This is a genomic window from Bacillus sp. FSL H8-0534 (genome assembly GCF_038005885.1).
GTDB classification, from domain to species: domain Bacteria; phylum Bacillota; class Bacilli; order Bacillales; family Bacillaceae_G; genus Bacillus_A; species Bacillus_A pseudomycoides.
In genome coordinates, this window is sequence record NZ_JBBOUC010000001.1 from 346030 (window position 1) to 461372 (window position 115343).

General features: G+C 34.0%; 116 protein-coding genes, 1 tRNA gene, 12 pseudogenes and 1 other annotated feature (2 of these 130 only partly in view). Of the genes and pseudogenes, 90 read left to right on the forward strand and 39 right to left on the reverse strand.

Translation table 11 applies throughout. The features are described from left to right. Positions 1–78, forward strand: a pseudogene (locus MHH71_RS01945) (DJ-1/PfpI family protein) (its annotated part extends 78 nt beyond the left edge of the window); the annotation flags it as partial. A 76-nt stretch (positions 79–154) separates the two neighbouring features. Here MHH71_RS01945 and MHH71_RS01950 read toward each other — a convergent pair. Next, positions 155–1081 carry an aldo/keto reductase gene (locus MHH71_RS01950; protein ID WP_006095072.1) on the reverse strand — a complete coding sequence of 309 codons (927 nt, stop codon included), beginning with the start codon at positions 1079–1081 and terminating at the stop codon, positions 155–157. Between the two features lie 283 nt (positions 1082–1364). Between MHH71_RS01950 and MHH71_RS01955 the strand changes: the two genes are divergently transcribed. The 8 genes from MHH71_RS01955 (at position 1365) to dltD (ending at position 9251) form a co-directional block, all read left to right on the forward strand. Continuing rightward, positions 1365–1721 carry an FtsB family cell division protein gene (locus MHH71_RS01955; protein ID WP_006095071.1) on the forward strand — a complete coding sequence of 119 codons (357 nt, stop codon included), beginning with the start codon at positions 1365–1367 and terminating at the stop codon, positions 1719–1721. A 236-nt stretch (positions 1722–1957) separates the two neighbouring features. Continuing rightward, a complete protein-coding gene (locus MHH71_RS01960; protein ID WP_018780649.1) occupies positions 1958–2710 on the forward strand; it encodes a serine hydrolase in 753 nt (250 codons plus the stop codon). Between the two features lie 129 nt (positions 2711–2839). Then, a complete protein-coding gene (locus MHH71_RS01965) occupies positions 2840–3166 on the forward strand; it encodes a DUF3870 domain-containing protein (RefSeq protein ID WP_003198042.1) in 327 nt (108 codons plus the stop codon). A 68-nt stretch (positions 3167–3234) separates the two neighbouring features. Then, positions 3235–4284, forward strand: a complete 1050-nt coding sequence (locus MHH71_RS01970) for a dipeptide epimerase (protein ID WP_003198044.1) — start codon at positions 3235–3237, stop codon at positions 4282–4284. Between the two features lie 78 nt (positions 4285–4362). Next, on the forward strand, positions 4363–5364 hold the full coding sequence (locus MHH71_RS01975; RefSeq protein WP_006095070.1) for a C40 family peptidase: 1002 nt from the start codon (positions 4363–4365) through the stop codon (positions 5362–5364). Positions 5365–5403: 39 nt separating this feature from the next. Then, positions 5404–7026: a peptide ABC transporter substrate-binding protein gene (locus MHH71_RS01980; RefSeq protein WP_006095069.1), complete on the forward strand. Its 1623-nt coding sequence runs from the start codon at positions 5404–5406 to the stop codon at positions 7024–7026. A gap of 150 nt (positions 7027–7176) precedes the next feature. Then, on the forward strand, positions 7177–7704 hold the full coding sequence (locus MHH71_RS01985; RefSeq protein ID WP_033798921.1) for a GNAT family N-acetyltransferase: 528 nt from the start codon (positions 7177–7179) through the stop codon (positions 7702–7704). A gap of 365 nt (positions 7705–8069) precedes the next feature. Next, positions 8070–9251 (forward strand): D-alanyl-lipoteichoic acid biosynthesis protein DltD, encoded by a 1182-nt coding sequence (gene dltD / locus MHH71_RS01990; protein WP_033798920.1) that lies wholly within the window; start codon positions 8070–8072, stop codon positions 9249–9251. Positions 9252–9303: 52 nt separating this feature from the next. Here dltD and MHH71_RS01995 read toward each other — a convergent pair whose 3' ends face one another. The 4 genes from MHH71_RS01995 to MHH71_RS02010 all read right to left on the reverse strand — a co-directional run bounded on the left by MHH71_RS01995 (position 9304) and on the right by MHH71_RS02010 (position 11836). After that, complete coding sequence (locus MHH71_RS01995; protein ID WP_006095066.1) at positions 9304–9528, reverse strand: hypothetical protein; 225 nt, start codon at positions 9526–9528, stop codon at positions 9304–9306. Positions 9529–9833: 305 nt separating this feature from the next. Next, positions 9834–10439: a DedA family protein gene (locus tag MHH71_RS02000; RefSeq protein WP_006095065.1), complete on the reverse strand. Its 606-nt coding sequence runs from the start codon at positions 10437–10439 to the stop codon at positions 9834–9836. 165 nt (positions 10440–10604) lie between these two features. Then, the gene (locus MHH71_RS02005; RefSeq protein WP_006095064.1) at positions 10605–11264 is read right to left on the reverse strand and encodes a PspA/IM30 family protein; all 660 of its coding nucleotides are present in this window, start codon (positions 11262–11264) and stop codon (positions 10605–10607) included. Between the two features lie 2 nt (positions 11265–11266). Then, a complete protein-coding gene (locus MHH71_RS02010; RefSeq protein WP_240516948.1) occupies positions 11267–11836 on the reverse strand; it encodes a hypothetical protein in 570 nt (189 codons plus the stop codon). A 308-nt stretch (positions 11837–12144) separates the two neighbouring features. Between MHH71_RS02010 and MHH71_RS02015 the strand changes: the two genes are divergently transcribed. Continuing rightward, a complete protein-coding gene (locus MHH71_RS02015; protein WP_006095062.1) occupies positions 12145–12459 on the forward strand; it encodes a hypothetical protein in 315 nt (104 codons plus the stop codon). A gap of 44 nt (positions 12460–12503) precedes the next feature. On the opposite strand, the gene MHH71_RS02020 is transcribed toward MHH71_RS02015, so the two are convergent. After that, entirely contained in the window at positions 12504–13268 is a 765-nt protein-coding gene (locus MHH71_RS02020) for a DUF1836 domain-containing protein (RefSeq protein ID WP_006095061.1), read from the reverse strand. Between the two features lie 265 nt (positions 13269–13533). Here MHH71_RS02020 and MHH71_RS02025 point away from each other — a divergent pair, with 265 nt between their 5' ends. Both MHH71_RS02025 and MHH71_RS02030 read left to right on the forward strand, forming a co-directional pair. Continuing rightward, the gene (locus MHH71_RS02025) at positions 13534–13983 is read left to right on the forward strand and encodes a hypothetical protein (RefSeq protein ID WP_003198066.1); all 450 of its coding nucleotides are present in this window, start codon (positions 13534–13536) and stop codon (positions 13981–13983) included. Further along, on the forward strand, positions 13971–14279 hold the full coding sequence (locus tag MHH71_RS02030) for a YxcD family protein (RefSeq protein WP_018765672.1): 309 nt from the start codon (positions 13971–13973) through the stop codon (positions 14277–14279). The genes MHH71_RS02025 and MHH71_RS02030 overlap by 13 nt, the downstream gene beginning before the upstream one ends. 152 nt (positions 14280–14431) lie before the next feature. Here MHH71_RS02030 and MHH71_RS02035 read toward each other — a convergent pair whose 3' ends face one another. From MHH71_RS02035 to MHH71_RS02050, 4 genes are all read right to left on the reverse strand, one after another. Then, positions 14432–15676 carry an NAD(P)/FAD-dependent oxidoreductase gene (locus MHH71_RS02035; RefSeq protein ID WP_033798919.1) on the reverse strand — a complete coding sequence of 415 codons (1245 nt, stop codon included), beginning with the start codon at positions 15674–15676 and terminating at the stop codon, positions 14432–14434. Then, complete coding sequence (locus MHH71_RS02040) at positions 15673–16005, reverse strand: (2Fe-2S)-binding protein (RefSeq protein ID WP_018780641.1); 333 nt, start codon at positions 16003–16005, stop codon at positions 15673–15675. The genes MHH71_RS02035 and MHH71_RS02040 overlap by 4 nt, the downstream gene beginning before the upstream one ends. Continuing rightward, entirely contained in the window at positions 16002–16274 is a 273-nt protein-coding gene (locus MHH71_RS02045) for a (2Fe-2S)-binding protein (protein WP_018765669.1), read from the reverse strand. The genes MHH71_RS02040 and MHH71_RS02045 overlap by 4 nt, the downstream gene beginning before the upstream one ends. 73 nt (positions 16275–16347) lie before the next feature. Further along, positions 16348–18009, reverse strand: a complete 1662-nt coding sequence (locus MHH71_RS02050; protein ID WP_006095059.1) for a sigma-54 interaction domain-containing protein — start codon at positions 18007–18009, stop codon at positions 16348–16350. 180 nt (positions 18010–18189) lie between these two features. Here MHH71_RS02050 and MHH71_RS02055 point away from each other — a divergent pair, with 180 nt between their 5' ends. The 7 genes and pseudogenes from MHH71_RS02055 to MHH71_RS02085 form a co-directional block, all read left to right on the forward strand. Next, complete coding sequence (locus MHH71_RS02055) at positions 18190–19365, forward strand: NAD(P)/FAD-dependent oxidoreductase (RefSeq protein WP_033798918.1); 1176 nt, start codon at positions 18190–18192, stop codon at positions 19363–19365. Beyond that, complete coding sequence (locus MHH71_RS02060; protein ID WP_018780638.1) at positions 19362–20399, forward strand: proline racemase family protein; 1038 nt, start codon at positions 19362–19364, stop codon at positions 20397–20399. The genes MHH71_RS02055 and MHH71_RS02060 overlap by 4 nt, the downstream gene beginning before the upstream one ends. Beyond that, the gene (locus tag MHH71_RS02065; RefSeq protein WP_033798917.1) at positions 20396–21349 is read left to right on the forward strand and encodes a proline racemase family protein; all 954 of its coding nucleotides are present in this window, start codon (positions 20396–20398) and stop codon (positions 21347–21349) included. The genes MHH71_RS02060 and MHH71_RS02065 overlap by 4 nt, the downstream gene beginning before the upstream one ends. Before the next feature lie 52 nt (positions 21350–21401). Continuing rightward, positions 21402–22298, forward strand: a complete 897-nt coding sequence (gene dapA, locus MHH71_RS02070; RefSeq protein WP_033796206.1) for a 4-hydroxy-tetrahydrodipicolinate synthase — start codon at positions 21402–21404, stop codon at positions 22296–22298. Between the two features lie 20 nt (positions 22299–22318). Then, positions 22319–23803 (forward strand): aldehyde dehydrogenase family protein, encoded by a 1485-nt coding sequence (locus MHH71_RS02075; protein ID WP_006095054.1) that lies wholly within the window; start codon positions 22319–22321, stop codon positions 23801–23803. Between the two features lie 113 nt (positions 23804–23916). Next, the gene (locus tag MHH71_RS02080; RefSeq protein ID WP_018780634.1) at positions 23917–25407 is read left to right on the forward strand and encodes an alanine/glycine:cation symporter family protein; all 1491 of its coding nucleotides are present in this window, start codon (positions 23917–23919) and stop codon (positions 25405–25407) included. 44 nt (positions 25408–25451) lie between these two features. Beyond that, positions 25452–25635: pseudogene (locus MHH71_RS02085) on the forward strand (carboxymuconolactone decarboxylase family protein); the annotation flags it as partial. A gap of 367 nt (positions 25636–26002) precedes the next feature. Here MHH71_RS02085 and MHH71_RS02090 read toward each other — a convergent pair. Further along, positions 26003–26809, reverse strand: coding sequence for an alpha/beta fold hydrolase (locus MHH71_RS02090; protein WP_006095051.1), 807 nt, complete (start codon positions 26807–26809; stop codon positions 26003–26005). Between the two features lie 199 nt (positions 26810–27008). On the opposite strand from MHH71_RS02090, the gene ppaC reads away from it, so the two are divergent. After that, entirely contained in the window at positions 27009–27941 is a 933-nt protein-coding gene (ppaC, locus tag MHH71_RS02095) for a manganese-dependent inorganic pyrophosphatase (RefSeq protein WP_003198092.1), read from the forward strand. A gap of 282 nt (positions 27942–28223) precedes the next feature. Beyond that, entirely contained in the window at positions 28224–28676 is a 453-nt protein-coding gene (locus tag MHH71_RS02100; RefSeq protein WP_006095049.1) for a DUF6884 domain-containing protein, read from the forward strand. Positions 28677–29018: 342 nt separating this feature from the next. Here the strand turns inward: MHH71_RS02100 and MHH71_RS02105 are convergent, their stop codons facing one another. Then, a complete protein-coding gene (locus MHH71_RS02105; RefSeq protein WP_006095048.1) occupies positions 29019–29381 on the reverse strand; it encodes a hypothetical protein in 363 nt (120 codons plus the stop codon). Positions 29382–30359: 978 nt separating this feature from the next. After that, entirely contained in the window at positions 30360–31622 is a 1263-nt protein-coding gene (locus MHH71_RS02110; RefSeq protein ID WP_033796208.1) for an APC family permease, read from the reverse strand. 125 nt (positions 31623–31747) lie between these two features. Between MHH71_RS02110 and MHH71_RS02115 the strand changes: the two genes are divergently transcribed. From MHH71_RS02115 to MHH71_RS02160, 10 genes are all read left to right on the forward strand, one after another. Beyond that, positions 31748–32662 carry a LysR family transcriptional regulator gene (locus MHH71_RS02115; protein WP_006095047.1) on the forward strand — a complete coding sequence of 305 codons (915 nt, stop codon included), beginning with the start codon at positions 31748–31750 and terminating at the stop codon, positions 32660–32662. A gap of 49 nt (positions 32663–32711) precedes the next feature. Then, entirely contained in the window at positions 32712–34829 is a 2118-nt protein-coding gene (recQ, locus tag MHH71_RS02120; protein WP_006095046.1) for a DNA helicase RecQ, read from the forward strand. A 23-nt stretch (positions 34830–34852) separates the two neighbouring features. After that, entirely contained in the window at positions 34853–35230 is a 378-nt protein-coding gene (locus MHH71_RS02125) for a gamma-glutamylcyclotransferase family protein (RefSeq protein ID WP_006095045.1), read from the forward strand. A gap of 588 nt (positions 35231–35818) precedes the next feature. Beyond that, a complete protein-coding gene (locus tag MHH71_RS02130) occupies positions 35819–36106 on the forward strand; it encodes a hypothetical protein (protein ID WP_003197969.1) in 288 nt (95 codons plus the stop codon). 92 nt (positions 36107–36198) lie between these two features. Further along, positions 36199–36429 (forward strand): LLM class flavin-dependent oxidoreductase, encoded by a 231-nt coding sequence (locus MHH71_RS02135; RefSeq protein WP_240516947.1) that lies wholly within the window; start codon positions 36199–36201, stop codon positions 36427–36429. Between the two features lie 13 nt (positions 36430–36442). Then, on the forward strand, positions 36443–37204 hold the full coding sequence (locus MHH71_RS02140; RefSeq protein WP_006095040.1) for an LLM class flavin-dependent oxidoreductase: 762 nt from the start codon (positions 36443–36445) through the stop codon (positions 37202–37204). Positions 37205–37542: 338 nt separating this feature from the next. Continuing rightward, entirely contained in the window at positions 37543–39639 is a 2097-nt protein-coding gene (locus MHH71_RS02145; protein ID WP_006095041.1) for a HelD family protein, read from the forward strand. A gap of 682 nt (positions 39640–40321) precedes the next feature. Continuing rightward, positions 40322–42025, forward strand: a complete 1704-nt coding sequence (locus tag MHH71_RS02150) for a M4 family metallopeptidase (protein WP_018765651.1) — start codon at positions 40322–40324, stop codon at positions 42023–42025. Positions 42026–42226: 201 nt separating this feature from the next. Then, positions 42227–43297 (forward strand): Rap family tetratricopeptide repeat protein, encoded by a 1071-nt coding sequence (locus MHH71_RS02155; RefSeq protein ID WP_018780624.1) that lies wholly within the window; start codon positions 42227–42229, stop codon positions 43295–43297. A gap of 5 nt (positions 43298–43302) precedes the next feature. Next, positions 43303–43431: a hypothetical protein gene (locus tag MHH71_RS02160; RefSeq protein ID WP_006095044.1), complete on the forward strand. Its 129-nt coding sequence runs from the start codon at positions 43303–43305 to the stop codon at positions 43429–43431. Between the two features lie 440 nt (positions 43432–43871). Here MHH71_RS02160 and MHH71_RS02165 read toward each other — a convergent pair. Continuing rightward, positions 43872–44198: pseudogene (locus MHH71_RS02165) on the reverse strand (phospholipase); the annotation flags it as partial. A gap of 739 nt (positions 44199–44937) precedes the next feature. Between MHH71_RS02165 and hblC the strand changes: the two are divergent. The 4 genes from hblC to MHH71_RS02185 all read left to right on the forward strand — a co-directional run bounded on the left by hblC (position 44938) and on the right by MHH71_RS02185 (position 50121). Further along, complete coding sequence (hblC, locus tag MHH71_RS02170; protein WP_078212245.1) at positions 44938–46257, forward strand: hemolysin BL lytic component L2; 1320 nt, start codon at positions 44938–44940, stop codon at positions 46255–46257. Between the two features lie 70 nt (positions 46258–46327). Next, positions 46328–47548 carry a hemolysin BL lytic component L1 gene (gene hblD, locus MHH71_RS02175; protein ID WP_340722270.1) on the forward strand — a complete coding sequence of 407 codons (1221 nt, stop codon included), beginning with the start codon at positions 46328–46330 and terminating at the stop codon, positions 47546–47548. 36 nt (positions 47549–47584) lie between these two features. Then, positions 47585–48712, forward strand: a complete 1128-nt coding sequence (gene hblA, locus MHH71_RS02180) for a hemolysin BL binding component B (RefSeq protein ID WP_018780621.1) — start codon at positions 47585–47587, stop codon at positions 48710–48712. 281 nt (positions 48713–48993) lie between these two features. Then, positions 48994–50121, forward strand: coding sequence for an HBL/NHE enterotoxin family protein (locus MHH71_RS02185; protein WP_003210117.1), 1128 nt, complete (start codon positions 48994–48996; stop codon positions 50119–50121). Between the two features lie 840 nt (positions 50122–50961). Here the strand turns inward: MHH71_RS02185 and MHH71_RS02190 are convergent. Further along, a complete protein-coding gene (locus MHH71_RS02190) occupies positions 50962–51351 on the reverse strand; it encodes a hypothetical protein (RefSeq protein ID WP_018780620.1) in 390 nt (129 codons plus the stop codon). A gap of 417 nt (positions 51352–51768) precedes the next feature. Here MHH71_RS02190 and MHH71_RS02195 point away from each other — a divergent pair, with 417 nt between their 5' ends. Next, the gene (locus MHH71_RS02195; protein WP_033799817.1) at positions 51769–52542 is read left to right on the forward strand and encodes a class I SAM-dependent methyltransferase; all 774 of its coding nucleotides are present in this window, start codon (positions 51769–51771) and stop codon (positions 52540–52542) included. 295 nt (positions 52543–52837) lie between these two features. On the opposite strand, the gene MHH71_RS02200 is transcribed toward MHH71_RS02195, so the two are convergent. From MHH71_RS02200 to MHH71_RS02210, 3 genes and pseudogenes are all read right to left on the reverse strand, one after another. Continuing rightward, positions 52838–53203, reverse strand: coding sequence for a hypothetical protein (locus MHH71_RS02200; protein WP_003203567.1), 366 nt, complete (start codon positions 53201–53203; stop codon positions 52838–52840). A 285-nt stretch (positions 53204–53488) separates the two neighbouring features. Then, positions 53489–53562 (reverse strand) — tRNA-Ile (locus tag MHH71_RS02205). A gap of 269 nt (positions 53563–53831) precedes the next feature. After that, positions 53832–53921, reverse strand: a pseudogene (locus MHH71_RS02210) (class D sortase); the annotation flags it as partial. Here MHH71_RS02210 and MHH71_RS02215 point away from each other — a divergent pair. The 4 genes from MHH71_RS02215 to MHH71_RS02230 all read left to right on the forward strand — a co-directional run bounded on the left by MHH71_RS02215 (position 53915) and on the right by MHH71_RS02230 (position 57660). Beyond that, the gene (locus MHH71_RS02215) at positions 53915–54244 is read left to right on the forward strand and encodes a hypothetical protein (RefSeq protein WP_006097105.1); all 330 of its coding nucleotides are present in this window, start codon (positions 53915–53917) and stop codon (positions 54242–54244) included. The pseudogene MHH71_RS02210 and the gene MHH71_RS02215 sit on opposite strands and share 7 nt — an antisense overlap. 218 nt (positions 54245–54462) lie before the next feature. Then, positions 54463–56466 (forward strand): serine hydrolase, encoded by a 2004-nt coding sequence (locus MHH71_RS02220; protein ID WP_033799392.1) that lies wholly within the window; start codon positions 54463–54465, stop codon positions 56464–56466. Positions 56467–56730: 264 nt separating this feature from the next. Further along, complete coding sequence (locus tag MHH71_RS02225) at positions 56731–56943, forward strand: hypothetical protein (protein WP_006097103.1); 213 nt, start codon at positions 56731–56733, stop codon at positions 56941–56943. A gap of 189 nt (positions 56944–57132) precedes the next feature. Then, the gene (locus MHH71_RS02230; RefSeq protein ID WP_033799391.1) at positions 57133–57660 is read left to right on the forward strand and encodes a hypothetical protein; all 528 of its coding nucleotides are present in this window, start codon (positions 57133–57135) and stop codon (positions 57658–57660) included. A gap of 297 nt (positions 57661–57957) precedes the next feature. On the opposite strand, the gene MHH71_RS02235 is transcribed toward MHH71_RS02230, so the two are convergent. Beyond that, positions 57958–58305 carry a YkgJ family cysteine cluster protein gene (locus MHH71_RS02235; protein ID WP_006097101.1) on the reverse strand — a complete coding sequence of 116 codons (348 nt, stop codon included), beginning with the start codon at positions 58303–58305 and terminating at the stop codon, positions 57958–57960. 463 nt (positions 58306–58768) lie between these two features. Then, entirely contained in the window at positions 58769–59182 is a 414-nt protein-coding gene (locus MHH71_RS02240; RefSeq protein ID WP_018780615.1) for a hypothetical protein, read from the reverse strand. Positions 59183–59987: 805 nt separating this feature from the next. Here MHH71_RS02240 and MHH71_RS02245 point away from each other — a divergent pair. The 3 genes from MHH71_RS02245 to MHH71_RS02260 all read left to right on the forward strand — a co-directional run bounded on the left by MHH71_RS02245 (position 59988) and on the right by MHH71_RS02260 (position 62403). Then, positions 59988–60227 (forward strand): carcinine hydrolase/isopenicillin-N N-acyltransferase family protein, encoded by a 240-nt coding sequence (locus tag MHH71_RS02245; RefSeq protein ID WP_006097098.1) that lies wholly within the window; start codon positions 59988–59990, stop codon positions 60225–60227. A gap of 138 nt (positions 60228–60365) precedes the next feature. Further along, the gene (locus MHH71_RS02250) at positions 60366–60812 is read left to right on the forward strand and encodes a GNAT family N-acetyltransferase (RefSeq protein WP_003204648.1); all 447 of its coding nucleotides are present in this window, start codon (positions 60366–60368) and stop codon (positions 60810–60812) included. Positions 60813–61413: 601 nt separating this feature from the next. Then, a complete protein-coding gene (locus MHH71_RS02260) occupies positions 61414–62403 on the forward strand; it encodes a trypsin-like serine peptidase (RefSeq protein ID WP_033799390.1) in 990 nt (329 codons plus the stop codon). A 287-nt stretch (positions 62404–62690) separates the two neighbouring features. On the opposite strand, the gene MHH71_RS02265 is transcribed toward MHH71_RS02260, so the two are convergent. Beyond that, positions 62691–63638, reverse strand: a complete 948-nt coding sequence (locus tag MHH71_RS02265) for a hypothetical protein (RefSeq protein ID WP_006097096.1) — start codon at positions 63636–63638, stop codon at positions 62691–62693. 175 nt (positions 63639–63813) lie between these two features. Between MHH71_RS02265 and MHH71_RS02270 the strand changes: the two are divergent. Then, positions 63814–64398: pseudogene (locus MHH71_RS02270) on the forward strand (DinB/UmuC family translesion DNA polymerase); the annotation flags it as partial. Next, entirely contained in the window at positions 64395–64745 is a 351-nt protein-coding gene (locus tag MHH71_RS02275; protein ID WP_240516968.1) for a YolD-like family protein, read from the forward strand. The pseudogene MHH71_RS02270 and the gene MHH71_RS02275, both read left to right, overlap by 4 nt. Positions 64746–65181: 436 nt before the next feature. Here the strand turns inward: MHH71_RS02275 and MHH71_RS02280 are convergent, their stop codons facing one another. Beyond that, entirely contained in the window at positions 65182–66087 is a 906-nt protein-coding gene (locus MHH71_RS02280; protein ID WP_006097094.1) for an excalibur calcium-binding domain-containing protein, read from the reverse strand. Positions 66088–66454: 367 nt separating this feature from the next. Here MHH71_RS02280 and MHH71_RS02285 point away from each other — a divergent pair. The 12 genes and pseudogenes from MHH71_RS02285 to MHH71_RS02340 all read left to right on the forward strand — a co-directional run. After that, positions 66455–66583 (forward strand): annotated as a pseudogene (locus tag MHH71_RS02285) (IS6 family transposase); the annotation flags it as partial. 301 nt (positions 66584–66884) lie between these two features. Then, positions 66885–67679: pseudogene (locus MHH71_RS02290) on the forward strand (helix-turn-helix transcriptional regulator); the annotation flags it as partial. Beyond that, positions 67676–68044: pseudogene (locus MHH71_RS02295) on the forward strand (hemolysin); the annotation flags it as partial. The pseudogenes MHH71_RS02290 and MHH71_RS02295, both read left to right, overlap by 4 nt. A gap of 389 nt (positions 68045–68433) precedes the next feature. Next, complete coding sequence (locus tag MHH71_RS02300; RefSeq protein ID WP_006095026.1) at positions 68434–69147, forward strand: class I SAM-dependent methyltransferase; 714 nt, start codon at positions 68434–68436, stop codon at positions 69145–69147. A gap of 547 nt (positions 69148–69694) precedes the next feature. Then, the gene (locus MHH71_RS02305) at positions 69695–70033 is read left to right on the forward strand and encodes a DUF952 domain-containing protein (RefSeq protein WP_006095027.1); all 339 of its coding nucleotides are present in this window, start codon (positions 69695–69697) and stop codon (positions 70031–70033) included. Positions 70034–70126: 93 nt separating this feature from the next. Continuing rightward, complete coding sequence (locus tag MHH71_RS02310; protein ID WP_033798914.1) at positions 70127–70891, forward strand: serine hydrolase; 765 nt, start codon at positions 70127–70129, stop codon at positions 70889–70891. Positions 70892–70912: 21 nt separating this feature from the next. After that, entirely contained in the window at positions 70913–71329 is a 417-nt protein-coding gene (locus MHH71_RS02315) for a GNAT family N-acetyltransferase (RefSeq protein ID WP_018780610.1), read from the forward strand. A gap of 221 nt (positions 71330–71550) precedes the next feature. Further along, positions 71551–72144: a DUF2441 domain-containing protein gene (locus MHH71_RS02320; RefSeq protein ID WP_033798915.1), complete on the forward strand. Its 594-nt coding sequence runs from the start codon at positions 71551–71553 to the stop codon at positions 72142–72144. Positions 72145–72199: 55 nt separating this feature from the next. Continuing rightward, positions 72200–72814: a DUF4241 domain-containing protein gene (locus MHH71_RS02325; protein WP_006095031.1), complete on the forward strand. Its 615-nt coding sequence runs from the start codon at positions 72200–72202 to the stop codon at positions 72812–72814. A gap of 50 nt (positions 72815–72864) precedes the next feature. Then, positions 72865–73296, forward strand: coding sequence for a GNAT family N-acetyltransferase (locus MHH71_RS02330; RefSeq protein WP_006095032.1), 432 nt, complete (start codon positions 72865–72867; stop codon positions 73294–73296). Between the two features lie 17 nt (positions 73297–73313). Continuing rightward, the gene (locus MHH71_RS02335) at positions 73314–73700 is read left to right on the forward strand and encodes a ribosomal maturation YjgA family protein (RefSeq protein WP_006095033.1); all 387 of its coding nucleotides are present in this window, start codon (positions 73314–73316) and stop codon (positions 73698–73700) included. Positions 73701–73734: 34 nt separating this feature from the next. Then, positions 73735–74663 (forward strand): annotated as a pseudogene (locus tag MHH71_RS02340) (phosphotransferase enzyme family protein). 98 nt (positions 74664–74761) lie between these two features. On the opposite strand, the gene MHH71_RS02345 reads toward MHH71_RS02340, so the two are convergent. Next, positions 74762–75214, reverse strand: a complete 453-nt coding sequence (locus tag MHH71_RS02345; protein WP_003204617.1) for a GNAT family N-acetyltransferase — start codon at positions 75212–75214, stop codon at positions 74762–74764. A gap of 376 nt (positions 75215–75590) precedes the next feature. Here MHH71_RS02345 and MHH71_RS02350 point away from each other — a divergent pair. After that, positions 75591–75701 (forward strand): annotated as a pseudogene (locus MHH71_RS02350) (Thoeris anti-defense Tad2 family protein); the annotation flags it as partial. After that, a complete protein-coding gene (locus MHH71_RS02355) occupies positions 75701–75964 on the forward strand; it encodes a Gp49 family protein (RefSeq protein ID WP_006095034.1) in 264 nt (87 codons plus the stop codon). The pseudogene MHH71_RS02350 and the gene MHH71_RS02355, both read left to right, overlap by 1 nt. A gap of 106 nt (positions 75965–76070) precedes the next feature. On the opposite strand, the gene rpiA is transcribed toward MHH71_RS02355, so the two are convergent. Further along, positions 76071–76736: a ribose 5-phosphate isomerase A gene (gene rpiA / locus MHH71_RS02360; protein ID WP_006095035.1), complete on the reverse strand. Its 666-nt coding sequence runs from the start codon at positions 76734–76736 to the stop codon at positions 76071–76073. A 12-nt stretch (positions 76737–76748) separates the two neighbouring features. Then, the gene (locus tag MHH71_RS02365) at positions 76749–77069 is read right to left on the reverse strand and encodes a 2Fe-2S iron-sulfur cluster-binding protein (RefSeq protein WP_006095036.1); all 321 of its coding nucleotides are present in this window, start codon (positions 77067–77069) and stop codon (positions 76749–76751) included. Positions 77070–77214: 145 nt separating this feature from the next. On the opposite strand from MHH71_RS02365, the gene MHH71_RS02370 reads away from it, so the two are divergent. Further along, positions 77215–77913, forward strand: coding sequence for an RNA polymerase subunit sigma-70 (locus tag MHH71_RS02370; RefSeq protein ID WP_033798916.1), 699 nt, complete (start codon positions 77215–77217; stop codon positions 77911–77913). A 21-nt stretch (positions 77914–77934) separates the two neighbouring features. Continuing rightward, positions 77935–78516, forward strand: coding sequence for an ATP-dependent Clp endopeptidase proteolytic subunit ClpP (clpP, locus tag MHH71_RS02375; RefSeq protein WP_018780603.1), 582 nt, complete (start codon positions 77935–77937; stop codon positions 78514–78516). Between the two features lie 53 nt (positions 78517–78569). Here the strand turns inward: clpP and MHH71_RS02380 are convergent, their stop codons facing one another. Continuing rightward, on the reverse strand, positions 78570–79427 hold the full coding sequence (locus MHH71_RS02380; protein ID WP_018780602.1) for a glycine betaine ABC transporter substrate-binding protein: 858 nt from the start codon (positions 79425–79427) through the stop codon (positions 78570–78572). 190 nt (positions 79428–79617) lie between these two features. Here MHH71_RS02380 and MHH71_RS02385 point away from each other — a divergent pair, with 190 nt between their 5' ends. Together MHH71_RS02385 and MHH71_RS02390 are read left to right on the forward strand one after the other, a co-directional pair. Beyond that, entirely contained in the window at positions 79618–80823 is a 1206-nt protein-coding gene (locus MHH71_RS02385) for a quaternary amine ABC transporter ATP-binding protein (protein ID WP_003204603.1), read from the forward strand. Continuing rightward, positions 80816–81655 (forward strand): ABC transporter permease, encoded by an 840-nt coding sequence (locus MHH71_RS02390; RefSeq protein ID WP_018766032.1) that lies wholly within the window; start codon positions 80816–80818, stop codon positions 81653–81655. Before MHH71_RS02385 ends, MHH71_RS02390 begins: the two co-directional genes overlap by 8 nt. A 72-nt stretch (positions 81656–81727) precedes the next feature. Here MHH71_RS02390 and MHH71_RS30485 read toward each other — a convergent pair whose 3' ends face one another. Continuing rightward, complete coding sequence (locus MHH71_RS30485) at positions 81728–81874, reverse strand: hypothetical protein (protein WP_003204599.1); 147 nt, start codon at positions 81872–81874, stop codon at positions 81728–81730. 308 nt (positions 81875–82182) lie between these two features. Between MHH71_RS30485 and MHH71_RS02400 the strand changes: the two genes are divergently transcribed. From MHH71_RS02400 to MHH71_RS02415, 4 genes are read left to right on the forward strand one after another with little or no spacing between them, the layout of a single operon-like run. After that, the gene (locus MHH71_RS02400) at positions 82183–82662 is read left to right on the forward strand and encodes an HIT family protein (protein ID WP_018780599.1); all 480 of its coding nucleotides are present in this window, start codon (positions 82183–82185) and stop codon (positions 82660–82662) included. Then, on the forward strand, positions 82640–83482 hold the full coding sequence (locus tag MHH71_RS02405; protein ID WP_033798912.1) for a PP2C family serine/threonine-protein phosphatase: 843 nt from the start codon (positions 82640–82642) through the stop codon (positions 83480–83482). The genes MHH71_RS02400 and MHH71_RS02405 overlap by 23 nt, the downstream gene beginning before the upstream one ends. A gap of 18 nt (positions 83483–83500) precedes the next feature. Continuing rightward, a complete protein-coding gene (locus MHH71_RS02410; RefSeq protein WP_033798911.1) occupies positions 83501–83947 on the forward strand; it encodes an NUDIX domain-containing protein in 447 nt (148 codons plus the stop codon). A gap of 56 nt (positions 83948–84003) precedes the next feature. Further along, a complete protein-coding gene (locus tag MHH71_RS02415; RefSeq protein WP_006095022.1) occupies positions 84004–84366 on the forward strand; it encodes a DUF4181 domain-containing protein in 363 nt (120 codons plus the stop codon). A 76-nt stretch (positions 84367–84442) separates the two neighbouring features. Here MHH71_RS02415 and MHH71_RS02420 read toward each other — a convergent pair whose 3' ends face one another. Then, a complete protein-coding gene (locus MHH71_RS02420) occupies positions 84443–85285 on the reverse strand; it encodes an oxidoreductase (RefSeq protein ID WP_033798910.1) in 843 nt (280 codons plus the stop codon). 105 nt (positions 85286–85390) lie between these two features. On the opposite strand from MHH71_RS02420, the pseudogene MHH71_RS30490 reads away from it, so the two are divergent. From MHH71_RS30490 to MHH71_RS02440, 3 genes and pseudogenes are all read left to right on the forward strand, one after another. After that, positions 85391–85666, forward strand: a pseudogene (locus MHH71_RS30490) (transketolase C-terminal domain-containing protein); the annotation flags it as partial. Between the two features lie 316 nt (positions 85667–85982). Beyond that, positions 85983–86528, forward strand: coding sequence for a GNAT family N-acetyltransferase (locus MHH71_RS02435; RefSeq protein WP_006095019.1), 546 nt, complete (start codon positions 85983–85985; stop codon positions 86526–86528). A gap of 3 nt (positions 86529–86531) precedes the next feature. After that, a pseudogene (locus tag MHH71_RS02440) lies at positions 86532–86672 on the forward strand (helix-turn-helix domain-containing protein); the annotation flags it as partial. A gap of 133 nt (positions 86673–86805) precedes the next feature. Here the strand turns inward: MHH71_RS02440 and MHH71_RS02445 are convergent. Further along, positions 86806–87357 (reverse strand): hypothetical protein, encoded by a 552-nt coding sequence (locus MHH71_RS02445; protein WP_033798909.1) that lies wholly within the window; start codon positions 87355–87357, stop codon positions 86806–86808. Between the two features lie 217 nt (positions 87358–87574). Between MHH71_RS02445 and MHH71_RS02450 the strand changes: the two genes are divergently transcribed. Then, on the forward strand, positions 87575–87817 hold the full coding sequence (locus MHH71_RS02450; protein WP_003207301.1) for a DUF3977 family protein: 243 nt from the start codon (positions 87575–87577) through the stop codon (positions 87815–87817). A 36-nt stretch (positions 87818–87853) separates the two neighbouring features. Continuing rightward, positions 87854–88291 (forward strand): NUDIX domain-containing protein, encoded by a 438-nt coding sequence (locus MHH71_RS02455; RefSeq protein ID WP_006095017.1) that lies wholly within the window; start codon positions 87854–87856, stop codon positions 88289–88291. 41 nt (positions 88292–88332) lie between these two features. Here MHH71_RS02455 and MHH71_RS02460 read toward each other — a convergent pair whose 3' ends face one another. After that, positions 88333–88950 (reverse strand): TetR/AcrR family transcriptional regulator, encoded by a 618-nt coding sequence (locus MHH71_RS02460; RefSeq protein WP_006095016.1) that lies wholly within the window; start codon positions 88948–88950, stop codon positions 88333–88335. A 160-nt stretch (positions 88951–89110) separates the two neighbouring features. Here MHH71_RS02460 and kynU point away from each other — a divergent pair, with 160 nt between their 5' ends. From kynU to kynA, 3 genes are read left to right on the forward strand one after another with little or no spacing between them, the layout of a single operon-like run. Continuing rightward, positions 89111–90397 carry a kynureninase gene (kynU, locus tag MHH71_RS02465; protein ID WP_006095015.1) on the forward strand — a complete coding sequence of 429 codons (1287 nt, stop codon included), beginning with the start codon at positions 89111–89113 and terminating at the stop codon, positions 90395–90397. A gap of 3 nt (positions 90398–90400) precedes the next feature. Then, positions 90401–91030 carry an arylformamidase gene (gene kynB / locus MHH71_RS02470; protein WP_006095014.1) on the forward strand — a complete coding sequence of 210 codons (630 nt, stop codon included), beginning with the start codon at positions 90401–90403 and terminating at the stop codon, positions 91028–91030. Between the two features lie 38 nt (positions 91031–91068). Further along, complete coding sequence (gene kynA / locus MHH71_RS02475) at positions 91069–91908, forward strand: tryptophan 2,3-dioxygenase (protein WP_006095013.1); 840 nt, start codon at positions 91069–91071, stop codon at positions 91906–91908. Between the two features lie 204 nt (positions 91909–92112). Here kynA and MHH71_RS02480 read toward each other — a convergent pair whose 3' ends face one another. Continuing rightward, positions 92113–92778, reverse strand: coding sequence for an HAD family hydrolase (locus tag MHH71_RS02480; RefSeq protein WP_006095012.1), 666 nt, complete (start codon positions 92776–92778; stop codon positions 92113–92115). A 538-nt stretch (positions 92779–93316) separates the two neighbouring features. Between MHH71_RS02480 and MHH71_RS02485 the strand changes: the two genes are divergently transcribed. Continuing rightward, positions 93317–94234 (forward strand): serine hydrolase domain-containing protein, encoded by a 918-nt coding sequence (locus MHH71_RS02485; RefSeq protein WP_033798908.1) that lies wholly within the window; start codon positions 93317–93319, stop codon positions 94232–94234. A gap of 186 nt (positions 94235–94420) precedes the next feature. Here MHH71_RS02485 and MHH71_RS02490 read toward each other — a convergent pair whose 3' ends face one another. Next, entirely contained in the window at positions 94421–94753 is a 333-nt protein-coding gene (locus MHH71_RS02490; RefSeq protein ID WP_003204562.1) for a DUF3889 domain-containing protein, read from the reverse strand. A 145-nt stretch (positions 94754–94898) separates the two neighbouring features. Here MHH71_RS02490 and sleB point away from each other — a divergent pair, with 145 nt between their 5' ends. From sleB to MHH71_RS02515, 5 genes are all read left to right on the forward strand, one after another. Further along, on the forward strand, positions 94899–95654 hold the full coding sequence (gene sleB, locus MHH71_RS02495; RefSeq protein ID WP_006095010.1) for a spore cortex-lytic enzyme: 756 nt from the start codon (positions 94899–94901) through the stop codon (positions 95652–95654). A gap of 15 nt (positions 95655–95669) precedes the next feature. Next, a complete protein-coding gene (gene ypeB / locus MHH71_RS02500) occupies positions 95670–97010 on the forward strand; it encodes a germination protein YpeB (RefSeq protein ID WP_006095009.1) in 1341 nt (446 codons plus the stop codon). A 26-nt stretch (positions 97011–97036) separates the two neighbouring features. Further along, entirely contained in the window at positions 97037–97633 is a 597-nt protein-coding gene (locus MHH71_RS02505) for a YhcN/YlaJ family sporulation lipoprotein (RefSeq protein ID WP_033798907.1), read from the forward strand. A gap of 253 nt (positions 97634–97886) precedes the next feature. After that, a complete protein-coding gene (locus tag MHH71_RS02510; protein WP_033799655.1) occupies positions 97887–98249 on the forward strand; it encodes a hypothetical protein in 363 nt (120 codons plus the stop codon). Between the two features lie 26 nt (positions 98250–98275). After that, the gene (locus MHH71_RS02515; RefSeq protein WP_006095006.1) at positions 98276–98764 is read left to right on the forward strand and encodes a GNAT family N-acetyltransferase; all 489 of its coding nucleotides are present in this window, start codon (positions 98276–98278) and stop codon (positions 98762–98764) included. A 239-nt stretch (positions 98765–99003) separates the two neighbouring features. Here MHH71_RS02515 and MHH71_RS02520 read toward each other — a convergent pair whose 3' ends face one another. Continuing rightward, a complete protein-coding gene (locus MHH71_RS02520; protein WP_033798906.1) occupies positions 99004–99408 on the reverse strand; it encodes a hypothetical protein in 405 nt (134 codons plus the stop codon). Positions 99409–99648: 240 nt separating this feature from the next. On the opposite strand from MHH71_RS02520, the gene MHH71_RS02525 reads away from it, so the two are divergent. Next, the gene (locus tag MHH71_RS02525) at positions 99649–100818 is read left to right on the forward strand and encodes a ParM/StbA family protein (RefSeq protein ID WP_003204545.1); all 1170 of its coding nucleotides are present in this window, start codon (positions 99649–99651) and stop codon (positions 100816–100818) included. Positions 100819–100829: 11 nt separating this feature from the next. Then, positions 100830–101165, forward strand: coding sequence for a hypothetical protein (locus MHH71_RS02530; RefSeq protein ID WP_006095004.1), 336 nt, complete (start codon positions 100830–100832; stop codon positions 101163–101165). A gap of 222 nt (positions 101166–101387) precedes the next feature. On the opposite strand, the gene MHH71_RS02535 is transcribed toward MHH71_RS02530, so the two are convergent. Next, positions 101388–102287 carry an SMP-30/gluconolactonase/LRE family protein gene (locus MHH71_RS02535; protein ID WP_006095003.1) on the reverse strand — a complete coding sequence of 300 codons (900 nt, stop codon included), beginning with the start codon at positions 102285–102287 and terminating at the stop codon, positions 101388–101390. A 127-nt stretch (positions 102288–102414) separates the two neighbouring features. After that, positions 102415–102672, forward strand: a binding site (T-box leader). Between the two features lie 83 nt (positions 102673–102755). Between MHH71_RS02535 and lysS the strand changes: the two genes are divergently transcribed. Next, the gene (gene lysS / locus MHH71_RS02540) at positions 102756–104315 is read left to right on the forward strand and encodes a lysine--tRNA ligase (protein ID WP_006095002.1); all 1560 of its coding nucleotides are present in this window, start codon (positions 102756–102758) and stop codon (positions 104313–104315) included. A 152-nt stretch (positions 104316–104467) separates the two neighbouring features. Here lysS and MHH71_RS02545 read toward each other — a convergent pair whose 3' ends face one another. The 5 genes from MHH71_RS02545 to MHH71_RS02565 all read right to left on the reverse strand — a co-directional run bounded on the left by MHH71_RS02545 (position 104468) and on the right by MHH71_RS02565 (position 109032). Next, positions 104468–104896, reverse strand: a complete 429-nt coding sequence (locus MHH71_RS02545) for a cell wall hydrolase (RefSeq protein WP_003204532.1) — start codon at positions 104894–104896, stop codon at positions 104468–104470. 266 nt (positions 104897–105162) lie between these two features. After that, entirely contained in the window at positions 105163–105801 is a 639-nt protein-coding gene (locus tag MHH71_RS02550) for a class I SAM-dependent methyltransferase (protein WP_006095001.1), read from the reverse strand. Between the two features lie 205 nt (positions 105802–106006). Next, the gene (locus MHH71_RS02555; RefSeq protein ID WP_006095000.1) at positions 106007–106612 is read right to left on the reverse strand and encodes a response regulator transcription factor; all 606 of its coding nucleotides are present in this window, start codon (positions 106610–106612) and stop codon (positions 106007–106009) included. A 34-nt stretch (positions 106613–106646) separates the two neighbouring features. Next, a complete protein-coding gene (locus MHH71_RS02560) occupies positions 106647–107765 on the reverse strand; it encodes a sensor histidine kinase (protein WP_006094999.1) in 1119 nt (372 codons plus the stop codon). A 124-nt stretch (positions 107766–107889) separates the two neighbouring features. Next, positions 107890–109032: a DUF418 domain-containing protein gene (locus MHH71_RS02565; RefSeq protein ID WP_033798905.1), complete on the reverse strand. Its 1143-nt coding sequence runs from the start codon at positions 109030–109032 to the stop codon at positions 107890–107892. A gap of 209 nt (positions 109033–109241) precedes the next feature. Here MHH71_RS02565 and MHH71_RS02570 point away from each other — a divergent pair, with 209 nt between their 5' ends. The 6 genes from MHH71_RS02570 to MHH71_RS02595 form a co-directional block, all read left to right on the forward strand. Beyond that, a complete protein-coding gene (locus MHH71_RS02570; protein WP_006094997.1) occupies positions 109242–109949 on the forward strand; it encodes a response regulator transcription factor in 708 nt (235 codons plus the stop codon). Next, complete coding sequence (locus MHH71_RS02575) at positions 109946–110929, forward strand: sensor histidine kinase (protein ID WP_033796166.1); 984 nt, start codon at positions 109946–109948, stop codon at positions 110927–110929. The genes MHH71_RS02570 and MHH71_RS02575 overlap by 4 nt, the downstream gene beginning before the upstream one ends. Before the next feature lie 144 nt (positions 110930–111073). After that, on the forward strand, positions 111074–111844 hold the full coding sequence (locus MHH71_RS02580) for an ABC transporter ATP-binding protein (protein ID WP_016131456.1): 771 nt from the start codon (positions 111074–111076) through the stop codon (positions 111842–111844). Further along, positions 111819–113762, forward strand: coding sequence for an ABC transporter permease (locus MHH71_RS02585; RefSeq protein WP_033798904.1), 1944 nt, complete (start codon positions 111819–111821; stop codon positions 113760–113762). The genes MHH71_RS02580 and MHH71_RS02585 overlap by 26 nt, the downstream gene beginning before the upstream one ends. A gap of 97 nt (positions 113763–113859) precedes the next feature. Further along, the gene (locus MHH71_RS02590) at positions 113860–114540 is read left to right on the forward strand and encodes a lipoprotein BA_5634 family protein (protein WP_033798903.1); all 681 of its coding nucleotides are present in this window, start codon (positions 113860–113862) and stop codon (positions 114538–114540) included. Between the two features lie 250 nt (positions 114541–114790). Next, a protein-coding gene (locus MHH71_RS02595) for an esterase/lipase family protein (protein WP_006094994.1) crosses the window boundary here: on the forward strand, positions 114791–115343 show its 5' end (the start). It continues 689 nt past the right edge of the window; only the first 553 of its 1242 coding nucleotides appear in the window; it begins with the start codon at positions 114791–114793; its stop codon lies beyond the right edge, outside the window.

The window sequence follows — 115343 nt, forward strand, 5'->3', positions numbered from 1 at the left end:
GTGAAAAATTTATTAGGGGTAGAAATTGCAGAAGCAATAGCAAAAAGAATGGAGTATGATATTGAGTTGTGCAATTAGTTGAATATGAAAGTCTTATTTATGTAGTGGGATAAAAAAGATCAGTAACAATGAATTGTTACTGATCTTTTTTTGTTTAAAGCTTTCGTATATATGTTAATTCTTCTTCTAATAGAAGTGGTTGTACAGAAGCAGCGGCATTTTCGGCTGCTTGATTAGCTGTTTTTGCTCCGGGAATAGCAACAGATACAGCAGGATGCGAGAGTACATAACGAAGGGCCAACTGCCCCAAAGTTTGTTTAGGGTTTGAAAGGGATCTCAATTGTTCAACCTTTCGTAAATCATCTTGAAACCATGTTTCTTTTGGCCAATCTTGTCGTAAATCACCATCAGGGAATGTTGTTTGATCAGTAAATTTTCCTGTTAATATTCCCATTTTTAATGGTCCACGAATGACAGCTCCTAAGTTTTTCTCTTGTAAGTAAGGTAAAATATCATTTTCAGGTTCTCGGTTAAGTATGCTGTAGTCAATTTGTATAACATCAATCTGCCCGTCTTTATTAAAATTTTTAATATATTGTAAATCATGCGTAGAAACACCAACTGCTCTTACTTTTCCATCTCTTTTTAAAATTTCAAATGCGCGAAGGAACGCTTCGGTTTCCTCTTTTTTATCCCACCAAATATGACAAAAATAAACATCAATGTAATCTGTTTGCAGGCGAAGTAAGCTAGTTTCAAATACTGCAATTACTTTTGCTGCTGTATCGTAGACAGGTTCCCCATCAGGATCATAGTGATGACCAATTAAACCTCCCTTTGTGGAAAGGATGATATCATTACGATGTTCTTTGATTGCTTGTGCCACTAATTTTTCACTATGACCTAAACCATATACATCAGCGGTATCAATAAAATTTACTCCGCATTCAATTGCTTTTTTCATTGCAGAGATAGAATGTTTGTCATTTACAGGACCCCATTCATCGCCACCAATTGCCCAAGCGCCAAATCCAATTTCAGAAACGGTTAAACTGGTTTTTCCTAATGCGCGGTATTTCATTTGTTTACCTCCTTAATAAAAGGAATCCCTAATAAATTATTCACTGAAAAAGCGAATGTGTTTGTGAGATCTTTTTGCTTAGCTTAAAAACATAAAACACTAATATATAGCACAAAAAATAAAATTTTCATCTGAAATATAGAGATGTCGTCGAAAGCTATCTCTAATTGGTTAATTTATGAGATTTTTTTATGGAGGAGCTTATTTTACGAGAAGAGAATTTAGGTTAGTAAGAAAGTATGCCTGTGGTAGTGAAATAAAATGGGTTAGGGGGATTTAAAAAATGAGGAAACTCAAGAAAGTAAATGTTCCTAATACACCACAATATCAAACACAGTCTAATGAATACCGAGTTATAAATAAGAGAAAAGTACGGCGATTTGTTTTAGTTTTTATTTTTATTCTTTCGGCCACTTTTTATATTCAATATATCCTTACTAAGCAACAAGAAATGATTGTAGAAAAGCGAGATGCGATTAAAAATCAGCAAAAGCAATTACTTTCTTTAGAAAAAGATTCGCGTTATTTAAAGAGTAAAGTTGAAAATTTGACAGATAATGAAGAAGAAATTTTAAAGTTTGCGAGGAAAGAGTATCAATTCTCTAAGCCGAATGAAACTATATTTGTACTACCTAAGTAGATATGCAGTAATGAAAAGGAAACATCTGTTAAAAAACAGTTAGCAAATTAGCTAACTGTTTTTTTATACTAAATATTTTTATTCGTTCTTTGTAGGCAGTAATACTTTCTTATCAAAAGAAATGAGCTTGGAGGAAAAAGAAAAACTCCAGTGGTTAAAGTCTCACTTTATAAAAAGATATGTCATAACTGAGAATCTGTATAGATGGTATAATTCTCAAAAAAGGAGAGGGTAATATGAAAAAAGCAGACTTTATATATGAATTAGAGAAACGGATTGAAAGTATAAACGGAGACGTAAGTATCATGATACAAGGGGAAATTATGTATCGGTACAATGAACAATTGGTGCATCCATCAGCTAGCCTTATTAAGTTACCTATTCTTTCATGTGCTATAGAAAACATGAAGGATGGAACCTTAAATCCATATGAATTAATTCCTATTTCATCCCTCGAAAAGACTGGAGGAAGTGGCATTGTTGCTGCATTACATACACCAAATGTAACGATACAAGATCTCATTACGTTGATGATTACAGTTTCTGATAACACTGCGACAAATTGGCTTATAAATAAGTTGAAAATAAATGATATTCAAAAACATATTGATTCACTGCAGCTAAATGGAACGAAACTACAACGATATATGATGCAAACACCTAAAGAAACGGGAAAGGATAATTTCACAACAGCTGAAGATATTATATCTCTTCTAAAGCATTATGATAACGATGAACAATTTTATTACCCACTTGAAAAACAACAATTAACTCATAAATTATGTGGGAATTTAGAGGGGATTGAAGGACTTTCCATAGCAAACAAAACAGGAGAACTGCAAACTGTTACACATGATGCTGCACGACTAAACATAAATAACAAAACGGTATATGTAGCTGTTTTAAGTTCAAATGTTGAATGTGTAAATCATACGAATTATATATTTTCAGAGATTGGACATTTAATTGTACAATATTTACTAAAATAAATATTGTTAAAATTCTGTCAATTATATATAATATACAGTAAGCGGATACATTTCTTAATTAACGATGAGTCTACAGCTTATTCGCCTGTTAAGAAAACCGTTATCCTTGTATAAGAAAGGAAGATTTATGTGTACGCTTCTAATACGATTTATATCGTAGGGGACGCAAAAGCACCTCAAAACAATCCAATTACAGAAAAATTTAAAAGCTATTTTGTTGCATTTGTTGTTGAAAAAGATACAGGGAAAATTGTAGATGCGGATTGTTCAGCAACCATTTCATTAACTGCTCAATTTGTAAAACATTTATTTCTACATAGAAATATGAATGATCCACAATTAGTAGAAGAAATTAAAAACCGTTATTTCGGATCATCTCAAAAAGCATTGCTTGTAGCATTAAAAGATGCACAAAAAAAATATAATCAAATTGCTGCTTTGTCTACACATTCATAGACAAAATCCAGCCATAAGATTCATTCTTATGGCTGGATTTTTTTATTGGACAGAAAGGATGAATAGAAATGAAAATCATGGATCTAACAGTAAAACGTCGCTATATTAAGCTTCATACACCGTTTAAAACAGCTTTGCGCACTGTAACAGAAATTGAAAGTATTGATGTTTTTATTCACACAGATGAAGGGATTGTAGGAAAAGGGGCTGGGACTGCGACTCCAGTTATTACTGGGGATTTTGCGAGTGGAATGGGAGAAGCTATTTTAGGGCCAATCCGCTCTGTGTTAATCGGGAAAGAATTGCAGCAATTTCAAACGTTGTTGTTACAAATCCAAATGAGCTGTGTAGGCAATACGAGTGCGAAGGCAGCAGTAGATATGGCTGTATATGATGTGTATTGTCAATTTCATAATATCCCATTATATGCGTTATTAGGTGGAAAGAAAGAGATTCAAACAGATATTACAGTAAGTGTTGATGAACCTTTATTAATGGCGAAAGAAGCAAAAAGTCATGTGGAAAAAGGCTTTAACACATTAAAAATTAAAGTTGGTAAATCAACAGAATTGGATTTAGAACGTATTGAAGCGATCAGAAATGTTGTGCCGAAGGATGTAACTTTGCGATTAGATGCAAATCAAGGATGGAGTCCAAAAGAAGCTGTATCGATTATTCGAGAAATGGAAAATAGAAATTTAAATATAGAATTTGTAGAACAGCCCGTTCATGCGAAAGATTGGGAAGGAATGAAATATGTAAAAGATCATGTGCAAACACCAATCATGGCTGATGAAAGTGCTTTCTCGGCGCAAGACGCTTTAAAGCTTGTTCAAGGGCAATACGCCGATTTATTAAATATTAAATTAATGAAATGTGGCGGGATACGGGAAGCATGGAAGATTGCCGATATTGCTGGCGCTGCCGGTGTAAAATGCATGGTTGGTAGCATGATGGAATCATCGCTTTCTGTGGCGGCAATTGCACATGTAGCAGCCGCTCATCCAAATATTCACTACTTTGATCTTGATGCTCCTTTATGGTTAATGGAAGAGCCAAGCGGAATCACATATAACGGACCAAGGGTAAACCTGCATCACGCAGTGAATATAGAATAAAGTTTCGGCAGAAGAGTTGTTTTTGATGTCACACTTTGCTTGAACAGGGAGGCATATTAATAAAAGGAGGATGTGTTTATGAGAAAATCCATTACTTTGCTTTTTAGTTGTTTGTTAGTATTTTCATCTATTTCAGTTGCAAATGCTGAAGAGGTAAAAAGTAATCAAGCGTATGTAGATGTGGCAGCAGCAACATTATGGACTGGGCCAAATTTGCTTCGTCCAATTGATGAACCAAGTGCGATGAATCCAGTTAATCTATGGAAATGGACGAAATCGATGACGCTCGATGAAAAGCTTTGGTTAACAAGTACAAATAAATTAGAAACACAAGCTTTATTGGGGCAAGAAGTAACAATCATTGATCGGCAAGGTGAGTGGGCAAAAGTAGTTGTTCATGGTCAGCCAACGCCAAGAAATGAAGCGGGATATCCAGGATGGGTCCCGGTAAAACAGCTAACCTATAATCAAGAATTTGCAGGGAAAAAGGAACAACCATTTGTTCTTATTACAAAACCGACAGCTATTTTATACATTAATCCATCTGATAAATATAAATCTTTAGAGGTTAGTTATAACACACGGTTACCACTAGTAAGTGAAGATAATATGTCGTTTCGTGTATTATTACCAAACGGACAAAAAGCATGGTTACGGAAAAATGATGGAATGGTTTATAAATCGCAAAATGAAATTCCTGTTCCAACAGGCGACGATTTAGTGAATACTGGGAAGTTATTTTTAGGATTGCCGTATATATGGGCTGGAACAAGTGGTTTTGGTTTTGATTGTTCTGGTTTTACACATACAATTTACAAATCTCATGGTATTACAATCCCGCGTGATTCTGGTCCACAATCAAAAGCAGGTATTGCTGTTGAAAGAGAAAACTTGCAAAAAGGTGATTTGCTGTTTTTTGCTTACAATCAAGGAAAAGGAAGTGTTCACCACGTAGGAATGTATATTGGAGATGGGAAAATGATACATTCTCCAAATGCAGCGAAAACAGTTGAAATTATACCAGTAGATACACCAGGTTACATTGAGGAATATGCAGGTGCACGTCGCTTTTTACCTTAATATGAAAGATTAGTAGAAATTTAAAAAGGGGGTTTTAAAGTGAAAAAGGTTATTCGCTTTTCATTGGTTAGTACGTTACTTCTTTCTTCGTTTTTAGCTGGTTGTGGAAAAGAAAAGTCCACGACAAAACCAAAAGAAGAGAAGAAAGTATTGCAGTTAACAGAAACAGGAGAAATTCCATCATTAAATTCCTTAAAAGTAACAGACGCTGTTTCATTTAACGTATTAAATAATGTAATGGAAGGATTATTTAGACTTTCAAAAAATGATGAGGTCATTCCTGGAATTGCTCAAAAGCATGAGATTAGTAAAGATGGGAAAACATATACATTTCATTTGCGTGATGCGAAATGGTCTAACGGTGATCCTGTAACAGCACATGATTTTGTATATGCTTGGAAGCAACTTGTTAATCCAGAAACGGGCTCTGAATATGCATATATTATGTATGATGTGAAAAATGCAGAAAAGATAAATAAGAAACAAATTGGATTGGATGAATTAGGAGTAAAAGCTCAAGATGATAAAACGTTTACTGTAGAGTTAGAACACCCTGTCCCTTATTTTACAAAATTACTTTGTTTACCATCCTTTTATCCAATTAATGAGAAGTATGCGAAAGAACAAGGAGATAAATATGGTTTAGAAGCAAATAAAACTCTATATAATGGACCATTTACATTATCAGAATGGAAGCATGAAGCAAGTTTTACAATGAAGAAAAACAATCAATATTGGGATAAAAAAGAAGTGAAATTAGATGAAGTAAATTACCAAATTGTTAAAGAAATTTCGACCGTAGTAAATCTATATCAAACAGATAAAATTGATCGTGCTGTTATTTCAACAGAATTTGTTGATAAATATAAAAATGATAAAGAATTGAAACAATATACAGATCCGGTTATGTATTTCTTCCGATTTAATGAAAATGTACCAATTCTAAAAAACAAAAATGCCCGCCTCGCACTTAGCATGGCTTTTGATAAAAAGGGACTTGCGACTTCATTTTTAAACGATGGATCAGTACCTGCAAACTACTATGTTCCAAATGGCTTTTTAAAAGGGCCAGATAAAAAAGATTTCAGGGAAACAACGACAGAGTTTAATAAAACGAATGTGAACAAGGCAAAGGAATTTTGGGAAAAGGCCAAGCAAGAAACAGGAACGAATGAAGTTACGTTAGAAATGTTAAACTATGATTTAGAAAACTTTAAAAAAGTAGGGGAATATATTAAAGAACAATTAGAGAAAAACTTACCAGGATTGACGATAAAAGTGAAACTACAACCGCATTCTCAAAAACTAGCGTTAGAGAAAAAGAAAGAATATGAAATGTCATTATCGCGTTGGTTACCGGATTATCCAGACCCGATGACTTACTTAGAAGTCTTTATTTCAGAAAGTGGTGTCAATAATACTGGTTATGCAAATCCAGAATATGATGCATTAATTAAAAAGACAAAAATGGAATTAGGAAATGACGAAAAGGCACGTTGGAAAGCGATGCAAGATGCAGAGAAAATGCTATTGGATGATGCGGTAATTGCACCGGTGTTCCAGCGCGGATTATCTTATTTACAAAAACCATATGTGAAAGATTTATATATACATCAATTCGGACCCGCGACTAGCTTGAAATGGGCAGATGTGAAAAAATAAAATGAAATATACAAAAAACAGACTGTGCCTAGAGAACAGTCTGTTTTTGTATATAACAATGTTTCATTCTTGAAATTAATAAAAGAGGGAAAAATCATGTTATAATTTACCAGGATTAAAATTAAGATTTTATTGAAGGGGGAAAAGGATATGTCTATTCATGTGAATGTAAAATCAATGAATACGAAAAGACTCTATATGAGAAAACCTCGTTTAGAAGATGTGGATGCTTTCTATCAAATTGTAAAAAACAATGAGGTAGGTAAGTGGCTTGCTATATCTAGAGGTATGTCACCAGAAGAAACTGAACAATATATTGGAAAGTTCATAGCGCATTGGAATGAACATAATTTTGGTGTATGGCTTATATTCAATCCTATCACGAGGGAAATGATGGGACACTGTGGTTTAAGGTATATTGATGGAACAGAAGATTTAGAAATCATGTATCTTCTCGATCCGAAGTTTTGGGGAAAAGGATATGCTACAGAGGCAGCCCATGCATCGATCCAATATGCTTTTCATGATTTGAAAGTCAAAAAATTAACTGCAAGAATTAGAATTGCCAATGAGAAGTCAAAGAATGTTTTAGAAAAGGCTGGATTTAAGTACACACATGATGTGGATTTTGATGGACATCAATTATCATATTATGAGTATAAGAATTTATTCCGATGAAAATTTGAATATTCATACAAATTATCCAGATAGTTTGTAAACATCGTATAGATTTATATACAAGTTTAACTTGTCGAAAGATAAAATCATTACTGAATTTAGAGTGTGAAAGAAATACAAAATCTTGTATAATTAAAATGTTTACTTGGAAACATTTCTTATAATGGATGCGTACATAAGTTGTGATAAGAGGGGGAAATACATGTAAATGATAGATGAATAGAATGGAGCATTTTTACGGAATAAAGGAGAAGAGAAAGAATGATGACGTGTTGTAAGCAAGGGTTAGAATTATTAGTAGACATGCAATATCGAGGTAATAAGAGAATGATTGTAAGTGGTTCTAGTGTAAGGTGGGTAAACAAATGAAGATGAAGCATGCTTTTGGCCCAATCATTTTAGCATGTATAATCTTTATCGTTATATTGCTTATTCCATCTAAATATCTAGTTTCACTTATTAGTAATGAAAAGGTAGAAGATGCGGCGACTTCATTACAAAAAGAAAAATTACAAGGTGTTTTTTTACAACAAAAAATGTTGGAGAATTTGAATTATTTGCCGATGTACGGTTCATCTGAATTTTCCCGAATGGATGCATATCATCCGTCTAACTATTTTAAAGTAAAACCCGAAGGATTTACACCGTTTCTAATAGGAACTGGCGGAACGCAGAGTCTTGCTCATATTTTAAATGTGACTTCCACAATGGATCAATTAGAAGGAAAAAAAGTAGTATTTATTCTTTCACCACAATGGTTTACCAAGCAGGGGGTAAATGAAGGGAACTTTAGTAGTAACTTTTCTAAACAGCAAACATATCATTTTATTTTTAATGATCAAATAAAACCTGAAATGAAAAAGAAAATTGCGAAGCGGTTGCTAGATTTTAATGTTGTCCGCAAAGATTCTATATTAAAAAGCTCACTAGAAGGTATTGTATATAATGATACAACCCATAAGATAAAAGCGGGAGTATTGAAGCCGATTGCTTATATAAACCGAAACATTGCGGATCATAAAGATTTAGTGACATCTATATTCAATATAAAGCCAAAAAAAGAACAAAGAAATATGGAATTACGTTCACTTTCTTGGGAAGAAACAAGAAGGCATGCTGAACAGGTTGGGAAAGTAGAGTCTACATCAAATACATTTGGAATTGAAAATCCATATTACTATAAAAACAAATTTCAAAAGAAATTACATGGATTAAAAGGATATAAGGCAAAAGAATCTTATGATGAATCGCCAGAATATGAAGATTTACAAATTATTTTAGATATTTTTAAGCAAAAGAAAGTTAAACCGCTTTTCATTTCTGTTCCTGTAAATGGACCTTGGTATGATTACGCAGGGTTCCCAAAAGAACGTCGTGATGTTTATTATCAGAAAGTTCGAGAACAAGTTGAGAAAGCTGGATTTCCAGTTGCAGATTTTACTAGTCATGAATATGACAAATACTTTCTAAAAGATACCATTCATTTAGGATGGAAAGGCTGGGTATATGTGGATGAAGCATTACAACAATTTCATGCAGGGAAATAAATTTTAAGATTAAACCAAAAACAGGAACGGCTTTTTAAGCTGCTCCTGTTTTTTAATACAAAGGATTCTGATGTGGACAATTAGGAAATGGATGTATATCTTGAATTTGCCTAAAGTCATAATGTTTCATTGCGAATTGCGCTTGATACAAGTATTCATACAAATAAATATGTCCACCATGCACACCGCATAAAACTCCAGATGTACCCTGACCATTTACGAGAGAAACACCAACGGGCTGACCAATTAAATATTGTACTTTTTGTTGCCAATGCATGTGTATATCTCTCCTTTTAAGATAATATACAAACTTAGAGAAGGAATGGTTGCTTATCCAGTTAATTTTACATAGGAGGATTTTAATACTTATTATCGATTTGGGAAAGAAAGTATGAAATTAAATGATTATTTCTTGGGTCTTGTTCAACATGATTTAAAGCATAAAGAAGAAATTCTGGATCTTTTAGAAGATAAGCATATCAAATTATAAAAGTAATAATAAAAGAAAAATGAAATAAAACATCATACATCTAATTGAATGTATGGCGTTTTATTTCAAATTCATTATCTCGAATGATTCATTTAAACAAGTTTTCTTCGTTTCTTTAGCCATATTTTTAAAGTGAAATACAAAACAATTAGTATTACTCCGCCAATTGCAAACGATGTTACATACGGCCCAGCAACTTCATCGATATTGCCCCAATTTTCTCCTAGCTTTTCACCTAAATAGATAAAGATGATTGACCACGGGATAATCGCAAGCGCTGTAAGGGTAATAAATCGGATAGGTGACATTTTTGTAATGCCGGCAGGGATTGAAATGGCATGACGAACGACTGGAATGAAGCGTGCTGTGAAAATAACACCGGTTCCATAACGATTAAACCATGCTTCTGCAGAATCGATTTGTTTTTTTTGAATGAAAATGTACTTGCCATAACGCTCTAGTACAGGTCTTCCTCCGTAACGCCCAATCCAATAAATAAAGATTTGTGCGATAACACCACCAATAGTACCAAATACAATGGCGCCTATAAATGAGATGTTTCCTGAAGATACTAAATAACCTGCATAAGCGAGAACGATTTCACTTGGAATAATCTCAATCATGAGTCCAAACATTATGCCCCAATAACCTAGTCCTTCTAAAAATAGTAATACAGAATGAATAAAACTACCTAACATGTTGCACCTTCTATATGAAATTTTTTTAGAGTAAGAGAAAAAATATTCCTTACATTTTTAGTATACGGGAAATTATAAAAGAATAGGTGTGGAATTTTATTTTAAAAGATTAACTTCATAAATAATTGTTCGCTCGTCTCAAAAAATGAAACGAGCGAATAGTCTTTACTTCCTTACTTTTAATTTTTCTAATTCTTTTTGTACTGCTTCTTTTAGTTCAATCTCCGTATCGTCTGTATAAGAAATAGGCTTTATTTGATTAAAGTAGTTACTAGCTGAGGCCTCAGCTTCTATTTTTTGAATATAACTTTCTACTCTTGCGAAGCCTTTCACTGCATTTTCTGTATGAAAAGATGCAAGAGTTTCATTGTTTTCTTTCATTGTACGTGCTACATGTAATCTGGAAACAAGTACGAGTTCTTTATATTGTAATTCTTGGTATTCTTTTTGTAGTTTATCAATTTGCTCATATAGGATTGAAGTTTGTTGTTTTACTACATTGTACTGTTCATGATACATTTCTAGTTTTTTCTCATGTGCAATTTTTTCTTGAAGTGCTAATTGTGCCATATCATCTTCATTGCGAGACACCGCAAGCTCAGCCTGACGAAATCTTTTTGCAATAACAACCTCTGTTCCTGTAATAAGAGATTCATATTTTTTTTCTAGAAATAGCTGCTGAGATAAAGCTTGTTGTGCTTTTACCACTTGTTGCTCCGTTTCTCGTATGTATTGTTTTAACATACTTACCGGGTTTTCTAGTTTATTTAAAGCTTCATGGACATCAGCGGTTACAATGTTTTTAATTCTTCTAAAAATACTCATTTTTATTTCTCCTCTTTACGAATTTGTTTTTCCCATTGATCAAGAATATCCGTTTTATTATTTGATATGACTATATAGCTGTCTACTGTATAGTCAGTTGTAGAGTGGAGTGAGCTTTGTTTTCTTTTTTTATAAAGCCAAATTGGAAATACCACGACAACGAAAAGAGGGATCAATGGTAATATACCAATGATAATAAGAAGGATACCAATCCATTTTCTTATTATTTGATCTTCTGCCTTTTTGAGGATAAACCATCCTAAAAGAATGGAGCTTAACTCAATTGTGAAAAGAATAAGGAAAATCCCATCAAATTTTTCTTTATGATGCTTTTCATAATGTTGAAAAGGCTTCTCGTTTTCGAAATTCTCTTGTTTGAGATGATGTCTTTCATCTTTAAGGTAAGAAGCTTGTCCCCTATATTCCTCAGCAAAGGCCTCACGTTTTGCATGATGCCATCTTTCCATCTGCAATCCGCGGGTTCCTAAAAATACTGCCAAAAGGGAGAAGGCAATAATACTTACCCATATAAGCCAACGGAATTTTGTACGCTTCTTTTTTTGTTTCTTCACATTCTCACCTCCTGCCATATAGTTGTGTTTCTTTCATAACTGGAAAAAATGAGATTTGCATAACGATCATAACGTACAAATTTGAAATTTTATTTTAGCTTCACCATCTCCTTTGTGTTTGTATTACTTATAGTAAAGCGTAGAAATTAGAGCCGTGTGAAAGTTTGATGGAGATAGAATGAAAAGTATATTAGAAATTTCTCATCTTGTAAGTGAGCTGTTTTTTTAGTAGATAAAAGAAGAAAAAACTTCAGTTCATAGCCCTAGTATTACAAAGTTTCTTTTAAAAGAGAGAAGAAGAGCGAACAGTGGGAGATTTTCTTTGCTTAATTAATGAAGTAATATTAGATGAAATACAGTATTTTACTACTTTAAAAATTGTTGAAATGGCAGAATTAGTACAATTATCTCTTCTTCCCTTTCAAAATTTAAAGTGGGAAGGAGAGATGAAAGAAGATTTTGTGATCTATAAAGAAAGGTGCGTATTTGGAATTTTAACTGAGAATAAGAATCTTAATATTTTTATGAAGAGAAACTATTATTTTGATGATATTTTAAAGACTTCAAAGTATATTCAAGATGTAGTTCATTTATTGCGGAGAGAGAGTGTATATTACTTGTAATACAAAAGTTCTAAAAAAGAGGAGCGCAAAGCGCTCCTCTTTTTTTATGGCTTTACATCTAAATTTTGTAAAAATAATGTTGCAGAAACATAGCGTTTCGCTAACATTTGTACATATGCCGTATGTACAGAAAGTGTTGCGATAATAATCGCATTACGAATGGCTTCTCGTTGCTCATTGTTGATTTGATCAAACTGACTTGCGATTTTATCTGCTTTTTCTTTTACAATATTTTCAATTGTACGAATGGTATCAGTCGCGTTTAATTGTAAACAACCACCTTGATTCAATTCCTCAAATAAAGAAGAATAAGCGACGTATAAATGAACAGGATTGATTAAATCATCACTTCGATCTGCTGGATCATTTACGATGAGTCTTAACAGCTTACGAATGGATTCAAAATCAAGTGCTGTTTTTAAATCTTCAACAATGAATAATAAAGCTGCTTGTTCGATAGAATATTTTTTTCCTTTTTGTGGTGAACCAATCATTTCTTTTATATCTCGTTTTACCCAGTTTTGCATAGCTGTTACAGAAAAACTGGTATTTTCAATTTGATTACCAAGCGCAACGATCTCATTTAAAGAAAAGCCAATATCTGTATCTTCAATTTTAATGAGCTTTTCAAAAATAGGTGAAAGAGCGGTTGTAATAAAAGCTGTAACACTTTGTCCACATTCAATATCTTTTTTATGTGACTTTGCCCAAGCTTCTTGTAAAATAACGAGAGGCTTTTTTGCATTCCATCCTCTAAGAGAAAGAAGGAGCATTGCCATTTCGTTTCGTGTGAGATGAAATGTTTCCATCTTTTCACCTCCAAAATTATAAAAGTTCTTATGAACTTATAATATGTTTTGTTGCTTGTAAAGTCAATTCTGTTTTTCATTATTTTTCCTGTCATTTTATAAATTGTTAATAAAGTTAAATAAATAACACTTGCTTATTATAGAAAAAGTTCATATAATAGGTTCATAAGAACTTTTTGTTTAACTTTAAAATAAATCTATCATTCTTATTTTAAAGAAAGATAGATTTCACATATATCTATAGTAAAAGGAGAATGGATATAATATGTTGAAAAAAATCGTTACAGTAATGACTGCATTAATGGTTGTTTTTGGGGCTAGTAGCTTTGTTTTCGTAGATCATGCGGCAGCGAAAAGTTACAAGTCAGGTCAAAAATCATTTACACCAAGTTCAGGACAAAAATCAAAAGTTGATTTAAACAAAAAAGATTCTAATGTGAATGCACAGAAAACAAACCCTGATACAAAAACAAAAGCATCAAACACAGCACCGAAGAGTAATAAAGGGAGCTTTATGAAAGGTTTATTACTAGGTGGTCTTGGTGGTCTACTAATGGGAAGTTTATTTGCAAACATGGGAGCACTTGGTTCTGTATTAGCGTTCATGGTAAATATGCTAGTAATGGCTGGTATCGTAATGTTAGCGATTCGAGCATTTAAATATTTCAAAAATCAACGTAAGAAACAGGCAGAAGAAGCAGTATGGAAACGATAAAAATTTCTGAACAAGAGCTGATAAACGCACTATGTGTGTATATCGCAGAAAAGCGACAAGTTGGCCCAGAAGCAGTTTTAGTTGAACTAATGTATGATGATGACTATGGTTTTTCTGCTGAAGTAGAAGTAAATGGTCGCAGGCAAATTTTAATTCAAGCAAACTTAATTGAAGCACTTCGCTTATGGCTTGATAGGGAATACAATGTCAATCCGTTTGCGGCAAGGTTACAGCTTGAGTTAGATGATGAAGAAGGTATTTTCGCATTGGCGAATTTAAATAACTCGGATGAGTAGTCAAAAGGAGCTGTTGAGATTAATTTCAACAGCTCCTTTTAGTATGCACATTTTTAATGAAATAATGAACCTAGTAGTTAAGTAAGGGTGAATACCTTTACTTCTTCATTTGTGTGCCCAGCTAAGCTGGGCACTATTCTCTAGGCAATGAATTATATAACTTCTTGAGGCGGATTTTGATCATCCTGATTTAAACAAAAATGACTCCAAAGTTCATTCATTTTACGTCTACCAGCGGTAACCATTGGGTTAAATTGAATTGCAGCTTGTTCGCGGACAGCCTGGACATTCTGGATAGCTTGCTGTAATTGTTGTCCGACTGAGTTTAATTCTGTACAAGCATGCTTAACAATTGAAAGACCGGCAACAGTTCCTTGCGCCATAGCAATTTTCCCACTTTCAATTCCAGTAATATTTCCAGCTACAAATAATCCGTGAAGAGGGGTTTCCATTGTCTCTGAATGGAATGGGACATGTCCACCCAGTTCAGGAATGTAATGGAATGGGCATCCTGCTACGGCAGCGAGCTCTGCAAGTGGATATAATCCTCCTGCGATACAAACAAAGTCTGCTTCATATATTTCTTCTGATCCTTTTATAATATTTCCTTTCGAATCAATGTTAGCAACACGAACACCCTCTACTTTATCCGTTCCGATAATTTCAATTGCAGCTTTGCGAAGGTGGAGTGGTGTACCATTTATTTTTATACCGTTATTCGGATAAAAGGTTAAACCAGCTTTTCGAATCCAGTCATGTTTCATAAAGCGACTTCCGATGCGTAGTAAAGCTGATGGGGCAAGGTGGGCAGCGTTTAATAGTGACTTTAAAACTTCCTCTGGTTCACCAGCTTTTTGGCTAAGGTCACCCTTTTCAGGGAGTACGATATGATCAACAGTAATACCAGCTAGTTGTAATTCATTTAAAATTGCAAATGATAAAATATTGGCTCCGATAATAATTCCTTTTTTCCCAACTTGGACTCTATGAACATTTGTCATAACTTGAGCAGCGCCAATTGACATGACTCCTGGAAGAGTCCAGCCAGGAAGTGGGATAGAGTATTCAGCAGCCCCGGTAGCAAGTAGTACAAAGTCTGCTTCAATTGTACCTATGCTTGTATGTACATACCAAATGTTTTCGTCTTTTTCTAAATTGTATACTGACACACCGCATCGAATATCTACTGAGAGTGCTTTTGCATCTTGATGAAGGCGTTCGGATTCTTTTATTCCGTTCCACCATTCTCCAGTTGGTTCTTGATGTAATTGTCCTAACAATCGTCCGCCAGGCTTCATAAATTCATCAATAACAAGTACGTTAAGTCCAGAACTAGCACAAGCAATTGCACCAGCTAATCCTGCTGGTCCCGCGCCAATTACAATTACATCCATCATCGCTTTTCCACCATCTTTCTAATAATATTTGGATGCTGTTTCCCACTTTCAACAATCATTTCGTTTTCTACAACAGTTAAGCACGCTCGGACGTTCATTTGATTATTAACTGTTACGCGGCATTCAGAACAATGTCCAATGTTACAGTAAATTCCTCTAGGTGTACCACTATCTTCGTGAACGCGTAACGTTCTAATTCCATTTGCAAGAAGGGCAGCAGCAATCGTTTCATTTTCATATGCTTCGTATTCTTTATCGTTAAATTGAAATGAAATACGTTTTCTATCGTCTAAGTTTCCTAAAATAGGATGATGTAAAATTCTATTCATTGCTTTTCACCTACCGCTCCAAAAGTTACTGCGCGTATTGGTGGTTGATATTTTAATGGAATCTCATGAGGTGATGTTCCAGGATTTGCAATTTCTATCATTCGATCTATTGTCGTTCTACATGTACGCCCCCCGCAAAAGCCCATCCCAGCACGTGTTCTTAGTTTTAGCTCCCGAGCCGAGCAATTATATGCAGTAATTGTCGATTGAAGTTGTCCGTATGTAACTTCTTCACAACGACAAATAATTAAATTCTCTTTATTAGACATGTATATTCCTCCTCTAGTTCGGTTTACAAAAATTATAATGCAAAAGGTATGCCAATATAGAGGAGGGGAGGTTTTATTGTAACCCGAGTCTTTTTAAGCGGTTGTATAAAGTAGCTCTTGTTACACCAAGTTGTTTCGCACATTCTAATTTATTACCATTTAAAATTCGTAAAGCTCTTTTGATCACTTTTTTCTCGTGTTGATCCATCTCTTCTTGTAAGGAAAAAATCGTGTTGTTGTTACTGACTAATGAATAATGAGATGCTATTTCCTCTGGAGTACTGTTTGTATGAAAGGGTAAATATTCTTGCTTTATAATGCCGTCCGTTGCAAATACGACGAGTCTTTCTATAACGTTGCGCAGCTCGCGAATATTCCCCCGCCAATCGTAATGAAGGAGTTCGTGCATAATTTCTGGGGGGAAATCATGAATTGGCCTTTTGTAATTTATTGAAAAGTCGTTTAAAAAAGAATAGGTTAATTCTATAATGTCTTCTCGTCTTTCACGTAATGGTGGAATGTGTAAGCTAACTACATTTAAGCGATAATATAAATCTTCACGAAATGTTCCTTTTTTCATCTCTTCTTGTAAATTGCGATTTGTAGCTGCAATAACACGAAAATCAATATTAATTTCTTTTTCTCCACCGACACGATAATATTTTCGTTCTTGCAGTACACGCAAAAGCTTAACTTGCATATCGAGTGGCATTTCGCCTATTTCATCGAGAAATAAAGTGCCACCTTGTGCAAGTTCTATTTTGCCTTTCTTTCCTTTACTATTCGCTCCAGAAAAAGCTCCGCGCTCATAGCCGAATAATTCACTTTCAAATAATGCTTCTGGAATTGCACCACAGTTAATCGAAATGAAAGGGGCATTTTCTTTCTCACTTGCTTCATGAATCGCTTTCGCAAATACTTCTTTTCCGACACCGCTTTCTCCTAGTATTAAAACGGTCGATTTAACAGAGCAAACTTTCCTAGCCAATTGGATCGTTCTCTGTATGACAGCACTCTTTCCTTTCATGGAATGAAAGGGATCGGATGTGTCTTTATATTTTGCTACTTCTTGTTCTAAGCGGTGCACTTCATGTGACATATTAAATAACTTTTCATTTAGTACAACCTGACTTGTAACATCCGTTTCAGAAACGACTGCACCGATAATTTTGTTGTCGCAATAAACAGGATTTGAATTAATTAATACAAATAGATCGGAGCGAGGTTGATGATACTGAGCTACTATACGTTTTCCTTTATGTAATGATTGTAAAATTTCTAGATCTTTATAATCAAAAAAATGAGTAATAGGTTGTCCGATAATGTCTCCATGTTTTACTGAAAATATTTTTTCGGCTCCATCTGTCCATGTACGAACACGTTCATTATCGTCGATAACAGTAACTGAAGAATCTGTCGTTTGAAGAACGGTATTGTAAAATGCCTGTAATTGATTGTAAGAATTATAGAGAAAAGGGACCATTTGGGTAACAGTTATACAGTGTGTTGGATCTTGTGTTTTATTGAGAATAACGACTGCAAAATGATTAGAAAATGCTTTGATTAAATTAGAGAAGGAGTCTTCTTCATATAAAGTTGCACAAAGTAATTCTTTCGTATGTGCAGTAAGGTAATAAAATTCGCCATTTTTTTGTTTGATGTGACTTATGTCGAATGTATGATTTGTTGAAAAATATTTTATAAGTTCTTTTATTGATGGGAATGAAAATGCCATATTATCCTCCTGTAGTGTGAAAAATTTTAGACACTGATAAAAAAATAATACACTTATTTCTGTTAAATTCAAAATATTTTTACATCTATTTTTCTCACATATGAAAATAAATATATTTTGAGTTGGCATACCAATTGCATAAATAGAGGATGAGAGATTTGAAAGAAAGGAGGGGGCTGCATGAGACACTGTGACGTTTTAATACTAGGCGGTGGAATTATTGGCTGTTCTATTGCTTATTACACTTCAAAATATGGAAGAGACGTAACAATCATTGACAAGGGGGAATTTGTCAGTGGCACGTCTTCACGGTGTGACGGCAACATTTTAGCCATTGATAAAGACCCAGGCTTTGATAGTCAGATGTCGCTAGTAAGTCAAAAATTAGTAACGGAATTAAGTGAAGAATTGGAACATTCGTTTGAATACCGAGCGCCAGGAAGTATTCTTGTCTGTGAGTCAGAGGAGGAAATGGAGGCAGCTCAAAAATGGGTGAATCGTCAAAAAGAAGCTGGCTTACCGTTTCGGATGCTTGATAGACAAGACATAAGAGAAGAATCACCGTTTTTCGCTGATGATTTATTAGGTGGTTTAGAATGTGCAACAGATTCGACTGTAAATCCGTATCTCCTTGCTTTTTCACTTCTTGCAGAAGCGAAAAAATTGGGGGCAAAATCTTTTAAGCATACAGAAGTAAAAGAAATGAGGAGAGCCATAGATGGTTCCTTTATTGTAGAAACGACAAATGGAACGTTTACTGCAAAGCAAATTGTGAACGCAGCGGGAGTATGGGCCCCTAAAATTGGAGAAATGTTGGACCTATCTATACCGATTGAGCCAAGAAAAGGGCATATTATCGTAGCTTCAAGGCAACAACATGTAGGCTCTCGCAAAGTAATGGAATTTGGTTATTTAATTTCTAAGTTTGGTGGGAAACGGAAAGTCGATGCTTTGACTGAAAAATACGGTGTAGCTCTCGTGTTTGAACCAACAGAAAGTCAAAATTTTTTAATTGGTAGTAGTAGAGAATTTGTAGGATTTCATACGAGGATAAACAACGAAGTAATTAAGTGTATTGCGAATCGAGCGATTCGTTTTTATCCGAAAATGGCAGATATGATGGTTATTCGTTCTTACGCTGGCCTGCGTCCATGGACAGAAGATCATTTGCCGATCATTTCACGAGTAGAACATATTCCAAACTATTATATCGCTGCAGGACATGAAGGGGATGGAATTAGTCTCGCAGCAGTTACAGGGAAAGTTATTGAAGAGCTCTTAAACGAAAGAGAAACATCAATTCCGATTGAACCGCTTCGTTTGAATCGTTTTACAGAAAGGGTGTTAAACGGATGAGGTCACAAAGAGTCTTTACGACGATTGATACGCATACAGGTGGAAATCCTACGAGGACGTTAATTAGCGGACTTCCAAAGTTAATAGGAGAGAACATGGCAGAAAAAATGCTTCATATGAAGAAAGAGTATGACTGGATCCGTAAATTGTTAATGAATGAACCGCGCGGTCATGATGTGATGTCTGGGGCGTTATTAACAGATCCGTGTCATCCAGAAGCGGATATAGGTGTCATCTACATAGAGACAGGTGGATATTTACCGATGTGTGGTCACGATACGATCGGTGTATGTACGGCTTTAGTTGAATCAGGTTTAATACCTGTATATGAGCCGATAACTTCTTTGAAATTGGATACACCAGCTGGTCTTGTTGAAGTGGATATTTCTGTTCAAGACGGTAAAGCAAAAGAAGTATCTTTTTGTAATATACCAGCTTTTTTACTAAAGAGTATTTCTGTCCATGTTGAAGGGATTGGAAATGTAGATGTTGATATCGCATATGGCGGAAACTTTTATGCCATTATCGATGGGGAAGCGCTTGGTCTAGAGTTAGTGCCAGAAAATGCTTCTACAATAATTGATAAAGCGATCCAAATAAGAAATACGATTAATGAAAAATTTGAAGTTATTCATCCGCAATATTCATTTATAAAAGGGGTAACACATATTGAATTTTACACAGATCCTACCCATGAAACGGCACATGTAAAAAATACCGTTGTTGTTCCACCGGGAGGAATTGATCGTTCTCCATGTGGTACGGGAACATCTGCGAAGCTAGCTGTATTATACGCTAATAAAAAAATTGCAATGCAAGAAGAATTTGTTCATGAAAGTATTGTTGGCTCGTTATTTAAAGGAAGTGTAATAGATACAACATATGTGGAGAACATTGAAGCTGTAGTAACAAAGATCACTGGTTCAGCTTGGCTAATGGGAATGCATAGATTTTTTTACAATGAAGAGGATCCACTGAAAGAAGGATTTTTGCTAATTCCGCCGATGGAACATGAAACGGAGGAAGTGAAATGAAGATTCAAAAAATGTATATGACAGTAGATGTACACGTAGCTGGTGAAGCGTTTCGTATAATTAAAGACGCACCGTGTAAATACTATCATAGTTTGGAACAACTAAATGAACAAATTTCTGGTGAATTAGCAGAGGAAATGCAGCTTTTATTAAATGAACCACGTGGGTTCATAGGTTTAAACGGATGTGTTGTCGTTCCTTCTATTCATAGTGAAGTTGATGCAGCTGTATTATTTTTTAATCATAAAGGAGCAATTCCTCTTCATTACGGTGGGATTGTCGCGGTAGTAACTATGTTACTTGAAAGTGGACACTTAAAACAAAGCGATTCAAATCAATACAAAATTGAAACGCTATGCGGTGTGTTTTTAGTCCGTGCACATGTAGAAAAGGATGAAGTCGTTTCTGTATCGCTAGAAAGTAAAGTGTGTTACTCAATCGAAGAGAATCTACCACTACATAGTCCTATTGGAAATATACACTACTCTCTCATACAAGCTGATCAAGTATATGCAGTGTTTCAGAAAGAGGAATGTTCTCCGGAAATTTGTATTGAAAACATTTTTGAATTAAAGAACTGGGGGAAAGCTATACTTGAGTCCATGCCAAAGCAGCCACTTATAAAAAGAGTCGTTTTAGTAGATTCTTCCCACATAAAAGAGAATCGTATAAAAACAATTACGTTTCAGGATGACGACTATATTGTGCGTTCGCCTGGATTCGCATCAACAAGTGTTTCGTATATAAGTAGCCTTTCTATAGGTGATGTACGTACGGAAGAACCTTTTATTAATGAGAGTATTTTTAATAGTTTTGTGAAGGTGCAAAAAGTGAATAAGAAAGAGAAAGGATATACATTTACTTTCACAAGCAGAGGGTTTATTACAGGTATGCAAACATTTGTATTAGACCCTACTGATCCATTTCCAGTAGGATTTTTATTAAAATAACGGTTAATACAGTATGTGGAAAAAGTAAATGAAATGTAAGGGAGAGAATATGATGAAAAGTATAAAAGGAGCATTTCCAGTATTAATTACTCCGATGGATGAATTTCAAGAGATTGATTGGAACGGAGTGAAACAGAACGTAAACTATTTTATTGAGCAGAAGGTTGCCGGCATCATTATTAATGGAAGTACGGGAGAATTTGTTAGTTTATCAAAAAAAGAACGATTTAAGATGGTGGAAACGGTATTAAAAGAAGTTGATGGACGCATTCCTGTAATTGTTGGAACTGCTGCAGAGACGACGAAAGAAACGATTGAATATACGAAGCATGCAGAAGCTCATGGCGCAGATTGTGCATTAATTATTAACTCTTATTATTGTAAACCGAAAGAAGAAGAAATCTACTTTCATTTTAAAGAAATCTCAAATGCTGTAAATATACCAATTATGTTATACAATAACCCGTTTACCTCTGGTGTTGACATGAGTATAGAGCTTATGCTTCGAATAGGAAAAGAATGTGAAAATGTTACACATATTAAAGAATCTAGCGGAGATATTCGTAAAGTGAGAGATTTAGTAAGACAAGGAGAGAGTGCTTTTCAAGTCTTTTGCGGATCCGAAGATTTAGTTATGGAATCATATTTAGTTGGTGCTACTGGATGGGTCTCTGTGGCGGGTAATATCGTTCCGGGACTTGTTACAAAAATGTATGAGCATTTTCAAAATGGAGAGTTCGAAAATGCATGGGAGATTAATGATACAATTTTGCCTCTTTGTGAATTCCTAGAAGGGTCAGGGAAATACGTACAAATTGTTAAACGTGCAATGGAGTTACACGGACAAACTGGAGGTCCATCTCGTTATCCAAGATTAGGATTGACACAGGAAGAAGATCAAAAACTTCAACAGATTTTATTACAAATAACGGCTAATTCAGCTGTTTAAACTAAGGAGGAGGGGAAAATATGTTAACGACAAACATGGAGCTAAAATCAAAAGTAAAAGCGTTTTTAAATGAAGAAATCAAATTGTTTATTAATGGTGAATTTGTTCCTTCTATTAGTGGAAAGACGTTTAAAACATATAATCCGGCTACAGAGGATGTTCTTGCGGTAGTGAGTGAGGCGCAAGTGGAAGATATTGATGTAGCGACGAAAGCTGCAAGAGAAGCTTTTGAAACGGGCCCTTGGTCTGAAATGACTACTGCAGAAAGAGCACATCTTATATATAAATTAGCTGATTTAATTGAAGAACATAAAGAAGAATTAGCGCAGCTAGAAGCTTTAGATAATGGGAAACCGTATCAAATTGCGCTTGAAGATGATATTCCAGCGACAGTAGAAAATTACCGGTATTATGCTGGTTGGACTACAAAAATTGTAGGACAAACAATTCCTATTTCAAAAGATTATTTAAATTATACACGTCATGAACCGATTGGGGTTGTTGGTCAAATTATTCCTTGGAATTATCCGTTAGTTATGTCCGCTTGGAAAATGGGTGCTGCTCTTGCGACAGGATGTACGATTGTATTAAAACCAGCAGAGCAAACACCGTTATCTTTACTATATGCTGCAAAGCTTTTTAAAGAGGCGGGATTTCCAAACGGTGTTGTAAATTTTGTTCCAGGTTTCGGACAAGAAGCAGGAGCAGCAATCGTAAACCATCATGATATTAATAAAGTAGCTTTCACAGGTTCGACAGTTACAGGGAAATATATTATGCGTCAATCTGCTGAAACAATTAAACATGTAACGTTAGAACTTGGAGGTAAGTCACCAAATATTATTTTAGAAGATGCCGATTTATCTGAAGCTATTAATGGTGCCTTCCAAGGCATTATGTATAATCATGGTCAAAACTGTAGCGCAGGATCTCGTGTGTTCGTTCATCGGAAACATTATGAAAGAGTAGTAGATGAACTTGTAGAAATGGCGAATAAAGTTAAGCTTGGTGCTGGGATGGAAAAGGATACAGAAATGGGCCCGCTCGTATCTAAAAAACAACAAGAGCGTGTGCTAAAGTATATTGAACAAGGAATGGCTGAAGGAGCAACAGTTGTAGCTGGGGGAGAACGGGCATTTGAAAAAGGTTATTTTGTGCAGCCCACAGTTTTTACAAATGTTACAGATGATATGACAATCGCAAAGGAAGAAATATTTGGACCAGTCGTTGTAGTTATGCCATTTGATTCGACTGAGGAAGTAATTGAAAGAGCGAATAGCTCTTCTTACGGATTAGCAGCAGGTGTATGGACACAAAATATTAAAACTGGACATCAAGTCGCAAATAAATTAAAGGCAGGGACCGTTTGGATTAATGATTATAATTTAGAAAATGCAGCGGCACCATTTGGCGGATATAAACAATCCGGAATTGGGCGCGAATTAGGATCGTATGCACTTGATAACTACACGGAAGTAAAGAGTGTTTGGGTTAATATAAAATAATGATCAAATAGGAAGAGTGAACGGACAACTTGAATGAACGGTGAGGTTGTCCGTTTTATTTTTTAAGCACGCAATAAATAACTCTTTTTCACACAATTATGAGGGGGATTGGGATGGAAAAGTTAGTAGAGTGGTTAGTAGGACAAGTATGGAGTATAGGATTAGTTATTTTTGCGTTAGGAGCAGGCGTGTATTTCACAATTGCTACTCGTTTTTTACAAATTCGGTATTTTAAAGAGATGATCAAACTATTATTTGAAGGAAAGAGCTCAGAGACCGGGATATCTTCATTTCAAGCATTTTGTTTAGCGTTATCGGGCCGGGTCGGAATTGGAAATATTGCTGGTGTAGCGACAGCTATTGCTTTTGGTGGTCCAGGAGCTGTGTTTTGGATGTGGGTGATGGCTCTATTAGGAGCAGCTAGTGCATTCGTTGAGTCAACGCTTGCTCAAGTGTATAAAAGTAAGGTAGGAAATGAATATCGAGGTGGTACACCATATTTTATTGAAAAAGGCTTAAAAATAAAATGGTTTGCCGTCATTGTAGCGGTTGTCGTGACGATTTCATATGGCGTTTTATTGCCAGGGATTCAATCAAGTAGCATTGCGGTTGGATTTGAAAATTCTTCTGGTATTAGTAAATATATGACTGGTGTATTTTTAGTTGTATTGCTGGCAGCGATTATTTTTGGCGGAGTAAAGAGAATTGCTGCTGTTTCTCAAACTCTAGTACCGTTTATGGCAATTGGTTATGTAATTGTTACATGTATCGTTTTAATTGCTAATATAACGGAAATCCCTAATATGTTCACACTTATTTTCTCAAGTGCATTTGGAATCGATGAAATGTTTGGCGGAATTGTTGGGGCAGCCATTGCATGGGGAGTGAAACGAGCTGTATTTTCAAATGTTGCTGGTGTTGGAGAAGCAACGTATAGCTCTGCAGCTGCTGAAGTATCACATCCTGCTAAACAAGGGTTAGTACAAGCATTTTCGGTTTACATCGATACAATTGTTGTATGTACAGCAACAGCTCTTATGGTTTTAATAACAGGGATGTACAATGTCATACCTGAAGGAAAGAGCGCCATTGTGAAAAATATGGGGAATGTTGAAGCAGGGCCAATTTATACACAACAAGCAGTTGAAACTGTTATGACAGGTTTTGGTCCATTATTTATTTCAATCGCAATCTTTTTCTTTGCATTCACAACTCTACTAGCATATTACTATATTGCCGAAACTACACTTACTTACTTGGATCATAAATTGAAATTTAAATGGTTAAAAACGATTTTGAAATTCGGATTTTTAATTATGGTTTACGTCGGTAGTGTGGAATCAGCTTCACTTTTATGGAATCTTGGAGATTTAGGGATAGGCAGTATGGCATGGCTGAATCTTTTAGCGATTTTATTGTTAAGTAAGACGGCATTAAAAGTATTAAAAGATTATGAAACGCAGAAAAAAGAAGGAAAAGATCCAATATTTGACCCTAAAAAAGTAGGGCTTGAAGGTGTTGTATTTTGGGAAGAAAAGTGTAAAGAAGGTGAAAATGAAATTTCTAGAAGAAAAGTACCAGTAGATGATAGTGTGAAATTGTAGCGTTATATATTTTTAAGGTTAAAAAACTGAAAATTCTATCTTTTATGATAATATATCAACAACATGGTTTTATAAATGATGTATTACTTCATTTATAAAGAAGGCATTGGAAATTTTTTAAAACCAATTCCAGAAATCACAGAAACATATCATGCATTTACACAAGCTTGTTTCCAGGAAGGTGTATTAACAAAACGCGAAAAACAGCTCATTGCGTTAGGGATTAGTTACTAAAAAATTAATCACGACAGAAACGATTCCAAATAATAAAAAGGAATTCTTATTTAAAACAACTTCTTTAGGAAAAGAACTGTTTTACTTACATCAGGTGTTGCATGATGAAATTAATAGAGGAGTTATTCGATTTTTAAATAGATATAATCCAAATGAATTAAAGTTGGTTTCTCGTTTCCTAGAAGATACTTTAGAAGCATCGTGGGTAAGGGGCGAACTTAATAAAATAGAAGATAAAAATTTTGAGTAAAAGGAATTGTGCAGAAATTAATTTTAAAGGCCATTGTTTTAAATGGCCTTTTTGTTTTGATTAAAAAATGAGTTTTAAAGTTTTAACATACTAGGTCCTTTGAAAAATACGTTATGACAGTGATTGAATAAAAGAATGTAGCACATTGTTAAAATGGTCAGCTTCTTCTAGAAATGGACAATGACAGCTGTTTTCGAAAATAACGAGTTGAGAGTTATTAATATGTGCGTGTAAATGTTCGCCCGCAGCAACTGGAATTAATTTTTCTTCTCTACCGAAACAAAGTAAAGTTGGTTTTGTAATTGCATTTAATTCTTTCCGATAATCAACAACAGATTGATCGAATAAAATCGCGCTCGCAATAGATGCTGGAACCTTTGTTACCTCCTCAAGCATCCAAGTTGAATCTTCTGTAGAAAGGGGATTTTTAAACATGAGAGGGATAAAACCCTTTAGAAACTCAACTTGATTTGTTTGAACTTCACTCATGAAATGAATAAGTGTTGGGAAATCAAAGGCACCAATAGGGAAATCGGGCCATTTAAAATCTGATGCTAATTCATCAACAATAACAGAACCTTTAATATTTTGTTCTCCAAATTGCTTTATATATTCCCATACAACAAATGCTCCCATTGACCAACCGACTAAGATAACATCTTTTAAAGATAAACTTTCTATAAAAGCATGCACATCATGGGCATAGTTTGTAATTGTATGTCCAGTTTCAATATGGGGAGAGCGCCCGTGACTTCGTAAGTCAATTGAAATCGCACGATATTTTTCACTGAAATAAGGGATTTGTTTATGAAAAAAACGGCTGCTCATCCAGACGCCGTGAATAAAAAGAATGGGCGTACCTTCTCCGCGCTCTTCGTAGTATAAGTTCACACCATTTTCAAGCTTGATAATAGGCATAACGGAAAACCTCCTTTTAATAAATGGACTTTTTATGATTTTATTCTGCTTTTCATGTTTTTTTCCTCTTATATAGGAGAAGTAAGATGTTTTTTTGTGTAAAATAGGGCAGAACCTTTATTTTATTTATAAAAAATGTGTTTAAAATATTGTCATATTTGCTTCTTTAAGATATCCTTTTCATGAAGAGGTGGAAATCATGGAAAAAGTACTAGTTTTCGGGCATAAAAACCCAGACACAGATGCAATTTGTTCTGCAATTGCTTATGCAGAGCTGAAAAAAGAATTAGGAATGAATGCTGAGCCTGTACGTTTAGGTGAAATCAGCGGTGAAACTCAATTTGCGTTAGATCATTTTAAAGTAGAAGGACCGCGTTTTGTTGAAACAGTAGCAAACGAAGTGGACAACGTGATTTTAGTTGACCATAACGAACGTCAACAAAGTGCTAACGATATCGAATCTGTTCGTGTGTTAGAAGTTATCGATCATCACCGTATTGCTAACTTTGAGACAAGCGATCCTTTATACTACCGTTGCGAGCCAGTTGGTTGTACAGCTACAATCTTAAACAAAATGTACAAAGAAAACGGCGTTGCAATTCGTAAAGAAGTTGCAGGTTTAATGTTATCTGCAATTATCTCAGATTCTTTACTATTTAAATCTCCAACTTGCACAGAACAAGACGTAGCTGCAGCTCGTGAATTAGCGGAAATCGCTGGTGTTGACGCGGAAAGCTACGGCTTAGAAATGTTAAAAGCTGGTGCAGATTTAAGCGGTAAAACAATGGAGCAATTAATCTCTCTTGACGCAAAAGAATTCCAAATGGGCGATGCAAAAGTTGAAATCGCACAAGTAAACGCTGTTGATACAAACGACGTTCTTGTACACCAAGCGGAATTAGAAAAAGTAATCTCTGCAGTAGTAGAAGAAAAAGGTTTAGACCTATTCTTATTCGTTGTGACTGATATCTTAACTAACGATTCTGTTGGTCTTGCTATCGGTAAAGCGACACAAGTTGTTGAAAAAGCATACAATGTAACATTAGAAAACAATACAGCAACTTTAAAAGGTGTTGTATCTCGTAAAAAACAAATCGTTCCTGTATTAACAGAAACGTTCCAAACTCTATAAGAGAAGTTTTGGATGAAAAGGAAAGGACAAACAGATATATAGTCTGCTTGTCCTTTTTTGTTTTTAGGAAGCATAAAATTTCGGATATTAAGGTCTGTTATTTTAATGTTTCATTTAGGGAAAATGGAACTTGGGTAGGAAGAAAAGAAAAACCTGATATTTTTATCTGTGAATTAAAAATGCTATGATTTCATTAGTAATTACTATGTCTTAAAAGTAATAATGAAAAAATAAAACAAATTATATATAGGATCGAAAGAGAAAAGAGGGAAAAAGGGAATAATGAAAAGGCTATGCATCATTCCATGTGGAAAAAAGAAAATCTGGGATCAGTATCCTGATAAGGGACCAACAGAAGCAAAGGATGTATACATTAGTCCATTCGGAAAAGCATGCCAAGCATATGCTTCGCAATTTTTTTCACACTGGGTTATTTTATCAGCTAAACATGGATTTTTACTGTCAACTGATATAGTAGAAAAAAACTATGATCTTGCTTTTAATTCGAAAAGTAATGAGATTATTAGTATGGAACAACTAAAAAGACAAATGATTGAAAAGAAATTATTAGACTTTAATGAAATTGTCCTGCTTGCAGGCAAGAAGCATAAAAAAGTAGTGACAAAGTTATATCCGGAAGAAATGATTTCCTATCCGTTAGAAGGCTGTAAAGGAATTGGATATATGCTGCAGAGGTTGAAGTGGGCGGTTGAAAATCATAACGAGATTCAGTAAAAGTTAAAAGAACTCGATTTATCCCGCATTAACGGGCAGTAAGCCCCCGCTGATTAAAGTTTCACTTTATATTGTACATAAGGGTGCTATGTATTGTTAGAAATATAGACTTATAAGGAAAAAAGCTAGATGAGGAGTTAATGGGCGATCCATTTTTTGTTGATGTAAAAGATGTTAATTTCCCAGTGCATACAGCTGAACATGGAATGGGTTAGTGGGAGAGGTAATTATGTTATGTAGATATTGTCAGTCTTTAGTACAACAACCAAAACAAAAGAATATAAGTGGAAAGCACCCAAATTGGGTGCTTCTATTTTTAAGAGAATTTCCATTTAGAACATACTAAACGTTATAGTTTATTACTTGCTTCATAAGGTTTCTTATCTCTTTAACTGGTGGTTTTTTATCGTATACATCAACATATGAAAAATAATAATTTGAATTTCTAACAAGACCTTTTCCAATTTTTGCACTTAGGAAAGGAAATACTTGTCCAGTGTAGTCTTCGAGAGATTTACAATAGTATTTTTCATCCAAATAAATACTATATTTACATGTTAGCTCTACTAGTGGGTTACCTTCAGAATCATATACATTTTTAGATTCAATAATGTCTATTAGTGCAAATCTATCATTAAGATAGACTTTTTTCTTCTTTTCAGGTTTATTAGAAAGAATAAAAGCGAGACCTAGTGCATTAATCAATACGTTTCCTCCTACAAATAAAAAAGATATTAATAAAATATATCGATATATGTTAAATGTAAAGTGGTAAGGCAAATGGTAAAAGATTACTGTAAATATTATTAAGGGATTTCTAGAAGATAAAAAATATTATAGAGTTGGATTTATGCAGAATTTTAAAGAAAATATTCTTGAGTAAATTATAGGGAATTTAGTTGAAGTAGATGTTATTAAAAGTGAATATAAAAGAAATGAATCCCTGCAAGGGAAGTTGCAGGGATTCATAAGGGTATTGTCGAGAATGTCGAACTCGACAAAGTAATCTTAGCATGAATTTCTTGGAAAGAAACCTGGTAAATGTGTCCAAATGAATGTCTAGTATGGGGGCTATAAGAAACCTTTCAGAAAAAGTCAAAGAGACCTACTTCCCGCAGCAGGTCCCTTTAACTAGATAATGTTGATGAGCAATAACCCATCTGGAGTACTTTTATCGTAACAAATGGAAAGGGTTTTGTGTATTGAGAAAAAATTTTAAGCAGACATTTACGGTAGCCATATATATGTCGAATTTTTACGCTTGTGTTCAATTCATAGAGTAATGAAGGAATAAAAAAGACCTGCAAGTAAGAAGCAGGTCGTAAGAAGGGGCTTTAATCCAACAGATTAATTAAACGTTATCAATTGTAATGAATGAAGTCCATAGGTTATATGTTGAGAAACTTTATATGAAAGATATTAACGTTTTGTATTCTTGAAAAAGAGATTGAAAAGAGCTGTGAAAATCTTCCTATACGAGAATAAAGGTCTATATTTATAAAGAGATTCATATTTCCAAGCATCACGATTAGAAACCTTGAGTTGTTTATTCGAAGAGCGAAAAACAATTAGATTATTGTTGCGTTTTATAAATAAACCTCCCTTAATTTGATGTGGATATATTATGGGAATGAATCTGTAATTTGTGTGAGAAATAGTTTAAATGAGAATCTTTTCTTTTCATTATCGTATTGAAATTTCCTTTTCATAAGTATTTGGTCTGTTTTTGAAGTACTGTAACCCATAGAAACCAACTAGTATTCCAATACTTATTAAAATCCAGATGGAAGAGAAAGAGAGAATGATAAGAAAACAGACAATCAAACTTAAAGAAAGAATTTTGTTAAAGAGACCTGGTAATAATTTATATGCTGCAAAGATTCCACAAATGGCATTACAGATAAAGAAAGCATTTGCAATGGCTACAATTTGTTCTACTGTAATGAAATCGTTATAAAGACAGATAAATACAATGGTATGTACGCCGATTAAGAAAAGTAAAGAATAGATTGATACATTCGATTTCGTACGATAGGAAAGTGTATATAATTTCTTTATATATTTTGCTTCGGAAGCGATAAGACGCGAGACCCCGCCAACAACTAATAAATATGTACTCATGCAAAGAACAGTAGTAATAAAAGCGATAAGAGGAACAGCAAACTCTCCAAATAAAGTAGCTAATATGGCTGTTATTCGTAAGTCTTCTTGATGTGAACTAGGAATTACAATCCATTGTGTGGCGCCTGCCACGACAAGACAAACAACCGTTACAGTAAGTGTGCTTATCGTAATTGCTTGTGGGATGGTTTTTTTTCGATTTTTGACATCCATACTGTAATTCCCAATAATCTCCCAACCTACTAAAGCCCAAAAGAGCAATAAAATACTATATCCAAAATCTCCAAAAGAAAAAGATGTTTGAACTAGCTGTTCCGATCGAAAATGAGGGATAGAACGAATTCCACCGCTCAATAAAAGAACGGTTGCAGCTGTTGAAAATACAAATGATATTTTTCCAATAGATGATATATCTAATAATAAAATCAATACACAAAGGCACATTAAAAGAAAACCAATTCCCTCTAATGGAACTTTAAAGTTTGAAAATAAAGCCGCTATATATTGACTGGCTGTCATAAGAACAGCTGTAGGTCCTAGACAACCTGCTATGATAAAGAAAATAGAAGTTAATTGCTTCATAGAAGGTCCAAAAGCTTGATCTACCGCATGTGCAACCCCAGATTCACTAGGAAAGAGAATACTTAACTTACCAAATAAGGAAGCGAATAGAAAACCAATTCCCATAATAAGTAGCCAAGCGATAATGGCATAATCTCCAGTTGTTTTGTAGATCAGTGGAGGAAGTAAAATAATCCCAGACCCTAAAATTGGACCAATAATTAAACCGCTGAGCAGTACTGGTCCTAATTTTTTCTTTCTCATATATGTATACATCTCCTTTTGAAAAATTGTGTTTCTTCTATTGTAATTCGAGTTTATCTATCAGTAAAATAGATATATATGAAGTTATTAATCGGAAATTGCGATGTTAGAATGGAGAGCTTGAGATGGAGATTCGGCATTTAAAAACATTTAAAACAATTGTTGAGTTAGGAGGATATACACGGGCAGCCGACTATTTAGGATATGCACAATCTACTGTAACAGGGCATATTCAAGCAATTGAACAAGAAATGGGACAGCCTTTATTCAATCGATTAGGGAAAAAAATGGTGTTAACAGATGTAGGAAAGCATCTACTGCCTTATGCAAATGAAATGATTGCTTTGTCTGAGAAAGCAAAACAAATCCCAAGTGTGGATAATGAGATTACTGGAAAAATTGTAATTGGTGCCCCAGAATCATTAACAATTTACCGCTTGCCCTCTATTCTTCATGAATATAAAAAGAAGTATCCAAAAGTAAAAATTACATTAAAAGCTTCAACGTGTCGGGAATTGAGAAATGATTTAAAGAGTGGAAATATAGATATTGCTTTCCTCTTAGACACTGAGCGTCATGAAGAGGATTTAAATATTGAGCAACTTGTCATGGAGCAAATGGCATTTGTTTTTCCAAAAGATTACACTGTGACACAAACAGATTCGCAAGATGTCCAATTTTCTCAAGAGGAAACGTTTTTGTATACGGAACGTGGTTGCAGTTATCGAGCATTTTTTGAGCATTATTTACAAAGACAAGGCATTCAGCATGAAAGTACATTTGAATTTTGGAGCATTGAGGCGATAAAGCAATGTGTCATGTGCGGATTAGGAATTTCTTTATTACCAATTATTACGGTTGGGCAAGAGCAGAAAGACAAGAAACTACAAGCTGTTATTTTAAATGAAGCAAAGTTTGCAACACAACTTGTATATCATAAAAATAAATGGTTTTCTCCAGCTTTACATGAGTTTTTAATGATTATTCGTAAGCATGTGAAGGGATGGAGAGAAGTAGAGAGTACAGTAACTTTTAACTAATGATATAATATTAATAGATGAAAGACTAAGAAAAGCAGGTGAATCTTTTTTGTTTACAAAAGCACAAGAACTTTTAGCTTCCTATTTTGGCTACTCGTCATTCCGTAGAGGGCAGGATGAAACAATTAAAAATGTATTGGCTGGAAAAGATACAGTTTGTATTATGCCAACAGGCGGTGGCAAATCAATTTGTTATCAAATTCCAGCACTAGTATTTGAGGGGACGACATTAGTTATCTCACCTTTGATCTCACTTATGAAAGATCAAGTAGATACATTAGTACAAAACGGGATTTCAGCTACATATATTAATAGTTCTATTTCAATTACAGAAGCAAATCAACGAATCCAATTAGCGAAACAAGGTCATTATAAGTTGTTATATGTGGCGCCGGAGCGTCTTGATTCAATGGAATTTGTAGATCAATTAATTGATATGAAGATACCGATGATCGCAATTGACGAAGCCCATTGTATTTCGCAGTGGGGGCATGATTTTCGTCCAAGTTATTTACATATACATCGTATATTGGACTATCTTCCAGAAAAACCACTTGTACTTGCGTTAACTGCGACTGCAACACCACAAGTGCGTGAAGATATTTGTCGTACGCTAGAAATTGATCAAAAGAATACAATTATGACAACGTTTGAACGGGAAAATTTATCGTTCTCAGTAATCAAAGGACAGGACCGAAATGCATATTTAGCGGATTATATTCGTCAAAATAAAAAGGAATCTGGAATTATTTATGCAGCGACAAGAAAAGTTGTTGATCAGTTGTATGAAGATTTATATAAAGCAGGCGTTTCAGTTGCACGTTATCATGCTGGAATGAATGATCATGATCGAAATGAACAGCAAGAGCGATTTTTACGTGATGAAGTGAGTGTTATGGTAGCGACATCTGCATTTGGTATGGGGATAGATAAATCAAACATTCGTTATGTGATTCATTATCAACTCCCGAAAAATATGGAAAGTTATTATCAAGAAGCAGGACGTGCTGGTCGTGATGGATTAGATAGTGAATGTATTTTGTTATATTCTTCTCAGGATGTACAAGTGCAGCGTTTTTTAATTGATCAATCTACTGGGGAATCACGTTTCTCAAATGAACTTGAAAAACTGCAACATATGACAGATTACTGCCATACAGAACAATGTTTACAATCATTTATTTTAGAGTACTTTGGAGAAGAGCCAAAAGAAGATTGTGGACGCTGCGGGAATTGTACGGATGAACGTGAGAGCGTCGACGTTACGAGAGAATCACAAATGGTCTTATCGTGTATGATTCGAACAAACCAGCGATTTGGAAAGCAAATGATTGCACAAGTATTAACGGGATCAAAAAATAAAAAAGTAATTGAATTTAATTTTCATACATTACCAACTTACGGTCTTTTATCGAACCGTAGCGTAAAAGAAGTAAGTGAGTTTATTGAGTTTTTAATTTCAGAAGAATTAATTGCGGTGGAACACGGGACGTATCCAACCTTAAAAGTAACAGCCAAAGGGAAAGAAGTATTACTCGGAAATGAAAATGTGTTACGGAAAGAAAGAGTAGAAACAAGACAGATTGTAGGGGACCATCCACTGTTTGAGATATTACGTGAAGTGCGGAAAGAAATTGCACAAGGAGAAGGCGTACCACCGTTTGTTATTTTCTCTGATCAAACGTTAAAAGATATGTGTGCGAAAATGCCACAAAGTGAAACTGAGTTACTACAAGTAAAAGGGATTGGGGAGCATAAACTTGCGAAGTATGGTTCTCACTTCTTACAAGCAGTTATTCATTTTATGGAACAAAACCCAGATTACGCTGAAACGATGAAAACAGAAGTTGTTACGGAACGAAAAAAATCTGGAAAAGCATCAGCAAATTCTCACTTAGAAACGTATGAAATGTATAAACAGGGAACCGAGTTAATTACAATTGCCAAAGAACGAGACTTATCACGCCAAACTGTCGAAAACCACTTAATTCGTTGTTATGAAGAAGGTATGGAAGTAGATTGGCCAAGTTTCGTTCCAGCAGAATACGAATCTCTTATTGAATCAGCAGTACAACATGCCGAAGGCGGATTAAAATCTATTAAAGAACAACTTCCAGATGAAGTGAGTTACTTTATGATTCGTGCTTATTTACAAATAAGAAAATAGAGAAGTATTAAGGGGACAGGGAAATGCACTATGTTTTTGTTTATGGCACTTTAAGAAAACAACAAGCAAATGCCCATTATTTACATGGGGCAACATGTATAGCTGAAGAAGCATGGACTCATGGGAAACTATTTGATACAAATGAAGGTTATCCTGCAATGATTCTTTCGAGTGATAATAAGGTATATGGAGAAGTATATGAAGTAAGTGATGAGATTTTAAAAAAGTTAGATGAACTTGAAGAATATACAGGTAATCCAGAAAAAGATTTATATGATCGGATTACACAGACCATCTATTTTGGGGATAGAAGTATAGGGGCATATGTCTATATTGCACAAAATGACGGGATGTTACAGAGACTAATAATTACTGGTGATTGGGCGAGTTATCGAAATTGAATCGATAAGGGAAGTAAGGAATTATCCCGTATACATGCATCGTTGCAATTCTTTAGAAACCAATTCTAGTTCATCAGAAATCGATAAATTTATATCAAAAACGCCATTCTTTCTGTATATTTCTACAAAAAGAATAGCGTTTTTTCATTATGTGGATAGAAGTTTATCCCGCATTAACGGGCAGTAAGACCCCCACCTCAAAATTCAGCGAAAGCATTGTCCAGCTCTAGCGGCTAGAATCTCCGGTCGTTTCGCCCTCTCGGACGAGGCAAAAAGCGCCTCTCTGTCGGGGGCTCCAACGTCCTGCGATTCTGAGCGAGCCGCTTACGCTTTTCTAAAGAAGTTAGGTGGGGGATCAACTGCCCGTAAAAGCCCGATTCGTTCAACTAATAATCAGTGGGGGATGAAGACAACCCCCACTGATTAAAGTTTCACTTTATATTATCTTGATAGTGATGGGGCGAGACTCCATTATGTTAAATCGATAATATAATGATACAATTGACAAAATACGCGATATTGTTATAATAGTACACTGTTATATAGGTAACAAAATATTGTTTTTTTTAGCGAGAAGGGTGTGTGATTATGAAACAACATAATGAAAAAATGAGTGGAAAAGATCAAAAAATTAAAGTTGAACGTGTACAAACTGGCATTAGAATGGAAAAAAGAATGGTAAAAGTTTTGAAAGCGATGGCAGAGTATCATGATATTTCACTAGGCGTTCTTCTTGAAAGAATAGTTCTTCATGCTTTTGAAAACAAACCTGTATTTAGCCAAGAGAGTCTTGAAAAGGTTAAAGCTATAAAAGAAGTTTATGATATGGATTATGGTTTAGAAATCAGCCGTAGGTGGAATGATTCGGAAAATTAGAGTGATTATTTTTAAGTGCATTATCATCTAGATTTCTTGAAAACAATCCGTGAAATAAAGAAGCTAAATAAAATTATCAGGAGCGATATGAAATGAAATTTAGTACATTAACAATATTCGACAATTACCCCGATCAATTATCCCGAACTTCTAGACAATTCTATAATGAGGTATTGGAGCAAGCCATTCGGGCTGAAGAAATGAATTTTGACGGAGTATGGTTTACAGAACATCATTTCTCAGATTTTGGTATTAATCCCTCTCCAGCAGTTCTGCTCGCTGCGGTATCTCAAAGGAGCTGCGGTATCTCAAAGGACGAATAGAATTCGCCTTGGTGTGGGTGTTTCAGTACTTCCATTACACAACCCTATACGAGTTGCTGAAGATTATGCGATGGTTGATCTTTTATCAAATGGAAGATTAGATTTGGGGTTAGGTAGTGGATATGCACAGAAGGAATTTGATGGTTATAATATTTCATTGGAGGACAAAACTGAGCGTTTTAACGAATCTCTAGAAGTGTTACGTAAGGCGTGGTCAGGTAAGCCTTTTTCCCATCAAGGAAAGTTTTTTCAATACAATGATCTTAAACTTAATGTCCAGCCAATACAAGCTCCGTTTCCACCTCACTGGATTGCAACCTCTAGTGAAAAAGGTGTTAGTCATGTTGCTAGTATGGGAAGCAATTTCATGGGCCTTGGGTTTAGTAAATCACGGGATGAATTAGCAAAGCTGATTGATACATACAAAAATATGTATCTGAAATCAGGATACGGTAATCCAGAAGAGTTGGAAATCCCTGTTGCATTTCATGTTCATGTTGGTGAAACATATGTAGATGCTGAATCCAATGCAAAAGATCCTTATCAACTATTTATGAATACTCCGCGTGGGACGAATATCTCATATGAAGACCTTAAACATAAATTCAATCCAGTAATAGGAAGTCCTGATGAAGTTATTAAACAAATTCAGTCCTACAGGGAAATAGGTGTTACGAATTTTATGGCAGTAATGAATTTTGGTGGATTAGAACATCATAAAGTGCTTTCATCCTTAGACTTATTTGGCAAGTATGTAGTTCCAGTATGTAAGTGAAAAATTGATAGGACCAATTACACTTCAAAAAAGATGGTTTTATTTACTCCGACTGGGAATTAATAGCTTAATAAGTGAATTTAGCATATAAATTTCATATTTGATGGCGATGGGATTTTATTTATGCCTTTATCTATTTTATCAATGAACATTTTTGTACGAATGTTTATCGTATAAAAGAAAAAAATTAAATAATGAATAGTGAAAAAAGGCGGGATTTTTTCTTGTATTCTTATATTTTAGAAAATTCCAGCTCGAACTATTGACTTTATAAATGTATTTTTTATACAATTGTATCTCGACTGAAAAATTCGAACGGACAGGAGGGAATCAGCATTATGAGTACTATATTTGAAGAAGAATTACAGCGGATGAAAAAAACTTTATCTACAATGGATGAACAACTAGACAAATTGGAAAAAATTCCAGTTTACTATGGCGAGGATTTTAAAGAACAAATACTTGAAAGTATGAGGGAGTCAAATCGGCAAAACCTACGTATTGGTGTGCAAGAACCATACTTTGGGCGATTAGATTTTCAGGAGGATGGACAGCCAGAACCAAACCCGATTTATATTGGTAAAGTAGGTGTTTCTGATGAAGAAACGATGAAACCAATTGTTATTGACTGGCGCGCACCTGTTGCTAGTATGTTTTATTCATTTACTGGTGGTGAAGAACCGGCTTTTTATCATTCACCAGATGGCTTAGTAGAGGGCGATGTGTATTTAAAAAGGAACATTGCTATTCGCAAAAGAGAACTGGAACGTGTTGTTGATACATATGTAAAAGGAAGTGAAGATGTATCTCTTGCAGATGATTTTCTTCTATATCGATTAGGTGAAAACAAGGATAATAAATTAAAAGATATCGTTTCGACGATACAATCTGAACAAAATGACATTATTCGTGCAGAGAAAAACATGCCATTATTAATTCAAGGGGTTGCAGGAAGCGGAAAAACAACAATCGCTTTACATCGCCTTGCTTTTTTAATTTATGAATATCGCGAGCAGCTAGAGGCAGAGAGAATGATTGTATTTGCTCCAAACAGTTTGTTTTTAGATTATATTTCTAGTGTACTTCCTGAACTTGGTGTAGGAAATATTAGGCAAACAACATTTCAAGATTGGGCGCTAAATACATTAGATGATGCGGTGAAATTGAAAGATACTGACGAAAAGTTGAAAGAAGCTTTTTCGATAAATCGCGATGATAAAAAGGTTATGCTCGGTAAATTAAAAGGAACGATGAAATTTAAGTCATTTATTGAAGAAAATATTGTTCAATTTGAAAAGAATTTATTACCAACAAAAGATTTTGAGGCATGGGATAAAGCATCTATTACAGTAGAAGAAATTAGAAAATGGATGCAAGTGGAATATAAGCACTATCCATTAAGGAAGCGTAGAGAAAGATTAGTCGGCCGAATAAAGCGCTGGATTGAGATTGAACTTAAAAAGTTTGAAGGAACAAATGAGAAAAAAGCATTAAAAAAAGAAGCTACAAAGAGATTAAATGCCTATATGAAATTTTGGCCTAAAATGAGCCCGGTATCATTTTATAGTTCGATGATGAAGCAAAAAGAAATATTGGAAGTTTTACCTGAAGAACTTGTTCAGGAAACAGAAAAAAATTGTCGTAAAAAAGAAGTGTATGTAGAAGATTTAGCACCTCTTATTCATATTCACCATCGATTAGCAGGTATCGAAATCGGGCAAAAATTCCACCATGTTGTTATAGATGAAGCACAAGATTTTTCACCATTCCAAATTTATATATTAAAAGAAATTACAATGGGTAACTCGTTTACGATTTTAGGTGATTTATCGCAAGCAATATATGATTATCAAGGGATTGAAGACTGGAATGACTTTAAAGAAGTATTTCAAGAAACCGGTTATTATGAACTGACGAGGAGTTATCGTTCTACAAAAGAAATTATTGAATTTGCAAATGAAGTCATTAAAAATGCTGAAATTCCAGTAGGGCTCGCAACCCCTGTTTTCCGTAGTGGTGAGAAAGTAAAGGTTATTTCTACGGACAATCAATTTGCCGCAATTGTAAAGACTCTACAACATATGCAGAGTGAAAATGTGAAGACGATTGCTGTTATAGGAAGAACAGATGATGAATGTCGTGATATATATGAAAAGTTAACAGCTACAGGAATCACTGCTAACGTCATCGAAGCAAACCAAAGTAAATATGAGGGTGGTATTTCAGTTGTACCTGTGTATTTAGCAAAAGGGCTAGAATTTGATGCGGTACTTCTTATCGATGTTGATGAAGTACATTATAAAGGTACAAAGCATGATGCGAAACTATTATACGTTGGCTGCACGAGATCTCTCCATGATTTACGGATTTTCTATTCTGGGGAAGCATCACCTTTAATTCAAGGAATACAAGAAGAGTTTTATGAAAGTAAATAATAGATGTTTCAAGAGGATTTTCAAGTAATGGGGTAGCACCCCATCGTCATCAACCTAACGAAATTAAATACCCCCAAAACGAAAATTTTCTTTCTCTACAGTTAGTTCTTTTGAGAATGCAGCGTATTTTTTAGTTTTAGAGAATAATGAATTTCTTAACTTAACGGCTATGAGTGCTATCTCCTATAGTGAATATTTTTTTAAGCGGTTCAGGAACAAACATAGGCTGTGGAGAAGAATTTCTCCACAGCCTAAACTTCTTAATAGGAGCAGTTTTTAGTATGTCTTGAGTAAAAACTTTGATCTCTTTATGTATAAACTCTGATGAAATACGATTCCTGATTTGTTTCCTCCACAATCCATTCTGCCATCATATAAAGTAAAAAAGAGATAAGAACACTGTATGAAGTATAATTTCTCTCCTCGAATATATATTCTTGGCCCACGTAACCGGCTACTAAAAGAATTACCTTCTTCAACCGTTTTCCTTTAAAATATCCCATTCATTATAAACATTAATTTTTTCTAGAATAATTGAATTTAAATAACGGATTATCGACATTAAATTATGTAATTTTGCATAATGTTACATAAATTCGGCATTTTCTCTTTTTTTTGACAAGAATAGACAGTATACTTTTTACAAGTTTAATATTTCAGAAAATTATACGAGGTGAAAAACATGAAAAATAAAAAAACATTAGCTACAGTTGCATTAACAACAGGATTAGCTTTAACAACTGTAACACCATATGGACTAGGTCATGCGGAGGAAACAGATCAACTACAAGTTCAAATGCAAGAGGATTCGTTTCGTACAGGTGAACTTACACGACCATCACAAAAGGCACCAGAAAATGTAGTAAAAGATGCTCTTAAGGAGAAGACAGAGCAAGCTTTGTCTCCAAAACAAGTTAATGGAGAAACGGGAGTAGATTATAAGGTTCTTCAAAAGCGTGGTTCTTATGATGGAACTACACTTGTGCGTATGCAACAAACATATGAAGGAAAAGAAGTATATGGGCATCAATTGACTGCACACGTAGATAAAAAGGGTGTTATTAAAAGTGTTTCAGGAGATAGCGCGCAAAATTTAAAACAAGAAGATTTAAAGAAGCCTATTAATCTATCACAAGAAGAAGCGAAACAATATATTTATACGAAGTACGGTAATGATATCAAGTTTATTTCTGAGCCAGAAGTAAAGGAAGTTATTTTTGTTGATGAAAATAATGGACAAGCCAGCAATGCATACCAAGTTACATTTGCTGCTGCAACACCAAACTATGTATCTGGAACCTATTTAGTGAATGCTCATAATGGTGATATGTTAAAAAATATGGTACAAGAATCAGATTTAAAAGCAAGTGAAAAGCTTGTTGGAGCCTTAAAGGAAAGTAGAAAAAGCAATCTTACATCATTAACTGGAACAGGAAAAGATGATTTAGGTATATCTCGTACATTTGGTATTTCTAAACAAAGTAATGGGAAATATGCACTTGCTGATTACACTAGAGGGCAAGGAATTGAAACGTATGATGTGAATTACAGAGATATTACTAAAGAGGAAAGCTATTACCCTGGTACACTAGCAACTAGCACTTCAACAACATTTAATGATCCAAAAGCGGTAAGTGCTCATTTCTTAGCAACAAAGGTATATGATTTTTATAAAGATAAATACAAGCGTAATAGTTTTGATAATAAGGGACAAAAAGTAGTTTCAGTTGTACATGCCTGGGATTCTGAAGATACAAATGATCCGAAGAATTGGCAGAACGCATTAAGTGCTAATAATGGTAGCATGCTTGTATATGGAGATCCTATTGTAAAGGCATTTGACGTAGCAGGACATGAATTTACACATGCGGTTACATCTAGCGAATCTAATCTTGAATATTCCGGAGAATCTGGTGCGATTAACGAGGCGTTATCTGATATTATGGGAACAGCTATTGAGAAATATATAAACAAGGGGAAATTTAACTGGACAATGGGAGAACAAACTGGATCAGTTTTCCGTGATATGGCAAATCCATCTTCAGTTCCTTCTTCAACTGGAGTACCGTATCCAGATGATTATAGTGAATTTAACGATTTTAATGGATGGGATAATGGAGGTGTTCATTTCAACTCAAGTATTATTAATAAAGTTGCGTATTTAATTGCAAAAGGTGGCACTCATAACGGTGTAACTGTAAAAGGTATTGGCGAGGATAAAATGTTTGATATTTTCCATTATGCAAACACTGATGAATTAAACATGACTTCTGGTTTCTCCGAATTGAGATCGGCATGCCTTCGAGTTGCAGCAAATAAATATGGGGCGAACTCAACTGAGGTTCAAGCAGTTCAAAAAGCTTTTGATGCAGCAAAAATTAAGTAAGAAATATAGTTCTTATCCGTATTGATGGACTCAACACATAATGGTTGTATAAGCAAGAGGATAAGCCAGGTTCTGCTATTGTTTCGACAACATTATGGAAAGTTAGATAGTACCTTAGGTACTATCTAGCTTTTTACAGAATAAAATGTCGGAAAATTTGTTTTTTTGTTATAATATTAATATAATAGGATGAAGAATATTATGGATACACATATAATAGCAAAAGAAGAAATAATAACATTATTAAGCAGTTGGTATAATGCAATTATTTCTCAACATATAATAAAAGCTAAACACTTAAAAGAAGAGATTGATAGAAATATTCATAGTATTGAAGAAGACTCTAATATCTCTATCTATTATTCCCTACTTAACTTTAGATATAATTTACTGGTTTGTGATATAGATGGTTCTAAAGACTGTCTAGAAAAGATTGCTCCATTTCCAGAACAAACCGAAACATTTTTGAAATATTATTATCATTTCTTCAAAGCTATTTATGCAATTTCAGTTGGAAATCATAATGAAGCTAAAGAACAATATGAGAAGGCTGAAAAACTCTTAGCAACTATTCCAGATGAATTAGAAAAGGCTGAATTTGATTACATGTTTGCAGTATTCCATTATCAATCCTTAAACCCGTTGTTGGCTGCTAAATATGCTAATAAGGCAAAAGAGGTATTTTCGAAGCATACAGGATATGAAATGAAAGTTGCTTCCTGTCAAAACACCATAGGACTTGCTTGTACTAAACTTAGGCTGTATGAAATTGCTGAGGAAAATTTCATTTCAGCTCTTAGAATATTTGAAAAATATGGCGAAGAACAACTAATAGCTAAAGTGAAACATAATTTAGGATTATTATATGCTGATCAAAACCTTTCAGAGTTAGCGATTAAGTATTTAAAGGATTCCTTAAAAAATAACCCTAAAACTATGTTTTTATTAGCTAGGGAATACTATAAGTTAGGAGAAAATTTTCTTGCTGCAGATCTAATTGAACAAGGATATAACCTTACAAAACTTAAAGAATATAAGTGCCATTTTGCTATCTTAAGAGAACTGAATAAGGGAGCAGAGATTGAGGAACTAGAGAAAGTTATTATGACAGGAATATATTACTTCAAGAAAGAAAATCTATGGGGTCATGTAAAAGAATATGCTTCAATTCTTGGAAATAAATTCTATGACCTAAGCAATGATGAAAAAGCCAGTAGATTCTTTCACATTGCCCTAGATGCTGACAAAAAAGATTTGGAGAAGGGAGCCTAAAAATAATGAAAAAAGTACTTTTAACTGTAATGATTTTTACAGGGATTTTATCTTTTGGTGTTGCTAATCAATCTATTGAAGAGCCATCAGCTAAAGCTAATCTACTTTGTTTAGATCATGGAGAAACTATCTAATTGAAAAAAGAGAGTGCCTTTTTGGGAAAAGGGACTCTCTTTTTTCAATTATTTTATTATTTATGATTCACATACGTATCAAACTATAAGTGGATATATCCAGCTGTGTAATACGTTGCGCCTCCATTAAACGTTTTCCGGTCACCGGTGTTACTTCAACACGCCGTTTATTCCGCTATTTGTGGGCAGTAATACTCCCGCCTCAAAATTCTGCGAAAGCATTGTCCAGCTCTAGCGGCTAGAATCTCCGGTCGTTTCGCCCTCTCGGACGAGGCAAAAAGCGCCTCTCTGTCGGAGGCTCCAACGTCCTGCGATTCTGAGCGAGCCGCTTCCGCTTTTCTAAAGAAGCTAGGTGGGAGATAAACTGCCCGTAAAAGCCCGATTGGTTCAACTAATAATCAGTGGGGGATGGAGAAAACCCCCACTGATTAAAGTTTCACTTTATCAGCAGCGTCTTGTGATACAGTGGCATCTATAAACAACTCTTTCGTCTTATCATGTACAATTAATGGGAAAACAGCTTTTGCACCAACTGCAGAAGCGTGAACCCAGTCTTCTGGATTTACACTTTTCCAGTTCAAATAGCCATTTCCATCTTTTACTTTATAATTGTCTTTTACAGTAGCGACGAAGTTTTCATATTTTGAGTGTAAGGCAACTGGAAGCGAAACATTAGTAAAGTTTGCTGCATGCATAGGCTGATTAACATCTCCTAAATAATGAAGTGATAATCCTAAATAGAAAAATGCATTTTTCAAATCGTTATGGGAAGTTAATTAGATCCATCTTATAAAATAATAAAGATGATAAAGTAATAGGAATACTGTTTTAATAATCTATTTCTTAATATTGCTGTCTATAGCAAAAATGTTCATTTTAATTACAACCTAAATAATAATAGATTGGTAAATATTATATCACTGTGCCCCGTTTTTACACGTATCTCGGCTGAACCCCTAGAAGAAAATTTCCCCTGTAATGTTTATGGAAAATTAAATTACTATTCATAAGATAATAATAGTATGAGTTATTTATGGTTGATATGACTATATTTATATGTAATTGTGCATTTCCAAATAAAGTAAAATTATATATGAAGTACCATTAAATTATATTGAAAACATTTTTTAGCAAGAGATTAATATAGATCAATGAAAATCACTATATTTTAGGTTTAATTATCATAGTATAATTATTTCACTTAGTGAAGTGATTAATAATATTTAACTTTTTTTAATATAATTTTTTTATATTATAAATACAAAATATCTGAATTATTAAATATAAATGATGGAATTTTATTGTTTACTTATTAAAAACATAGTGTTTAAATGAGGGGGAAGTAAGGTCCTTACATTCTATGAGAAGTAAATAATAACCAGAGTTTAACACTCTATCCGAAAGAATTCTCCTTCCTCAAGCGTGTGCAAGGAGAGAGCCTAGCGCTAGGTCGTTCAAGATATATGAATAAGATTGTAAAAAGACAATAGTAAAGAGGTGTACTGAATGAAAAATAAAATAATTAAAGGATTTTTAATAACATCCATTGTTACTGGGGCAGCTATTCCTATCAATACTCTCGCAACGCCAATCGTTAAGGCAGAAACGCAACAAGAGAACACGGATATTTCCTCATCATTACGAAAATTAGGTGCGCAATCTAAATTAATCCAAACATATATAGATCAAGCTTTAATGAGTCCTAATGTACAGCTAGAGGAAGTTCCATCTTTAAATACGAACCAATCCCTAATCAAGAAAGATATGACAGAATGGTCATCGGAACTTTATCCAAAATTAATTCTATTAAATTCAAAAAGTAAAGGATTTGTAACTCAATTTAATAGCTATTACCCAACATTAAAACAGTTTGTAGATAATAAAGAAGATAAAGAAGGGTTCTTGGATAGACTTGAAGTTCTTCAAGATAAAGCTATGACAAACCAAGAAAACGTACAACGTCAGATTAATGAATTAACAGATCTTAAATTACAGCTTGATAATAAGCTTAAAGATCTCGATACTGATGTGACAAAAGCACAGGGTGTACTAAGTTCAGAGGGAACAGGGAAAATAGACCAGCTAAAAAATGAATTACAAAATACCCAAAAATCAATTCAAAATGATTTACAACAAATAGCATTGTTACCGGGAGCTTTAAATGAACAAGGACTTACTATATTCAAAGAAGTCTATAATCTTTCAAAAGATATCATTGAACCGGCTGCCCAAACAGCGGTGGCAGCGTATAACAAAGGAAAAGAAATTAACAACTCTATTTTAGAAGCAGAGAAAAAAGCAGAGCAAGAAGCGAAAGAAAAAGGTAAATCTGCTTTAGAGATTGAAGCTGCCAAAAAAGAAGCTCGTGAAGCAATTGAGAAAAGCAAACAAGCTGAAATAGCTGCAGCTGCAGTTACAAAGACAAAAGAGTATGACCTTACGAAAGTTATTGACCCTGAAAAAATTAAAAAAACATATAGTGCCTTCGCTGAAGTAAATAAACTAACAGCAGAGCAACGAGCGCATTTAGATGATTTAGAGACACAAAACCAAAAATTTTATGATTTAACAAAGAACCTAACAGTAGCAGATTTACAAAAATCTATGCTTCTTATTATGCAAAATGATTTACATACATTTGCAAATCAAGTAGATGTAGAACTTGACCTACTAAAACGCTATAAAGAAGATTTGGGTCTAATCAAAAATAGTATTACAAACTTATCTACTAATGTTGATACAACTGACCAGCAGTCTCAAAAGGATACATTAAGACAATTAAAAAATGTAACAAGTTACCTTGAAGAACAAGTTTATAAGTTTTAATATTTAGAATTTAATAAAAATAATATAGAGATTATAAGAATCTATCAAAAAACTGAGAAGGAGAATAGTTATGAAAAAACTTCCATTTAAAGTGTTAGCTGTAGCCACTCTAGCAACATTTATAACTGCTACGAACGGTAACACTATTCATGTACTTGCACAAGAACAGACCGCTCAAGAACAAAAAGTAGGGAATTATGAGTTAGGGCCTGAAGGGCTGAAGAAAGCATTAGCTCAAACAGGATCTAATCTTCTTGTAATGGATTTGTACGCAAAAACAATGATTAAACAACCAAATATAAATTTATCCAATATTGATTTAGGTTCAGAAGGAGCAGAATTAATTAAAAATATTCACCTTAATCAGGAATTGTCACGAATCAATGCGAATTATTGGTTAGATACAGCGAAGCCGAAGATTCAAAAAACAGCACGTAATATTGTAAATTACGATGAACAATTTAAAAATTATTACGATGTATTGGAAGCTGCTGTACAAAAGAAAGATAAAGCAGAGTTAAAAGAGGGCCTAAATGATCTAATCACTACAATTAATACAAATTCAAAAGAAGTTACAGAAGTAATTAAGATGTTACAAGACTTTAAAGCAAAACTGTATGACAATTCTATAGGGTTTAAAAATAATGTTGGTGGCCCAGATGGGAAAGGTGGATTAACGGCACTATTAGCCGGAAATAATGCCCTAATTCCACAAATTCAAGCTGAAATTGAGAAGCTACGTTCTACTCAGACAGAGCATTTTAACAATGTATTAGCATGGTCAATCGGTGGTGGATTGGGAGCAGCCATTTTAGTTATTGGAGCTATTGCAGGAGCGGTAGTAATTGTTGTGACTGGCGGTACAGCAACACCGGCCGTTATTGGCGGACTTTCGGCTCTCGGTGCAGCTGGTATCGGTTTAGGAACAGCAGCTGGTGTCACGGCGTCTAATCATATGAACTCTTATAACGAAATTTCTAAAAAAATCGGAGAATTAAGTACGAAAGCCGATCTTGCTAGCCAAGCAGTTATTTCGCTTACTAACGCGAAAGCAACTTTGACAGATCTGTATCAAACAGTGGATCAAGCAATACTGTCTCTAACAAGCATCCAACAACAATGGAATAAAATGGGGGCCAATTATACAGATTTACATGATAATATCGACTCTATGCAAGAACATAAATTCTCTTTAATACTTGATGATTTAAAAGCTGCTAAACAAAGCTGGAGTGATATTCATAAAGATGCAGAATTCATTTCGAAAGACATCGCTTTTAAACAAGAATAGAACTTACAATCAAAACCTATATTGGAGGAATATGAAATGATGAAAAAAATCCCTTACAAACTAATCGCTGCATCGGCATTTTTAACCTTGACAACAACTTCTGTAGTCTCACCAGTAGCAGCTTATGCAAGTGGAATTGAACAAACGAACAATGGAGAGACGTCTCTTTCAGCAAATGAAGCGAAAATGAAAGAAGCCTTGCAAAAGGCTGGGTTATTTGCAAAATCTATGAATGCCTATTCTTATATGTTAATTAAAAATCCAGATGTGAACTTTGAAGGAATTAATATTAATGGATATGTAGATTTACCTGGCAGAATTGTACAAGATCAAAAGAATGCAAGAGCACATGCTGTTATATGGGATACGCAAGTAAAAAAACAACTTTTAGATACATTGACAGGCATTATTGAATACGATACAACATTTGACAATTATTATGAAACAATTGTAGATGCGATTAATACAGGAGATGGAGAGACTTTAAAAGAAGGGATTACAGATTTACGAGGTGAGATTCAACAAAACCAAAAGTCTGCACAAAAATTAATAGACGATTTAACTAACTTAAGAAACGAGATTGGAAAAGATGTTAGAGCATTTGGAAGCAATAAAGAGCTGTTGAGTTCGATTTTAAAAAACCAAGGTGCTGATGTGGAGGCCGATGAAAAGCGTCTACAACAAATTTTAGACTCAGTAAACTATTATAAAAAATTAGAGTCTGATGGATTTAATGTAATGAAGGGCGCTATTTTGGGCCTACCGATCATTGGCGGTATCATAGTGGGTATAGCAAGAGATAATTTATCTAAGTTAGAGCCTACATTAGCAGAATTACGTCAGACTGTAGACTATAAAATAACATTAAATCGTGTAGTTGGAGTTGCCTATATTAATATTAGTGAGATGCATAAGGCACTTGATGATGCTATTAATGCTCTTACTTATATGTCCACGCAATGGCATGATTTAGATTCTCAATATTCGGGAGTACTGGGACATATTAATAATGCATCTCAAAAAGCTGATCAAAATAAATTTAAATTCTTAAAACCTAACTTGAATGCTGCTAAAGACAGTTGGAAAACATTAAGAACAGATGCTGTCACATTAAAAGAAGGGATAAAAGAATTAAAAGTGGAATCTGTTACTCCGCAAAAATAAGGAAATATTGGTTCCGTTGCAAAGTTACTCAAAACATAGAGAATCTATGATTACATTGTTAAATGGTTATAAAATAATTAGTAAATCCCTATATAACGAAAAGGCGAAGTCTGATTCAAGACTTCGCCTTTCACTATAAATTTTCTTTAATACTTGATGATTTAAAGGCTGCTAAACAAAGTTGAAATGATATTCATAACGATGCAGAACTAGCTTCAAAAGATATCGCTTTTAAAGGAGAAATGAACTTACAATCAAAACCTATATAGGAGGAATATGAAATGATGAAAAAACTCCCTTATAAAATACTCGCTGTATCAACGTTTTTAACTATGACAACCACTTATGCAGTCACACCAGTAGCAACTTTTGCAAGTGAAATTGAACAAACTAACACTGGAGATATGTCTCTTTCAGCAAATGAAGAGAAGATGAAAACAGCTTTGCAAGATGCTGGGGTATTTGCAAAATCTATGAATGACTATTCTTGTTTGTTAATTAATAATCCAGATGTGAATTTTGAAGGGATTATTATTAATGGGTATGCAGATTTACCTATTAAAATTGTACAAGATCAAAAGAATGCAAGAGAACATGCTGTTAAATGGGATACGCAAATAAAAGGACAGCTTTTAGATACATTGACAGGCATTATTGAATACGATACAAAATTTGATAATCATTATGGAACATTAGTAGAGGCAATTCATACAGGGAACGGAGATATTCTTAAAAAAGGGATTACAGATTTACGAGGTGAAATTCAACAAAATGAAGAGTATGCACAAAAATTAATACAAGAATTAACTAAGTTAAAAGACGATATTGGACAAGATGTTAGAGCATTTGGAAGCGATAAAGATCTCTTGCAGTCGATTTTAAAAAACCAAGGAGCTGCGGTTGAGGACGATCAAAAGCGTCTAAATGAAGTTTTAGGACAAGTAAACTATCAGAAAGACATAGAATCTAAAGGATTGACAATGGTAAAGATTCCGTTTTTTCCCGTAATGATTTCTGGTGGTATAATGATAGGTGATGCAAGAAGTAAGTTAGGCTGGTTAGAGCCAGAATTAGCAAAATTACGTCAGACTGTAGATTATAAACTAACATTAAATCGTGTAGTTGGAGTTGCGTTTAATAATATTGATCAGATGCATAGTGCGATTGATAATGCTCTGAAATCTCTTACTTTTATGTACGACCAATGGAGTGATTTAGATCGTCAATATGGATCAGTTCTACAATTTATTGATAAGGCATCTGAAAAAGCTGATCAAAATAAATTTAAATTCTTACTACCCAACTTGAATGCAGCTAAAGACAGTTGGAAAACAGTAAGAACAGATGCGTTCACATTAAAAGAAGGGATAAAAGAATTAAAAATGCAACCCGTCACTCCACAAAAATAAGGAGATATCGGTTCTTTTTTAAAGCTTTTGAATAAACATGGCAAACTTAAGTTAGACGTTAAAGTTCTGCCATGATAAAAAAGAGAGCGGTTTGCTCTCTTGAGGGCTCTGGTGCAGAAAATTAAAAATGATTGAAAAAAGTCTTCAAAAATTATAAAGAATAGGTCATAAAGACTATTTAGGTGCAAGTATAATAAATGTAAAAATAATGTATGGACAAATTCCATTTAATCTTTAGAAAAATCTACTTGTTGGTGAGAAATTTATCTTTTGGTTCATGCATTTTCTTTATGTGGAACATCATCAGCATTTGGAGAACTCCTTCGGTTTATCCTACCGAAAAATATACTATTCCTTTTAAATTGGTATGTATAGTGACCTCAATTAAAGGAATAGTATATTTTTTCCGTCTTGGGGGTAATTCTTTTTCTTAGCTTGATGGTGATGTGGCTGTATCCCATATAACTTATGTTATTGAACTCTTTTATTATGTATCAATAAATACTAAGCATACTATTTAAACAACCTTTTAATAAAAAATTTCTTTTCTAAAAACAAACTACTTGTAGTACAAGCCAACATAAATCTAAGTTATTGCCGTTCTTGTTCCGTTACTACACAGATCCTCTTTGCTACTATTAAGGTACCACCAATTGCCCAGTAAATATGTATCAATCAAAATAAAGCAGGCCAAACAAAAGCTGTGTAACCTATACCCTTTAACCATTTCGAACGTTGCTTTTGAGATTTATTTAGTAAAATAAATCGAGGTTCATCTTCCTCTATTTGATGATTTTCGTTCCACGGAATCGCTCATGTCTAATGAGTTTAAGTAGGGCCTTAGGCCACTGGCGTTAGCCCCAAGACGATTAAAAGGAGCGCAACGGACAATAAAATCCAGCTAGGATGAGGGCGGCGCATTACCCAAAAAGAGATGATAGCACCATATAGAAAAGAGCTACCTGCAAGTAGGCCAGTCACGAGCCTTGCATCCTGCTTGAACCAGATTGCGGCGGCAATCAAGGTGAGCCCGCTGATTAACCAATTGAGCGTGGTAAAATGCAAAAGCAATCGTACGAGTTTTTGTATCGGTGCAGATATCTGCCCATTCGTCACAAAAACTGCCTCAATCGGCTTGATTATCAGCCGTTTCATCAGTATGCCGTGAACTATCGCGGTACCACCGCCGATGACCCCGGCTGCCGTCAATGTAATACTATGCCAGTCCATATCCATACACCTCCAGAGAATTTTACTAATGGGGAGATATCACTACATGCGCATCAAGCTATGAAAATATAAGTACTCCAAAACAAAAAAATGTATATTTTTTTGTTTTGATGGGCGTTATAAACTTCTTAAGTTGATGGATATATGGCGGTACACCTATATTTCTATTCGCCTTTTTCTAACATTAGAACCACGAATCTTGGTGAAGACATTGGTTTTCGCCCTGTCCTGGGATCCATCCTCGCTTTTTCTAATTCTTCCGCAACTATTTTTCTTACCTCACCTGCTGCAAACATAACTTGTTAAACTATAGGGCAGGATTATTTAATAAGAATATCTTTAAAGACCTAACAAAGGGGTATTAATTTCCTATATAATTATAACAAACAAAAAATAGATTATTTTAGGATGGCTGATATCTTGAAAACGAAAGCTAAATATCAAACTTGGATACGAATTTACAAACTACTTATTTTTTTTGTTATTTCACTCATTTTTCTCTTGGTAACATTATTACCTGTTAATTTATATCTGCGAGTCCTGTCAGGGGTTTTAGCGTTGCCTTTTATGTATATAGCATTCATACTTTCTTATTCAGTTTACCAATTCGCAGCATTTGGAGGGAATTATCAGTCAAAAATACATGATTTAATTGTTGCCAAGGTGAATTGGGATGGAAAAGGAAAAATACTAGATATAGGAACAGGCAGTGGTTCACTGATTATTAAACTGGCAAAGACTTTTCCTAAGTCCTTTTTAACTGGAATTGATTATTGGGGAGGGAATTGGGAATATTCGAAAGCTCAATGTCAACAGAATGCTGAAATAGAAGGGGTCTCTGATAGGGTTGATTTTCTGAAAGCAAGTGCTGCAGAACTCCCTTTTAATGATGATGAATTTGATATAATTGTAAGTTGTCTAACCTTTCATGAAGTAAAAGATAGAGAAAATAAAACTGAAGTAATTAAAGAAGCATTAAGAGTGTTAAAACCTGGTGGTGAATTTGTCTTCTTAGATTTGTTTATGGATGAAAAAATATTTGGGGATGAAAAAGAGCTCTTAAATGTCTTAAAGAAACATGGTGTATCTGAATTGAATAGCTACAAGCTTGCTAAAGAAATGAAATTGCCAAAGTTCTTATTGAACAAAAAAGTATTAGGAAATGCAGTGATTTTGAGTGGAAGGAAATAAGCGTGCACTAATTTGCTTACGAAAATAGCGCTGACTTCTCTATTATAAGGGCAACTACTTTATTCACTTAGTGAGCGATCATATACCTATTCAAGAATAGGGCGCTATTGTGGAGCAACATAGATAGGAAATGATCAAACTTTTTTATAAAAGAGTAAACCAACTGAAAATATTAAGAGCGTGTTTTAATTAATCTTTTTTCAAAACACGCTCTTTTCTATGATTATTTATCAAGATTATTAGTATCAATTTGATCAAACTTTATTTTAAAGCAACACCAGCATTTTGTTTGGAATTATTTTTCTCTTAAACTCGTCTCATATTCTTTTACTTCATCCAGCGTTCTAAATACTACTACATTAAAAATTTCTTTTTCATTACCACAAATAACAACAAACCCATCAGTTGTTTGTAATACTCTTCCTACATTTCCATTCGGAAGAGGAATGCTAGTCGGATGTTTAATATTCATCTTATTTTTCTTAGCAATATATTCATCAATCGGCATCCCAATGGGGAATTCATTTTGCAATTCTTTGGTGGTATACAGGGAAGCTGAACTTTCATTCTTTGCTGAGGCTTTTTGATAATTTGGTGTACAAGCTGTTAAAGACATGAATAATGCACCGGAAACAAAAAGCAAAGAAAGCTTTTCAAACATAAAATAATTCACTCCATTCAGTATTCAATTAGTCACCAAATTAGAATAGCAAAAGGGTTCTATTAAATTTGTTGCAATGTGTCTGTCGAAAAAAGAAAAGAATGCACTTATTTAGTGATTTTCCTCGAAATACTAAAAGGTTACTGCGAAAATTTGTAAATATAAGGATAAAATATACATTAGGGGAGAAAAAAGTTTGTACAAGTTATATATGAAGGGCATAAACAAAAGAAAAGACCTCTTCCGAGTATCTTTTTGTGATAATTAGTTTATGAATTGTGAAAGTGGACCTTGTAGGATTCGAACCTACGACCGGACGGTTATGAGCCGTCTGCTCTAACCAGCTGAGCTAAAGGTCCATGGTAAGCGATTAGTTTTCCAGGCTAATCGCAATAATGAAGTATACCGATATAATTATATAATATTTTGAATGAAAAGAAAAGACACTCAATGAGTGCCTTCCTTCAGTTCTTTAGTTCACCAATTGTTTTTCTATAGGGTTTCAACATGATTAATGAAAAATATAGAGCAGATCTATAACAAAATAATAGCATTATGTTACCTGGTGTTTTCATGCAATTTTACATATGAGAGAATTCGTCCAACGAGGTTCTATAAAATCAGTATTTTAATGAACAGAAACTAAAGATGATTCAATTATATAACGATTAGGCGCGTCACCAATATAATCAAAAGGATAACAGGTTGTTAATGTTAGGAAGCGGTACCATTGTTAGTGGAGAAGCTGCCCATGCAGAAGGGAGCTTTACCACTGCCAGTGGAATTGCTTCCCATGCGGAAGGAATAAATACCGCCAGTGGAGAAGTTGCCCATGCAGAAGGTGCTGGTTCAATAGCTATAGGAACGGCTTCTCATGCGGAAGGTAACTTAACCATCTCTAGTGGAGACTTTTCCCGTGCAAAATGGAGAAGAACAGATACAGCCATGCATATGATGAAAAAAGGACAATTTGTTTTACCGGACAAGTCCGTCCAAAACCAGAGAGAATTTATTCATAAATTGTTTGGCTCAGCTTCATAAGAGGGAAATGTAGAGGAATTTGCTACTCTATGTTTCTCACTAACATTTTTGTGCCAGAACCAAACTGTTTATAAAGTTAGAGGAGGATGAAATTACAGAATATAAATAAAATTATGTAAACAAAATAAATTATGGTAGAATATGGTTGTGTTATCCAGATCAATGTTTAGCACATTGAGAAAATAATCAACAAATCTGGCTTTAAAGGGGGAATTAATTTGGAAAGAAGAAGTCATAGAATTATTCATCATTTTCGAAGTTTATTAGTTATAAGCCTATGTTTCTTTCTAGTATTTTTGGGTGGTAATAACTCGAAGGCTGAAACAGTTTCTTCTATAGCATTAAATGCTATAGATGTAGAAGCTTTCACAAATAAAGTAATTCCAGAGAAAATGAAAGCAGAAAATGCACCTGGTGTAGCTATTGTCGTTGTCAAAGATGATCAAATTCTATTTCAAAAAGGATACGGTTTTTCCAACAAAGAACAGAATATTCCCATCGATCCTAAAAAAACCGTTTTTCGATTAGCGTCAGTATCAAAGGTTTTTACTGCTAGTGCTGTAATGCAGTTAGTTGAACAAGGAAAAATTGATTTAAATAAAGATATAGTAAATTATATGGGGGGATTAAAGTACCAAAATAATATGGGTGAACCAGTTACAATGAAACATTTACTCACCCATACAACAGGTTTTGATGATGTGGATCCTAGATTGGGGGATATTCATGATCAAATAAATGACTATACAAAACTTAAAGATTATGTAGAAGAAAATATGCCCACAGTAGTGAGAAAGCCAGGAGATACGTATACATATGATAATTTTGCTTCTATGCTGCAAGGATATATTGTTCAAAATTTGACAGACACACCTTTTTATAAATATATGGCGAAAAATATTTTTTACCCTTTAGAGATGCAAAATAGTAGTTTTGTTATGACTAATTTTATTAAAGATAAGCTTGCAACAGGATACGATAAAAAAGGCGATGTCATCCCATTTTATCAAACAAGACCGACGGACATGCCACAAGGGAGTATGTTTTCTACAGGAAGTGACGTAGCCAATTTTATGATTGCTCAATTGAATGGTGGTAAATTCAAAAATAAACAAATACTAAAAACAGAAACTGTGCAAGATATGCAACAAACAAAATTTGCGTTGCATCCAAAGTATCCCAATATGACATATGGATTTGAATTCTTTTCACCGCAAAGCCATAATGGTCAATATGTTTTTGGGAAAGGTGGAAATATACCAGGGTTTTCTTCTTTAATGTGGTTAATTCCTGAACATAAATTAGGTGTTTTTGTTGTCACGAATAAAGATAGTTCATTACTTCCTTATAAATTATTTGATGAATTTATGAATCACTATTTTCCAGATAAAACGAAACCAGAGTATTTAAAACCTAGCGAGGAAGAGTTAAAGAAATTTGAAGGTGTGTACCGTGATTTACGGGTGAAAAACCTTATTACGCATGTAAAAATAAGCGAAGGAAAGTTATTTGTAGCTGATAAAAGGTATGGTAAACAGGAATTAAAACAAATAGATCCTTTACTATTCGAAGATGAAAAGGGTAATTACATGGCGTTTAAACTTCACAAAGATGGTACTGTAAAAGAAATGATACATTGGAACTCTGGTAGTTCAGCGGTGAAAGTAAGTGAACCTAAGAGATTTCAAGATGTAGAGGTGAATCATCCATATGCTAAATTCATAGATCCTTTACATCAATATGATATATTAAAAGCAAATAAGGAGGGGAATTTTGTTCCTGAAGCCCCTCTTACACGTGGAGAGTTTTCATATTGGTTGTCTCAAATTGCGTACTTTGCACCACCTTCAAAAAAAGACCCTGTATTTTCTGATGTAAAGGGTCATCAGTATGCATCTCATATTCAAAAGTTATATGAACTGGGTATATTATACGAAAAAGAGGGAGAACAATTTTATCCAGATCGTGCTATCACTAGACAAGAAGCAGCATGGATTGCTTGGCATTATTTAGAAATGCTAGAGGCTCCACCTGCAGAAGCTACTTTAAAAGGAGAAACTGATGATTGGGCGATAGAGTCTGTGAAAAACATTGTAGGTCATCACTTAGTCGGACCAGAGGTTATATATAATGAAGATGGATCAGCAGATTATTTATCAAAACAAATAATGAAACGGCAAGAGGCAGCGGCCTTGTTATTATATGTTATGTTAGGTAGTTAATTTGCACAAAAATAGAATAAATATCTGAACAGAAAAAGAGGGATAGCATAAAGATGCTATCCTTCTTTATTGAAGTATATTTTTTACTTCTTGGCACAGATACGCCTTAAATCCCTTAATGAGTATTATTATGCATGGTCAAATTTAAATTAAATATTCGGAATAAATAATTATATTTTTCTGTAATTTTTAAATATTTACAATTTATAGAAAAATATAATGTCTTCTAAAGTGTACGTTCAGATTAAAAAAGGAGTTTTTTTTATGTTAAAAAAACTAGTAGTTGGGGTTTTAGCAACTGGTATTCTATTGACTAGAGCTGGAGGTGCACTTGCTGCAGAAGAGTTTCCGTATCAAGTAAAAACAAAAGGGTTTAATGGACAACCAGTATCTATTGGTTTTGATAACAAAACGGATTTAGAAGATTACCTAAAGAAACATCCTGTTCCGCATTGCCATAAAGCTAAGTTTTTATGATACCCCCAAAACGAAAAAAACGAATTGGGGCTACAAAAGTGAAATATATTATGTGTTAAAACAATTAAAATAAATATTTCTTATTATTCGAATAAAAATAATATGTTGATAAATTTTTACATTTATTACAAAAAAATGATAAAAGGCGTAAGATTAGTTTACAAGCCATTTTATAAAGGAGTGATTCATTTGAAACGAGTTATGGGAGTACTTTCTACAGGTTTATTAGCAGGCGCGATGCTATTTGGTGTTTCAAGCCCGCAGGCGTATGCAGATTCTCCAGCAAAGCCTTACCAAGTAATAACTGATGGATTTGATGGGGAGCAAACAACGATTGGATTTGAAAACAAGACAGATTTTGAAAATTACTTAGAAAGCCATCCAGTTCCTAAAAGCAACAAAGTGCAACCTTTAGCATCAATTTATTCTACTTTTTATTATGATAATGATTTGAAGGGCTCACGTTTTACTGTAAATGCAAGTAGAAACCCAGTTGTTGTTGTAAACTTTGGTGGTTCTAATAATGATAATGTTTCTTCTATACTTACACATCCTTATGGAGATTATACGACTATTTATGAACATGTTAATGCAGAAGGGCGAGCACTTGCAATTGTAAACAATGGAAAGTATATTAATTTGACTGATGTTAGTATGGGAGATGGAGCTAGAACTTGGAATGATGAAGTTTCATCAGCGATTGTAAAATCTAATTAAGCTTAGTAGAAAAACTGATTTTCATCGAGATTTTCTACAATCTGAGCATTTCACTGATAGTGAAATGCTTTTTTGTCATGTTTAATTTCACTTAAATATGCTTTAACTTAGTTTAGGGTACCGCCCATCGCTATCAAGTTAACAAAATTCCATTAAAGTAAAAAAATACGCTATTCTTTCTATAGAATTATAGGAAATGATAACGTATTTTTTGCTTTATAGATGGTGAAAAACCTTAGCTTTATAGCGATGTGGTGCTACCCTGCATCTATCAACTTAAGAAAATAGATAAAACCATTAAGAAAAATCTTTCCATGTAAAATCAACACTCAAAATACCAATGGGCTGTTCGTTACTCATATAGTTTTTTGCGGAAACTACTTCCGGTTTGCGAAAACAAACAAGATTGTTGTAATACCCAAATGCTCGGCAAATTATTGGACGTACCGGATGAATACCGCAACGATCGTTTATTTCGTCATAGAAAATACATGTTCCAAAATATCGTTGCTGACTTTTTAAATCTAGGCGTTTTTTTGTAGGCATCGATTTTATTTTCTTCTTTATTTTTTTAAATTCTTCTTCTGTAATTGGAACGGGACCGCAACACATTCCTTTGCAGCCATTACAAGGTAACCCTTCCATATAATCATCTCCTAAAATAAGTAATTGTTATAATTAATCCAAAAATAAGGTTTTTCTAGTTCAGCAACCAAAAAGAGAGGATTTCATTTTATATTCAGAGAGTTTGGCTTGAATTCTCCTTTCTTATCGTTTTAGAACAACACAAAAAGGTCTTTAGACGCACTTGAAGAAGAATGCTCTTCAAGTGGTTCAAAGACCTTGACCTGCTATTCAAATAAAATACCCGATGTCATTTTTTCTAAAAAAGAAAAGTATCTCTATTATTATTTTAACAGATTTATCACAATATTACAACGATAGACGAATTAAAAGAGATTTCTTAAACACCATTTTTAATTTTTTTAATCTCTGTTAAATATTCAAAGTTTCTTTTCTACACTAGCAAAGGGATAGAAAAGATTTTGAAGCTACGTAAAGCTAGAAGAAAATGTATATATTTCCACTTTATTGATAATTCTTACTATCAATTAAATTTAGAAAGAGCGAATTTAGCTGTAAAATTCATTTTCTTCATAAATGAAGAATTCACTCCTGCTTGAAATTGTACAGAAATATTACCGTCTTTTTGCGCTTTGAATACGCGTCCATAAGGTGAATTAGCATTGTATGTACCAATTACTTGATTGTCTGCGTCAAAGACTGTGTAAGAAATCGGGAATCCTGAATTATTTACAAATACTGTAAGTTCTTCTCCTTTTTTAAGATTAAAAGATTCTTTTTGAGACACTTCATATGAACTCAGAGAATAATATTTAGTAACCTCTTGAATTTCTAAATCCATAGTTGCTGCACTAGCTTTCGGAACTTCTAACCCTGGTAAATTCATACCCGAAAGTACTGCTACTCCTAATGCTCCTGCTAAAATGGCTTTTTTCATAATTCTAACTCCTCCTTTAATATTCTTTCATAAAATAGTTACAATAAGTAAATGTAAAATCTACTTACTGTAACTATTATAGTTACGGTAATAATTGTTTTCAATAGAAAGTGGTATGCAATTTTGCATACAGAGAGGTATCACTACATGTCCATAAAGCTAACAGAACAGATTATCCAAAAAACGATAATGTCGGTGTGAAGTCCTACATGGGCTTTTCCGAATCGTGAAATTTGTAAAACATGTGCTTAAATTGATGTTAAATAATACCACACTGAAAATATTCATAAATAAAGGACGTATACGACGATGAAACAACCAGTGAATTTTAAATGGGAGCATTATGAGCCGGATATTCTTATAGAGCTACTAGACAAGCGAATAAAAACTCCATCCTATGAAGTCCTAAAGTTGTTGAGAGATAGGGCTTCATAGGATGAAGTTACTTTGCGAGAGGATTAAGTGTGCAAAAAATTTTGTTAAACGAATCCTAAAGGGAGTAAGAGGCATTCGTTTAAAAGAATTTACCTCGCAAAAAATATTAACATAGGCCTGCCGGTGAAGATGTGATAAAAATTACAGAGTTAATAAAAACTTCATTTTGTACAAAACAAAACCCTAGTTTCCTAGGGTAATGGATATAACAACCCGATTTAATCTAGCTTCTATATTATAAGGTGTAATCACAATGGTTATTAATGGTAAATGCAACCGGAAAGAGCAGCTAGCAAAAGCTAACTGCTCAAGGATCTCCAGGGGGACGGAGAAATTATTATGGTATCTATAATATTGACGGAATATTGAAATGTTTGCTTCGTGTGGTATGCCGATAGGTAAATATCCAGGTATGAGAGAACCAGTAGTTACGGGGTTACAGTTTATGGTGGTTGTTAGAGCCATACTAGAGACGTGTAAAAATATTGAAGAAGCCGTCTATGCTGTGAAAAACATGCCTGTGGGAACGAATATGAATTTACTTTTAGCGGATGCAAATGGTGAGGCAACTTTAGTTGGAACATATGACGGGGTTAAATATATTATTTAGAAGGTTAAATCCTAATGTTAAGAAGGTATTGTCTATGCAAAAGGAATTAGTATTTTTAGGGTGTAAATATGAGGGGAAAACATTTTAATAGCCCAAAAGCTACGTGGTTCCCTTCTATATTCGAAAGGAGTATCCATATTGAACAAACTATCTTTAAAACCCATTGACAAAAGTAATTGGGAAGAGGCTATAAAATTATCAGTAAAAGAAGAACAACGCACATTTATCGCCTCCAATCTTTATTCTATTGCAGAGGTTCAATTTTTAGATAATTTCTATGCAAATGGTATATATCTTGATAATAAGCTAATAGGATTTGCGATGTTTGGAATAGACTCTGATGATAATAATTATTGGATTTATAGACTAATGATTGATAAAGAGTACCAGGGACAAGGTATAGGTATACAGGCTATATTTCTCATTATTGAAAAGATAAGAAGTATTAATAATAAAAATATTCCTCTAATCATGATTGGATATAATCCTAAAAATCTTTCAGCAAAAATTGCTTATAGGAAAGCTGGATTTGTTGAAACTGAAGTATCATCTTGGGGTGAACAATTGGCGAAGTTCACCTTATAGGGGCACTATACATGCCCATCAACTTAAGAAATTGGTTGTTCCCCAAAACGAAAAAACGAGCTAAATTCTCATAAATACTTAACTATAGAGAAGTGAATTTTTTGTTTAGGGGGTGCTTCAAAATATTAGCTTGATGGTAAATAAATTTTGACTAAATTGATAATTGTAATTCTAGGCGCTGCCTGAGTTTAACTTAAAGAAACTAGCCATGCTCGTTTCATATGATGATAATACATTTATAGTGGTCTTTGATGAAGAGGTGCAAATAGCTGCTCAAGGTAGAAAGGCTTTGGAGCTTTACTTGCTAAACATCTTCTTAGTTATCAAAATATCATTGAAAGCTATATGAGAGTCCAAAGAGAGTTTAGCAAGTAAAATAACTTAATTAATATTATCAAGAGCTGAATTCTCAACACACCTTATAACCAAGTCTTCAACATATTAGACATATATAATATGTTGAAGACTTTCTCATTTTATAATAAAATACCGTCGGAATATTCGGGTTATTTTTAGGTTTTTTTATCTTTTTTACGAATAATAAATTAAGGCAGGATATAGTATTAAATGGTATTAACAAAATATGCAAACGGGGGTATTTATGAAAAAACTAAAATTTTTATGTTCGGGGATTATAGCTAGTATAACTTTAACAACATGTTTAAGTATTAATTCTGTATATGCAACCTCTGATGAAAAAAATTCTCTTACTCAATCTAAAAGCTCTCCTAACATTCCATACTCTATTCAAGATCCAAACAATACAGAAGATCCTTCGGGTTATTGGACAAAAGAAAAAATGCAGAATGCAATCCCAGCAGATGAAATCAAGACTAATGAAAAAACTACTCCAAAAAAACAGGAAGCTCCCTCAACAGAAAAACCTAGTAATATTTCTGATCCAGTTCCGCCTGATACTAGTGGTGGAATTAAAGCACTAAATGTTGTTGTTCCATCTACAGCAGGCAAAGTATTTTTTTCATATAGCGGAAGGGACTATGTTTGTTCTGCTTCTGCTACTAATAATGATTATAAAAACCTTGTCATAACAGCGGGTCATTGTGTACATGGAGGTAAGGGGAAAGGATGGCACTCAAATATTGCATTTGCTCCAGCATATAATAATGGTTCCACACCGTATGGGATTTGGAATTGGAAAGATGCTCGTACATTTAATTCTTGGATAAACGATAGTGATTTTAGCCATGATCAAGCGTTTTTTACTGTTTATCCTAGAAGTGGAAACAATTTAATAAATACTGTCGGAGGAAATGGACTTTCAACTGGATATGGTACTAATCAACCGAGTGTTCGTATTTGGGGTTGGCCCGCTGAAAATCCATACAATGGACAATTACCTTATTATTGTGGCGGATCAACAAGTAGTGCGGGATTGTTTAGTAGTGATGCCAAGATGAGTTGCGGTATGAATGGGGGAGCGAGTGGCGGACCTTGGTTAAGAGCGATAATCAATGAAAACCTTGGTTATGTTTTTGCAGTGACATCCCGACGTTCAACTTCAGGAACACCAACTTTGTATGCTACTCCTAATTCTAAGGATGTAAAAACAATGTTTGATCAAATGAAATAAGTGAATCTGATATGATTCTTTATTCTCAGTATAAAGTACACAATTCGAAAGAGAACACGTATTACATTACGGCAAGTAATGAGTATGTAAACGTGCATTGATATACGAAAAAGAAACCGGCTCGGTAATCGGAATCGGTTTCTTTTACTATATACCGAGGAGTGCAAACAAAACGTGGATTACGTACTAAAAACAAAATTCTACAGAGATACACTGATTTTCTGTACGATGAGGAATCCATTTTTCTAAATATTTTCTTTAAATAAAGCCTACGGCCGAAGAAGATTTTAAGTATTATATTTTCTATTTAACTCGTTTGTGCTTCTTTTAAATAAACCTAAAGATACTGAAGAAATAACTTTATAGTCTTTCTCAAGCCACATGTTTAGATTGTTCTGAAAATCTTCATTAAATAATATGTTTGACAAGTTTCTAATAATAAGATAGGAAGCATAAGAATGAGGGAATGTTGGGTCATTTTTTGCCTGGAATAGAAATTTGCCCAAGATAGTATGATCTTTACTATAAATAAGTTCTATTAATTTTGCGCGATATTCTAAATCGTTAGGTTTTAAATTAGGAAAATGAACATAGTCAAATAAATGTTGCGTTTCATGTTTTAAAAAGGATATTTGAAACTCTTCTCCCTGTATATTCTTATAACGTTTTGAATTGCAGTATAGTTCAGCATCTTTTGCCCATCCCCCGGCTGTTTTTTTCTCACAAGTAGCAAAACTTATCCAACTTTCCAGTAAAAAGTCGGACATCATATGCACTGTAACAGTTTGAAATGTGGATGGTAATTCAACATCAAAATGTAGGGTTTCCATACTTTTCCAAATATAAGGCCCTCTATAAGGGGGGCTAACCCCGCCCAAGAAATAAAACCCTTTTTCCATAAAAGCATCCATTAATATTTTTTCGATTGCCTCAATATTTAGAGTATTACTAACCTGCAACAAATTAGCCAACTCTTCCTTAAGAATGAGCTCGGCATTACCATTTGATTTTGGACTTATTAATACGCTTCGAAAATAATTATGATAAATTAAAATGACTCTATTAACCCATTCGTCCTCCGTAGGAATTTTCTCTTTATAGTCAGTCGTGAAAAATCTATTAATAAAATCTTTTTCTATTTTAATAATTTCGTTAGTTTTGGGACTAATAGAGCTAAGATACTTCATGGCCGATTTTATATCTCCTTGTAGACATAATGAATAAAATCTCTCCATTTATACACCTCTTTTTATTAGACTAACCTATACTTTAAGTACATTTTGTCATACTCCGCCCTTTATATTAACATAAATATCCATTTGTTATAAAAATCGAAAATGGCAATATCTAATGAAAAACGTACTACATTAGGGCTAGGATGCGTATGTGGATGTACGTTAGTAGGACGAAAAAGAAACCGGCTCTGTAATCGGAGAAGAATTACACTTACATAGTAACGGTATAGATTTCAGCCGTATATTCGAAAAACATATTCCGACAGAAACTTCTATCGCTAAGAGTCAAATACTATTACGTGATTATTCGATAGATGAAATTCCGATAATTTTGCTAGGGCATACAGAAGAAGTCTGCTATCGATTAAGGATGCAAAAGAAACTTGCTAGAACCATCCATCTTTCAATTGGTAGTAGTAAGGGTTACGATGGGGGATTTCGAAAGACACATACGTTTAATCGACCGACCAATTTAACGGTGGATATCTATCATGTTTGTACATATTATTTACACACTCTATACACGGGCGAGCCAATTCGAACAGTTAGTATTTCATTAACGAATTTAGTAGCCGAAGGAGAAGAGCAGATTTCGTTGTTTGATAATGTAATACAACGAGAAAAAGAAATGAGATTAACTCGGGTTATGGACGAAATCAGAACACGATTCAGTAAGAATAGCATATTATGGGGCGTTTCCTATACGAAAAATGCAACCGCAAGATATAGAAATACATTATTAGGGGGACATAAGTCATGAATAACGCAAACAACGCAAAGATGCCGAAGGGAAGAGGAATGGTGAAATGGCAGCCATTCGCATCTATGCCGGAACAATTCGCCGGTATCAGATCTATCATTAAGGAGAATGCGAAAGTGCCACGCCCTATCGTGACGCAAGACAAAAAGGAACGAATTGAAAGCCGTCTACTAACTTCGTTACTAACCGAAGAGGAGATACTAATTACATACTACGAGGATGGTTACATACTTTCGGGTTATATGACTGTTGTCGATATCGATCCTTTAAAAAAGAGCGTTATATGTACGGACGCTTTTCATTATAAGAATACGTTTAAATTTATCGACATTATTAACGCTGAGTAGGCGGTATGTAACTATATTAAACGAAACTTCACATGTCCTTTACACTACGTTAATATCTAACTGTTGAAATTTTACATGAGGTAACAAACTAACGTAAAAGGGGCCTTGCTAATGGGACAGGTACAGTCGAACTTATACGAAATATAAATGGTCAGGCGGTCAGGAGTTAATGTGGTATAACGTAGAGGTAAAGCGAGGGAAGCATGTGTGCGAATTTGAAATCTACAGGACAAGCGACACCATTTCGGTGTTTTACGTAGATCAATCCGGCAGAATTTATTTTTAGTTAAAATTATTCTATTTAAATCTAATATTCCCTGTTAAGTCATTAATTTTTTTACAACAAAATACAAAACTGCAAGAGCCATTGCGGTAATAGCAAAATATAAGATATGAGTAAGTGGTGAAAAAAGGAACCTATGTAGGTTCCTTTTTGTTATTTGTCACAAGCTAATCCGTCACCATCTCTATCTAACTTAGAGGAATAAGCAGGGTGATCTCTTGTGATATTTGAGAATCCAGCTGCTTTGGCCTCTTTACAGCTTTTAAAATTGTAGTTTCCTTGAGGGAGATTATTGTTTGGTTGTTGCTGTACACTTTGTTTTTGTTGAGCTTGCTGCTTTTGTAATTCTTCTTGTTTCTTTTGCTCTTCTTGCTGCTTTTGTAATTCTTCTTGTTTCTTTTGCTCTTCTTGTTGCTTCTGTAATTCTTCTTGTTTCTTTTGCTCTTCTTGTTGTTTTTGTAATTCTTCTTGTTTACGCTGCTCGTTAAGCTTCTGTTGTTCGTTATCTCTTTTATTAGCATCTGTATCTACAACTTTTGTTGTTGAGGCTGCTTTATTTTCATTTTTATTATCTACCATTCCGCTAATTCCAGCTGTGAGAATAAATAAATATATAATACATGCTATAACTATTTTCCATTTTGTATTAGAACGGAAACCAAGAATTTTCCTGTACCATTTACGACGTACCTTATGTATTTCAATAGATGTATTATTTTCGATAAAGCGCTCGATGTCTTTTCCTTGTTCCGTTGGGATAAAACGAAATGGTGTTCCTAATCCATTAAACTCGAATACGGATTTAATAGCAAAGTGATCTACTAGAACAGTGGAATAATCAATAAAGTAGTATTTAGCAATGCTGACAACATCATTTACAACTTTATTGTACTTGAATAATTGAATATGGTCAGTTGCTACAGCAGCATAACCAGTTTGCATACTTTCTAAGTTGGTAGAAACGATAATGGGTGTAATTCCATACTCTTTTTGATACTTTTTAGCAATTGCTTGTTTAGCAAGAGTAGATTCATTAGGCTTTTTCTTTTTCTTACTCATTATTTAGATCTCCTCTCAAATTTTACATAATAACCATTGTATATATTATCAAAATGTAAGATTAATGTATATTCCGAGTACAAGTATAACAGATTTACAAGGAATATATTATGAAAAGAATGTTTAATATATTCTGTTTGTAAGAAAATAAAAAGAGACGCCTATTCATCGTTTTCATCTACTAATGCTATTGACACTCCCACCTTTAAAGGGAGGCTGTCGCACTGTAGTGGGCTTTCACGTTCGGAACATCTGTAATGTTCAACTAATCAACCATTTTTCCAAATGTTTTCGTGGAGTATTTGCCCTTTGGTTTTGGTGCAAGAAATCTCTAAAACTTTGACATACTGATACTATCAATCTTAAAACAGCACCCTCTATATTGAGCGGTGTTGAAGCCATGCATATGATAAAAAAGGGACAGATTGATTTACGGAATCAGTCTGCCCAAAATCAGAAAGAGTTCATACACCAAGTGTTTGGACTTATAGCATAAAATACGATTTCACTAGGAATCTACTATTATTCGCGTTCTTCTTCATATATTTGCACCAGAACCGAATTATTGAATGAAAATAGAGTTGTTCCGTAATCGGACCAGATTATGTAATTAGAATATGATTAATAGAGAAGCAGGATGTTTTATAATAGTGTAGAATGTTCTTCAGAGTAAGCTCTGTAAGGTGATTAACGAAATGGTAATACATATGTTTACATTTACAATTAAATTTTTCAATAAGTTTAATATTTTACTACAGAATGCTTATCTTGAATCTTCGAGAAAGGAATGCCTATATATGTCTAAAATGGTTAATATGCTTTCTATATTATGGCTCCTCAAAACGAGAAGCCAAATGACTGCTAAGGAGTTAGCAGAGGAATTAGAAATCAGTATCCGTACGGTGTACCGCTATATTGATGCTCTGTGTGCAAGTGGAGTACCAATTATTTCAGATGCAGGACATAATGGTGGGTACAGGTTACTGAATGAGTTTAAGAAGGCACCTTTGATTTTTAATCTGGATGAGCAGAAAGCGCTTATTCATGCTGCAAAATTTGCAATAGATGCAGGGTATCCCTTTAGTGAAGCGTTAGATGAAGCAATTTCTAAATTGAAAATGTATACAAACGAGGAACAATTGAATCATATTAATCGTCATTTAAGAGGGTTTGAAGTTATCCATCCTACTGTCGAACCGCCTTTGAAATCTATTCTTCAAGAGTTAGAAATTTCTGTTGCCGAAAGTTATAGGTTATTTATTATTTATCATAAAGGTGGGGAAATCGAACCACAATCACGCCATATTGATCCTTATGGTCTTGTTTATTGGAAAGGTAAGTGGTACACAGTGGCTTATTGCCATCTGCGTAAAGAAATTCGAAGTTTTCGAATCAATCGTATTCAATCATTATCCAGAACAGGTGAAAAATTTGACCGACCCTTGGGATTTTCAGCACGTTCTTTCTTTCTAAAAGACCTTTTACCTGATTCAAACCAACTTGAAAAACTCATTTCTGTCCGTATCAAAGGCAAGACACATGCGCTTGATGATTTATGTCAGCATAGGTTATTTAGTCATGCTTTACAAGAAGTAAGTTATCAACTTTAGAGCCGAAATTAGCACAATTACGTAAGACTATAGATTATAAACTAACATTAAATCGTGTAGTTGGAGTTGCGTTTAATAATATTAGTGAGATGCATAGTGCGATTGATAAAGCTATTAATGATCTTACTTATATGTCCGCGCAATGGCACGATTTAGATTCTAAATATTCGGGAGTAATGGGATATATTGATAATGCAGCTCAAAAAGCTGATCAAAATAAATTTAAATTCTTAAAACCTAACTTGGATGCGGCTAAAGACAGTTGGAAAACATTAAGAACAGATGTGGTCACATTAAAAGAAGGGATAAAAGAATTAAAAGTGCAACCCGTCACTCCGCAAAAATAAGGCATGTGCTTATTTTCTTACTACTAGTAATGGAATTTATGTAAATTACCAAAGAAACATCTTTATTTAATGAGAATGTATAGCTACTCCATTTGTAATATTATTGCAATAATTGTAATGGTAATTCTGGAAAATCGAAATCAAATTCCAATTCTAAGGGTATTTCTAATTGTTTGATTGGATTTTCAGAAAGAGTAAGGTAAATACTTTTAAAATAATATAAAAGGAAAATTAGGTGCATTTATGCGTGTTAAATTAGCATAAATAGGCATATGTAGAGAGTTCAAACTTATTTGAATTTAAAGTATTGTTAACCCCGATGAAACACGAAACATTCTAATTGTTAGTACAATTAGAATATAAGATTTAATTGGAAAGAAGGGGTTATTATGAAAGAAACAATTAGTAGTTATGAAGATTTATTGGATATGTTAGATTCGTTATTGCGTGAACCAACTCAATTTTGGGATGATTTTTATTCTAATCGTGAAAAAGGAGTTCCCTTTTTTACTAATAAGCCAGATGAGAACTTAGTTAATTATTTCGAGAAAAAATTACTTAATCCAGGAAAAGTTCTTGAACTCGGATGCGGTCCAGGCAGGAATGCAATTTACTTTGCTGAAAAAGGATGCTTAGTTGATGCAGTAGATCTATCGCAGGAATCAATTCAATGGGCAACCGAACGGGCAAAAGAAAAAAATGTAAATATAAATTTTATTTATAACAATATCTTTGACTTACAAATTGAAGAGGGTACATACGATATTGTGTATGATTCAGGATGCTTTCATCATATTGCTCCACACAGAAGAATGAGTTATATAAATTTGGTGAAAAAGGCTTTAAAACCAGGTGGTTATTTTGCAATCACTTGTTTTGTTCAAGGTGGAGAATTAGGTGGAGCAGACATAACAGATTGGGAAGTATACAAACTGCAAAGTCTTAAAGGTGGATTAGGTTTTACAGATAAAAAACTTAGAGCCATCTTTAAAGGCTTTTCTGAAGTAGAAATACGTAGAATGAAAGAGATAAAACAATCGAATAAAGTATTTGGTGTCTCTGGACTTTGGACAGCCTTATTCACGAAAAATTCCACTGAATAGTAAAAAATGTTTTCTAAAGAATTTATATCCGTTATTTAAAAATTCGCATTTTACAATGTCCACAAAAGAGTGTTATGGGGTATAATTAATATAATCTTTCAGATGAGGTGAAGAAGATGACCTTCCGTATGGTTCGAAGTAACTAGTTTTCGGGCTGGAAAAAATGCGTACCAGCCATCAAGGGAGAAGTCTGTCCCTTTTCGGAAATGAAAACTATACGTCGCAGTAGTTAGCGTTATCATCAAACAAGGGTACGGGATTGCTTGATTAACAAGTCTCAGAACCTTAGTTTTTACACTCTTTTGGAAGGTGGATATACAATATGAATGAATTAGATTACAAAAGCCGATTTCCATAGTTTAGGAGAACGGCTTTTTTCGTGGGGTACCTTGTGCTATCTAATTAAGAGATTCGGAATCCAAAAAGCAAAATAATTTCGTTTTGTGGGCATTTTAAAATCTGAGGTTGATGGGCATTGGCGTTACCCCGTAACGAGCGGGAAAATCCTCTTAATGTTTCTATAAAGTAGGGAAGAAGGAGATTGACTATGATTACAAAGGTAATGGAAAAAAGTGAATGGGAAGTAGCAAAAGCAAAAGGAAACATAATGGAACCTTCACTGATGCAAGAAGGGTTTATTCATTGTTCTTTTTTAGAACAATCTCTTCAAGTGGCAGAAAAGCATTTTAGTACTGAAATGGAGTTAGTATTACTTGTAATTAATCCGTCGTTAGTTGAGGCGGAGATAAAATATGAATTGGCTTCTAATGGTCAAAACTATCCACATATATACGGAACCGTAAATGCTAATGCTGTTGTGAAAGTAGTAGAACTTCAGAAAGAAAATGGCGGCTATGTTTTACCAGTAGAGTTGGAACAAAAATAGTAGAATGCATTTGTTAACCTCATAAAAGGATTTTTGATTCGTATTATCGAAATACTGAAAGGGATAAAAACGAAATCGAGAAGAGGCGTACAAATGGAGGAAGTAATCAAGAAAATAAAGGAGATAAAATCAGGTCAAGTAGGTATAGTTGCTTATTCGGCAGAAAGACAAAATATTGTCGCTTTATATAATGATGATATATTGGTTCCACTAGCGTCTGCCGCAAAGGTTGCAATTGGATTTGCTGTAGCTAAAATGGTTGAAGAGAATCAAGTTCGCTGGAGTGATGAAATCGAAAATATCGAATTTAATCCGAAAGAAGATAGTAAAGAAATATACCCACATTTACAAAGAAGAACCGTATTAACACTCAAAGATGCTGTAGAAGTAATGATTGCATGTCATGACAATTGTATTGCACAATCTGTTGTCAACTTTTGCGGTGGATGGGAAGAAGTAAATAGGAGAATTCAATGTTCTTTTTCAAAGATTTATATTACGAAAGACCCAAGGAATATGAAAAATGTTGGGAAATTAAAACAAGTTCTTAAACTTTTAATTCGTATATTCCAAGGATATGAATTGAATCCGGTGCTATGGGAACCAATTATAAATGGAATGGTGAGACAACAAGGACAATATGAAGGAATACCAGGGTACCACTTAGCCCATATGACAGGTGGGTTACCTACAGCTGTTATAAATATCGGTATACTAGGAACGTTTTATGAAAAACCATTGCTTTATGTGATTGGCGGAATGGAGTTACCAAATCGTTATGAAAATCAAGAAGCTGATATGAAAATAAAAGAAACATTGCAATGTTTGTATAAAAAGTATACAGAATGCTATATATAGTGATGAGAAAGGAGAATAGACTTGAAAATTATACAACAAAATAACTCAAAAGATAGCGAATATATTAAAAATAAAGTAATCCAATACAATATGTCTGTACTATCAGATGAAGTAAAAAGCCCATTAGAACATGTAAGTTTTCTATTAAAAGACGATGTTGGCAAAATATTTGGGGGCATAACAGGCACAATATATTTCTATCACCTTCATATTGATTTTTTATGGGTGGATGAGTCAGTACGTCATGAAGGATATGGTAGTCAACTATTAAATGAAATCGAAGAAATTGCCAAAGAGAAAAACTGTAGACTTATATTACTTGATTCATTTAGTTTTCAAGCACCTGAATTTTACAAGAAACATGGTTACAGAGAGTTTGGCGTAGTGGAAGATCATCCTAAAGGGTATAGTCAGCATTTTTTAGAGAAACGTTTATAAGTATAATATAATAATGTTATGTAAATTAATTTTCGGGATATATAATCATGCATTCTAACCAGTTAAGCAATTAAGAGCAGATAAGAGGAGAAAAAGAAATGGAATCAACACGTACATACTGTCTTTCAAAAAAGCAACTGAAACTAACTCTTCTTTGCGGACAAGAGTGATGGAAAGTACATAATATAGTCAATATGATGAAGACCAATAGAAGACAGACCATGAAAGAGAACGAATTGTATGTTTATCACATTGTTACTAGGAAAAAAATGATTCTTGGGCAGATAATTAACTTTGACAAGAACAAAAACAATACCTTATATCGCTTCTTTTTTGAGAGAGAACAATTGAATTCTAAAGGCGAAGACTGTATTCAGATTTTACAAGATCATTATACAAGTGAAGGCTTGAACATGAATAAAGAAAATGCCGAAGTAGCTATAAAGTATGTAGACCAAACAATCAGAGCTATTAGAGAAGTAATAGTAGAAATGGTTAGACTACAAGAATATCCTGAATATCCTTCAAGATTGTCTTGCTTATACGCTGCGAAAAGCTATGAAGATGCTTTGAAATGGAAAGAATTATTTGATTCTTATAATCGGAAAGTTTTGCAGATTGTTAAACTTCGAGTTATTGGGAATTCTTTTGAGGGGGATGGAAACCTTTTACCAAAGGAAGATGGTGTTCCTTTCTCTCGAAAAATTGAACAAGCTAAAGAATATTGGAAGGGTAATGTAAAAAACGAGCTTCCAGAGCTTTTGATTAACGGAAAAATTGAAGTGGTAGAAATTATTGATGATTTCTCAGCTTAAATTCTAGGAAAGTTGTATAGTCTAATAATAAGAGAATGAAGGGAAGAGAAACATTATGTCAAAGCTACTACATGAATTATCTAAACTGGATAGTGAAGTCCTACGTCCTGAAGTATTAGACCATTTAAAAGTTACTTCAGGTAAAATGGTTGCTTGTGATCCTCTTATTTTTAATAAAAATCACTTCGAACAAACAATTCAGCCCGGCACATATCCAATTGTTGCTTGGTTGAACGAGGAAGATGGTGTAATTGCTGGTGCTGAATTGAAAGTATCAGAAGCAAAAGTGACAGAATGGAAGATGGCAATAAAGCCAGGACAGAATGTAAGTGAACTAAAGGAAGGATATATTTTTGGGTATCCAGTTGATACGGGACTAGGGTGTTTTGCAGATGTGGAAGCAATTGAAAAGTTAGAAGAAATAGAAAATAGATTACAACAAGAGCTAGGAGAAGAATTCATTAGTTTGTATGATGATTTGATAGACGACGTACTAACAGAACATGATGATGAGTGGGGAAATTGTGTAGTATGTGAGGAAACAGGAAGTAATATTATTATGTTCCGATCAGGTTATGGTGATGGTTTTTATCCTTCTTATTGGGGATTTGATGAGAATGGGAAAATTGTTTCGCTTGTTACTGATTTTCAAGTGTTATATGAGGAATAAATGAATGATGATATAAGAACCAATGATGTGACTAGTGAAGGGGAGAGTGCATGGAAATCAGAAAGGCACATTTAGATGATGTACATGATTTAACTTCATTAATGGGACACCTTGGCTATCCAACAACTATAGGAAAAATGAAAGTAAGACTTCAAAATATTTTTTCTCACCCAGATTACTATACGTTGGTAGCAGAAGAAAATGAGCGTGTTATTGGAATGATTGGCTTATGTACAGGCATACTTTACACTGAAGATGGAATATACACTCGCATTATTGCATTAGTAGTAGATGAAGAGTTTCGAAATCAAGGAATAGGAAAAAGTTTAATAGAAGCAGCAGAGAAATGGGCGATGGAACAAGGGATAGATTCGATTTGCTTAAATAGTGGGAATCGTGAGGAAAGACACCATGCGCACCAATTTTATAAATGTATGGGATATGTTGAAAAAAGTACAGGGTTTGTAAAACGTTTTGTGTAATAAGAAAGGACTTCATAATGAGTTATAAACGAAATAGGTTGCTGTATGCAATCTTGACAATAATAGTAGTTATTTTAGGATTGGCATCAAGGAAATTTGCTTATGCTTTACCTAATCTATTAAATGCATATTTAGGGGATGCACTTTGGGCTCTCATGATTTTTATTGGATTTGGATTCCTTTTTCATAAAATGAAGATTAAAAAGATCGCGTTTTTAAGTTTACTATTTTGTTATGGTATTGAAATCAGTCAATTATATCATGCGGATTGGATAGATAATATTCGTGCAACGACTTTAGGGGGACTTGTATTAGGGTATGGTTTTTTGTGGAGTGATTTATTAGCTTATACAATTGGAGTTGGAACGGGTATGCTGTGTGAATTAATGTTTCGAAAAGTATAAAAGGCTTCGGATTTCATAAAGGGGTATATATACAATGGAACACATATTAGATATTACAAATTTTTGGTTTCAAGACGAGCAAGTAACAACAGAAGCAATCCAACCGAAAGTAACAAAGATTATAAGGAATAAGCAAAATTATATATTAAAAGAAAAAGGTTCGATAAAGCAGTTGTTGGCTGAAACAAATGTATTAAATCAACTTGCACAAAAAGGAATTAGAATACAAAGGCTTTTGAAGACGAGAGGCAACGAAAGCTATATTTTACAAGATGATAAATATATTGTATGTATGAGTATGTAGAGGGAAATGTTGTAGAAGTAAAACGCGTTGGAAATCTTAAAGTGTTAAGTAATACTATTGGAAGTGAAGTTGCTAAGTTACATCAGGCACTTTGTTCCACAAATCATGTAGACGAATTTGTGGAACGTAATTTGTACAATGTAATTTATGATTGGGCCACACCTGTTTTGAAAAGCAGTGAGCAAGTTCATCCTGAGCTCATTCAAACTATGAACCAGCTGCAAAAAGATTTTAAAGACTCCATTACGCTGTTACCAAGGCAACTCATTCATCGAGATATGCATTTATCTAACTTAATCTTTAAGGAAAATGAGTTTCAAGGATTTATAGATTTTGAACTTGTAGAAATAAATGTGAGAGTGTTTGATTTGTGCTACTGTTTCACTAGTATTTTAAGCGAAGTATTTTGTGATGAACAATTAAGAAGGGACTGGTTATATATTGTTCGAAATATTTTTGAGGGATACCATAAACAGAATCCTTTATCAGAAGCAGAAATTCAGGCGATTTGGTATGTAATGCTAGGTATTCAAGTCATCTTCATTACTTATTTTGTTCAATCAGCAGAATTATTAAAGTTAAATGAAGAAATGTTCTTTTGGATTTTAACAAATAAAGAGGCGATTGAAGAAACAATAAAGGGAGTAGAGATAGTTTAAGAGACGACAATGTATAGATGAAAGAATTGATAGAGTATATTATAAATGAATCGTTTTAAAATCCCCTTTATATAGTGCAGAAAGGGGATTTTACTTTATTATTTACTAACTTCTTTAATCGATAAATCCTTTGTCATAAGAATATGCGGAATACCGTCTTCCATAAATACGTCTGAAGAAGTATGATAGCCTAGTTTGTTATAAAACCCTTCTGCATGTGTTTGCCCATGTAATTTAACTTTGGATATTTCTTTTTCTCTAGCAATCTCTTCTAATGTTTGAATAATTACTTTGCCTAAACCATGTTTTCGATAAGGTTGTAATATGCAGATTCTTTCTAGTTTACCAATGTTATCGACGAATCTTATGCGTCCAGTCCCTACAGGTATTTCATTAAAATAAACTAAAATATGATGACATACATCATTTAATTTATCGAATGTATCAAATTCATCTTCCAGAGGAACACCTTGTTCTTTGACAAACACTTCTTTTCGAATTTGAAAGGCAGTTTCTAAGTCAGTTATTTCTTTTATTTGTTTTGATTTCAACTTATTCAGTCCTTTCTTATATGATGGGAATATAAAGATACTGTTTTATATCGAGAAGCCCATTTTTGGGTTTTTTTCCTGTCTTTGGACCTGACTCAATATCGATAATAATACACCACTTGAAACTCTTTTTCGAATTGTATGCACTTGCTTCATCTAATTTTGAATGACGTTGTAAGCCTAGTTTTAATTTTATTGCTATGAAAATTACATGTTTGGACATATTAGCGAATGAATTAATTTTATCATATATGAATTTGGAGAATGAGCAGAGGGCGGTAAGAAACCGCATTAGGACAAAAGACCAATGGAATTCATATAGACGGTCAACGGTGTATTAGTGTCGTGGTCTTTATAAAACAAGCATAGAGGACATAATGTCTCATATGTTGCATATATTGCAATGAAAACAGTACAAGAACATTTTGTTCCTTGGTTAGCTTCACCAACTGATATGTTAGCAGAAGATTGGGAGGTTGTTGAATAATGGATAATACGGTAACTCAACAGGATATTGATAATATTTTAGAGAAAACTCAATGGACAGTAGAAGAATTTCATGGCAAATGTACAGTCGTAGTTGCGAAATTGCCAAATGGATTTATTTTAACTGAATCCAGCGCATGTGTTGACCCTGCTGATTATGATATGGATATTGGTATGGAATGCTGTAAAGAACGAATTGTAAATAAGATTTGGGAATTAGAAGAATATAGATTGCAATGTGAATTAGCTAAATTAGTTAAGTAAGTCGCTATTAGTGAAGTGATCTCAAAAAGTTAGACAGGTTACTTCATTAGTCAAAACTAAAGGGCATGGGCTTCGTATTGTACCGGGCTCATGCCCTTTAGTTTTGTCATAATACTTTTATTCCTTTTTCAGTTGCAATAATCGCTTTATTTACCATATTAATAAATAAACCAGTTTCAATTACACCAGTTACTATTTTTACCTGCTGATGAGTTTCGATTGGGTTCGTTATTTGGTTTGGAAAAACACAATCTAAGATCATATTGCCATTGTCTGTTATAAATGGTGGATTATTTTGGGTACGTAAAATCGTCTGGCAACCAAAGGATTGAATTCGTTTTGCAGTTTGCTCCCAAGCGAACGGTACGATTTCAATAGGAAGAGGAAAGGTACCTAAATCTTTTACAAGTTTTGATTCATCAGCGATTATAATGAGTTTTTGGGAAGAAGTGGCGACTATTTTTTCACGTAGAAGAGCGCCGCCGCCCCCCTTAATTAAATGTAGATTGGGGTTAATCTCGTCTGCACCATCAATCGTGAGATCAAGGTAATCAACGTTACTTAAAGGAATTAAAGGGATAGAAAGCTGCACTGCTAATTTCTCAGTTTCTATTGATGTTGGTACAGCTTGAATCGTTAAACCTTCGCTGATTAGCTGTCCTAATTTTTGTATTGTCCAATATACAGTAGAACCAGTACCAAGGCCGATTTTCATCCCGTCTTTTACAAAATCAGCAGCATATTCACCAGCTAATCGTTTTAAATCCGTCATTCTGTTGCCTTTTCATTCTACAGGCCGTGGCCCAGCATCTAATCCGGAATTTTCAACTGTTAATATGGGACGAACGGTGAGATCAGTATGTACATGCATTTGACATGATAATCGCAAATGATCTTCAATACCTTTTTCAGTAATAGCGTTCTTCTCAACATGTGTAGGTTCACAAAAATCCCCAGCTATGATTTCTACACGGCAAGTGGTACAACGCGCTTTCCCGCCGCAGCGGTGAAGAATATGGATACCATTATCTTCAAGTGCTAGTGCTAACTTTGTTCCTTCTTTTACATCAAATGTTCCACTACCAATAACGGTTAATTTTGGCATATTGTTGCCTCCTCATGTAAAATTCTACATAACATATTTATGACCCCACATTTACAAACATAAACATTAAATTTTTTTATGTGCCCCGTAACTTTTTGATTTGTTCAATCGTTAATTAAGTAAGCGCTGAAAAGGAGTGGTTATTTTGTGCACAAAAGTAACTCGAATTTTAAGAAATCATATCGATATGAATCATTCAAATATAAACTTTATCATTGAAAATTATGCGGAGTTAAAAAGGTACTGTACCTTTTTAACAAAAAGCAAATGGGATGGGGAAGACCTGGCCCAAGAAACGGTTTGTAAAGTACTTCAAAAATATATAGGTGTAGAACATAAAGATGTTTGTATTACGCTTCTATATAAAATTGCTCGAAATCAATGGCTCGATCAAATGAAAGCAAAATCAGCTAAGAAGAAATTAGAGCAGGAGATTACATTTGAAGAACCACATGAAAAAATTGCTGATTTGCATGAGATGGCGGAGAAAGTCTTGTCTTTATTAAATGTACAGCAATCCGTTATCTTCTTGTTAAAAGATGTTTTTCAATACAGCTTATCAGATATTGCGGAAATATGTTCAATCTCAGAAGGCGCAGTGAAGGCTTCGTTGTTTCGTAGTAGAAATAGATTGAAAACGGTAAGTGAAGAAGAGGAGATTGAATTAGCCGGGCAGGATGATGACGTTGAAGTAGTTGTAACAGCTATTCGGGAACAAAAACCAGAATTGTTAACAAGACTTCTTCCAACAATCGACTTTACACATCTATCATCTAAGCAGCCTGTGTTATTATTCAATACAAAAACACCTTCTTCTTACGGTTATATGCTATGCGCAGCTTAAAAAGTAGATGGAGGGATTATGATGAATACAATTCCGTATGTTGTAGAGCAAACAAAGCTAGGAGAACGCTCCTATGATATATATTCAAGGTTGTTAAAAGACCGTATTGTCATGATTGGATCAGAAATTAATGATCAAGTAGCAAGCAGTGTAGTGGCACAGTTATTATTTTTAGAAGCAGAAGATGCGGAGAAGGATATTTTTCTTTATATCAATAGTCCAGGAGGCTCAACTACAGCGGGATTTGCGATATTGGATACAATGAATTTGATTAAACCTGATGTTCAAACGCTTTGTATGGGATTCGCAGCTTCATTTGGAGCGCTATTATTACTCGCTGGAGCGAAAGGGAAAAGGTTTGCGCTTCCAAATAGTGAAATTATGATTCATCAGCCGCTTGGCGGAGTGAAAGGGCAAGCGACAGAGATCGAAATAACTGCAAAACGAATATTAAAGTTAAAACACGATATTAACAAAATCATATCAGATCGAACAGGTCAGCCAATTGAAAAGGTAGCTCTTGATACAGAAAGAGACTACTTTATGACTGCGGAAGAAGCTAAAATATATGGTATTGTCGATGCTGTTATTGAAAAAAAATAACTTAAAATAGGCCAGAGAACATTAGGCTCCCTGGCCTATTTTTGCGTAATAAATTAATCTTTTATCCACTCATTTACTAACGCCTGATTCTTTTTAATCCATTTTCGAGCCGCCTCTTCGGGATCCTTTGTTTTATTTAACATAACCATCAATGTACCAAGTTGCTCATCACTCATTTTCCATCTATCGAAATATTTCACAATCTCTGGATAATCTTTTTCAAAACCTTTTCGTACAGAGTAATAAATGTCGTCTTTTTCACCATATACTTTCTTAGGGTCTTTTAAATATTTTAAATCAAATTCTGAAAAGCTCCAGTGTGGATTCCAAAGCGTTACAGCGATGGGTTTCTTTTGTGTATATGCTTTTTTTAGCTCACTCATCATCGCAGCTTCTGAAGATTGGACAAGTTTTAGCTTTATATCATATTCTTTCATTGCTTTATCTGTTAAATTCATAAGGCTACTACCAGGCTCAATTCCGATAATCTTATTATCCAATTCATCCTTATGGGAATTTAAATCCTCGATACTGTTAATGTCTTTCATATAAGAAGGAACGACTAATCCAAGTCCAGTTCCCTCATACCATTTCGATTTTAAGACAATATCATTTTTATATCGGTCATTTAAGGGCTTATCGGTTACAGGAAGCCATACTTCTAAGTTTGCATCAACATCGCCGCGAGCGACGCCAGTCCAAATGGCTGCTTTTTCTAAATACATGAGTTCAACTTTATATCCTTTTTCTTCTAATAAAACTTTCCACATATTTGCAGCCGCAATATTTTCCTTCCAACTTGTTACACCAAGTTTAATTTTTCCTTTTGTATTTGCATTTGTGGCATTACAAGAGGTAATAATCATACTGATAAATAACAAAATGCTTATAAGCCATATTTTCTGTTTCATCGAGTCCTCCCGTTTCGTAAATAGAGATTTTTCATTCCGTTTTGTATCACGTTGTTTGTAGGAATAAATCTATAAGTGAACCTTCTTATTATGAACGGAAACAAGAATTTTAAAAAAAGCCTCTTTATGTAATATTTCTGTTTAAAATCGTTACACTATGTGAATAGATAGGCAGAAAAGGAGTCGTTGTATGGAAAATACAAAAGTACGTGTTGAAAACGTAACAAAAGTATTTGGAAAAAACCCTCAAAGAGCAGTCACCTTATTAAAGGAGGGAAAAAGTAAATCAGAAATATTAAAAGAAACGGGAATGAACGTTGGGGTGAAAAAAGCAACATTTGAAGTGTATACAGGAGAAATTTTTGTCATTATGGGGCTATCTGGGAGCGGGAAATCAACTCTTGTTCGAATGCTCAATCAGCTTATAAAGCCAACAGCAGGCCACATATACATAGATGGGGAAGATATCGCAACAATGGGGAAAGAGGCACTTAGGAAAGTACGAAGAACAAAGATGAGTATGGTCTTCCAAAAATTTGCGTTATTTCCTCATCGTACCGTGATACAAAATGTTGCCTATGGATTAGAAATACAAGGAGTACCAGTAGAAGAAAGAGAAGCGAAAGCTTTGGAGTCACTTAAATTAGTTGGATTGAATCATCATAAAGATAGCTTCCCAGGACAATTAAGCGGTGGTATGCAGCAGCGCGTTGGAATTGCAAGAGCTCTTACGAATGATCCAGATGTTTTACTTATGGATGAGTCATTTAGCGCATTAGACCCACTTATCCGTAAAGAAATGCAAGATGAACTGTTAGAGCTACAAGATAAGATGGAAAAAACGATTATTTTTATTACACATGATTTAGATGAAGCACTTCGAATTGGGGATCGTATCGCATTAATGAAAGACGGAGAAATTGTGCAAATTGGAACGCCAGAAGAAATTATGATAAGCCCAGCTAATGAATTCGTAGAGAAATTCGTTGCGGATGTGAATTTAGGAAAAGTGATTACGGCTGAATCTATTTTAAAAAGACCAGAAACATTATTGATTGACCGCGGCCCTCGAGTGGCCCTGCAAATTATGAGAAATGCAGGGGTATCTACCGTATATGTTGTAAATAAAAAACACGAGTTTTTAGGGATATTAACAGCGGATGATGCGAGTAAAGCTGTTCAAAAGCAGTGGCCAATTGCTGACTTGTTACTAAAAGATATTCCGCACGTATATTTAGATACATTATTAGAGGAAACGTATGCGAAAATGGCGGAAATGAAGCTTCCATTACCAGTCATTGATGAAAAGAAAAGGTTAAGAGGCATCATAAAACGAGAAAGTGTCATTCAAGCCCTTGCAGGAAATATTGAGGAAGAGGTGAATGACGATGAATAGTATTCCGCGTATTCCTTTAGGTGAATGGGTCGATGCATTTGTTACGAGTTTATATGCGCATTTTGAAGGATTGTTTAGAGGATTTTCATACATCATTGGTGGTTTCGTTGATTTACTTACAAATTTCTTAACATTAATTCCAGCATTTTTAATGATTATAATCGTATGTTTTCTCGTTTGGTATACAACAAGGAAAATATCTTTAGTGGTATTTGCGTTAATCGGCTTATTATTTATTCTAAACATTAACTACTGGGGACAAACGATGCAAACATTAGCGCTTGTTCTTACATCAGTCATTATTTCCATCATTGTTGGAATCCCAATCGGCATTTTAGCATCTCAAAATGAGCGATTTTCAAAAATATTGAGGCCAACATTAGATTTTATGCAAACAATGCCAGCATTTGTATACTTAATTCCAGCGATTACATTCTTTGGAGTAGGTGTTGTTCCTGGTATTATCGCATCTGTTATTTTTGCGATGCCACCAACGATTCGTTTTACTGATTTAGGGATTAGGCAAGTACCAGAAGATTTAATTGAAGCTGCAAATGCATTTGGTTCAACTACATCGCAAAAGTTATTTAAAGTTCAGTTACCTCTTGCAACGGGAACTATAATGGCTGGTGTAAACCAAAGTATCATGCTCTCTTTATCGATGGTTGTTACAGCTTCGCTTGTAGGTGCACCAGGACTTGGGGTAGATGTATATCGTTCTGTAACACAGGTTAACATTGGAATGGGGTTTGAGGCTGGACTAGCTATTGTAGTCATTGCGATTGTATTAGATCGGATTACGCAAGGATTTCATAAGAAAAGAAGAGTGTAAATAGAAATGAAACACGCATTGTAAGTGAGGCTACTTATTATGATGCGTGTTTTTTATTTGAATGAAATAAGGTTACATACGCACAATTACTGAACTTCCAGCTGGTGCACACACTTGATTTTGTTGTTGTTCCATCGCTTTTATTAATTGATTATTTTCTTCAATCAATGAGATCAATTTTGCTAATTGATGTTCCAGGTTCGCTATACGTTGCATCATGTAATGAAAATCATTAGGGATTGGTGGTGTAGTTCATACGGCGTTGTTTGAATAAGAGGTTGGTGGGTAATTCATGTGAGAATTCCAATGTGGATGCATATGATTTGTTCCTCCTTCAAGAAAAGATTTCTTTTTCTATAATAAATGCCCATCTCTGTTTAAAGGTGACTCGATGAAAAAGAATTACAAAGGTTTATACTGTTAAATTGAAATAATAGGAATATATAATAAATTTATTTCTGAATAGTCTGAACGGAAGGGTGTTTTATGGTATTATAATGGTAAATCCAAGGGATAGAGGGATGCATATGTCGACACAAAGTCACTTTGAAGCACACTGTTTTATATGTCAGAAACATAAAGGGGAGATTAAGGTGCTAGGCGGGGCAATCTATGAAGATGAACTCGTATATGTGGGGCATGTTCATTGGGAAGAAGAGGAAACGTATCTCGGATATGTAATGATTGATATAAAAAGACATGCACCAGGATTAGCTGAATTAACAGAAGAAGAAGCGAAAGCTTTTGGTTTAATTACGAGTAGAGTAAGCCGTGCATTAAAAGAATGCGAGGGTGCAGAACATATTTATGCTTTCGTTTCCGGTAATGGAGTCAATCATATGCACATGCATATAATTCCTCGTTATCCAAATACACCGAAGGAATTTTGGTCACCAACTAAGATCGCCAATTGGAAAGGTGCACCTTATGGACAAGCAGAACAAATCCAAAAACTATGCGAAAGAATACGAACGTATATGGTGAATGAGTATGCATACAACAAATAATACACAATATTCATGGGTTGGTAGTGATGAAATGTGTTTAGGCGAAATTTCAGTTAAGCAGTATGGTGATATAGTGCTTGGCAGATATGGTGGAAATACGAGTGCAGGCGCAAAGAAGAATGAAGATGGCGCTTTCGTTTGGTCAAATGGAGATTGGGAATTTGCGATGATATTAGATGGACACAATAGTGCAGAAAGTGTCGCCTTAGTAGTACATACAATCCAAAATGACTATGAAAATATAAAAGTTTTATTAGAAGAACCAATTGAAATAGCATTCCGTTCTGTTGAAAATCATATCCTTACACTTTTTCAATCTAATTCGTTTCAACAGGCGTGTCAGCAAGTAAAGGGTGAAACAGCATGCTTAATTTGTGTGCGAAAAGAAAATTATATTTGGTGGTTTTCTATAGGAGATTGCCTCGTTTATGTATTTCATGAAGAGTTACATAAGCTAGGACAGTATATGCTGAACCAACGTCATTTTTATGAATGGATTGGGAATGTGAATACATTTTCTTTACCTGTTCCATGTTATTCATCGGGTATTCGAGAGCTACGTACAGGAAGAAATAGAATCGTAATGGTAACAGATGGCTTACTAGAATACGGAGAACGTCGTTATGAAAATCCAATTCATTTATATAAAGATATATATGAAAACAAAGTGAAACTAACAGAATGTATTCAAAATGTACTAGAGCATGTTCATCACCAACTTGGTCGAGATAGTGCAACGATAATTAGTTGGGATTATGATAATCGTGTATATGCTACTTATCCAAGCGATCAGCCGGAGAAAATACGATCTTCAAATTAGTAAAATAGGGGGTAGGAAATGAAAAGACCCTTATTGCGCGCGGAAGCTATTATCATAGATGAGGAGCATTCTAAAATTCTTGTTCAATGTAATGAAGAAGAGACATTTTATCGTTTTCCAGGTGGATCGATTGAGTATGGAGAATCGGCATATGAAGCGATTATACGGGAGTTACTTGAGGAATATGATTTACAAGTTCGAGTAGTAGAATTAGCGATTGTAAAAGAACACATATTTGAAGTTGATGGAGAATCACACCATCAATGTACGTTGTTTCATTGGTGTAAACCTGTAAAGTCTATAAGTGAAGTGTTAGTTCATAAAGAACATAAGAATATTATTCTTATATGGAAAAGTATACAGGAGTTAAAAGATAAACTGACTTATCCTGAGGGGATTGTTTCTTTGATAGAACAAAAGAGCGATAATATTGCCCATTTACTTACTCAAAAAGTATATTCCTAATTAATATGTATAACATTGGATTTTTAAGGATGGGGGGATGAACAATTTTCACAATAGTGATTGTGTTGATTCTATGGATTTTCGTGCTATATCTTTTAGAAAAGCTTGTGAGAAAGAAATTAAATATACCAAAACAAAGTGGCTGGCTTTATGAGCCTGTAAATGAGCTTCATAAATGGGGAGAGCGGATTATAATCATAATCTATTTAGTGGCTGGCTTTGTTTGTATTTATACTTCAGAGTATATAAAGGGTGTATATATATTATTTGTATTTTTAGGTACGCAACAGCTTTTTCGGGCGTATATGGAATGGAAATATGATAAAAAATCAAAAAAATATGTAATTTCTCTATTGGGAGTATTTTGTTTAATCATTACATTTAATGTAATGATATATTTATTCCAACCTGTTGGTTAAAAGAGCTAGATAATAAGAGTCGTTATCCCAATTTCAATGTGTATAACGACTCTTATTTATCAGTAGTCTTTTTACATTACATCTTCTTAAAACTCCTCAAAACAAGAAACTCCCATACTCTCCACGGAAGAATTTTTTTAGCAACGATCATCAATTTTACACCTTTCCCAATTGGGTATCGTAATGTTGCGTTTTTTGCTTCAGCAATCGCTACAATCTTTCTTGCAACATCTACTGGATTGCCAAATGTATCACTGCCATTATTAATATGATTTTGTATTTTATCCATATACGCTTTATAAGGAGAGGTTGATTCTGAATAATTTTCGGCAAGTTCTTTCCCAACTTCCCATATGTTTGTGTTATAGGAACCGGGTTCGATTAATGAAACGTCTATTCCATATGGTTTTACCTCTAGGCGAAGGGATTCACTCCAACCTTCTAATGCGTATTTTGAAGAAACATAGGGGGATAAACCTGGGAATCCAACTTGGCCACTAATACTACTTACATTAATAATTTTCCCACTTTTTTGTTTTCGCATATAAGGTAATACAATTTGAGTTATGGATATTGCTCCAAATACATTCGTCTCAAATTGTCTACGATATTCTTTTACCGGAATTTCCTCTATAAATCCACCACTCGCATAGCCTGCGTTATTGACGAGAATGTTTACTTGGTTTAATTCTTTTAAAAACAATTGGAATGCATGTATAGATTTTTGATCTGTTACATCTAATTGATGAATTTTGATATTTTGTTGTAAGTGTAATGCAGCAGCTTGAGATAATAATTCCGTTTGTTTATTAAGATTACGCATTGTAGCGATGACGAAATAGTCCTTTTTCGCAAGCTCGAGGGCAGTTAAAAGTCCAAATCCACTGGATGCACCTGTAATAATCACGATTTTACTCATTTTCCGCTCACTTTCTTTTTTCTTACATCATAGCGAGTTATACTTCAAAAATCTATCATTCTGGTCAAATTGACCTCCAGACATAGAGTTTATTCTCTCGTTATATACTACACAATTCCATTAGGAAAAGCTGAAGTAAAGCGCGAAGGTTCAGATGTCACAATTGTAGCAATCGGGGAACAAGTTCATACTGCTCTAGAGGCTGCGGAGCAATTAACAAAGAAAAGATTTGAAGTAGAAGTAATTGATCCGCCCTGCATCTATATAGCACCAGAGATCGCAAGCGTTGGTTTAACAGAAAAGGCAGTGCGTGATCAATATGGAGATATTTTCGTTGGAGAACTCCCTTTTACTGCAAATTTCGAGAAGGAGAATGTGTAAAAAACTAGCCTGTATCATAGATTATGATACAGGCTTTATATTTCAGTAATTAACTCTCTTTATATATATTTAACTTATGTAGGTAACTTTTATTTAATATAAATCGATTAAAGGATTTTTAAAAGAGAAAGGTGGTTACAGATAGCTACTTATTCTTAACTAACCTATGATAAACTGAAATTATCAAGATTTACCATATAGGACAATATCTTATGGAACAAATCGTGGGAGGTTATTTGGTTAAAATTGCAGTAAATTACTAAGATCTTTACCTGTCTTATTCTTCTAAATCAACTTAATATCAAAGGAGTGTATTATGATTATTAACAAACAAGAATTTTATGTAAATGGGATTAATTATACTGTTAGATCTGCAATGGATAAAGATGCAAATGATTTGTCTAAATTAAGATTACAAATTGATGGAGAAACTGAAAATCTGGACAGAGAAGAAGGGGAGGGATTCATAGATACAACGAGATTTGAAGAAATTATCAAAACGGACACTGAAAGTCCAAGAAACTTATTTTTAGTCGCGGTAGTGAACGATCGGATTGTTGGGTTTTCAAGATGTGAGGGAGTGTATTTAAAGAGATTCTCTCATAAAGTAGAATTTGGAGTATGCGTATTAAAAGAGTTTTGGGGATATAGGATTGGGAAAAATCTTTTAAAAGAGTCCATATCTTGGGCTAATGCCAATGATATAAAAAAAATGACGTTAAATGTTTTAGAAACAAACGATAAAGCAATTAAATTGTATGAAAAACTTGGTTTTGAAATTGAAGGTATATTAAAAAATGACAAAAGACTTGCGGATGGTAAATACTATAACACTATTATTATGGGGAGATTTAATGGATAATAATTAACCTTTCGTGAAAAAATACAGCGGAATGGGATAATTGAGGCACTTCAAAAAACAAAGGGAAATGTATCACTGGCGGCAAAACTGTTAGATGTCCCGCGTAGTACTTTTTATAAACGGATGCAGCGATTTCAGATATAAAAGAAGCAGGCTTCTATCAATCTGCTTCTTTTATATGTAAGTGCACGTTCTGTCGGAATATGCGCTTACCGGGGAAATAGTAGAGTCAAATAATTTCTAAAAACTAATATGATCTTATCTCCGGCTATACAAATTAAAGATAATTTTGCTTAAGGAATTGGGAAATCATATGATATTCATTCAACACTCTTTTTTTACCAGTATCAGTTAAATGCCAAGTATCTTTCGTAAGATTTCTATTATCTTGTAATGGAAGAACATCAATAGTCATGTCATTTGTAGCAAACGCAGTTGCTATAAGCAAGAATCTTTTCATAAAAAAAGTTTTTCCCGCTAATAAAATATTTTTGTTTTCTGTTGTTTTTGATAGAAGAAGCATTGCGTTTTTTATAACATCGTTAGCTGTATTCGCTTCTCCTATTATTGGAATAACTAGTTCTTGAGGAATTCCTGATTTAACTAGGATTTCTTTATGAAAGGTAAACTCATTTGCATTTAAAAATGGATTATGTACACTGGGAATCATAATTGTTTTAAAGCCTTCCTCATGAAATAATGTGATGATTTGTTCATTTAATTCTGTGTAATGACCGGGATGATAGAGAACAACATCTGGATTTCGAAATTCATATTGTCTTTCTATAAAGGTCATTTCACTTAGGAGAGTAGTAAATTGATCGTTCATAACATATATACCTCTTTCAAAAGAATGGATTATTTTTGTGTTATTCGGTATATATGAAGCTTTTTCCTTTTTCTTTATAACAGGAATGTTGCTAGTTTCAATTAAGTAGAAATAATAGAGAATCTGTCAAAATCTGCGCTTACCAGGGAAATAGTAGAATGCTTAGAACAACATTTCCTAAGGAAGATGTAAGTATTTCATATAAGGGGAGTTGTAAGTGAAGTACATAGAAGCCGGAATCGGAAATAAATGGTTGGTTCGAACAGAAATAGAACGAGAAGATGGAACAGAGTTTGAGCAAAAAGGAGTTGTGAAACCTATTTATTTTGAATCATGCTATTTACGAGTTTGGTTTAGAAAAACTTGTTTGATTTTTGATTCAAAAGAAGGGTTTAAAAAGATGAGAAAAAATCGAAATGAGTATAAGTTTATTTTGGGGATTGTGAGTAAAGTACAATAATATAAGCATACAGAAAATCTGTAAGGAGAATGGCATATGGCGATTTCTACATACTACAAACAAATCCGTGAAAAAGTAGGGTCTGATCTTATTTTCATGCCGAGCGTAGCGGCAATTATTAAAAATGAGCAAGGGGAAATCTTATTTCAATATCCGGGTGGGGAATTTTGGAGTTTACCTGCAGGAGCAATTGAACCTGGTGAAACTCCAGAAGAAGCAGTTGTTCGTGAGGTGTGGGAAGAAACCGGTTTACGAGTACAAGTGAAAGAAATAAAAGGGATTTTTGGAGGGAAAGACTTCCGTCATACATATTCAAATGGAGATCAAGTGGAATATATCGTTGTTGTGTTTGAATGTGAGGGAGTTGGAGGAGAGTTGAGAGCGATAGATGAGGAATCGTTAAAACTTCAATACTTTTCATCACAGGAAAGACCAAAGCTAGCATTGCCATATCCAGAAGAAATATTCCTATAAACGATTAAATAGCACACTTTCTTCATAGAGACGAGAGTGTGCTATTCATTTTTATATAAGCCCGCTGTATACAGCTCTGTTAATGTACAAACAACCTCCTCTAGATTTACATCGATCTCATTTCGGACAATCTCCCACTGAAACGTTTCATTCATATAAAACCAACTGCGTGCCACAATTGCTTTATTTAATTCTTTTCTAGCTAATCTATTATTTTGAGAATAGGTAATATCTTGTATAATTCGGCTAATAAAACGTTCTCGAATGTCATTCCACTTTTGTCGAACTTCTTTTGACACACCGATAGCCTCTTCAACGACTTGTAATATATTTCTTTCTTCTTCAGCTAATTGTAAAAAAGCTCGCACTTGATTTTCAATCATACTGTGAGCTTCTTTTTTTGTTTTAGGAAAAAAGGAACGTTCAGCGATTTTGTAAAAACGATTCATAACATTTTCCATAAGGACTATGAGGAGCTCATCTTTATTTTTAAAATAAACATATGCCGTACCATAACCAGTTTCAGCATGTTTAATAATTTGAGAGATTGTTGTTTTGTGAAATCCGTTTTCTAAAAAAACATTGCGGGCAGATTTTAATAATTTATTTCTCGTTTCTATAGATCGCTGTTGTCTTGTTGAAAGAAGATCTTTTCCCAAACTGGACACTCCTTTATACTGAAATATCTGAAAATATAACTTTATTCTAGTAGAAGCGAATGCAAAAAGTCAACTGACATAATATCATTGACGTCATGTCAGTTATAGTGTTATATTTCAACTAGTTAGAATAAAAAGAAAATTAAGAGAAGGTGAAAGAATGTATCGAGAGCCATTTGAACCATCTTACGAATATGCAATGGAATGTGATAAATACGATGAACTTGCTGATTTTCAAAAAGAATTTTATAAGAAAGCAGATACAATATATTTAGATGGTAATTCATTAGGATTACTTTCAAAAAGAGCAGAAAAATCTTTACTTACTATGCTAGATTCATGGAAAGAGTATGGTATTGACGGGTGGACAGAAGGAGAATATCCTTGGTTTTTTCTCTCTGAACAATTAGGCGAATTAACTGCTCCTCTTGTTGGTGCTTTACCTGAAGAGGTAATTGTAACCGGTTCCACGACGACGAATATTCATCAAGTGATTGCGACATTTTATGAACCGAAAGGAATTCGTACAAAGATTCTTGCGGATGAATTAACGTTCCCATCAGATATTTATGCTTTGCAAAGTCAAATCCGTTTAAAAGGACTAGATCCAGATGAACATCTTGTACGAGTGAAGAGCAGGGATGGTAGAACGCTGCAAGAGGAAGATATTATTGATGCGATGACTGATGATATTGCGTTAATTTTATTGCCTGCAGTGCTATATCGAAGTGGACAAATTCTTGATATGAAGCGATTAACAGCTGAAGCGCACAAGCGTGGTATCTATATTGGTTTTGATTTATGCCATTCCATCGGTTCAATTCCGCATGACTTTAAAGGGTGGGGTGTTGATTTCGCAGTATGGTGTAATTATAAATATTTAAATGCAGGACCTGGTGGGGTTGCTGGATTATATGTAAACAAAAAACATTTCAATCGTCTTCCAGGGCTTTCTGGTTGGTTTAGTTCAAGAAAAGATAAGCAATTTGATATGGAACATACATTAACAGCAGCTGAGCATGCCGGGGCATATCAAATTGGCACACCTCATGTGTTAAGTACAGCGCCACTTATTGGTTCACTTGAGATTTTCAAAGAAGCTGGCATTGAAAGATTGCGAGGAAAATCATTACACATTACTCGTTATATGTTAAATTTAATCAACCATGAACTGAAGGGGATGGGATTTACAATTGGAAATCCATTAGAGGATGATAAACGCGGAGGGCATATATATTTAGAGCATCCAGAAGCTGCACGTATATGTAAAGCTTTAAAAGCAAATGGAGTTATTCCTGATTTTCGTGCACCAAATGGGGTTCGCCTTGCGCCAGTTGCTTTATATAACACGTACGCAGAAGTGTGGAAATCTGTGCAAATCTTGAAGAAAATCATGAAAGATGAAGAATATAAAAAGTTTGAAAATAAGCGAGAGGTTGTGGCATAAGCAATGAAGGAATCTGATTGGATTGATATTTCACAACCATTAAATAATGATATTGCGACATGGCCAGGAGATACGCCATTTTCATACGAAGTATCATGGGCAAAAGAACAAAGTGGATCTGTTAATGTTGGAAAATTAACGATGAGTATTCATACGGGTACGCATATTGATGCGCCCTTTCATTTTGATAATAACGGAAAAAGGGTACTAGATTTAGATGTTAATGTCTATGTTGGTAAAGCTCGAATTATAGATGTATCAGGTATCGAAAGTATTGGCGCAAAAGAATTAGAAAAATTCCCTTTAGATGGGGTAGAGAGGTTATTACTTCGGACTTCTTCGCATGGGAATGCACAGGAATTCCCGCAAGTAATTCCGTATTTACGTGCTGATATTGCACCATTTCTTTCGGAAAAAGGCATTCGATTAATTGGAGTGGATGTACCTTCTGTAGATCCGCTAGATGATAAAGAATTAGCGGCGCATCACCAATTATTTAAATATGGTATTCATATTTTAGAAAATGTTGTATTAGACCATGTACAAGACGGAGATTATGAACTGATTGCCCTGCCACTTGCATTGACAGATGCGGATGGGAGTCCAGTTCGAGCTGTAATAAGACCACTATAAGAGCAAGTAGATGATGCATAGAAGGGGTGTTCATTTTTATGAAAGAAAATGAAAAAGTAATTATGGAAAAGGGAATTCATACGGATTTTAAAGAAAATATGACATACGGAGAGTACTTACAATTAGATAGTTTGCTAGGAAGTCAAAAAAGGTTATCTGATCATCATGATGAAATGTTGTTTATTGTCATTCATCAAGCGAGTGAACTTTGGATGAAGTTGATTTTACATGAGCTTAGTGCAGCGATTGAATCTATTCAAAATGATAGGCTGGCTCCAGCTTTTAAAATGCTTGCGCGCGTTTCAAAAATTCAATCGCAAATTATTCAATCTTGGGATATTCTTGCAACGCTCACACCATCTGAATATATTGAATTTCGTGATTCACTCGGCCAAGCATCAGGATTCCAGTCTTATCAATACCGTATGATTGAGTATGCGCTTGGTTATAAAACACCTCATGCATTAAAAATTTATGAAAAAGATCCAGAGTTACATGCTCGTTTGCATAAAGCGCTTCATTCACCAAGTCTTTACGATGTTGCAATTCAGGCACTTGTAAAAGAAGGGTTCCAAATCAATCCAAATGTTTTAAATCGTGATATTACACAGCCTTATGAAGAAGATGCGACAGTTGAAGCTGCATGGTTAGAGGTGTATGCTGATGTGAAGAAATATTGGGATTTATATCAACTGGCAGAAAAGTTAATCGATATTGAAGATTGGCTCCAGCAGTGGCGCTTCCGTCATATGAAAACAGTAGAGCGAATTATTGGACATAAAATGGGAACAGGTGGATCATCTGGTGTTTCTTATTTAAAACGTGTTCTTGATCAACGCTTTTTCCCAGAACTTTGGAATGTGCGGACGAAGTTATAAAGTAAAGATTATATAATTGTTAGTACATCACTTATTGAAGCGTGGTGTACTTTTTTCTTTGTAATTATGTGTAAAAAAGATATCTAATAACACGGTAATTCACATTATAAATCGCATACCTAATAACAAACAAAAACGCCCAGACATATATCATTCTGAGCGTTGATTTATTATTTCGCTTATTCAGTTAAAGCACCCGTTGGTTTAGTAAACTATTTTCATTTCAGGCAATATCGTTTTTAACTCCATTAAGTCATTTATGACCAAATCAGCCTGAGCAAGTTCATCTTCTTGTGCAAAATCAAAATTACATCCAATTGCAATTAAACCATTATCCTTAGCTGCATTTATATCAGATAGACGGTCTCCAACTACCGCTGCCTTTTTTATGTCATATTTTTTTATAATTGTTTTAACTAAATCTCCTTTGTCGAGTGTTCGTATTTGTTGAATACTAAATGTTTCAGTAACCCAATTATCCAAATTATAATAACTCACAATTGCTTGTAAATATTCCGTTAAACCATTACTCGCTATGTAAATTGAACAATTATTTTCTTTTAAATAACGGAAAACTTCCTTTACATTAGGATATAAAGCACCTTTCCCACTTCTTATGTTTTCAACTAATCTTTCCAGAAAATAAGCATCCGTTTGTTCTCTTACTTCATTGGAATGATTAGGTAACAAAGCTTCCCAAACTTTTGGTAAAGGTACACCCATAATTTCACGGTATTTATTAATGGGGGTTACTGTATCCCATAAATTTAGTGACCGTAAATGGTTAAAAGTATCATTAAGTGATAATTCTAGAATTTTTTCTGTTTGAAATAGAGTTCCATCCATATCAAAAATCAGTGATTGTAACATTACTTTCTCTCCCTTTTTACCATTGCTGAATAACTTCTAAAGTTTAACATAAAGACAGAATAACTTAACCAATCCCTATTCAGCTAATCTGACTCATCAGTTTAAGTACAAATTCTCACAATCTTTATATACATTTTAACATAAATTTACAATGACCTTTCTCTTTTTTTCAAAAGAGTTTAGAAATAACATAGCATTTAACAATAAAATTAACACCATAATTCAAACAATGACTATTGCCACGCTGTTATTTGGTATGCTATTTTGTACTTATTTTCCTTGGAAATATTGTTACATCAATGAAAAAAGCATACCAATTCGTATGTTAATTGATATGCTAATTCGTATGTTATTAAGTGTTTTTCCACGAAAACGAAACTACTTAGTATGAGTGACCATGTCTTATATCTATAGTATATGTTTGCCACACGTGAAATTGGATATTTTTTTAGAAAGTACATAGAAATAGAAATATTTATTTGATTTGAGTAGAATAGTAAAAACAGACAAGAACAGTATACATTTGGAGGAATACATATTGGATTTTTACAAGTTGGAAAATCAATTTATGAAAAAGAAAGTGAATGCATTTCTCGTATATCAACAAGGTGAGTTAACAACAAAATATTATAAAACAAAAGAATGCGCACACAATTTATATAAAATTAATTCTATCACGAAAAGTATCGTATCAATTTTAATCGGTATAGCAATAGATAAAGGCTACATAAATGATATACATACGCCTATAGCAAAATGGTTTCCCAATGTACCGAAAGAAAAGAAGGAATTAACCATTTATCACTTGTTAACAATGACAACTGGTGAAGAGTGGAAGGAGTTTGGAAATGGAGTTGTATTTCCAAATGATTTCGTGGAATCAGATAATTGGATAAATTATATTTTGCAGAAGCCGTTAATGGAAGAGATAGGGGCAAAAATGAATTATAATTCAGGCTCTTCACATCTGTTAAGTTATATACTACAAGTTGCTACTGGAAAAACAACGGAGCAGTTTGCAAAGAAATATTTATTTAATCCTTTACAAATTACCGAATATGAGTGGCAACAAGATCCTCAAGGTATTTATGTTGGTGGATTTGGTATGAAAATGAAAGCAGATGATTTGTTAAAAATAGGATTATTATGTCTGCAAAATGGTTTCTGGAATGGAGAAAGGATTGTATCCTCAAGTTGGATTGAACAATCAAGTAAGGTTCGTTTTATGACATATGAACATGTTGGAGCATACGGTTATCACTGGTGGGTATTAGACAATGAAAGATTTCACATACCGTATTGTATGTATTTTGCTATGGGATATGGAGGGCAATACATTATCATCATTCCGAGATTAGAACTTGTAGCCATTATAAGTAGTCAAATGCCTAAGCGTGGGTTAGTACCATTAAAATTATTTATAAATCATTTACAAGAGAACGTTAATCATACATAAATAGAAGGAGAGTATAGTTAAGCAAGAAGTGAAAGTTAAATAGTAATAAAAAAGAGGGAATCGAGATGATTTCCTCTTTTTTAATCCCGCTATTCGCTGACAATAAGATTCTAATGTCAAGAATCAAAGAAACAACAGAAGATAAGTGGGGAAATAAAAGCCTGTAAAAGCTTGGTTAGTTGAACATTATCTACTGCTCTTTTGAAATGTAATCTTCAAAAACTTCTCCGTTCTTGTATCAAACTCTACATCAACAAAAACACCATATTCCTTTCCATCTTCACGCAGCCATAATTTGAATTTTTCTGTTGTTATATTCACTGTCTTCGGTTTTCTTCCAATATGAAGGTAATCAATAATTTGCGCTTTTGGATAGTTTTCTTTCGTTTTTTCTACCGCAAGTTTACCCCATTTTGCATATGGTGGTTGTGCGTGAACAACTGATGAATGAGTATATGTATTGCAATATGCTGTAACAAATACAATTCCTAATACAAAACATGCAAAAATACGCTTCATAATAAACTCCTTTTAGCCGTTTTTCTTATTGTGTACATGCAGTCTAAATCATATAAGTTTGGATTTTTTTGTCTTCTTTACATAAAAGCGTTTTATTTACAAAACATAACCATGAAATCATCACTGCAAATAAGGAGGGAAATATGTGCGTCATACAGTTATTTTTAAAATACTGATTTTGTTTGTATTAATCGGTATATCTGTAATTGTAAGTAGCGGGCAGACAAGAAATGCCCAAGCCTTTTCTAATCAGGTGATTCAAAGAGGTGCCTCTGGAGAAGATGTCATTGAACTACAGTCTCGATTGAAATATAACGGATTTTATACGGGAAAAGTAGATGGTGTATTTGGTTGGGGTACATATTGGGCACTAAGGAATTTTCAACAAAAGTTCGGTTTACCTGTAGATGGCTTAGCGGGGGCTAAGACGAAGCAGATGCTTGTAAAAGCGACAAAGTATGAGAAATCAACTGCTAATAAAGGGAACACGGGTGGACAAAGTAATAAGCCAGCCCAAAATAAAGGTACAAATGTGCCAAATGGTTATTCACAAAATGATATTCAATTAATGGCGAACGCAGTTTATGGTGAATCCCGTGGTGAACCATATTTAGGGCAAGTTGCAGTTGCGGCAGTTATTTTGAATCGTGTGACAAGTGCATCATTCCCGAATACAGTATCTGGAGTGATTTTTGAACCACGTGCATTTACAGCAGTTGCTGATGGACAAATTTATTTAACGCCAAATGAAACGGCGAAAAAAGCTGTATTAGATGCTATTAATGGTTGGGATCCTACTGGAAATGCACTGTATTATTTCAATCCAGATACTGCAACGAGTAAATGGATTTGGAGTCGACCACAAATTAAAAAAATCGGCAAACATATTTTCTGTAAATAGAGCGGAGGTGAAGAAATGTTAAGAGGTATCGTAATTGTATTGTTAACAATCGGCGTAGTTGGAACAGGGTATTGGGGTTATAAAGAACACCAAGAAAAAAATGCGGTGTTAATTCGAGCAGAAAACAGCTATCAGCGTGCGTTTCATGATTTAGCGTATGAGGTTGATTTATTACACGATAAAATCGGAACAACACTGGCAATGAATTCACGTACATCTTTATCACCGGCATTAGCGGATGTGTGGCGTTTAACATCGGAAGCTCGTTCTGATGTAGGACAACTACCTTTAACATTAATGCCGTTTAATAAAACCGAGGAATTTTTAGCGAATATTGGTGATTTTAGTTATCGCACTGCCATTCGTGATTTAGAGAAAGAACCTTTAAACGATCAAGAATATAAAGCGCTTCAAACTCTATATTCAAATGCTGGCAACATTCAAGATGAGCTTCGAAAAGTACAGCATCTCGTTTTGAAAAATAATTTACGTTGGATGGATGTAGAACTTGCGCTTGCGTCAAATAAAGATCCAGCGGATAACACGATTATTGACGGGCTTAAGACGGTTGAGAAAAATGTAACATCTTATTCTTCAAATAATTTCGGTCCAACTTTCACAAGCATGCAAAAGGCGAAAAAAGGCGGCTTTGAAGCAAAAGGTAAAGCGATTTCAAAAGAGGAAGCGGCAAAAATAGCAAAATCATTTTTAAATTTAAAAGGCAATGAAAAAGTAGAAGTTGAGAAAAGCGGAAAAGGTGCTAAAGAATCATTTTATAGTGTGAAAATTCAAGATCCTGAAACAAAGAATGAATTTTATATGGATATTACCGAAAAAGGTGGATATCCAATATGGGTAATGAATAACCGTGAAATTAAGGAACAAAAAATTAGCTTAAATGACGCAGGAAGTAAAGGATTAACTTTCTTAAAGGACCATAAGTTTACCAATATGGAGCTCTTTGATAGTTCACAGTACGATAATATTGGTGTGTTTACGTACGTTGTGAATGAGAATAATGTGCGTATTTATCCAGAAGCAATTCAAATAAAAATTGCTTTAGATGATGGATCAATTGTTGGTTTTTCAGCAAAAGAATATTTAGCATCACATCAAAAACGCACCATTCCAACTGCAAAATTAACGGCTGCTGATGCAAGAAAGAAAATCAATCCAGATGTAAAAGTAATGGAAGAACGCAAGGCGGTTGTTGTAAATGATGTGCATAAAGAAGTATTGTGCTATGAATTTGTCGGGACATTAGGAAAAGATACGTACCAAATTTTTATTAATGCAAATGACGGAACTGAAGAAAAAGTGAAAAAGATGCAGGCTGTCGAAAAGATTTATGATTAAACATCAATGATAAAGTGGTGAAAATGATGAAAATCCTTATATATATGCTTATGATTTGTTTTGCTATCACAGGGTGTAGTGTAGGAAAAAAAGAGAATGCTCATGAAAAACCAGAACAAAAAAATGTATCTATGCGAAATGTTAGCTATACAAAAGATAAAACAAAACCGAATGAACAAGTGGCAGATCATTTAGCTTCTTTAGCTTCTAGTATACCAGGTGTAAAAGATGCGACCGCAGTCGTTATTGGAAAATATGCTGTTGTTGGCATTGATGTAAAGGCAAAACTGGATCGAACTCGTGTAGAATCAATCAAGTATTCTGTCGCTGAAAGCTTAAAACATGATCCAAATGGTGCAAATGCAGTTGTTGTAGCGGATGTTGATACGTATGAACGATTAAAGCGAATGGGGAATCAAATTAAGCACGGAAAAGCTGGCGAAGGAATTCTTGATGAACTTGCTGCAATTGTTGGACGTGTTATGCCACAAGTACCAAATGATATGATTGAAAATAAAGAAACGAATCCGATTAAAGAAAACGACAAACAGTTACCAAAAGATGAAGAGAATGAATTAAGAAAAGAACAAGAAGATCAATCAAATAATCATCTTAAAAGATAACAAAAACATCTCGTGCTATATGGCGCGAGATGTTTTTGTTAATTATTAATATTCAGTTTATCAAAAAGGGAATATATGGTTTAATAATAATTAGGAAGTTACGACAGATCCACCGTGTATAAAACTATATAAAACTATCTGAAAATGATGAATAAAAAACATAACAAAGAAGGAGGTTTATCCTGGTTTCTCTGCGATATATTACATTTAGATATGCTTGGGTATCGTTTTTAAACCAGAGATAGTTGTAATGATGAAAAATAAATGCGCACTCATAGTTTGTGGTCTTAGTCTGTGTGTGATTTTTGGTATGACAGCGTGTGATAAAAAGAAAGAAATAAAGAAACAAACAACAACTTCTTCAACTGTCACAGAAAAAAAGAAGAGAGAAACAATTGATATGAATATTTTCTCACAAATAAATGAAGGAATGACATATAACGAAGTAAAAGAATTAATAGGATTTGAAGGGGATTTACTTATAAATCAAGGTAATGAAAATTCATCAAACTATAAACAAACTTTTGCCTGGAAAGGAAATCCACCACAATCCTTTGCTGAGATTACCTTTTTAGATGGAAAAGTACGTTCTAAGTCACAGCAAGGTTTAAGTTAGTAATTAGAAGAAAAGGGGAAATAAAAATGAATTTGCAAACAGAAGATATTCAGCTTATTCCATATGATGAAAAATATAAAGAAATTATAGACGCATTTATTTTACCTAGTGAACAAATTCAATTTACAGCAAAACCAAGTGACTTGCTTGAAAAAGCTAAAAAAGACACAACTCGAAATGTTATTGTTATTTTAGCGAATCATACACCAGTAGGAATTTTTGCATTACAATCAGGAACGAGGGTAGCAGAATACACAGATAATCCCAATGCTTTACTTTTAGTTGCCTTTTCTATCAATTACGAGAAACAAGGAAAAGGGTATGCCAAAAAAGGATTAGCCTTATTACATGACTTTGTAGCATCCTATTTTCCGAATAAAAATGAAATTGTACTAGCTGTAAATGAAAAAAATATTCCTGCTCAAAAGCTGTATTTAAAAGTAGGATTTGAAGATAGAGGTCAAAGAAGAATGGGCCCAATTGGAAGGCAGCTTGTTTTATATTTACCATCTTGATAATTCACCAAGTATACGTGCGACCGAATGTAGATGGTCTCCAAAAGGAAAAGAGACGCTGCGTAGTGTGGTAATATCAATGATAGCTATTTTGCGTAATAACTGTTATGAAATTGATTATAAACATTACCGGCTTATTGATGAACTGGACCAACATTAGAACAAGTTTGTAAAAAATATGAAGAAGAAAGAGAAGGCATTCCTATGTAAAGGAATGCCTTCTCCTATTATGTATACCTTTATTGATAACGTTTCGAAACAACGAATTCTACAAGTGGAATAACAATGAATGAAGAACAAAGCGCTATAAATAAAGGGAGATTTTGAATATTATCAAGCGAATATAAGGTAGAAAATCCTTCTGACCAAATCAATAAAATAAACATAATAACGACTAATACAAAATATCCAATTTTGAAACTTTTATATGTAATTTGTTGTCCCATTTCATCTTGACTTTCTTCTGACACGCTGTTTGGATCTCCCCATGTCATATGATTTATTAAATAACTAATTATTAAAGAAGCTCCAAAAATAGTCCCTCCGAGAATGGCTCCTTCGGTCGTATATTTGTATGCGCCATGTATGAGTATTCCAAGTAATGATAGTATAATAACTACGAAAATAAAGTTATTCTGATTCATCGTATTCACCTCTTTATAAGTGTAAAAAACTATTTACACTTAATAGTATAAAAATGACAGGGAGTAATGTCAAATATATTTTACATAAATAGATAAATTTATGAAAATTAATTATTTATTTCTCAGTTTAGAAATAAACATTAAAAAACAGAAAGGAAAAAGATTTCTATTTGGTTTGAATGTTAAAGTTATTATTTGCATATATTTGGAAGGGATGTCAGATTAAATTGGGGGGTAAATATGTCCATACTTTTAAAAGCGGGTGCAGACGCTGGAAATAACGGTTTAAAGTTAATGGTGAAAGGCCAAAATCCGATTTATATTCCAAGTATATATTCACTGTATATTGGGGAACCGACAGGCTTATTAGACGAAGAGGATGTACCGATATCTGAAGTGGAAAATCATATAGATGTGACGATTAATTCATCTTCACTCATGTTGAATAATGTACGTTACATTGTTGGGCAAAAGGTTATCAATGATCAGTTGAAAGGGACAGAAGTAGAGAAGAAGTCTAATAAATCTACAGATGAATTAATGGTTCTAACGATTTTATCAGGTTTAGCAATTAGCGCTATGCGTCATAGTCCGAAATTAGATCATATTAATATTCGTTACGATTTATCAGTTGCTCTTCCAATGCAAACTATTACGCAAGAAATCGCAGCAGAAAACGCTAAACGTTATATGGGAAATCATAAAATTATTTTTCATTATCCAAATGGAAGAGATGTAACGATAAATATATCCATTGAGTACTGTAAATGCTTACCAGAAGGGGCGTCTGGTACCTGGGGGATTGTGTACGATGAGGAAGGTAATATTTTAAAACATAAAGTTGCAAGTGAAAAAGATGCTATTACAGAGATTGATTTTGTGGATAAAACATTATTATCTTTTGATATTGGTGCGGGTACAACTGAGGAAGTTGTTTCATTTGGAGTGAATTTTAGACCGCAATTAAGTAAAGGATTGTCCTATGGAGTTAAAGAAACTTTATTGCAGATTATTACAAGATGGAATCGGAAGCATCCGACAAAAACAATAGATAGTATTACAGAGTTTAATCAAATTTATTTAAATGAGAAACACCCAAGGCATGCAATGCTAGTAGAAGAGTCACAACAGGCATTTCTAGGATTAGCTGCACGAGTTGCAACGGATATTATTAATAAAATTGATGATATGAAAGATGATCCGTATGTATTTATCTATGGCGGGGGCGCTGTCATCATTAAAAACAGTTTGCAACTTATTTTAAAACAAAAAGGTCGTTTGAAAAATGTAATATTTGTAGATAACCCTCTATTTACAAATGCACGTGGATTATTAGTTTACACATGTTCACCACGGTATAGAGAACATAAACAAAAAGAATTGGGATTTACGAATTTAACAATTAGTTAGTTGGTGTGAGTATGGGGCGCAAGCGGTATAAGCGTGGTGATCGGGTAAAAATCCATTTAAATAAATCTGTATCTTCTGAAATGATCGCATGGATTAATAAGCAATCTGATGTAACAAAATTTTTTTTATACGGTGCCCAGCAATTGTTTAAACAAGTAGGCGATATTGATGTATCTAAAACTTTACCTAGCAGCTATGTTTTTTCCATGTATATTGAACCTACTTCTATGTTTAAATTTGAAGTAAATCCTCTTAGAAAAGTGTCAATGGAAAAGAAAGGACCTGCCGAATGTGTAGAAAATAAATCTTGGGAATTTATTGATCAAATAGATTGTCCCTTCTTTTAAAACATATAAAAGTATATCTAAAGCCTACCACTGTAAATATGATTAAGTGGTAGGCTTTTTTTGCCCATTAATCATGCGAAATTCAAACCGAAAGTACGGAATATTTTGAAGGTAAATGGATGTTTATTAAAATAAAAAAATAAGGAGGGAGAATTTTGAAAGCGATTCTTCATAACAAAGGTCATGATACTTTTTTTCCTTGTCTAATGTACTCTATTCGATTCATTTTTTTACCTGCGATTTCTTATGATTAAACTGATAAGTTGGACACCCTTTAACCTGTGTTTTTATTCGGAATACGCCACCAGCATATGGATAAACTTCTAATTGATCTTGGTTCATTCTTGTCCTAGCAGTAGTAATATATAATTCTGTTAAGTCAGGTCCTCCAAATGTACAGGAAGTTACATTGAGTGCAGGAACAGGAACTGTTAGAATTTTTTCGCCAGTCATTGGATTCCATCTTGTGATTTTAGCACCGCCCCAATGTGCAATCCACAAACAGCCTTCCTCATCAATTGTCATTCCATCAGGTAATCCTTCACTATTAGGAATAATAATGATATCTATTGGGTTACTAATTGTTCCAGTGTGTATATCATAATCAAAACGAGTGACTTTTTTAGTAGGTGTGTCAATGAAATAAAGATACCGCTGGTCGGGTGACCAGGCTAAACCATTGGATGTATTTACATGTTCTAATTGCTTTTTTACACTAAAATCAGTATCCAAGAAATATAAAGAACCAGCTGCGCTGACTCCATATAAATCGGTAGTGCCAGCCCAAAAGCGACCAGCGGGATCGCACTTTCCATCGTTAAAGCGATTTTCTGGCAGGTGAGACTCCGGGTTATGAATAAGTTTTAATTCCTCTGTTTCAAGATTAAGAGAATGGAAACCACGCTCCATTGCTAATATAACTCCGCCAGATGCATCTTGAACGACACATCCAATTTGTTGGTCTAATGAAATTTTACGATTTATATTTGTAATAGGGTTATAAATGCATACCTTTTTCCCTAAAATATCAACCCAGTATAATATTTGTTTTTCTTCATCCCAACAAGGGCCTTCTCCTAAGTTTGCTTTAGCATCGATAACTAATTCTAATTTTCCTAACAATGTATTTTTCTCCTTTCTATAAAGATAACCTATATATATTCGATGAAAATGGTAGCAAACCCTTTAATTTGGAGAAATTTGACAACGATAACATTATAAATTATTATATGGAAAATAACTTATAACAAAAGTGGCAATGAAGAGAAGAGTAGTTAAGAATGATTGCATACAGAGAACTCCGGTAGCTGAGAAGGAGGGGTAAAAATCTTAATGAAAAAAGACTTGGAGCTGCGCATAGAACTAACTTGTTTAGGGATAATGCGACGGGTTCTCCCGTTATAGAGATAGGGTATAAGCAAATGATTGCCGTACCTGAAGAGATTAATATGGTGACATATTAATAAACTGAGGTGGTACCACGAAGTGAACAACTCTCGTCCTCAAGATGAATAATCTTGGGGGTGGGAGTTTTTTTGTTTTGAAAAGGAAGTGGAAGAGTAAATAAAAAATTAATAAGAGGTGAATTATATGCACTGGGCATATCAAATCGCGCATGAACTTATTCAAAAACATCCAAATAAAGAGACGTTTGTATGTGCATCCGGAATTAGTCCTTCGGGGTCTGTTCATATTGGTAATTTTCGAGAAATAATAACGACCTATTTTGTTGTAAGAGCACTTCAAGATTTAGGAAAAAAGACACGATTTATATTTTCATGGGATGACTACGACCGATTTAGAAAGGTTCCGAAAAACGTTGATTCATCATTTGAGAAATATATTGGTATGCCATATTGTGATATTCCAGATCCATATGGTTGCCATAAATCGTATGCAGAGCATTTTGAAAAAGAATTTGAAAAATCATTAGAAACTTTTGGTATTGATGTGGAGTTTATTTATCAACATGAAGAATATAGAACTGGGAGATATAATCAACATATACTTCAAGCATTAAAAAGAAGAAAAGAAATCTACGACGTATTAATGAAATTCAAAACGAGTGAACCATCTGAAGATGAGCGGGAGATTTTTTATCCAATTACGCTATATTGTGAGCAATGCGGGAAAGATTCAACAAAAATAACAAATTTTGATGAAACATCGGAAACAATCCGATATGAGTGTGAATGTGGGAGTCATAATGTATTATCAGTAACGCAAACGAGTCACATGAAATTAAATTGGAAAATTGATTGGCCGATGAGATGGATGATAGAAGATGTGATTTTTGAACCGGGTGGGAGAGATCATTCAGCCGAAACAGGTAGTTATAATGTTTCAAAGGAGATAGCTAGTAAAATTTTCAATTATGAGGCACCGAATTATGTTGCCTATGATTTCATTGGAATAAAAGGTAATAATCAAAAAATGTCAAGTTCTGCTGGGAATATCATTACTCCAAGTGAATTATTAAATGTGTATTTGCCAGAAGTCATTCTATTTATGTTTTCAAAATATAAACCAAATGCAGCATTTCATATTGGTATGGATGAGGATGTGATTCGGAATTATACTGAGTATGAAAGATATAAAGAAGGTTGTCAAAATAATAAGTTAAATAATGAAGAGTTCCGTGATGTAATTAGGCTTTCCGGCGTTAGTGATGAAAATGCCAGCTTACCAAAATTTAATCAAGTAGCAGGCGTCTTGCCATTAGTGAACTTTGATACTCATATTTTACAAGAGATATTAGCGAAAGTGGATGCAGATTATAGCTTGATTGACATTATGAAAATAAGTAATCGTGTGGAATACTGGATTCGAAATTTACAACCGCAAAAAATGATTGAAGTAAATAAAGAAAAGAATTGGGAGTTTTACGAAACATTGGAAGAGGTACAGAAAAGGTGGGTTTTAGAAGTTTGTGAAATAGTTCCTACAAATGCGGATAGTCCAAAGATAATGGAACAGATATATGAAATTTGTCATAATGAAAGTAAAAAGATAATGAAAGAGAATCAAAAATTACTTTTTAGAATCATTTATAGACTTGTTATCAATCAGCCAAGTGGTCCACGGATACCGTTACTTATATCTGTAATAGGTGCCGAGAAAATAGTGTCCTTATTGGATTTTTGTAACTAAGTAGAGTAGAATACTAACTCAAACACAAATTATATTATCAAGCTGTGTTTGAGGTGATTAATAGTATAACTAAGAATTCAAGGACTTGTATATGCGCGTCCTTGAATTCTTAAGGTTGTAACTAATAGAATGTGGTGAATTTTATAAAGTTATTATCGCGTATACATTTTCGGGCATTCATCCCCGATTGGTTCATAAAAACAATGGCTTTTAAATTGCCCTGCAAATGGTTGATTATACCATTCCGGTGGACAAGCACCAGTCGGCCGGAAATACCAAAGGGACCATCTTGCTGGCCAGCGCCATTCACCTTGTAACACACGTCTTGCAATTTCTTTTTCTGAGTCACGAGCACGTTGATAAAAATATCCGTATTGTACAGCTTCAAATCCACCTGGAGTTTGATATACCGCATCACTTACGGTACGTAATTGTTTAAAGTCTAAGCAGTCACAAAAAACGCGGTTTACTACAACGCAGCCGACAAGCTGTTCGCCTTGTCTACCTTCACCTTCAGCCTCAGCACGGATTAAGCGTGCTAATAAATCGACATCGCTTTCATTATAAGGAATAAGAGCCATATTAGTTCCTCCCTTGTAGAGGTGGTTATAGTAAAGGTTATGTAGGAAAATGAGTGTGGTGCTTTTACAAATGTGTTTTAAGAATAGTTGGCTTATAAAAGTGTTTGATTATTTTCTGTCTGTGTTGAATAAGAAAAGCATTGTTTCTTTCGCTGTGTTAACTTTAGTAAAGAATGTTGTCTTAACAAGGAGGGGATATGCAAGTGTAAAGTTTTTATTATTAGTCTGATTATAAATCACCATAGCATACTCCAAGTTCTAAGGTTTTATTTTATTAATTTCCCTATACAAACTACCCCGTTGGATCGATTCCCATTCATTGTTGTATATTCCACTTTCTCATATGCCAGCTGTTTAAAACCCTTCATCCAGCACTTTACTTGTTCTTCATTATGATGGCGTAAAATGGCTCCGTCAGGTAATTCAAATACACCGTATATATCATATTTTTGATAAAATTGGTCGTATCGCTTTAAATTACGATTGTCCTGATTTAATAGAAAGTCATTAATATAAATTATTCCATTAGGTTTTAAGACTCTCTTAATTTCATCTAAAATCGCTCTTTGTTCTTCGTCACTATGAATACAAGTTAGTACTGCGAATAAAAGTACAGAGTCAAAATAATTATCAGGAAATGCTAGGTTTCTATTTTCAATGACACTAAAATGAATCCCCATATCGTCTAATTTTGCCCTTTTAATCATTTCTTCTGAGAAGTCAACGCCATAAAGATTGGTAAACTGTGTTTTTCTTAACTCACGCAATGTTCTTCCATATCCACATCCATAGTCTAAGATACTCGCTTCTTGTTTTACATGTGTTTGAAACAAATCAAATCGAAAGGGAGTTGTAAATTGTTTTTCATGTGCAACCTCGTTCCAATATTGTTTTTGCTGTTTCATTAGTTAACTCATTCCTTTCTTATAATTTTCATTTGATTATAGTACTTGCTTTAAGAAAAGGATAGACTTCCAAAATACTGCATTTTTTGATATAAGAAATTTGAATATAAAAAAATAATATTTAAATTAACTTATAACAAACTTGTATTTTAAAAGGGAGGAAAGATGTAGAAGAAGCATCCCTTTTACTATACCGCATCTTACATCATATCCATCCTTTTTCATCAGCGATACGAATGGCTTGAAATCTTGATTCAGCTTCAAGTTTTTGAATGGAAGATGATAAATAATTTCTAACAGTTCCGTTTGTTAAATACAATGTTTTACCGATTTCTCTCGTTGTCATTCCGTTTTTAGCCATACGGAGTATTTCCATTTCACGGGCAGTTAGTGGGTTATCTTCCTTTAAAAACAGCGTAGCAGCTAGGTCTGTACTTACTACACGTTCACCATTCATTACTTTATGAATCGCGTCAATAAGAAATTCAATTGGTTCGTCCTTTAGTAAATATGCTTCTACTTTTGCGTCCATCGCTTTTTGTAAGTATCCTGGACGAGCAAAAGTTGTAACAATCATTATTTTGCAGGGATGTCCCATAGTTCTTAATTTTTCTGCAATTTCCAGTCCAGTGATGTCAGGAATCTCGATATCAAGAAGACACACATCGGGTTGTTGTTTTGTAATAATGTTCCAAGCATCTAGCCCATTTGAAACTTCTGCAACCACTTCAATGTCCTCTTCTAGTTTTAATAGAGAAACGAGGGCTCCGCGAAGCATTTTTTGATCCTCAGCAATTACAATACGAATCATTTTACTGCCGCCTTTCTTGTATCGTTTTACAAGGTTAATTTGTTTCTATTAAGTTTGTTGAAATAGGTATCTTTAAAATAATCGTTGTGCCGTTGTTTCTTAATGTATGTATACCCACTGTGCCATGTATCATCTTCATTCGTTCCCGAATTGATTGAACTCCGAATCCAAGTGGCTCATGTTGAAAGCCAATTCCATCATCGTTTATTTTTATTTGAAACCATTTTGTATCCATTTCTTGAACGATTGTACAATGGTTTGCTTGGCTATGCCTTAGAATATTTGTAATGGCTTCTCTTATAGAGAGAGCAACCATTGTTTCCGCAACATTTGATAGCAAAGGTGCGTTTCTGTTTGCATTAGTCGTAAATTGGATACCGGCTGTATGTAATAGCTCACGTAGATGATTTAATTCACTTTCAATCGATATATATTTCATATCAGTAACTAGTTCACGTACTTGTTTTAATGCGAAACGTGATGTGTCTAAAATATCATTTAATTCTTGTTTTGCTTGTGGTGGATCCTTTTCTATCAATCGTATTGTCAGTTCACTTTTCAGTTTAATCATTGTTAATGTTTGCCCGAGTGTATCATGAAGGTCTCTTGCAATGCGGTGTCTTTCTTCTTCTTGAATATATCTTTCAATTTGAGAGTTTGCGGCGCTTAGCTCCTTTTGTAAAGATTTTGCTTTTTCCCGGATATGGATGACAAATGGTTGTACAAGTTGAAGAATAAAGGCAAGAAGCAAAGAAGTTTTTAATATGTAAAAAGGGTGACCAAAGGTATACCAACTAACAAGAAAAAACATCATTGCGATGCCTACTGTACCGATGCCGATATACAATTTAGATTGGGCTCTTCCTAATAAATTCCCGATGACAAAACCATAAAAAAGTAGCCATGATTCGATGAATATTGCAAGTAGTGCAAATAATAAGCAGCTACATAAACTGGAAAGGAGAAGGCGCCAATCTTTATACCACAATTCGAAGTAAAAAGATAACAAAATAAGCAATAAAAGAACAATTTTTAAGAATAAGTTAATGCTCGTTTCTGCTCGAATTACATTGTAAATTAAAAGAACAATAAAAATAATATCTAAGTATAAGTACTTTTCGATTTGATCGTGTGGATAAATTTTTTTAAACATTCTACTTTCCTCCTACAAAGAGGGAATAAGGCTTTGTAATAAATCCTATTTCAGGGTAAAGCCCACAAAATCTTAAAAGTAACGATTCTCAGTGGAAATGGTGAAGTCCCACTAAGAATCGCTTTTACTTAATTAAACCAGCTGTGTATCTTCTGGCAGCCTCCATTGGTCCGTACTTAAATCTATTCAGCCAAAATGTTGCGAAGTAAATTTCAAAGAAACAGATACAGATCCAAATAAAGACAATCGATAATGAGTTCAATTTCCCACCAAGGCTGAAGCCCCAACCATAAAAGAGAATGGAAGAAAGAATATTTTGAAGAACATAACAACTAAGAGACATCTTTCCTACATTTTCAAGGCGTTGCCATAACCAAAAATGTTCAACTCTTTCTATCATTTTAGCAATCAATGCAATATACAAAATAGAAAGGAAAGGTGCAAATAAATAACGAGCTGGTAAATCGAAAACACCACCTGGAATAAAGATTAATAGATTGAGAGGGATGCCAATCATAATACCGATTTTAAACATTTTTGTGCGAATTCTTTTTCCATTTTCATCAGGGGAGAAAGCGCCAGCGCGCATAAGACGTATCCCGAATAAGAATAAGAAAATATTCATTGGGATAACAAAAATTACTTCCAGTCGATTTGCGATAAAGTTTGTTAGTCGATAATGGATTTGTTCAAACCAAGTTCCATCACTATAAAGAGCTATAATTTCATTAGCGTTACCTAGTGAAATGTTCCCTCCTATGAATTTTAAATACATAAATATAGAAAGAATGACAAGCATAGCAGCTCCGTGAAAGATACCAATCATTTTCATAGCGCGATTAATCCATTTGTCACCACGTTTAATAATAAAAGCAACAATAATTGCGGTTATTCCATAGCTCATTAAAATATCATATTCCATAACCAAAGTGAAATGAATGAAACCTTCTAATAAAAGTATAAAAGAAGTCCATAGGTAAACGCCAGGCCATGTATTGCCTTTGCGTAAAGATTGTTGATATTTCAATTCAAGTCCTACACCAAACATAATTGTTAATAAACCGAGAAGTTTACCGTTTACTAAAAATAAAACGAACAGCCGAATAAAATCATTAAGTGATGTCCACCAAATTGCATGATCGAACGTAAAGATATAAGAAATATCCCCTAGATATGCAAAAATCCAAATATTCGTACCAAGTGTTCCTAACACAGCAAAGCCCCTTAATATATCAAGCAAACGAATTCTTTTGTTGTTAGTTCTCATTATTTTCCTCTTTTCTAATGATTTTGTCATTATTGTATCTTTAAAAAGGAATGTTTTGTATGCACAGGTGTCAGTTAGAGCAAATGACACCTGTCATATAGGCGAAAAAATGAAGTGTTTAAATCGTCATGCAATGAATTCTTAAAAATAAGTAAGAAAAAATATGGTAGTATATGCTTACGTAGAGATTATAAGAAAGGAATGAAAACATGGTTAAAATTATGATTGTGGAAGATGATCCTAAAATCGCGGAATTATTATCTTCTTATATCGAGAAATACGGGTATCAAGCAATTGTTATTGTTGATTTTCAACGTGTATTAGATATTTTTTCACAAGAAAAACCAGAATTAGTGCTACTAGATATTAATTTACCAAGTTTCGATGGATATTATTGGTGCAGGCAAATTCGCGCTATTTCTACGTGTCCTATTTTATTTATTTCAGCTCGTGAAGGAACAATGGATCAAGTGATGGCACTAGAAAATGGTGGGGATGATTATATTCCAAAGCCGTTTCATTATGAAGTTGTAATGGCAAAAGTTCGTAGTCAACTAAGGCGCGCATATGGAGACTATGCACCAAAAATAGAAGAACGAATGATTGAACAGCAAGGGCTTACTTTGTTTCCGGAGCGTTTAGTATTACAATTACGTAATCAAGAAATTGATGTAACAAGAAATGAAGCGATTTTGTTAGAAATGTTAATGAAAAATTATCCGCGCGTTGTAAGTAGAGAAGTGTTATTGAACAAACTTTGGGATAGCGAATTATATGTTGATGATAATACACTAAGTGTGAATACAACGCGTGTTCGGAAAAAATTACAAGCATTAGGTATTCAAGGGGCAATTGAAACCATTCGTAGTGTCGGTTATCGATTACATATAACATGGGAAATCGGTGGAGAAAAATGATAAAACTATTTATACGTGAGCATATTCCGCTTCTATGTTTTACAACTTTCCAGCTCATCGCCATTTTTCTTGTTTATTGGTTTGATGGCTATCGTCATATGACAACTGCGCTTTATGCAATGTTTTTAGGATTATGTTTTTTGCTTGCGTATTTACTATATCGCTATTTTACGCATAAGTCTTTTTATGAAAGGTTAGCAAATCCGATGCAATCATTAGATGAATCTGTACAAAAATCAGATTTTGCAGTCCTGTCTATTGCGTTACATGAGTTATTAGAAGTACAATACCGTCACTATCAGAATCAGTTACAAGTGCAGGAACGTAAAAATGAGGAGCATTTAACTTTTATGAATCAATGGATTCATCAAATGAAAACACCTTTATCTGTTATTGAATTGATTACACAAGATGAAGTTGATTCTAGATTTGAGAGTATCGGTGAAGAAGCAGATAAATTAAAAAAGGGATTAGAAATGGCTCTATATGTGGCACGTCTAGAAACGTTCACACAAGATTTCTACGTAGAAAGAGTGCAATTATACAAGTTGGTAAATGAAGTAATACATGAACATAAGCGCTTTTTCATCCGGAATTTTGTATATCCAGCAGTTAATATTGAAAAAGACATCATGGTAGAAAGTGATGTGAAATGGCTTCAATTTTTAGTTGGTCAAATTCTATCTAACGCAATTAAGTATTCAGCGGGCAGTAGAGAAAAAATTATAATGAAAGCATATAACGTAGACAAGACTGTCATCTTAGAAGTAAGGGATTTTGGAGTAGGTATACCAAAACAAGATATACCACGAGTATTCCAACCGTTCTTTACTGGAGAAAATGGCAGGGATTTTAAAGAGTCTACAGGAATGGGACTATATCTTGTGCATGAAATTGCAAAACATTTAGGTCATAAAGTAGAAGTGCATTCTGAAGTTGGAAAAGGGACAACTGTACGAATTATTTTCTATATCTCATAAAAAGCTGATGAAATAGACTTTTTCATCAGCTTTTTTTAGAAATCTTACAAAGTTGTAAGGTAAATGAAAGACGAATCAATATGAGATGTAAGATAACTCCTTTACACTTCAAACTAAGCAGAATAAATGAAAGGAGAATGTGGTATGGAAATATTGCAGGCGAAAGGGATTAGTAAAGTATATAAGGGGAAAGTTCCTTATAAAGCTCTTACTGATATTGATTTATCTATTCAAGAGGGTGAGTTCGTTGGTATTATGGGACCATCTGGCAGTGGAAAAACAACATTGTTAAATATGGTATCGACGATTGATTCACCAACATCAGGTGAAATTTTAATAAATGGAACGAATCCTTTTCAGTTATCATCTGAAAAATTAGCATTATTTCGTCGTCAACAATTAGGATTTGTTTTTCAGTCATTTAATCTTCTCAGTACGCTTACCGTAAAAGAAAATATTGTGTTGCCAATGACGTTAGATGGAGTGGCTGTAAAGGAAATGAATAAGCGGGTGGAAGAAGTTGCAGAAAAGTTAGGCATTCTGGATATTTTGCATAAAAGAACATATGAAATTTCAGGTGGTCAAGCACAGCGAACCGCAATTGCTCGTGCAATCATTCATAAGCCACAATTGTTACTAGCGGATGAACCTACGGGAAACTTAGATTCTAAGTCTTCGAATGATGTGATGGGTATGTTAGAAGAACTGAACAAGAAAGAACGTGCAACGATGATGCTTGTTACTCATGACCCATATGCAGCGAGCTATTGTAGTCGCGTTATCTTTATTAAAGACGGTGAATTGTATAATGAAATTTACTGCGGTGAAAGTAGACAAGCTTTTTACCAAAAGATTATGGATGTTCTCTCTTTGTTAGGAGGGAAAAGGCATGACTTTTCGTCAATTCGCGTTTAATAATGTTTTTCGTAATAAACGGACATACGCCGCTCATTTTTTAAGTAGTACATTTTCTATCATGATTTTCTTTACGTATGCACTTTTGTTATTTCATCCTAATTTAACGGGTGAGTTGAAATCGACAAGTGAAACGATAAGTGAACTCGGTACAATTGGGTTTAGAATTTCACAGGGCTTGATTTTTGTTTTTTCATTTTTCTTTATCTTATATTCAGTAAGCTCATTTTTAAAAACACGCAAAAAAGAATTTGGTATTTTAATGATGCAAGGAATGTCGATGAGGCAGTTAAAGAAGTTAGTGCTCATTGAAAATATGTTAATTGGATTTGGTTCAATCTTTATAGGTATTATGATCGGCCTTATATTTTCAAAATTAGTACTGCTCATTAGTGCGAGTATTTTAATGATTAACAATGGACTACCTTTCTATATTCCAACTCAAGCAGTACTATTAACTATTATTACATTTATTTTCTTGTTTTTAATCGTATCACTGTTTACTTTTAAAATGATAAGAGTAACAGAGCTTGTGGAACTCATTCAAGCAGAAGAAAAACCAAAACCTGAACCGAAATCTTCTATTATTTTATCGCTTCTATCATTTGTTAGTATCAGTTCGGGATATGGAATTGTACTTTATATTAACTTTAGAAGAATTATCTCTTTTCCATTATTAGGATTAGGTGTGTTATTGGTTATAATCGGTACTTATTTTCTGTATACGCAATGCAGTGTTTTTCTGTTGCAAGCTGCCAAAAGGCGAGAATCTTTATTTTTAAAGAAAACAAATATATTGACGTTTTCAGAGCTGATATATCGAATGAAAGATAATGCAACGATGTTTTTTATTGTATCTATTATTTCGGCAGTCGCGTTCACCGCAATCGGAACTACTGCTGCACTTGGAAATAAAGAACTATCAAGAATGACCAATCCGTATACGTTTACGTATATGAGTTTTGAAGAAAATAAGATGGAAAATGAGCATCTTTCTGTAATTAAGAAATCTCTTAATGAGGCAAATATTCCTTATCGAATGGGCTCTGCCTCTACTAAATATACAGAAAGTAATGTCTCTGTTATGAAATTAAGTGAATATAATGATCTTGCGAAAGCTCTTGGTTATCAAAGGGAAGCGCTTGATAGAGAAGATGAGATTTTGTTAGTACCAGGATGGATAGCACAAAAACAAGAGTTTAAAGATGGTGAATTTAAAAAAGAAATTGAAGTGATTCATGGGGATTGGATGAAAACATTTCATGTAAAAAAAGCTGTAAAGAATTTAGTTTTACCACATGAAGTAGAAAATATTTTAATTGCAGTACAAGATGATGTTTATGATAAAATTCCTTTCATTAACCGTGAAGATGTACCACATTCTAAAGAACGTATTTACGGATTTGTTGTAGATGATTGGATGAAAACGAAAGAAATTTCACATCAATTAAATAACATACTAGATAGAGATAGAGATGGTGAAGAGCGTAATTATTATTTCGCTGCTTTAACGTTGCAGTGGTTACAAGCGAAACAAACAAACGGATTGTTACTTATGGCAAGTGTTTTAGTGGGAATTGTCTTCTTTACATTTGCAGCGAGCTTTATTTATTTCCGTTTATATACAGATTTAGATCGGGATCAGCAACAATATAAAATGATTTCAAAAATGGGATTAAGCAAGCGAGAACTAAAAGGTGTTGTAACAAGACAGTTGTTAATCATGTTCTTTTTACCAATTATTGTTGCGGTAATCCATACTGCAGTCGCATACACTGCACTGCAACAATTAGTGGATTTTTCTATTTTAAATAGTTCAATTATCATCTTAATTTCATTTGTATGTATACAAATCTTATATTTTTTTATGACTCGTTGGCGTTACCTCCAAAAACTTTATAGAACTATGGATCAGTAAAAGCACTATGAATAGGGCTTGATTATATTATAGAGAAATAAAGTCTCACCTTAGAGCGTATACTTGATAACTAATTCGTATAACGAAAGGAGTCGTAATGAAAAAAACGGTATCGATTTTTATGTTAATTGTCCTAGCCATAATAAGCCTAAGTGCTTGTTCTAAATCTAAGGAGAATACACAACCTGCAAACGGAATAATAATGATTGGAGACGAACAATATACATTACCAATTTTTACACGTTACAAAGAAAATATAAAAGAAAAAGAGGTGTTTGAAGTAAAAACAGGCAGCATGGGTGAAAATAAAGTACTGATTATAGATGAATCTACAGCTCAAGCTATGATTAAAGATAAAATTTTTCGGACTAATGATGTAAATAACAGCTTATATTATATTTCAATAAAAAAATTACCAACCATTCCTAAAGGCCATTCGTTAGTATTTACACATGAAGATCAAGAAGATATAGAAAGTATAGACTTAAATGACAAAACAATACCAGTTCAATATGAAAGTAATGCTTGGATTGGAAACTCTCGTGACTACGAATCTCAATGGTATCTTATCGTTGCAAGAAATGACGTATATAAAGAAATACAAGCGAATAAAACAAAATTACAACTTATTCACTTGAAAAAATCATTAGGCTACGAAAAGCCTAAAATGTCAACAGACAATACATTAGTGAATGAATATTTAAAGATGAAAAGACAAGTCAAAGATTTTCATAAATTAATATCGGTCAAATTTGTTACTTTTGAGGATGAGGGTTAAAAAGAAAAGGAAATTGTCAACAAAACTTTATCAACTATGTAATATTCCATAATTAATAGACAATTCAGATAAGATAGTTTACAGTATCTTTAAGTTAATAATTGTGATAGAGAATTGGAGATCCACACTATATAGCCATTGCTAATTGCGTTGGTATATCTTTGTGGATCTTTTTTTCTATTACATAGAGAAAGGAGCGAAATGAAAACGCTTTATTGGGGAGGTATAGAATAAGAAAAGGGGATGTAAAATGAAAAGATTACTTTTGGGATTTTTAATTTTATGTTTTATCGCTTCGAGTGTAATTATTCCAGTACCAACACATGCGGAAGAAGGAAAGAAAAATAACAATCCTATTATTTTGGTACATGGCTTTACAGGGTGGGGAAGAGATGAATTATTGGGCGTAAAGTATTGGGGGGGTGTACATGATATTCAAGAGAATTTAAAGAGAGATGGATACAGTGTACATACCGCTGCTGTTGGACCGTTATCAAGTAACTGGGATCGTGCTTGTGAGTTATATGCTGAAATTAATGGGGGAACAGTAGATTATGGAGCGGCTCATGCTGAGAAACATGGACATGATCGATATGGGAGAACATATACAGGGTTTATCCGAAATTGGAGTGAGACAAATAAGGTTCATTTAGTAGGACATAGTATGGGTGGTCAAACGATACGTACACTTGTTCAAATATTAAAAGAAGGAAATCAAGAAGAGAGGGATTATGCAAAACAGCATGTAGATGTGAAGGTGTCTCCGTTGTTCCAGGGCGGAAAATCATATGTTCATAGTGTAA

What these genes read in the sequence shown, in the direction of transcription:
- MHH71_RS02055 (WP_033798918.1), top strand. Translation starts at nt 18,190, where the DNA reads ATGAGACACTGTGACGTTTTAATACTAGGCGGTGGAATTATTGGCTGT.
- MHH71_RS02365 (WP_006095036.1), bottom strand. Translation starts at nt 77,069, where the DNA reads ATGCCAAAATTAACCGTTATTGGTAGTGGAACATTTGATGTAAAAGAA.
- MHH71_RS02455 (WP_006095017.1), top strand. Translation starts at nt 87,854, where the DNA reads ATGGCGATTTCTACATACTACAAACAAATCCGTGAAAAAGTAGGGTCT.
- MHH71_RS01975 (WP_006095070.1), top strand. Translation starts at nt 4,363, where the DNA reads ATGAGAAAATCCATTACTTTGCTTTTTAGTTGTTTGTTAGTATTTTCA.
- MHH71_RS02000 (WP_006095065.1), bottom strand. Translation starts at nt 10,439, where the DNA reads ATGTTAGGTAGTTTTATTCATTCTGTATTACTATTTTTAGAAGGACTA.
- MHH71_RS02520 (WP_033798906.1), bottom strand. Translation starts at nt 99,408, where the DNA reads ATGAATCAGAATAACTTTATTTTCGTAGTTATTATACTATCATTACTT.
- MHH71_RS02265 (WP_006097096.1), bottom strand. Translation starts at nt 63,638, where the DNA reads ATGGAGAGATTTTATTCATTATGTCTACAAGGAGATATAAAATCGGCC.
- MHH71_RS02125 (WP_006095045.1), top strand. Translation starts at nt 34,853, where the DNA reads ATGCACTATGTTTTTGTTTATGGCACTTTAAGAAAACAACAAGCAAAT.
- MHH71_RS02115 (WP_006095047.1), top strand. Translation starts at nt 31,748, where the DNA reads ATGGAGATTCGGCATTTAAAAACATTTAAAACAATTGTTGAGTTAGGA.
- MHH71_RS02480 (WP_006095012.1), bottom strand. Translation starts at nt 92,778, where the DNA reads ATGTTACAATCACTGATTTTTGATATGGATGGAACTCTATTTCAAACA.
- MHH71_RS02390 (WP_018766032.1), top strand. Translation starts at nt 80,816, where the DNA reads ATGAATAGTATTCCGCGTATTCCTTTAGGTGAATGGGTCGATGCATTT.
- MHH71_RS02530 (WP_006095004.1), top strand. Translation starts at nt 100,830, where the DNA reads ATGGGGCGCAAGCGGTATAAGCGTGGTGATCGGGTAAAAATCCATTTA.
- MHH71_RS02585 (WP_033798904.1), top strand. Translation starts at nt 111,819, where the DNA reads ATGACTTTTCGTCAATTCGCGTTTAATAATGTTTTTCGTAATAAACGG.
- MHH71_RS02280 (WP_006097094.1), bottom strand. Translation starts at nt 66,087, where the DNA reads ATGAGTAAGAAAAAGAAAAAGCCTAATGAATCTACTCTTGCTAAACAA.
- MHH71_RS02405 (WP_033798912.1), top strand. Translation starts at nt 82,640, where the DNA reads ATGAGTATGCATACAACAAATAATACACAATATTCATGGGTTGGTAGT.
- hblD (WP_340722270.1), top strand. Translation starts at nt 46,328, where the DNA reads ATGAAAAAACTTCCATTTAAAGTGTTAGCTGTAGCCACTCTAGCAACA.
- MHH71_RS02260 (WP_033799390.1), top strand. Translation starts at nt 61,414, where the DNA reads ATGAAAAAACTAAAATTTTTATGTTCGGGGATTATAGCTAGTATAACT.
- MHH71_RS02090 (WP_006095051.1), bottom strand. Translation starts at nt 26,809, where the DNA reads ATGCCTATTATCAAGCTTGAAAATGGTGTGAACTTATACTACGAAGAG.
- dapA (WP_033796206.1), top strand. Translation starts at nt 21,402, where the DNA reads ATGAAAAGTATAAAAGGAGCATTTCCAGTATTAATTACTCCGATGGAT.
- kynU (WP_006095015.1), top strand. Translation starts at nt 89,111, where the DNA reads ATGTATCGAGAGCCATTTGAACCATCTTACGAATATGCAATGGAATGT.
- MHH71_RS02565 (WP_033798905.1), bottom strand. Translation starts at nt 109,032, where the DNA reads ATGAGAACTAACAACAAAAGAATTCGTTTGCTTGATATATTAAGGGGC.
- MHH71_RS02330 (WP_006095032.1), top strand. Translation starts at nt 72,865, where the DNA reads ATGGAAATCAGAAAGGCACATTTAGATGATGTACATGATTTAACTTCA.
- MHH71_RS02560 (WP_006094999.1), bottom strand. Translation starts at nt 107,765, where the DNA reads ATGTTTAAAAAAATTTATCCACACGATCAAATCGAAAAGTACTTATAC.
- MHH71_RS02580 (WP_016131456.1), top strand. Translation starts at nt 111,074, where the DNA reads ATGGAAATATTGCAGGCGAAAGGGATTAGTAAAGTATATAAGGGGAAA.
- MHH71_RS02200 (WP_003203567.1), bottom strand. Translation starts at nt 53,203, where the DNA reads ATGTTTGAAAAGCTTTCTTTGCTTTTTGTTTCCGGTGCATTATTCATG.
- MHH71_RS02590 (WP_033798903.1), top strand. Translation starts at nt 113,860, where the DNA reads ATGAAAAAAACGGTATCGATTTTTATGTTAATTGTCCTAGCCATAATA.
- MHH71_RS01995 (WP_006095066.1), bottom strand. Translation starts at nt 9,528, where the DNA reads ATGCATTGGCAACAAAAAGTACAATATTTAATTGGTCAGCCCGTTGGT.
- MHH71_RS02305 (WP_006095027.1), top strand. Translation starts at nt 69,695, where the DNA reads ATGATTACAAAGGTAATGGAAAAAAGTGAATGGGAAGTAGCAAAAGCA.
- MHH71_RS02400 (WP_018780599.1), top strand. Translation starts at nt 82,183, where the DNA reads ATGTCGACACAAAGTCACTTTGAAGCACACTGTTTTATATGTCAGAAA.
- MHH71_RS02570 (WP_006094997.1), top strand. Translation starts at nt 109,242, where the DNA reads ATGGTTAAAATTATGATTGTGGAAGATGATCCTAAAATCGCGGAATTA.
- MHH71_RS02510 (WP_033799655.1), top strand. Translation starts at nt 97,887, where the DNA reads ATGAAAAATAAATGCGCACTCATAGTTTGTGGTCTTAGTCTGTGTGTG.
- MHH71_RS02275 (WP_240516968.1), top strand. Translation starts at nt 64,395, where the DNA reads ATGAATAACGCAAACAACGCAAAGATGCCGAAGGGAAGAGGAATGGTG.
- MHH71_RS02060 (WP_018780638.1), top strand. Translation starts at nt 19,362, where the DNA reads ATGAGGTCACAAAGAGTCTTTACGACGATTGATACGCATACAGGTGGA.
- MHH71_RS02355 (WP_006095034.1), top strand. Translation starts at nt 75,701, where the DNA reads ATGGATAATACGGTAACTCAACAGGATATTGATAATATTTTAGAGAAA.
- MHH71_RS02545 (WP_003204532.1), bottom strand. Translation starts at nt 104,896, where the DNA reads ATGGCTCTTATTCCTTATAATGAAAGCGATGTCGATTTATTAGCACGC.
- kynA (WP_006095013.1), top strand. Translation starts at nt 91,069, where the DNA reads ATGAAAGAAAATGAAAAAGTAATTATGGAAAAGGGAATTCATACGGAT.
- MHH71_RS02040 (WP_018780641.1), bottom strand. Translation starts at nt 16,005, where the DNA reads ATGAATAGAATTTTACATCATCCTATTTTAGGAAACTTAGACGATAGA.
- MHH71_RS30485 (WP_003204599.1), bottom strand. Translation starts at nt 81,874, where the DNA reads ATGATGCAACGTATAGCGAACCTGGAACATCAATTAGCAAAATTGATC.
- MHH71_RS02435 (WP_006095019.1), top strand. Translation starts at nt 85,983, where the DNA reads ATGATTATTAACAAACAAGAATTTTATGTAAATGGGATTAATTATACT.
- lysS (WP_006095002.1), top strand. Translation starts at nt 102,756, where the DNA reads ATGCACTGGGCATATCAAATCGCGCATGAACTTATTCAAAAACATCCA.
- MHH71_RS01955 (WP_006095071.1), top strand. Translation starts at nt 1,365, where the DNA reads ATGAGGAAACTCAAGAAAGTAAATGTTCCTAATACACCACAATATCAA.
- MHH71_RS02135 (WP_240516947.1), top strand. Translation starts at nt 36,199, where the DNA reads ATGAAATTTAGTACATTAACAATATTCGACAATTACCCCGATCAATTA.
- MHH71_RS02445 (WP_033798909.1), bottom strand. Translation starts at nt 87,357, where the DNA reads ATGAACGATCAATTTACTACTCTCCTAAGTGAAATGACCTTTATAGAA.
- MHH71_RS02185 (WP_003210117.1), top strand. Translation starts at nt 48,994, where the DNA reads ATGATGAAAAAACTCCCTTATAAAATACTCGCTGTATCAACGTTTTTA.
- MHH71_RS02410 (WP_033798911.1), top strand. Translation starts at nt 83,501, where the DNA reads ATGAAAAGACCCTTATTGCGCGCGGAAGCTATTATCATAGATGAGGAG.
- MHH71_RS02555 (WP_006095000.1), bottom strand. Translation starts at nt 106,612, where the DNA reads ATGATTCGTATTGTAATTGCTGAGGATCAAAAAATGCTTCGCGGAGCC.
- MHH71_RS02505 (WP_033798907.1), top strand. Translation starts at nt 97,037, where the DNA reads ATGAAAATCCTTATATATATGCTTATGATTTGTTTTGCTATCACAGGG.
- MHH71_RS02300 (WP_006095026.1), top strand. Translation starts at nt 68,434, where the DNA reads ATGAAAGAAACAATTAGTAGTTATGAAGATTTATTGGATATGTTAGAT.
- clpP (WP_018780603.1), top strand. Translation starts at nt 77,935, where the DNA reads ATGAATACAATTCCGTATGTTGTAGAGCAAACAAAGCTAGGAGAACGC.
- MHH71_RS02515 (WP_006095006.1), top strand. Translation starts at nt 98,276, where the DNA reads ATGAATTTGCAAACAGAAGATATTCAGCTTATTCCATATGATGAAAAA.
- MHH71_RS02030 (WP_018765672.1), top strand. Translation starts at nt 13,971, where the DNA reads ATGGAAACGATAAAAATTTCTGAACAAGAGCTGATAAACGCACTATGT.
- MHH71_RS02150 (WP_018765651.1), top strand. Translation starts at nt 40,322, where the DNA reads ATGAAAAATAAAAAAACATTAGCTACAGTTGCATTAACAACAGGATTA.
- MHH71_RS02145 (WP_006095041.1), top strand. Translation starts at nt 37,543, where the DNA reads ATGAGTACTATATTTGAAGAAGAATTACAGCGGATGAAAAAAACTTTA.
- kynB (WP_006095014.1), top strand. Translation starts at nt 90,401, where the DNA reads ATGAAGGAATCTGATTGGATTGATATTTCACAACCATTAAATAATGAT.
- MHH71_RS02065 (WP_033798917.1), top strand. Translation starts at nt 20,396, where the DNA reads ATGAAGATTCAAAAAATGTATATGACAGTAGATGTACACGTAGCTGGT.
- MHH71_RS02110 (WP_033796208.1), bottom strand. Translation starts at nt 31,622, where the DNA reads ATGAGAAAGAAAAAATTAGGACCAGTACTGCTCAGCGGTTTAATTATT.
- MHH71_RS01970 (WP_003198044.1), top strand. Translation starts at nt 3,235, where the DNA reads ATGAAAATCATGGATCTAACAGTAAAACGTCGCTATATTAAGCTTCAT.
- hblC (WP_078212245.1), top strand. Translation starts at nt 44,938, where the DNA reads ATGAAAAATAAAATAATTAAAGGATTTTTAATAACATCCATTGTTACT.
- MHH71_RS02075 (WP_006095054.1), top strand. Translation starts at nt 22,319, where the DNA reads ATGTTAACGACAAACATGGAGCTAAAATCAAAAGTAAAAGCGTTTTTA.
- MHH71_RS02005 (WP_006095064.1), bottom strand. Translation starts at nt 11,264, where the DNA reads ATGAGTATTTTTAGAAGAATTAAAAACATTGTAACCGCTGATGTCCAT.
- MHH71_RS02490 (WP_003204562.1), bottom strand. Translation starts at nt 94,753, where the DNA reads ATGAAGCGTATTTTTGCATGTTTTGTATTAGGAATTGTATTTGTTACA.
- MHH71_RS02335 (WP_006095033.1), top strand. Translation starts at nt 73,314, where the DNA reads ATGAGTTATAAACGAAATAGGTTGCTGTATGCAATCTTGACAATAATA.
- MHH71_RS02020 (WP_006095061.1), bottom strand. Translation starts at nt 13,268, where the DNA reads ATGGAAACATTTCATCTCACACGAAACGAAATGGCAATGCTCCTTCTT.
- MHH71_RS02385 (WP_003204603.1), top strand. Translation starts at nt 79,618, where the DNA reads ATGGAAAATACAAAAGTACGTGTTGAAAACGTAACAAAAGTATTTGGA.
- MHH71_RS02575 (WP_033796166.1), top strand. Translation starts at nt 109,946, where the DNA reads ATGATAAAACTATTTATACGTGAGCATATTCCGCTTCTATGTTTTACA.
- MHH71_RS02190 (WP_018780620.1), bottom strand. Translation starts at nt 51,351, where the DNA reads ATGGACTGGCATAGTATTACATTGACGGCAGCCGGGGTCATCGGCGGT.
- MHH71_RS02550 (WP_006095001.1), bottom strand. Translation starts at nt 105,801, where the DNA reads ATGAAACAGCAAAAACAATATTGGAACGAGGTTGCACATGAAAAACAA.
- ypeB (WP_006095009.1), top strand. Translation starts at nt 95,670, where the DNA reads ATGTTAAGAGGTATCGTAATTGTATTGTTAACAATCGGCGTAGTTGGA.
- MHH71_RS02380 (WP_018780602.1), bottom strand. Translation starts at nt 79,427, where the DNA reads ATGAAACAGAAAATATGGCTTATAAGCATTTTGTTATTTATCAGTATG.
- MHH71_RS02160 (WP_006095044.1), top strand. Translation starts at nt 43,303, where the DNA reads ATGAAAAAAGTACTTTTAACTGTAATGATTTTTACAGGGATTTTATCT.
- MHH71_RS02080 (WP_018780634.1), top strand. Translation starts at nt 23,917, where the DNA reads ATGGAAAAGTTAGTAGAGTGGTTAGTAGGACAAGTATGGAGTATAGGA.
- MHH71_RS01985 (WP_033798921.1), top strand. Translation starts at nt 7,177, where the DNA reads ATGTCTATTCATGTGAATGTAAAATCAATGAATACGAAAAGACTCTAT.
- MHH71_RS02050 (WP_006095059.1), bottom strand. Translation starts at nt 18,009, where the DNA reads ATGGCATTTTCATTCCCATCAATAAAAGAACTTATAAAATATTTTTCA.
- MHH71_RS02245 (WP_006097098.1), top strand. Translation starts at nt 59,988, where the DNA reads ATGTTTGCTTCGTGTGGTATGCCGATAGGTAAATATCCAGGTATGAGA.
- MHH71_RS02310 (WP_033798914.1), top strand. Translation starts at nt 70,127, where the DNA reads ATGGAGGAAGTAATCAAGAAAATAAAGGAGATAAAATCAGGTCAAGTA.
- MHH71_RS02320 (WP_033798915.1), top strand. Translation starts at nt 71,551, where the DNA reads ATGAAAGAGAACGAATTGTATGTTTATCACATTGTTACTAGGAAAAAA.
- MHH71_RS02045 (WP_018765669.1), bottom strand. Translation starts at nt 16,274, where the DNA reads ATGTCTAATAAAGAGAATTTAATTATTTGTCGTTGTGAAGAAGTTACA.
- MHH71_RS02225 (WP_006097103.1), top strand. Translation starts at nt 56,731, where the DNA reads ATGTTAAAAAAACTAGTAGTTGGGGTTTTAGCAACTGGTATTCTATTG.
- MHH71_RS02035 (WP_033798919.1), bottom strand. Translation starts at nt 15,676, where the DNA reads ATGATGGATGTAATTGTAATTGGCGCGGGACCAGCAGGATTAGCTGGT.
- MHH71_RS02100 (WP_006095049.1), top strand. Translation starts at nt 28,224, where the DNA reads ATGAAAAGGCTATGCATCATTCCATGTGGAAAAAAGAAAATCTGGGAT.
- MHH71_RS02130 (WP_003197969.1), top strand. Translation starts at nt 35,819, where the DNA reads ATGAAACAACATAATGAAAAAATGAGTGGAAAAGATCAAAAAATTAAA.
- rpiA (WP_006095035.1), bottom strand. Translation starts at nt 76,736, where the DNA reads ATGACGGATTTAAAACGATTAGCTGGTGAATATGCTGCTGATTTTGTA.
- MHH71_RS02420 (WP_033798910.1), bottom strand. Translation starts at nt 85,285, where the DNA reads ATGAGTAAAATCGTGATTATTACAGGTGCATCCAGTGGATTTGGACTT.
- MHH71_RS02235 (WP_006097101.1), bottom strand. Translation starts at nt 58,305, where the DNA reads ATGGAAGGGTTACCTTGTAATGGCTGCAAAGGAATGTGTTGCGGTCCC.
- MHH71_RS02525 (WP_003204545.1), top strand. Translation starts at nt 99,649, where the DNA reads ATGTCCATACTTTTAAAAGCGGGTGCAGACGCTGGAAATAACGGTTTA.
- MHH71_RS02215 (WP_006097105.1), top strand. Translation starts at nt 53,915, where the DNA reads ATGTTAGGAAGCGGTACCATTGTTAGTGGAGAAGCTGCCCATGCAGAA.
- MHH71_RS02155 (WP_018780624.1), top strand. Translation starts at nt 42,227, where the DNA reads ATGGATACACATATAATAGCAAAAGAAGAAATAATAACATTATTAAGC.
- MHH71_RS02240 (WP_018780615.1), bottom strand. Translation starts at nt 59,182, where the DNA reads ATGAAAAAAGCCATTTTAGCAGGAGCATTAGGAGTAGCAGTACTTTCG.
- MHH71_RS01960 (WP_018780649.1), top strand. Translation starts at nt 1,958, where the DNA reads ATGAAAAAAGCAGACTTTATATATGAATTAGAGAAACGGATTGAAAGT.
- hblA (WP_018780621.1), top strand. Translation starts at nt 47,585, where the DNA reads ATGATGAAAAAAATCCCTTACAAACTAATCGCTGCATCGGCATTTTTA.
- ppaC (WP_003198092.1), top strand. Translation starts at nt 27,009, where the DNA reads ATGGAAAAAGTACTAGTTTTCGGGCATAAAAACCCAGACACAGATGCA.
- MHH71_RS01950 (WP_006095072.1), bottom strand. Translation starts at nt 1,081, where the DNA reads ATGAAATACCGCGCATTAGGAAAAACCAGTTTAACCGTTTCTGAAATT.
- MHH71_RS02325 (WP_006095031.1), top strand. Translation starts at nt 72,200, where the DNA reads ATGTCAAAGCTACTACATGAATTATCTAAACTGGATAGTGAAGTCCTA.
- MHH71_RS02025 (WP_003198066.1), top strand. Translation starts at nt 13,534, where the DNA reads ATGTTGAAAAAAATCGTTACAGTAATGACTGCATTAATGGTTGTTTTT.
- dltD (WP_033798920.1), top strand. Translation starts at nt 8,070, where the DNA reads ATGAAGATGAAGCATGCTTTTGGCCCAATCATTTTAGCATGTATAATC.